The sequence below is a fragment of the Pseudomonas sp. GW821-FHT01D09 genome (assembly GCF_059422465.1).
The window spans coordinates 57672-167898 of sequence record NZ_JBWKWY010000004.1 but is presented as its reverse complement, the minus strand read 5'-3'; the positions used below and the strand labels follow the sequence as shown (position 1 = coordinate 167898).

Below are 110227 nucleotides of genomic sequence, written 5' to 3'. Positions count from 1 at the left end.
TAAACGCTACAGCTGCATCGGTCTGTATAACCCCAAATCCCCCGAAAACGTCGGTTCGGTCATGCGCGCCGCCGGCTGCTATGGCGTGGCTTCGGTGTTTTACACCGGTAAACGCTATGAGCGGGCCCGGGACTTTATTACCGACACCAAGAAGGTCCACCACGATATCCCGCTGATCGGTATCGACGACCTGAAAAAAATCCTGCCCCTGGGCTGTATCCCGGTCGCCGTGGAACTGGTGGATGGGGCCCGGCCGTTGCCGGAGTACACCCATCCTGATCGCGCACTGTATATCTTCGGCCCCGAAGACGGCTCCCTCGACAAAGAGATCCGCGACTGGTGCGAGGACGTGATCTACATCCCGACCACCGGCTGCATGAACCTGGCGGCCACCGTCAATGTGGTGCTCTACGACCGCCTGGCCAAGGGCAATAACACCCGCTCGGGGCCCAAGTACTGATTTTTTGGGAACATCCACCGCCTGCCCGCAGTCACTTGCCTATCTATGGCCCTTTGTTGGAGACAGACCATGAGCGACAGCAAAACCCTCAACCCCGTGATTGAATCGACGCCGTTCCAGACCCAGCCAACCCAGAACGTCCAGGGCTGGGAGCGCATTGGCTCCCTGGCCGGTGGTGTGGTGATGATGGGCAAGGGCATTCGCCGGGGCGGTTTTTTCGGCCTTATCCAGGTGGCGATTGGCGGCGTAGCGTTGGCGCGCGGGATCAGCGGGCATAGTTCGGCCAAGTCGCTGCTGGAAAAAAGCCGCCGGGATATGAACAGCGTGCGCACTAAAATCGAACGGGCCGGTGAGGAACTGAAAACCCTCAAGACCCGGGCGCAAGTGGCTGCCGAAAAAACCACCCACTGACACAACTTGTGTGGAAGCTGGGCCAGCTCCCACACAAATGCAGTTCCCACACAAGCCCAGTGCCTACACAAGCGGTGTTCCCACCGTTGAGGTTCAGCGCAGCAATTTGCTGTCGAGCACCACCGAGGATTCGCCGATCACGCTGGCGGCCAACTGCACAAACGCCTGGGTGGTGATGCTGTCCAGGCGCATCAGCGCCTGGGTCAGGTCATCCAGGGAGCGTTTGTTGTGGGTTTTCAGGCGGATCTCGCGATCCAGCTCCTGCAACACCACCACCGCCCGCGCCACCGTGGCGCCGCTGACGTGCTCGCCGCGTAACGTCGTCACGCCTTTGCCGTCCTTGCTCAAGCGCGCCTGGATCGCCCCATAGCGCTCATCGCTGATACCGCCCGCGCGCCGCAGCAACTCGATGGCGTAATACTCCGCGAGGCCTTCGCTGATCCAGTCGCTGCCCTGCTGGTCGTTGAACCGGCCAATGGCCTGCACCACTTCGCGAATCAACGGGCTGCTGCCGTTTTCGCTGACCAGCGGCGTACGGCTATTGAGGTACACCGAATCGCGCCCGGCAAACGCGCCACGGCGCATCGGATCACTGGCGCCCACCACCAGCAGCTTGGCCGGATGCCGGGGAAACGCCGCTTGCACCTGGGGCCAGACAAACGTCAGCAAGGTCAGCACATCCATGCGGCGCATGGCCTGGCCCTTGGGCGAGGCCACGCTGATTTCGGTTTCGCCCAGGCGCACCCGGCGGCTGCCCAGGTTGCCGGCGAGCATCCAGCCGGTGGGCCGGTCGAACAGGCGGGAGACATTGTCGATGCGGAACTTATGCTTGCCGATGCGCGGCCAAGGGGTCTCGACGCTTTTCCACCCCGGCGGCAGCTCGAAGGTCAGCCGCGACACCAGCTCCACGCCGTCCTGCTGGTCCAGGCGTGCCGCTGGCACCAGGTCCTCCCCGCGAAACAGCGCCCAACTGGGGGTCATGCGCGATTCGTAGAGGCCGGCCTTGCGCGCATGGCTCAGGCGCACGCGGTAGGTCAGGCTGGCCTTGTCGGCGCCCGGCTGCCACAGGCCGCGACTGGCCCCCGCTGCTGGCGTGACCTGCCACTGGCCGTCGGCCTTGAAGTCGCTGTAGTCACCGTCGCGGCCCAGGTCGAAGTCCAGGCTGCGCACCGCCGAGCCCTGGGACAGGCTCAGGCGCACCTCGGCCTGATCGCTTTGGGGTAACAGCTTGACGTAATAATCGAGGTCGACCTTTTTCGCCGACCACGCCGACGCGCTCAACCCCAGCAACAGCAGGCTCGCCATCAGCCTGGCTTGGACCGTCATACGCTCTCCTTTTCAGCCCGCGCGGAAAATCAGGTAATCCTCCCAATCGTCCTCGGGCACGCTGCCTTCGCTGAGCATGCGCCCGGATTGGGAAATGCGTTCGTGGTGCACGGCATCGCGGTCACCGCAGACCAGGTGGTGCCAGAGCGGCAAGTCCTTGCGCTCACTGACCAGGCGATAGCCACAGGTCGGTGGCAACCATTTGAACTGATCGGCCTGGCCCGGGGTGAGCTGGATGCAATCGGGCACCGAGTCCCGACGATTAGGGTAGTCGGTGCACTGGCAGGTCTTCAGGTCCAGCAGTTTGCAGGCGATACGTGTGTAATAGACGCTGTTGTCGTCTTCATCTTCAAGCTTTTGCAGGCAGCACAGGCCACAGCCGTCGCACAGCGACTCCCATTCCTCCTGGTCGAGGTGCTCAAGGGTTTTGCGTATCCAGAAAGGTTCGACTTTGGCGGCCATGGCTCTGCATCAGTATCAATAGGTGAAAAGGCCGCCAGTCTAGTGCCCAAGCCCCCCGGGGCCAAGCGCTTACGACTGCCGGTAGGGCCAGGCTTGTCAGGTGCGCGGTGACGCAGTAGTTTTGAACACCGTTTTTTCATCAGGATGCGCTTATGAGTACTCAAGCCCGCGTTGCCGATTATCCGATCCACCCGCAATTCACCGAGCGCTGGTCGCCGCGTGCGTTTACCGGGGAAAGCATCCCGGAAGAAACCCTGCTGAGCTTCTTTGAGGCGGCGCGCTGGGCACCTTCGGCCTACAACTCGCAGCCTTGGCGGTTTCTCTACGCCCGTCGCGATACGCCGGATTGGCAGCGGTTCCTGGGCTTGCTGAACGAATTCAACCGGGGCTGGGCGCAACATGCGTCAGCGTTGGTGATCGTGGTCTCGAAAACCGACTTCACCGTGCCGGGCGCCACTGAAGAAACCCCGGCGCTGTGGCACACCTTTGACACCGGCTCAGCCTGGGGCCACCTGGCGCTGCAAGCCAGCATCAGCGGCTGGCACACCCATGGCATGGCTGGCTTCGATCAGGAACTGACCCGCCGGGAACTGAAAATCCCCGAGGGCTATGCCCTGCACGCGGCAGTCGCCGTGGGCAAGCTGGGCGACAAGTCGACCCTGGCCGACTACCTGCAAGCCCGGGAAGCCCCAAGCCCGCGCCGGCCGTTGAACGAGTTGGTAGCGGCAGGTGATTTCAGCCTGTAACACATGGCAGGCGCTGGTTTGCCAGCGCCTGCCGGGTCAATAACCGCGCTCGAAGCTCACTTCGCCCCGCAGCGAATCCTTGGCCTGGTACGCCCGCAGGTTCTCGACAAACAGCGCCACCATGCGCCGCGGGCACGTCGGCGCCGAGCTATGGCCGGTCAACAGCAAGCCCCAGGCCGTCCAGAACGGATGACGCTGGGGCAGTGGCTCCTGGCGGCAAACGTCGATGACCGCACCGGCCAGGTGCCCTTCCTTCAGGGCCTCGACCAGATCGGCATCCACCACCGCCACGCCCCGGCCGACGTTGATAAACAGGCCGGTGGGCTTGAACTGCTTGAACAGCGCCGCATCGTACAGGTCGTGGGTGTTCGGCGTGTTGGGCAGCAGGTTGACCACATAGTCCACCTCGCCCACCAGGCGGCCCAGTTGATCCGGCCCGGCCACCTCGATAAACGGGGCCTGCTCCCGGGCCTCGCTGGCAATGCCATACAACTCCACGCCAAAGGGCAGCAGGAACTGCGCCACGCTCTGGCCGATATCGCCGGTGCCGACGATCAGCACCTTGCGCCCCGCCAGGCTCTGGCCCATGCGGTTGTCCCACTTGCGCTCGACCTGGCTGACCAGGCGCGCCAGCACCTCACGCTCGTGACCAAGCAGGTAGGTGAGCACGTACTCGGCCATCACCTGGCCGAAAATGCCAACGGCACGGGTCAATCGATAATCCCGTGGCAAGCCATCGGCCAACAGCGGCGTGATGCCGGCCCAGGTCGATTGCAGCCATTGCGGGTGATGGCCCTGGCGCAGCAGGGTTGCCAGCAGGTCCGGCTGGCCCAGCCACACCGGGCAATCGGCGGCCAGGCGCGACAATTGGGCCGAGTCGCCACTGGTCAGGACTTCAAGATCCGGCGCTGCTTCGCGCAGCAGCCGGGCATACAGCGGGTGGTCCTGTTCTGCAATCAGAACGCGCATGGTTCAAACCTTTCAAAAACAGTGCAGGCAGCCACCGCCAGCACACTGACTGCAGGGCTCGGGGCTCGCCAGGTCATTCGATTCAAACGTGCCCCGAACGGGACACGGGTCGATCACATCGGGTCGTTACGGCGCAGCAGCTCTTCGGGCAAGTGTTCGATGTACTCGTCGTCCGGCGGTGGCATTTGCAGGTGGTAGCCCTGCTTTTGCAGGTTGGCCAGGACCGCCACGATATCTTCCTGCTGCAGCTTGCGCTCCGGCGTCAGCACCAGGTTGAACGCGTGCACTGGCTTGCCGAATACCGTCAGCAGGCCTTCGGGCACGCGCTCCAGGGCATCGCTCTTGAGCACGTAGAGGTACATGCCGGCGCGTTTCGGGCTGCGGTAGATGGAACAAATATGTTTCAAGGCTGTTCTCCGGCAGTGGCCAGGCTGTCCAGCAGCGCCTGGCCCATCAGCTCGCGGCGCCAGCCACGCAGCGAGTCAGGCAATTGGTAAGGCCCATCGGGGTAGCCACTCTTGACCAGCGCCTCGAGGGTTTTCTTGCGCAGCATCAGCTCCGGGGCCATGTCCAGGCGTTCGGCGAAGGTCTGGCCCAGGGCGCGCAGTTGCTTGATCAGCACCGCAGCATCCACCGGCAACGGCTCAGGCACGGCCGGTGGCCATTGGTCCATCGGCACGCTGGCGGCACGCTTGATCAGGCCCAGCAGGAACTCGCCATCCTGGCGCACGGTGCGTGGGTGCATGTCTTCGATCTTGCCCAGGGCCGCGAGGGTATCCGGCTGGGACTTGGCCAGGGGCCATAACGAGTGTTCACGCAGGATACGGTTGCGCGGCAGGTCGCGGGCGCGGGCCTGCTGTTCGCGCCAGGCGCACAGTTCACGCAACACGGCGAGCTGGGCACGGGACAGTTTCCAGGCCAGCTTGGCGTCGCGGTAGACCTCATAGGGGTCGATCTCGCGGCGCAGGTTGGCCACCAGTTCGGCGCCATCTTCCAGGACCCAGGCGTATTTTTCGTCGGACAGTCGCGGGCGCAGCCGTGTGTAGACCTGCGCCAGGTGCACCGCGTCTTCGGCGGCATAACTGACCTGGGTCTCGGACAATGGCCGCTGCAGCCAGTCCGAACGGGTCTCGCCCTTGGGCAGCTCGATGTCGAGCACCGCTTGCACCAGGCGCGAGTAGCCCATGGAGAAGCCGAGGTTCAGGTAGGCAGCCGCCAGTTGGGTATCGAACAACGGCACCGGCAGGCTGCCGGTCAGGCGCAGCAACACTTCCAGGTCTTCGCTGCAGGCATGCACCACCTTGATCACCGCCGGGTTTTCCAGCAGGGCGGCCAGGGGTTGCCAGTTATCGATGGTCAGGGGATCGATCAGATAAGCGCGTACACCATCCCCGATCTGGATCAACCCGGCGATGGGATAGAAGGTATCGACCCGCATGAATTCGGTGTCGAGGGCGACGAATGGCAACTGCTGCCATTCGGCGCAATGCTGGCCGAGGCTATCGTTGTCGCAGATCCAGTGAATATCGATGGCCACACGGCTCTCCCTTGAAGAATGGCGCGCAGTATATATCGCCAGAGGGGCTTTCGAGCACCCGCAGTGTGCCAGCCATCATGAAAACTCTGACAGGAGACGAAGAAAAACCCGACCGTTGAGGGTTATCCTCGTTTACGCAGCACATAAACCCGCCACAAGGCCGAGCCGGGCATGAACTCTTGCTGGTTAAGCACCGTGAAGCCCGCCTGGCGGAACTCCGCTTCCACCTCGATGCGATGGGAGCGCAAGGGTTGCCCCGTGCCTGGCGGTTGGCGTTCACGGTGGCGGCTGTCGTTGTTCACCGAGACAATCACGGTGTCGCGGCTGACCCGGTGAAACTCACGCAGCAGCGCCAACCGCGCGTCGGCCGTAGGCACGTGGCGATACAGCTCCAGGCAAAAAATGCAGTCCACCGCGTTGGCCGACAGGCCGATGGAAAAGGCCGAGCCCTGGAACGTCTTGATTCGCCGCAAAAATACCGCGCCATGGTGGCTCTGGGCATGGTCAAGCATGGCCTGGGACGGGTCCGAGGCCAGGATCACCCGGTTACTGTGCTCGGCCAGCACCGGCCAGAAACGCCCGGCCCCACAGGCCAGGTCCAGCACCAGCCCGGGCTCCCCCGCCACTTTCAGGGCGTGGCGCACCAGACGCTCATCGCGCCATAACCATAAGCGGCGCAGCAACGTTGGCGGACGCGGATCGCCGCAGACCCGAGCGTGGTCACGATCACAGCACGCGGCGAATTCAGCCTCGATGGACGATGGGGGTTGTGACGACATCACGGGACTCATGTAGATGAACCGGTCTCTACGGACACTGGATCTTCAGCTTAACCACCCTCGCGTGAAAAAAAGGTTGAAAGCGCCACGGCCCGTCATCACGCCTGGTGCAGGTACCAGCGCCAGTCCTGCTCGCCCACTTCGCCCATGAACTGCCGGTACTCGGCCCGCTTGACCGCCAGGTACACATCAAGGAACGCCTGGCCGAACGCCTCCCGCGCCCAGGCCGAAGCTTCCAATGCGCGCAAGGTGGTCAGCCAGTCGGTGGGCAGCAGTTCCTTGGCCTGGGCGTAACCGTTGCCCGTGACCGGCGCGCCGGGATCGCGCTGCTCGCGAATGCCGCGGTGAATCCCCGCCAGAATGGCTGCCGCCGCCAGGTAGGGGTTGGCATCGGCGCCGCAGATGCGGTGTTCGATGTGCCGCGAAAACGCCGGGCCGCCCGGCACACGCAGGCTCACCGTGCGGTTGTCGACCCCCCAGGTGGCCGCCAGCGGCGCATAGCTGTTGCTCTGGAAGCGGCGGTAGGAGTTGGCGTTGGGACAGAACAGCAGCAAGGAGTCGAGCAAGGTGCTGAGCATGCCGCCGACCGCCTGGCGCAGCAGCGGCGTACCGTCGGCCGCCTCACTGGCAAACAGGTTGTTGCCGTCTGCGTCCGCCAGGCTGACGTGCATATGCATGCCGGTGCCAGCCAGGTCATCGAACGGCTTGGCCATGAAACAGGCCGTCATCCCGTGTTTATGGGCCACGCCCTTGACCAGGCGCTTGTAGCGCACCGCCTCGTCCATCGCCTGCAAGGCATCGCTGCGATGCTCCAGGGTGATCTCGACCTGGCCCGGGGCGTATTCGGAAATCGCCGTGCGGGCGGGGATGCCCTGCAATTTGCAGGCGCTGTACAGGTCGGCCAAAAACGGTTCGATCTGCTCCAACTCCCGCAGGCCATAGACCTGGGTCGAGCGCGGGCGACCGCCATCTATATCCCGCGCCGGTTGTGGGCGGCCATTGCTGTCGGGTTTCTGGTCCAGCAGGTAGAACTCCAGTTCCGCCGCCATCACCGGGTAATAACCGTCGGCCTTGAGCCCGTCGATGACCTTGGCCAACAAGTGCCGAGGGTCGGCCACCGTCGCCGGCAGGCCTTCCTCGGGGTGCATGCTGACCTGCACCGCCGCCGTCGGGATCAACCGCCACGGCATGCGCTGCAAACTGCCGCTGATCGGGTAGGCGCGGCAGTCGATATCCCCCACCTCCCACACCAGGCCGGAGTTTTCCACATCGTCGCCATTGAGGGTCAGGCCCAGGATGGTACTGGGCAGCGGCCGGCCGCTTTCGTAGACCGCCAGCAGTTCATCACGGTGCAGCAGCTTGCCGCGGGGCACGCCGTTGCTGTCGAGGATAAACAGCTCGAACATCTCGATATCGGGGTTGTGCTCAAGAAAGGACTGGGCTTCGTGCAGGCTAGCAAATACGTGACTCATGGCAACTCTCTTACGTTTGCGTCAGGCAGGCGCGCGCGACGGCGCACCCGTAATGGGGGCAATCAGCGTAAGGGAGAGGTATCCGGCGGGCGCGCATGGCGGCAGTGCCACAGCGCCCAAAAGGCTAGTTCCGAAGGCAACGCATCAACACCCAGCCGACACACCGGGCGGCTAGGCACGATGGCGCCAGGCAAGGCCTCGGGGTGAGTGTCGGGGGAACCGTCCATGCAGGGATCACAGTCAAGAGATGCGCGCCAGCGTCACACGGCGGGTCAAGCCATTAAATTCAGTCTTGATGGAGTGCAGTTTCAGGATGACTAAACATTCGCCACCCATTCGCCAGCTCGACAAACGCCCGGCATGCCGCGCTGCGATAAGCCCCCTTGCGACTGAGCAAAGCCACCGTGCGCTGCGGCAATGGCGGGCGCAATTGCACCGCGTGCAAGCCCTGCTGGGCCATGGCCACTTCACGGGGCAGGATCGTTGCCAGTTGGGTATGGCGAATAATCTCGATCACCGCACTGATCGAATTGGCCTCCATGGCAATCTGCGGTTTCATCTCCACCAGGCGGCAATAGTCATCGATGTAACGACGTGTCACAAATTCGCTGTTCAACAGCACCAGGGGTTGCTGCTTGAAGTCCGCCAGCGTGAGCCACTGTTTGCGGTGCAAGGTGGCATGACTGGCGCTGGCCACCAGGCTCAACTCCTCGACAAACACCTCTTGGCATTCGATATCTGGCACGTGTTCGCCGCTAAAACCAATGCCGATATCCACCAGGTCCTCGGTCAGCGCGCACTCAAGACGATCCTGGGTCATCTCCTCGACGCTGACGCTAATTCCCGGATACAGGCCATAGAACTGTGCCAGCAGCGGCCCGATCAGATACGCGGTGAAGGTCGGGGTCATGGCCAGGCGCAAATTGCCGCGGCTCAGGTCTTGTACGTCATGCATGGCCCGGGTGCCCGCCTGCAAATCCTGCAAGGCCAGGCGCGCGAAGCGCACATAGGCCTGGCCCGCGTCGGTCAGGTTGACGCTACGCCCAGAGCGATCCAGCAACGGTGCCCCCAGGCGCTCTTCCAGTTGCTTGATCTGTTGCGACAATGTCGGCTGCGATACATGCAACGCCTCGGCGGCCCGCGTGAAGTTACGGTGCTCGGCAACGGCCAGCAGGTAACGGATATGACGTAGCAGCATGTAAAACGCTCCAGCTATAGGCACTACTTATAGAAACCATAATAAGCCGGTCTTGGACGCTATAGCCAAACACTTCCATCCTTGCCCCCATCAGCGACGCAAGGAGAAACACCATGCAGCATCTCATCGACGGCTTTCGCAAGTTCCAGGGCGAAGCCTTCAGCCAGCGCAGTGACCTGTTCAAGCAACTGGCGACCACGCAAAACCCCGGCACGCTGTTTGTTTCCTGTTCCGACAGCCGTGTAGTCCCGGAGCTGTTGACCCAGCAGGAGCCTGGCGATCTGTTTGTGATCCGCAACGCCGGCAATATCGTGCCCTCCTACGGCCCGGAGCCGGGTGGGGTCTCGGCCACGGTCGAATATGCCGTAGCGGTACTGGGTGTGCGCGATATCGTGATTTGCGGCCACTCCGACTGCGGCGCCATGACCGCTATCGCCACCTGCAAATGCCTGGATCACTTGCCCGCCGTGGCCAACTGGCTGCGTCATGCCGAGTCGGCCAAGGTGATCAACGCCGCCCGTACCCATGCCTCGGATGCGAAGCGCCTGGACGACCTGGTACGGGAAAACGTGGTCGCACAATTGGCCAACCTCAAGACCCACCCCAGCGTCGCCCTGGCGCTGGAACAGGGCCGGCTGAACCTGCATGGCTGGGTCTACGATATCGAAAGTGGTTGTATCAACGCCCTGGATGGCCGCACCGCTCGCTTTATATCCCTGCTGGACAACCCACAGACCCGCGCGCACGCCGCCTGAAGCTTATTAACCGAAGAGGAAACCATCATGCTGCAATCCCAATTGAGCCAAACCCCACGCCTGGCCCTGGCCGACACCGTGATTGATCTCAAGGCCCGCAAGGACCTGTCCTGGCAGGATCTTGCCGACGGCACCGGCCTGAGCCTGGCGTTCGTCACCGCCGCCCTGCTTGGGCAACACCCGCTGCCCAAGGAGGCCGCCGATGTGGTGTGCAACAAACTGGGCCTGGACGCGGACGCCAGCCGCCTGCTGCAAAGCGTGCCTCTGCGTGGCAGCATCCCCGGTGGCATTCCGACGGACCCGACCGTGTACCGGTTCTATGAAATGCTGCAGGTCTATGGTTCAACCCTCAAAGCCCTGGTCCACGAGCAGTTCGGCGACGGCATCATCAGCGCCATCAACTTCAAGCTGGACATCAAGAAGGTCGAAGACCCGGACGGCGGTTCCCGTGCGGTGATAACCCTGGACGGTAAATACCTGCCAACCAAGCCGTTCTAACCCGCCGACAACCGTCTACGCTCTTGGGACTTGCACAAGAACGAGGAACGGGTCAATGAAGGCAATGCTCCAAGCCACCTGGCTGCTGCTGATATTGGGTTTCAGCCAGGTGCACGCTGCACCCTCCCAGGAACAGGACGCCAAAGCAGCCGTAGCCTTGCTGGAAAAGGCCCTGGCTTATTACCACGACAACGGTGACAAAGCCTTCGCCGCCTTCAGCCGCCAGGGCGAGTTTGTCGACAAGGACCGCTATGTGTTCGTGGTCGATACCAAGGGCGTGCTGCTGGCCAGTGGCGGTCCTTCATCGGCGCTGATCGGGCGCGATGTATCCGAAGTGCTCGGGCCAGACCTGCGCCAGTCCTTCAAGGACGCGCTGAAGATCCCGGAAGGCAATGGCATCCAGCAGGCCGAATACCACTGGCAGAACTGGAACGACGGCAAGGTGGAACGCAAACATGTGTTCTACCAGCGTATCGGCCAGCGCATCCTGGCCGTCGGCTATTACCTGCCCCGGGCCACGCCCGAACAGGCCAAGGCCCTGCGCGACAAGGCGGTCAAGGCACTGGAGAAAAACGCAGCCGCCACCTTGAAGGCAATCAATGCGCTGCAAGGCGGATTTTTGCAGGACGACCTGTATGTGTTTGTGGTCGACCTGGAGACCGGACGCTATGTGGCCCACGGCACCAACCTGCGCCTGGTCAACACCGACTTCGCCAAGGTCAAGGACCCGGACGGCAAGCCTGTGGGTGAGCCGATCCTGCAATTGATGAAGGAGCAGGGTCAGGGGGAATATGAATACCGCTGGAAAAACCCGGTGACCGACAAGGTGGAAAACAAGCATGCCTATCTGCGCAAGAGTGGGCATTTTCTGGTGGCGGTGGGTTACTACAGCCCTTGAGCCACTTGGCTGAGGCCGGACCCTATCGTCCGGCTATCGCGCCCGGTCCTCACGCCCCCGCAGCAGTTGATTGGGCATGACAATCGCCGCCGCCAGCCCCAGCAACGACACTGCCGCGCTGACCATCAACAAATGCTGGAAGGTGCTCAGCAACGCTGCGCGCAAGGCATCCTGCGCCGGGCCCGGGGCCGCGTTGAGGCCATCGAGCAGAACATTGCCGGAGCTGCCTTCAGCCATCATCGAGCCGCTGGCCAGATGGGCAAAGCTCGAATCCTGCAACAACGCCAACAGCAAGGCCGACATACAGGCCACGCCGACCGCGCCCCCCAGTGAGCGGAACAGGTTGGTGGTGCTGGTGGCGACGCCGATATCGTGTTGCGCCACCGAGTTTTGCGTGCCCACCAGGGACGTCGGGAACTGCATGCCAGACGCAATGCCACTGAGCACCATGAACAGGCTGCTGAGGATCAGCGACTGGGGTGCACTGAAGGCCATGCCAAGGATCGCTATCGGCATAAGCAGCGCCCCGGTCAGGATCATCGGTTTATAGCGGCCGGTCACGGAGGTCATGCGTCCGGCAAAGAACGCGCCCATGGGCAAGCCTATCGCCAGCGGCAGCAGGTGCAGGGCGGCGCTGTCGGCACCGGCGCCGGTGACGCTCTGGTAACGCAGGGGCATCAGCACGACCAGCGAGATGGCCTGGAAACTGGTGAAGAAAATCGTGCACCAGCACAGCACCGCATTGCGGTTGGCGAACAGGTGCATGGGCAACAACGGCTCCCGCGCCCGACGCTCGTGCCAGACAAACACCGTCAATGCCAGCAGGGCACATGCCAACAGGCCCAGGACTGGCTTATCGCGCCAATGATGGCCCTGGCCGATTTCAGTGATGCCCAGCAATAGCGCGGTCAGGCCGATGATCATCAGCACTGTGCCCAGGTAATCGATGATCGGCTTGCGCTGCGGCACCGGCAGCCCCACCAGTGTGCGATGGGCCACCCACCAGGCGCCCGCGCCCAAGGGCAGATTGATCAGAAAGACCCAGCGCCACGACAGGTATTGGGTCATATAGCCGCCCAACACCGGCCCGGCCACACTGGCGACCGCGTACATGCTGCTGAAGTAACCCTGGTAACGCCCACGCTCGCGGGGCGGGATAATGTCGCCGATGATCGCCTGGCTCACGGAAATCATCCCGCCTGCGCCGATGCCCTGGAGGATGCGCGCCAACACCAGGTGTTCCATGCTTTGCGCCAGGCCACAAAACAGCGAGGCGACGGTGAACAGGCCCATGCCGATCAACATCATGGGCCGGCGCCCATACAGGTCGCCAAGCTTGCCGTAGATCGGCACCGCCACGGTCATCGCCACCATATAGCCGGAGATAACCCAGGCCAGTCGGTTGACGTCGTTGAACTGCGCGGAAATAGCCGGCATCGACACGGCCACAATGGTCTGGTCCAGCGCGCCGAGGAAAATCGCCAGCATCAGCGCGGCCAGGATACTGCGTACGGCAGGAGTGGTCTGGGTCACAACAGAACCTGTAGGCAAGGCCCACGGGAAAAGAGCCCCGTGGCAATGCCCGACAGCTTACTCGATAGCCCGCTATTGGATAGCCTCGTAAGGAAGTCCGACGTAATTTTCTGCAATAGTTTTGCGCCCCGCCTCAGACTCGACAAAATACTCCAGCTCGCTCTGGGCAATGCGCTGGCTGAAGCCATCGGCCTCGGGAAACGGGTGCAACATCGAGGTCATCCACCAGGAAAACCGCTCGGCCTTCCAGACCCGCCGCAGGCAGATCTGTGAGTATTGCTCCAGCAACTCCACGCGCCCTTCCCGGTACACCTTGCGCAAGATAGTGAACAAGGTGCTGACATCGCTGGCCGCCAGGTTCAGGCCCTTGGCACCGGTAGGTGGCACGATATGGGCGGCGTCCCCCAGCAGGAACAGGCGCCCGTACTGCATCGGCTCCACCACAAAACTGCGCAGCGGGGCGATGCTTTTTTCGATCGACGGCCCGGTCACCAATTGCGCCGCCAACTCATCGGGCAGGCGCGCCTTGAGTTCATCCCAGAAGCGCTGGTCGGACCACGCATCAAGCGACTCCTCGGCCGGCACCTGCAGGTAATAACGGCTGCGGCTGGGCGAACGCATGCTGCACAGGGCAAAGCCGCGCGGGTGCTTGGCGTATACCAGCTCCCCGTGGACCGGCGGGGTGTCGGCGAGGAGGCCCAGCCAGCCGAACGGGTAGACCCGCTCGAAGGTCTGGAGCACCCCGGCGGGAATCGACTGGCGCGCCACGCCATGGAAACCGTCGCACCCGGCGATGTAGTCGCAGTCCAGGCGCACCGGCTGCCCCTGGTGCTCGAAGGTCAGCCAGGGCCGCTCGCCCTTGAGGTCGTGGGGCTGAACATTGCGCGCTTCATACAGGGTGATCGCGCCGGCCTGCGCGCGGGCGGCCATCAGGTCGCGGGTGACTTCGGTCTGGCCGTAGATCATCACGGTCTGGCCGCCGGTCAGGGCTTTCAGGTCGATATGTTGCAAGCGTCCATTCAGGGCCAGCTCGAAGCCTTCATGCACCAGGCCCTCGGCGTCCATGCGCTGGCTGACGCCCGCCTGGCGCAACAGGTCGACCATGCCCTGCTCCAGCACCCCGGCACGAATGCGCCCAAGGACATAGTCCGGGGCCTGGCGCTCAAGGATCAGGGTTTCAATCCCCGCGTTGTGCAGCAATTGACCGAGCAACAGCCCCGCAGGACCGGCGCCGATGATGGCGACTTGGGTTTTCAGGGTTTTCATTATTTTTATGGCCCGCCTGCTTCCCCCGAACGTTATCGGTGAAAGCGTTGTCATTGGATTTGGTGCTGGCATTTTTCCCTTGAGCGGCCATTACCAGAAGGTGAAAACTGAGCCAAAACCTGCGCTTTTCGCCAATTGGGGCGATTACCGAACCACTGTCCTGAGTATCGGATTGAAACCATGACCAAAAATGCCAGTCCCGCGATTCCAGTGTTCAAACTCTACGGAGAAAGCCAACAGTGGCCGACCCCGGATTTGTTGCATTGCGAGACCATCTCCCGGCGCAGCCGCGAGTACCAGTGGGAAATCCAACCCCACCGGCATGCCGACCTGTGCCAATTGCTCTATGTGTACAAGGGCCAGGCGCAACTGGAGATCGAAGGCCAGCGCACGACGCTGACCGAATCGACCCTGCAAGTGCTGCCGCCGTTATGCGTGCATGGGTTTCGGTTTGCCGAGGATGTGCAAGGGTTTGTGGTGACACTGGCCGCGCCGCTGGTGGCACATCTACAAGGTCAACTGGGCTCGGCGGTAGACGGCTTGAGCACCCTGGGCAGTTACCCGGCGGGCGAGGACAGTGACTACCTCAACAGCCTGTTCGCACGGCTGCAGGACGAATACAACGACGACCTCCCGGCCCGGGACATGATGCTGCACGCCCTGGTCAGCGTGCTGCTGGTGTGGATCAGCCGCCAGGCCATCCAGCGCCGCCATCCACGGGCGCCACGCAGCCTTGAGTATTTTCGGCGCTTCACCCAGTTGGTGGAGCAGCACTACCGTGAACACCCGAAGATCGAAGACCTGGCGCACACGCTGGGGATCTCGGTGTCGCACCTCAACGGCACCTGCCGCGAACTGGGCGGGCAGCCGGCCTTGCAGATCATGCACGACCGCCAATTGCTGGAGGCCAAGCGCCTTTTGACCTACACCAGCATGACCATCAATGAAATGTCGGACGTGTTGGGGTTCTCTGATCCGACGAACTTTTCGCGGCTGTTTCGCCGGCGCGTGGGGTTTTCACCCAAGGCGTTTCGCGAACAGCTGAATGCGGGTTGACCCCACACCCGCCTAGTCAGCGCAAGTCGCTCAGGGTCGCCGAGTAGGTGCATTGCCCATGGTTGCAGGCAGCGGCCATGCCGGGTTGCAGGCGGGCCTGTTCGGCGCGGTAGACGGCGGTGCCGTAGAGGGCCGTGGCCAAGGCACAGAGGGTGAAAATCTTCAGGTACTTTCTGGTTTTGATCGTCATGGCGGTGACCTCCGGACAGATCAAGAAGGTGCTGTCTTAAGCATAGGCCAGCCAGGAAGAGTTGCCAGTTTTGACAGGTATTCAGGCGTCTTATCAGGCCTATAACCCTGCATCCCATTGTGGCTCTGGCGGGAACCGCACGACCAAAAAATCCAAGAGGCTGCGCAACGCCTGGGGCATGTGCTTGCGCGAGGCATACACCGCGTACATGTTCATCTGCCGGGGCTCGGCCTGGGGCAGCAGGCGGATCAACTGGCCGCTGCGGATGTAGTCGCCGGCCTGATAGGTGGGCAACATCGCCACCCCGGCCCCGGCCAGGGTCACGCGCAGCAAGGTGCTGGCCTCATTGGCGCTGATATTGCCGTGCACCGGCACCGACACGGGTTCGCCGTTCTCCTCGAAATGCCACAGGCTTTTGCCAAAGTAGGAATGGGTCAGGCAGTTGTGCCCCGCCAGCTCTTCTACCCGCCGGGGTTGCGGGTGTTGCAGCAGATAGCCGGGCGATGCGCAGATCACCGAGCGGCATACGGTCAGGTGCCGCGCTATCAGGTTGGGGTCCAGGTCGTTGCTGGTGCGGATCGCCAGGTCAATGCGCTCATCCACCAGGTTCACCGTGCGGTCGAGCATTTGCAGGTCAATGGACACCAGCGGGTAGCGCTTGACGTACTCGGCCATCGCTTCGGCCAGTTGCGCCTGGCCAAACGAAGTGCTGACGCTCAGGCGCACCAGGCCCCGGGGCGCGTTGTCCGGTTCGCTGACGGCGGCCTGCATGTCGCAGGACAATTCCAGCATCTGCCGGCAGCGCGGCAGGGTTTCGCTGCCGGCGGCGGTCAGGCTGAGCTTGCGCGTGGTGCGGTGCATCAGGCGTGCGCCGACCCAGTCCTCCAGCTCCGCCAGATAGCGCGACACCACCGGGCGCGACAGGTCCAGATGATCGGCCGCCGCCGACTGGCTGCCCAGGTCGACCACCGTGACAAACACCCGCATTGCTTGAAGACGATCCATGATTTGCCCGGTTTTAGAAACAAACTATGTTCCAGCATCGCATTTTTTGCTGCGTTCAGTGCAACTAAGCTCTGTTCATCGCCTGCCAAGGCACCTCTGACCTGGACCTGCACATGCTCACCACCCTCAAGCGTTTTGTATTGGCCACCACCGTACTCGGCTTTGCCGCTCACGCCGCCGCCGCCGACCTCACCCTCGACGTGTACAACCCGGGTGAAGCGGCGATCTTCCCCGTCAGCTCGGTGCTGGTCAGCGGCGAAAAAGACGCGATCCTGGTGGACGCGCAGTTCGGCAAGGGCCAGGCCGAGCAACTGGTGCAGAAGATCCGCGCCAGCGGCAAACAGCTGACCACCATCTATATCAGCCATGGCGACCCGGATTACTACTTCGGCCTCGACACCCTGGCCCGCGCCTTCCCACAGGCCAGGATCCTCGCACCGCAGCCGGTGGTCGAGCATATCAAGGCCACCGTTGCCGGAAAAATCGCCTATTGGGGCCCGAAAATGGGCGCCGATAAACCCGCCAACACCCTTATTCCCCAAGTGCTCGAAGGCCATCACCTGACGCTTGAAGGGCAATCGCTGGAAGTCATCGGCCTGGACGGCCCGCAGCCCGATCGCAGCTTCGTCTGGATCCCATCGATCAAGGCCGTGGTCGGCGGTGTGGTGGTCTCGCAAAACATCCACCTGTGGATGGCCGACACCCAGGGCGCGCAATCCCATGCCGATTGGCTGGACACCCTGCAACGTATCGAAAAACTCAAGCCGGCCACCGTGGTCCCCGGCCACTACCTGGGCACGCCTTCGGTCAAATCCGTCGCCTTCACGGCCGACTACATCAAGGCGTTCGACCTAGAAACCGCCAAGGCCAAGGATTCCGCCGCCCTGATCGCGGCCATGCAAAAACGCTACCCGAACCTGGCCGATGAAAGCTCCCTGGAACTGAGCGCCAAAGTCGCCAAGGGCGAAATGCAGTGGTGAATTGATCCACCCCTTACCGCACTGGAGAACGTCATGAGCAAAATCGCAATTATTGGTGCCACCGGCCGTGCCGGCAGCCAACTGCTGGAAGAAGCCCTGCGTCGCGGCCACACGGTCACGGCCATCGCACGCAACACCGCAGCTCTCGCCGCGCGCCCCGGCCTGACCGTCAAACAGGCCGACGCCCTGGACGCCAATGCCCTGCAACAGGCCATCAGCGGCAGCGATGTGGTGATCAGCGCCGCGCATTTTTCCACCCTGCCCGCTGCCGCCGTGATCGGGCCGGTCAAACAGGCTGGTGTGCCGCGTCTGCTGGTGGTGGGCGGTGCGGGTTCGCTGCTGTTGCCGGGCGGTGGGCGGGTCATCGACAGCGAAGGTTTCCCTGCCCAATACAAGGCCGAAGCCAGTGCTGGCGCGGTGTTCCTTGAGACCTTGCGCCAGGAAAAGGCGCTGGACTGGACCTTCCTTTCGCCCTCGGCAGAGTTTGTCGAGACCGAGCGCACCGGCACATTCCGCCTGGGCCAGGATGACCTGTTGGTAAGCAGCGAGGGCCGCAGCTGGATCAGCTTTGCCGACTTCGCCATTGCATTGATCGATGAAGTGGACACCCCGAAGCATTCGCGCCAGCGCTTTACCGTAGGCTACTGACACCCCCCCTGCAGGAGCCGGCTTGCCGGCGCCTGCAGAGGCAGTTTTTCAATACCCCCTGCGACTTTTTCATTTGCTCCCTGCCCTGCTCAGCCGCCTAATAGCAGCCTTGTCCGCTCAAGGCCCGCCCATGGAAAACGTCCACGCCAAACCCACCACCGCCCTCTGGCTGATGATCAGCGTCGTGCTGGTGGCCCTCAACCTGCGGCCGTCCATGGCGGCGGTGGGGCCTTTGTTGTCGTCGATCCGCGGCGAGGTGCCGCTGAGTTTCAGCGCCGCGTCGTTGCTGACCATGTTGCCGGTGATGGCCATGGGCTTGGCGATGTTCTTCGGCATCGGCCTGGGCAAACGCTTTGGCGAGCATCGCAGCATCGTGCTGGCGCTGGTGCTGATTGGCCTCGCCACCCTGTCGCGGCTGTTTCTCGACTCCGCCGCCGAGTTGATCCTCAGCGCCATCGCCGCCGGCGTGAGCATTGCGCTGATCCAGGCGTTGCTGCCCGCGTTGATCAAGTCGCGCTTTAGTGACAACGTTTCGCTGTTCATGGGCCTGTACGTCACCGCGATCATGGGCGGCGCGGCATTGGCGGCGTCGTTCTCGCCGTTCATCCAGGTGCAGACCGGCAGTTGGCGCATCGGCCTGGCGATCTGGGCGGTGCTCGCCGTAGTGGCGCTGCTGTTCTGGTCCGCCCAGCGCGCGGCGTTCCCTCCCCTGCCCCAAACCGGTGCCGACGCGCAGGCGTCCTTTTTTGGCAATCGCCGCGCGTGGTTGCTGGCGATTTTCTTCGGCCTTGGTACCGCGTCCTACACCTGCGTACTGGCGTGGCTGGCGCCGTACTACGTCGAGCAAGGCTGGAGCGCACAGAATGCCGGCCTGCTGCTGGGCTTCCTGACCGCCATGGAGGTGGTCTCCGGGCTGCTCACCCCGGCCATTGCCAACCGGCGCCAGGACAAACGCAGCGTGGTTGCCGTGCTGCTGGTGCTGATCATCGCCGGCTTCTGCGGCCTGATCCTCTCCCCACAGCACCTCACCTTACTGTGGCCATGCCTGCTGGGCCTGGGCATTGGCGGGCTGTTCCCGATGAGCCTGATCCTGTCCCTCGACCATCTGGACAACCCGCGCCGCGCCGGTGGCCTGACGGCGTTCGTGCAGGGCATCGGCTACCTGATTGCCGGCATATCGCCGCTGATTGCCGGAGTGATCCGCGACCAACTGGGCAGTTTCGAGTGGGCCTGGTGGTCGCTCACCGCGGTGGTGGTGGTGATGCTGCTGATGGTCCTGCGCTTCGACCCGCGCCACTATGCACGGCATATCCGCTAGGGGCGTCGTATTCCAAACAGTATCTGTCCCACAGTAGACATAGAAAGGTCCGACAGACCTTTCTATTGGTACGAGCGTTCCGTTAACATTTTGCCTTGTTTGCGCTGCGGTCGCGCAACAGGCCCACGGACGGAACGAATGCTAAACAGCAACTTGCTTAGAAAGCTCGATATGCAGGACCTGATGGTGTTTGTCGCTGTGTATGAGCAAAGCAGCGTCACCGATGTGTCCGAAACCCTGTTTGTCAGCCAGTCCACGGTCAGTTACAGCCTCAAGAAGCTGCGCACCAGCTTTGAAGACGATCTGTTTATCAATACCCGCGCCGGCATGCGCCCGACCTACAAAGCCAGCACCATGTACGGGCATGTGCAGAAAATCCTCGAAAGCATCAACCTTTGCCACGCGGGCGCCCAGGCCTTCGACCCCACGCAAAAAGCCGTCACCTTCAACCTCTGCGCGCCCGAATATTTCGAGCAACTGATCCTGCCCAGGCTGTTGAGAAACTTCGATCACGCCGACCTGCCGGTGATCGTCAACGTCCAGAAGCTGGAAACCGAGATTCCCGTCGAGGCCCTGCGCGACGGGCGCCTGGACCTGGTGATCTGCTTCGGCCCGCACTTTCATCGTGAGCACAAGGACCTCAGGACCCAGATGCTGCTCGAAGACGACCTGGTCTGCGTCTTCGACAAACACGCCGCCCCACGGGAGCCGGCGTTCAGCCTGCAATCCTTCGTCGCCCGGCGCCATGTGTTCCCCACGCCCTGGACCTCGGACACCAACATGATCGACGGCTGGCTGGCCCGCCAGGCCCACAAGCGCCAGGTCATCGCCCGGGCCAACAGCTACAGCGCGGCGCTGAAGATGATTGCCGGCACCGACTTTATCGTCACCCTGCCCCGGCGCGTGCAACAGCTACTGGCCGTGGAACCGCAGTTCGGCCACTGCGAAGCGCCCAACGGCCTGCCGGGGTTTACCCTGGATATGCAGTGGAACGAGGCCAGCGAGCAGGAAAGCGCCAATGCGTGGTTTCGGGAGCAGGTGGTGGTGGCGGTGGGTGGGAGTTAAGCGGCAAGCGGCAAGAGAGGTGTCGCACTAGCTTGCCACTTCACCCCCCATAAACGCCTCCAGCCGCGCACGCATCCAACGTTCGGCCGGGTCGCTGTCCACATGGCTGAGCCAGACCATGGACAGGTCCAGGGTCGGCGTATCGAACGGGAGCGGCTCACAAAACAGGCTGCCTGCCGCAGCCATGGCCTGGGCCGTGTAATCCGGCAGGCTGGCGATCATATCGGTGCCGGCCAGCAGTGCCGGCAAGGCGCTGTATTGCGGCACGGATAACACCACGTGCCGCTGGCGACCGATCTGCGCCAGCCACTCATCGGCAAAACCCGTGATGTTGGCGGTGTGGGACACCAGTACATGGGGCCGCGCGCAGTATTCGTCGAGGCTCAGCGGCTGGTCCGAGGCATCGGCGCGCAGCACGCTGGGGCGGATATGGCGCAACAACTTGCGCTTGGCATTGGCCGGCAGGCCGCGCGTCTGGGTGATGCCGACCGTGATATCGCCAGAGGCCAGCAAATCGGGAATCCGCCAGTAATCAACGTGCTGCACCACAAACACCACCTGCGGCGCTTCGCTACGCAGGGCCCGCAGCAGCGGCGGCAACAGGCCGAACTCGACGTCATCGGACAGGCCGATGCGAAAGGTCATGGTGCTGACAGACGGGTCGAAATCATGGGTCAGGCTCAACGCCGCCGACAGCGAGTCCAGGGCCGGCGACAGATGCAGGATAAGTTCCTCGGCCCGCGCCGTGGGTTCCATGCGGTGGCCGACGCGGATAAACAGCGGGTCGTTGAACAACGTGCGCAGGCGGTTGAGGGCCGAACTGATCGTCGGCTGGCCGAGAAACAGCTTCTCCGCCGCCCGTGTCACGTTGCGCTCAAGCATCAGCGTTTCAAAGACCACCATCAGGTTGATGTCGGCCTTGCGTAATTCATTGCGATTCATGACAAACGCCCTACAGCCCAAGACTGCCGGCAGTTTAGGAACACAGCGGGGCCTGCGTCTATGCGCCGACTATCCAACCGACGGGTTTGGGACTATAAATCAGCTTCCATGGCAACCGAGAACACCCCCTGTGCTGGTCATTCTTGCCCTGGCCATCCTGATGGCCGGGCTGTGTATCTGGAGCATCAGGTTCATCGCCCACCCAACCGCCAGGACACTGCTGCGGGTATTTGTCGGGCTGTGCCTGGCCGCCATTGTGGCGTACCTGGTCTTGGCGTCGGGGTTTCCCACGGCGCTGCTGGTATCGGCAGGTTGACGAGCCCGTTGTCCCCCCCTCTAAATAGCCACTTTTTCAAGCACGGAGCGCTTAGCCATGAAGTTCGCCTACACCATCGTCTACGTCCCGGACGTTGCCGCGTCGCTGCAGTTTTTTGAACAGGCCTTTGGCTTCAGCCGACGCTTTCTGCATGAATCAGGGACCTATGGCGAGTTGGAAACCGGGGGCACTACCCTGGCCTTCGCCGCCCATGAGTTGGGGGAAATGAATTTCAAGGGCGGGCACGTTGCCGCTCATACCTCGAAGCAACCGCTGGGCATGGAGTTGGGATTGGTGACCGCTGACGTGCCGGCCGCCCACGCCAAGGCGCTGGCCGCAGGCGCCAGCGAACTCTCGGCACCGAGCAGCAAGCCCTGGGGCCAGGTGGTGTCTTATGTGCGCTGCCCGGATGGCACGCTGGTGGAGTTGTGTACGCCGATAGCCGGGTGAACGCTGGGCCCATCGTTGACATCAGGGCTTAAGTGGGCGCTCCTGGTCGCGCTCGGACAGTTCCGTCCCATCATCCGGGTGCTTCCAGGTCTGCGGTTTCTCTTCTTCGCGAAGCTGCCGCGCGCGCTCCTGCGCCGAGTCGTCGCGTGGCTTGGGTTCGTTATTCATACCCATCTCCCGTCCGTAAGAATTGGACACATAAACTCAGCATAGAACAGCCCTGCCAGGCGGGCCAACAAAACCCCAGCAACCAAACGCCCTCGACGTATCACACATCTTAAAAATCAGTTACAGCTGATGGAATGCTGACCAAGCCGAGCCGCAGTAAGATTGCCCATTCATGGTAAGCGCCATACTCGGTCAAACGTCGAGGAATACTTGTCAAAAAGCTCATCCCAGCCCATTGTAATGACCAACGTCATTACATCGGGAACCAACAGCATGGCCTCTATCAATATCCGTATCGACGACGACCTTAAGGCACGCGCTTATCGTGAACTGGAAAAACTCGGTGTCACGCCTTCCGAACTGATGCGCCAGGCTCTGCAGTATGTGGCAGAGCGTGGTCAGTTGCCCTTCAAACCAGTCTTGATGACTGAGGATGACGAGGCACTGATGGCAACCGTACGAGAGAGGTTGGCGGCGCCTCAACGCGTGAAGGTTTCATTGGATGACCTATAGCCTTGAGTTCGATGCACGAGCGCTGAAGGAGTGGCAAAAACTAGGGGAGACCGTACGCCAGCAGCTCAAGAAAAAGCTGGGAGAAATCCTGACCAATCCGCGCATTGAAACCAACCGCCTGCACGGTTTGCCCGACTGCTACAAAATCAAACTGCGCAGCAGCGGTTATCGCTTGGTCTATCAGGTGATTGATCAGGAAGTTACCGTGGTTGTAGTCGCTGTTGATAAACGTGAACGGGACCAGGTTTATCGTAAAGCGGCTGAGCGCTTGAGCTGACAGCCGCGACGGGGCTCACCCCATTCGGAGACCATGGCCTGCACGCTGCCCCTCAACAGCTTCTGGGAGCGACAGCCTGGTCGCCACTCAGCTTCCCCGCTCTTTATTGGATTGGGAGAGCACGGAGGCAGCAAGGGCTTTTGTCTGCTCGCTGTACTTATCGCTCTGAAGCGTCTTTCCAGCTTTTTCCTCCATCTGTGCACTGGTCTGCTTATCCGTACCACGTTGAGCCAACGCCGAGGCAGCCAGGCTTTTGGCGATGGCTGAGGCGTTTGGATTATTCAGGGTTTCGGCGGCCAATGTGGCCATCTTGCCGGAGGTCTTTTTCGTGTTTTTGCTCATAAGGCATTCCTTTGCAGTGTTGGGATCTGAGGCTTATCTCACACACGGCAAACGATATTGACTTACAGAGGGAGGCGCAACGCAGGCGCTGTGCGTAACGTTTTGGAAACCTGCATGAAAAGGTATGTTTGTTATGTAGTACGGGGTGTGACGGGCAAATGTCGGGTTTATGGAGCGTTTACCATAGAACAGCAAATACATTGCTTGCGGGTAGCGGCCGGGGCAGCAACTATGCAACCAGTTGCATATTAAAATTCACCCTGCTAATTTCTCCTCGCCGGGTATCCGACACCCGATCCGATTGGAGCCGCTATGTCTCTCCCTGCTGTTTTGCAAGGCCGTCTTTCGATTCCAGTGGTGTGTTCGCCGCTGTTTATCATTTCCAGCCCTCAGTTGGTGATCGCCCAATGCAAGGCCGGCGTAGTGGGTTCATTCCCCGCGCTGAATGCACGACCGGCGCCGGTATTGGAGGATTGGCTGAAACAAATCACCACCGAGTTGGCCGCGTACGATGCCCTGCATCCGGATAAGCCCTCTGCGCCGTTTGCGGTCAACCAGATCGTGCACAAGTCCAATGATCGGCTCGAACATGACCTGGCACTGTGCGCCAAATATAAAGTTCCAATCATCATCACCTCGCTGGGTGCGAGGGTGGATGTGAATGAGGCGGTACACGCCTACGGCGGCATCGTGCTGCACGACGTGATCAACAATACCTTCGCCAGAAAAGCCATTGAGAAAGGCGCCGACGGCCTGATTGCCGTGGCTGCGGGGGCTGGAGGCCATGCGGGGAAAATTTCGCCTTTTGCGCTTATCCAGGAAATTCGTGAATGGTTCGACGGCCCGCTGCTGCTTTCGGGGGCCATTTCACACGGTAATGGGATTCTCGCCGCCCAGGCGGCAGGCGCTGACCTGGCCTATATCGGCTCGGCGTTCATCGCCACTGAAGAAGCCCATGCCCAATCTGCCTACAAGCAAATGATTGTCGAGAGTTCGGCCGACGACATCATCTACTCCAACCTGTTCACCGGTGTGCATGGCAATTACCTGCGCCAAAGCATCGCCAACAGCGGTCTGGACCCAGATGAACTGCCAGTGTCCGACCCTTCAAAAATGAATTTCAGCACCGGTGAAGGGGCCAAGGCCAAGGCCTGGAAAGATATCTGGGGGGCAGGCCAGGGCGTGGGCGCCGTCAAGTCGGTACTGCCGGCCGGCAAGCTGATCGAGCGGCTCAAGGGTGAGTATCAAGCCTCACGCAAACGCTTGGACCTCAGATAACGGCGGGTCAGGTGACCTCTTCAGTGCCTGTGCCGCCGCCATCGCCGCCTCGCCGGGGCTCGACAGCTCCCACAAGGGGATTGGCGGTAGATGAAGTCGAACCCTGCCTGGCCTCACACCTCAATCAACGGCAATACCTCATCCGCCCAGGCCAGCCAGCTTTCTTCGAGCATGATTCCACGTCGCAGCACTATGTATTGCAGGCGCTGTGTGGTGCTCAACGAGGCAGATGAAAAGTCGCGCTGTTCAATCTGCCGATACGTCTCAAGCAGGGCCTGATGCTGCTTGATCAGGCGCTGGACCTCAGCCCCCAGGCCCAGCGGGCCAATCACCGCCTCGGCACGCAGCTTGATCAGCAATGCCTGGCTCTGGTCCCCCGCTTCTTGCGGCTCGCCCGCCCAGCGCATCAACTCGGCGCGCCCCGCAGGCAGCACCTGGTAGACTTTTTTGCGCCGCTTGTCATCCTCAGGGCCATCTTGCGCCACGAGCCAGCCGGCGCTGACCATACGGCCCAGCTCACGATAGATTTGCTGATGGGTGGCTTGCCAGAAATAGCCGATGGAGCGGTCGAACCGATTGGCCAACTCATACCCCGTGGAGGGCTTTTCCAGGAGTGAGGTCAGGAGTGCGTGCTGGATGGACATGGGGCGCAGTCTACCTCCGTGGTTCTGGCCCGGGCGAGCATGAAGTCGATGAAGGTCGAGGTCGCGCGGGTGTGATGGTGATCAGGCATATAGAGCATATACATGTTGGTGCCGAAGATGCTCAGCCGCCAGGCATCCAGGGCGGTCACCAGCGTGCCCTGGCACACGTCATCCTGCACCAGGTAGTCCGGCACCAGCCCGACGCCCAACCCGGCCAAGACGGCTTGGCGCAAGAACAGAAAGTTCTCCGAAATCAGGGTGGGCTCCAGCAGGACCTCATGACGTTCCTCGTCCAGGTAAGCGGCGACCCGCAATTGCCGGCCGACCACCGCCGCCGTAATCAGCGGCGCGGTGCGCAAGTCGCTGAGTTGCTCGGGCACACCATGCTCCTGGGCGTAGGCCGCAGAAGCGCAGGCCACGTAGCGCAACACGCCCATGTCCCGCGCCACCAGGTTTTGCGGCGGCTCGGACATGACCCGTACCGCAATATCCACTTCATCGCGCATCAGGTCTTCGACACGGTTTTCAAACATCACGTCCAGCACGATCCCGGGGTAAAGCCGCTTGAAATCGAGTAGCCAGTCGGCCATGACCCATTGCCCGTACCCGCTCGGGACGCTCACACGCACCCGGCCCTGCAGGCTCTGCCCCAGTGAAGAGACCGACTCTTGCGCCGCCAGCAGCTCATTGCGGATGGCTCGCCCATGCTCATACAGGCGCAGACCGATCTCGGTCGGCTCGATGCGGCGCGTAGTACGCCGTACCAGTTGCAAACCGATTGACTGTTCCAGGCGGCTGAGGTGGTAGCTGATGTTGGCCCGGCTGACCTTGAGGCGCCGTGCGGCCTCACTGAGGTTGCCTGCATCGATGATTTCGACCAGCAAGGTAAGCGACTTGAGGTCCATGGGCGGCCACTGTCAAAGGATTTTGAACAGCCTGTCAATCAGGGCTGTGATTGTCAATGAAGCTTTGCCTTCCGATAATCCTTCGGATAATCAGCCGCCGAGCACAACAGGTGAAACCATGCGTGAACCGATTCTTGTGCACCGCGAAGGTGCCGTTCTAGTGCTGTCCAATAACAACCCCGGCGCACGTAACGCCCTCACGCCCGAGTTCTATGGCGCATTACCCCAGGCCCTGGCCCGGGCCGAGGCAGATCCGGCGATTGGCGCCGTGGTGTTGACCGGTGTTGACGGCCATTTCTGCGCCGGCGGCGATCTGCATCGGCTGGCATTACGCCGGGCCATGACGCCGGCGGCGCGACGGGTCAACCTTGAAGGCCTGCATGACCTGATCCGCTCGATCCACACCTGCAGCAAACCGGTGATCGCCGCCGTCGAAGGTGCAGCAGCCGGGGCCGGCCTGTCGATTGCACTGGCGTGCGACCTGCTGGTAGTGGCCCGCAATGCTTCGTTTTCGGTGGCCTACGTCAAGGTTGGCCTCACCCCGGATGGCGGCGCCACGGCGTTTCTCGCCGAATTTGTCTCGCGCCAGGTACTGACGCAACTGTGCCTGACAGGTGAGCGGATCAGCGGTGAACGCCTGCATGCCATGGGTGCGGTGAATACCCTGGTCGAGCCCGGTGAGGCGCTCGCGGCGGCCATCACGCTGGCAACCCGGATTGGCGCAGGCCCACAGCGGGCAATGGCGCGGATCAAGGCCCTGTGCCGTCAGGCCAGCAGCGCAACCCTGGAGCAGCAGTTGGAACTGGAGGCCACCCATATGGTGGAGTCCATGGGGGACGATGAGGCTGGCGAGGGAATTGCGGCATTCTTCGACAAGCGACCCGCAGACTTCCTGGCCTTACGAAAAGCCAATCAATAATTCCGCACAGCGAAATATGATTCCATATATTTGACATTTCGCAGCATTGCATGCAAATCTCCAGCGAGATGGCACCCGCCATACCGTCCGCATATCGATTAACCCAGACTCATAACAACAGGGTTTTAGAATGTTCAATCGTCACCTGCCCCATTGGCCGGAGGGTGCGCCCCACCACCTGACACTGCCGGACACCAGTCTTTTCTGTAACCTGGAGATCGCTGCCCGGCGTTATCCGCAAAAGACCGCGATCATTTACTACGACACCCTCATCACCTACGCCCAGTTGCTCGATGAGGTCGAGCGACTGGCCGGGTATTTCCAGTCCCAAGGGATCAAGCGTGGCGACCGGGTGCTGCTGTTCATGCAGAACTCGCCTCAATTCATCATCACTTACTACGCCGCCTTGCGCGCCGACGCCATGGTGGTACCGCTCAACCCCATGAGCCGCGCCAGCGAACTGGAACACTACCTGCAAGATACTGACGGCGAGATCGTTGTCTGCGCTCAGGATCTGGCGCCTTTTGTCACGCCGCTGCTCGGTCGCTTCAAGCTGCGCCAAGTGCTGACCACCGCTTATTGCCAATACCTGCGCCAGCCCACCGACCTGCCCCTGCCACCCGAGTTGCTCGTTGCGGTGGAAACCGCGACGTTGCCTGGCGTGGTGCGCTGGCAGGCCGCACTCGATTGTGGCCAACAGCCTGGCCCGCACCTCAGTGGCGCTGACGATCACTGCGTGATGCCTTACAGCTCCGGCACCACCGGCGTACCCAAGGGCTGCCTGCACACCCATGCCTCAGTGATGGCGACGGCCGTGCATCGCCAGGCCTGGACTAACCGCACTTGTGAAGATGTGGTCCTGACCACCCTGCCGCTGTTCCATGTCGCCGGCATGCAGTCGTCGATGAACGGGCCGATTTTCAGTGGTGCCTGTGTGGTGGTCATGACCCGTTGGAACCGCGAAGTTGCCGCGCAGTTGATGCAGCGTTATCGCGTCAGCAACTGGTCCAATATCGTCACCATGGCCGTGGACTTCCTGACCCAGGAAGGGCTCGATCGCTATGACTTGTCCAGCCTCGATTACATTGGCGGTGGCGGTGCGGCGATGCCCGGGCCGGTCAAGAACAAGCTCAAACAGCTATTGGGCCTGGACTACATCGAAGGTTACGGCATGACCGAAACCATGGCAGCGACCCATATGAACCCCAAGGCGCGCAGCAAATCCCAATGCCTGGGTATTCCGGCGTTCGACGTGGACTCGCGCGTTATCGACAGTACGACTGGCCTGGAACTGGCGCCCCATGAGGTGGGGGAAATTGTCTGCCACGGCCCGCAAATTTTCAAAGGCTACTGGCGGCTCCCGCACGACACCGAAAAAGCCTTTATCGAACTGCAAGGTAAACGTTTCCTGCGCACCGGCGACCTCGGTTACTACGACGAAGACGGCTACTTCTTCATGGTCGACCGGATCAAGCGAATGATTAACGCCTCCGGCTACAAGGTCTGGCCTTCGGAAGTCGAAAGCCTGATGTACCGCCATCCGGCGATCAAGCAGTGCTGCGTCATTTCCTCCCCCGACGCACGCCGCGGGGAGGCCGTCAAAGCCCTGGTGACCCTGCACCCCGAGCGACAGGGCACCACGGCCGACGACATCATCGAGTGGTGCAAGGCCAATATGTCGGCCTATAAAGTCCCCGCCACTATTGAGTTTCGCGAGCATCTGCCGCAATCAGGCGCAGGCAAACTGCTATGGCGCCAGTTGCAGGATGAAGAATGGGCCGCCCACGCCCCCACCAGTACTGGCACAGGAAACTGATTGATGTCTGACGCCGTTATTGTCTCCACCGCGCGTACCGCCCTCGGCAAATCCTACCGGGGCGCCCTGAACAACACCCACAGCATCGACCTGGCCGGGCATGTGATCCAGCACGCCGTGGCCCGGGCCGGGATTGATCCGGGGTTGATTGAAGATGTGATCCTCGGTGCGACGTTTCATGAAGGCGCCCAGGGCAAGAACATGGCGCGCCTGGCCGCCATTCGTGGCGGGCTGTCCAGCGCCACGGCGGGGTTGTCGATCAACCGTTTTTGCAGCTCGGGCCTGCAAGCCATTGCCCTCGCGGCCCAACGTATCGTGTCGGAGAAAGTCCCGGCGATGATTGCCGGCGGCGTGGAATCCATCAGCCTGCTGCAAAACGACAAGCTCAATACCGATCGCGGGCAGAACCCGTGGCTGCGGGAACACAAACCCGAGCTTTACCTGTCGATGATTGAAACCGCCGACATCGTTGCCCGGCGCTACCACATCAGCCGCGAGGCCCAGGACGAATACGCCCTGCTCAGCCAACAGCGCACCGCCGCCGCCCAGGCCGCAGGTTTGTTTGATGAGGAGATTGTGCCCTTCAGCACCCACATGCTGGTCAAGGACAAACACAGCGGCGAGGTCAGTGAACAGGCGGTAACCCTGACGCAGGACGAGTGCAACCGCCCCTCCACCACCCTGGCCAACCTGGCCTTGCTGGAGCCGGTGCGCGGTGCCGGGCAATTCATTACGGCGGGCAATGCCAGCCAGCTGTCTGACGGGGCGTCGGTGTGCCTGGTCATGGACAGTCTGTATGCCGAACGCAACAACCTCGAGCCACTGGGCATTTTTCGCGGTTTTGCCGTGGCCGGTTGCGAGCCGGACGAGATGGGCATCGGCCCGGTCTACGCCATCCCCCGCCTGCTCAAGCGCAACGGCCTGAACGTCGACGATATCGACTTGTGGGAACTCAATGAAGCCTTCGCCTCGCAGGTGATCTACTGCCGCGAGAAGCTGGGCATCCCTCTAGACAAGATGAACGTCAACGGCGGCTCCATCTCCATCGGCCATCCTTATGGCGTCACCGGCTCACGCCTGACTGGCCATGCCCTGATCGAAGGCAAACGGCGCGGCGCCAGATATGTGGTGGTGACCATGTGCATCGGCGGCGGGCAAGGGGCTGCGGGGTTGTTCGAGGTCGTTTAAAAGCAGAACCAGAGCGCGAAGCTTCGCTCCCACAGGGGATCTTGGCTGGGCACAGAATTTTGGCCACACCGCCCATCAAATGTGGGAGCTGGCTTGCCTGCGATGGCGGTGGATCAGTCACTGAATATGTCGGCTGAACCACCGCTATCGCGAGCCCGCTCCCACACTTGTATGGGGTGGCTTCAGTCAAGCCGTTCGATCACACAGGCAATGCCCTGGCCAATCCCAATGCACAGGCTCACCAGCGCGTAGCGCCCTTGCTGGCGCTCCAGGCTACGCAAGGCCGTCAGGGCCAAGCGGGCACCCGAGGCGCCCAACGGATGGCCAATGGCAATCGCACCGCCCTGGGCATTCAAACGCGGATCGTCAAAGGCCAGGCCCAACTCTTTAGCGCACCCCAGCACCTGGGTGGCGAAGGCTTCATTGATTTCAATCACATCCATATCCGCCAGGCTGAGTCCGGCACGCGCCAAGGCCTTGCCAATGGCCGGAACCGGCCCCAGGCCCATCACCCTGGGCGCAACCCCCGCGACCGCACCGGCCACGATCCGCGCCCGAGGCCTGACCCCGTACCGCTCACCGATCGCACGGTTGCCCACGATCAGCGCCGCCGCCCCATCGTTGATCCCCGAGGCATTCCCCGCCGTGACCACTCCGTCGTCGAACAGCGCCCCCAGCCGGGCAAGCGCCGGCTCATCGGTGGACGGCCGTGGGTGCTCATCAGCCAGTACCTCCTTGGGCGGCAACTTGCGTCCTTGTGGCACCAACACCGACATCAGTTCCCCGTCATAAAAACCCTCGGCCAGCGCCTTGGCATACAGCGCCTGGCTACGCGCGGCGAACGCATCACTGTCGGCCCGGCTGATGCCCAGGTCGCGCGCAATGTTATCGGCGGTTTGCGGCATGCTGTCGGCGCCGAATTCGGCCTCGATCAGCGGGTTGGGAAAACGCGCACCGATGCTGCTGTCGAAGACCTGGAAGGCCCGGGAGAATGCCGCCTCGCTCTTGCCGACGACAAACGGCGCACGGCTCATGCTCTCGGTGCCGCCAGCGATAAACAACTGGCCCTCATCGCAACGGATCATCCGGTTCACATCCAGCAACGCCGCCAGCCCCGAGCCGCACAAGCGGTTGACAGTCAAGCCCCCCGTGGTCAATGGCAAGCCCGCGAGCAATGCCGCATTGCGGGCAACGTTGCGCGCATCTTCACCGGCCTGGCAGGCACACCCCGCCACGACGTCTTCATAGTCGGCGCCTGCAAACGGGCTGCGCGCCACCAGGGCACGAATGACCTCGCCCAGCAAGTCATCGGGGCGCACGCTGGCCAAGGCGCCGGCGCTGCGGCCAAAAGGTGTACGCAGGCCATCATAGATATAAGCGGACATGGTTATTGCTCCTGCACGGCAGAGGGATGATCAGGGGATTGCAGGCCCAGACCCAGTTGGACCCGGCGACGCAGCCAAGGGCTGGGGCGGTAGCGCGGCTCTTCATAACAACCTTGAATACCGCGCAATACCGCAAGGATCTTGTCGGCGCCATAGAATTGGGCGAAGGCCAGTGGGCCGCGCGGATAACCCAGCGCCAGCATCACCGCACGGTCGAGGGTGGCCGGGGTGGCGATGCCCCGCTGGACGATTTCCGCCCCCAGGTTGGCCACGCAGGCCACCACGCGCTGGATGATGAAACCGGGCGAGTCATTGATCACTTCCACCGGCACGCCACTGCTGCCGAGGGCCTGTACCGCCTGGGCTTCCAACGCAGGCTCAAGCGCCGGTTGGCGCATCAACACCAGGCGCTTGGAAAAATCGCAGAAGGTGTCCAGGGCCAGGGTGCGCTCAGCCGGTAAACCCAGGCGCGCAATCATGCTGCTGGCATCTTCCCCCAACGGGGTAATCAGGCAGATCGCGTTGGCCGGTGGTTGAGCGGCCTCTTCAAGCCTCGCCCCGCCAGCGGCGAGCAAGGTTGCCACTGCATCGCGCACGTGCAGCTCCTGGCTGTCGAGCCAGAAGGCCCGCTCGACCGCTACCACCGCGCGCTTGAGCGGGGGCGAACGCAGCTGTTGGCCGTCGACATACCGGTAGAAACCCTGCCCGTCACTCTTGCGCCCCAGCAAACCGGCGGCCACGCGCTGGGCTGCCAGGTAGGAAGGCGTATAGCGGGGGTCACCATAAAACTGCGCGTAGATCGACTCCATCACCCCGTGGGAAATATCCAGCCCGGTGAGGTCAAACAACTCGAACGGCCCCATGCGAAACCCCGGGCCATCGCGCAGGATGCGGTCGATCTGCTCGACATCGGCGATGTTCTCGCCAAGGATGCGCAAGGCTTCAGTGCCATAGGCGCGACCGGCATGGTTGACCAGAAAACCCGGCGTGTCCGGGGTTTGCGCCGCAAAGTGGCCCGCGGCCTCGGCCAACGCGCACAAGCGCTCCACCACCTGCGCCTGGGTACGCTCACCGCGCACCACCTCGACGATCTTCATCAGCGGCACCGGGTTGAAGAAGTGAAACCCGGCAACCCGTTCGGGGTGCTGGCAACCGCTGGCGATCTGCGTAACGGATAACGAAGACGTGTTAGTCGCCAGCACGGCGCTCGGCGCAACGATGACCTCCAACTGGCGAAACAGCCCTTGCTTGGCTTCCAGGTTCTCGACGATGGCTTCGATCAACAGATCGCAACCGGCCAAGGCTTCCAGGCTGGCGGCAGGCTGCATACGCGCCAGGGTCTGCTCCAACTGCTCGGGGCTGAGCTTGCCCTTGGCCACCTGGCGCGCCAACAGGTCCTTGTTAAAGCTCAGCGCCTGCTCGACTGCCTCGGGACGCACGTCATACAACAGCACCTCGCAGCCTGACGTCGCAAACACCTGAACAATGCCACGCCCCATGGCGCCACTGCCTATCACACCGATACGTGAAAACATGTCTTCTCCGAATTAATGTTTCGCTGTGCAGAACCAGATTCCATATTGACTATGATATTAAATATTGTCAGGCTCAACTTCAATCAATAAACCGACTTTGCGGAACTTGGAAGTACAGGCCAAAAGGTCACTGCCCGCAAACGCGCCACTCCATAACAAGAAGAGAACACCCCATGACCCCCACATCGCCTGCAACCGACCTGATCGGGCTGTTCAGTGGTTTTGCCGCTTACCTGGGCCTTGATCTGCTTGAATATGGCCAGGCTCGTACGGTCATCGCCCTGCAGATTCGCCCCGACCATCTCAACCAGGCCGGCAACCTGCACGGCGGCGTGATCGCGGCCATGGCCGACTCGGCCCTGGGCATGTGCGGCACCTGGCACGTCGATCCGGCCCAATGGCGCTTGTCCCTGACCTTGTCGCTGAACATCAACTACATGGCCCCCGCCCCGGCGGGCAGTCGGGTACGGGTCATCGCCCGGGTACGGGGCGGCGGGCCGAAAATCTACATGGCCGCTTGTGATGTACTCGATGCCGAGGACAACCTGCTGGCCAGCGCCGAAGGGGTGTTCAAACGTAGCCGCCTGCGGCGTCTGCCCGCGTGAAGCTGACACGCCTGCTGCCACTGGCCCTGCTCTGCGAACTGATTGCCCTGGGCACACGTACCACTGCGTTCAGCCTGATCGCAGCGCTGCTGTTCGGTTTGTTTTTTATCCGGCACTGGCAGTCGCTCATGCCCTACCCTCGGCGCCTGGGCCTGGCGACGCTGGCGCTGCTCGCGCTATGGCTGGTCAAGGCCCCACTGGACCTGCCCACCGTCCAGCGCATCAGCAGCGCGGCCGCCTATTACGCGGCGTTCATTGGCGGCCTGGGGCTGATGGGTTGCCTGGTCAAGCGCCTGCCGGCACTGCGTGAGGTGCATCGTGTGTTGTTGCGTGGACCACGGGCCCTGCTCTATCCGCGCTACTTGTTGGCGGCGCTCGGGTTGGGCTCAATCCTCAGTTTCGGCATGCTCAACCTGATGTGTTCAACCCTGCACAGTTACCTGCAACACTTTGCCCCCGATCACCCGGCCCATCGCGATGGCCAGAGAGGCGTGCTGACCGCCGCCATTCGCGGCTTTGCCCTGGTGCCGTTAATCGCGCCAACCAGCATTGTCGTGGCGATCATTACCCGTGAAGTCCCCAGCCTGACCTGGACCGACCTGCTGCCCTACGGCGTGATCGCCACGGCGCTGCTGATGCTTATTGGCGCACGCACGGAAAACCGCCATTTGCAGACGCTGGTGGATGAGTCGCCAGAAATTCCCGCCGCCTCGCTCACACCGCTCGCCCTGGGCACGGCCCTGGGCATCGGCGCGATTGTCGCGCTGGCCAGCTTCAGTTGGCTGAACATCACCCAAGCGTCGTTGGTGGTGGTGCCGCTGCTGGTCAGTGGCTGGCTGTTCCTTGAGAGCCCTGGCAAAGCCTACGACGAATTGGCCGAGCATCTGGCGGGCATGCGCAATGAGGTCTTTATCTTTGGTTGTTCCGCGCTGTTCGGCGCGCTGTTCAATCAGCTGGTTTCCCTGGATCAACTGGTGCCGCTGCTGGGCGGCGCCTCCCAGGTATTTGTGCTGCAATGCATTGCCCTGCTGGGTATCGTCGGGCTCGCGCTGGTTGGCATTGCGCCGATTATTACCCTGAGCATTTGTGCCGGCTTGCTGGCCCAATTGCAGGCGGCTGGTGTCAACCCCCTGGGGCCCGCCGTCAGCCTGGTCTGTGCCTTCTCCCTGGCGATGCTGCTCTCGCCCTTTGGGCCCGCCGTGCTGATCCTCGCGCGTACCGCAGGCACCTTGCCGTGGACGATTGTCCTCACCTGGAATGGCCGCTTTGCGCTGATCGCCATCCCGGTATTACTGGCCCTGTCCTGGGTCGTGCAATGGAATCACTAGCGGAACAGGATTCCGCTAGGCTGCCTTTTTGCGCAACTATTAAGTCATTGCATTGAAATCACGCCGATTACTGCCCACACTGCCCGGTATTATCGGCTAACCTCTTCCACTGCCTGCCCGCTGCCCACATGAGCCTCCATGACTGAAGAAATCGAAACGCCCGAGAACGAACCCAAGGACCGGAAATTCGTCGAAGCCCTGAGTCGGGGTCTCGAAGTGTTGCGCGCGTTCACCCACGGCAACGTCACCCGGGGCAACCAGGACATTGCGCGGATTACCGGGCTGCCCAAGCCCACAGTTTCGCGCCTGACCTACACCCTGACGCAGCTTGGCTACCTGAGCTACAACCAGGACGTGGAAAAATACCAACTCGACTCCGGGGTGCTGGCCCTAGGGTATGCCTATGTCAACAACCTGCGGGTTCGCCAGTTGGGCAAACCGCTGATGGACGAGTTCGCCCGGCGCACCAACACCACCGTTGGCCTCACCTGCCGCGACCGGCTCTCGATGATTTATGTGGAAAGCTGCCGCCCACCCGACGTGGCCAGCCTGCGCATGGAAGCCGGCGTGCGCCTGCCCTTGAGCACCACTGCGGCAGGCCGCGCCTACCTGGCCGCCACCCCGGAAAACGAGCGGGCCCACCTGATCGGCGAAATTGCCAAGAAGGCCGGTGACGAATGGCCGGCCCTGGAGGTCTCGTTGAACGAATCGTTCCGCGAGTATGAAGAGTTCGGTTTTTGCCTGTCCCTCGGCGAGTGGGACCGCAACGTCAACGCCGCAGGCGTTCCGCTGCGCCTGGCCGACGGCAGCATCATGGCCCTGACCTGCGGCGCGCCGAAATTCCAACTGCCGACCGACACCCTGCAAAGCTCCCTGGCCCATCAACTGGTGATGTTGGCCAGGGACATCGAAAGCCTGGGCGCCTGATCGCCATGGGGCATGCAGGCGCGAAACTGTTCGCGCCTGCATGCCCCATTTACAGGCTACCGCTCAGCTCGGGAACCGCTTCAAACAAGTCCGCCACCAGGCCGTAATCAGCCACCTGGAAGATCGGCGCTTCTTCGTCCTTGTTGATCGCAACGATCACCTTGGAGTCTTTCATACCGGCCAAGTGCTGGATCGCGCCGGAGATACCGACGGCGATGTACAGCTGTGGCGCAACGATCTTGCCGGTCTGGCCGACCTGCATATCGTTGGGTACAAAACCTGCGTCAACCGCCGCGCGCGAAGCGCCGACCGCCGCGCCCAGCTTGTCGGCCAGGGCGTACAGGTGCTTGAAGTTGTCACCGTTCTGCATGCCACGCCCGCCGGAAACGACGATCTTGGCCGCGGTCAGCTCTGGACGGTCCGACTTGGCCAGCTCTTCGCCAACAAAGCTGGAAATGCCAGGATTGTGCACAGCTGCAACGGCTTCAACCGCAGCCGAACCACCCTCGGCGGCAACCGGATCGAAACCGGTGGCACGCACGGTGATCACTTTGACCGCGGCAGTGGATTGCACGGTAGCAATGGCGTTACCGGCGTAGATCGGGCGCTTGAAGGTGTCGGCGCTTTCCACCGAAACGATCTCGGAGATCTGGTCAACGTCCAGCTGCGCAGCAACCCGTGGCAGGATGTTTTTGCCGTTGGAGGTGGAGGCAGCCAGGATATGGCTGTAGCCAGCGCCAAGCTCTGCAACCAGCGGCGCTACGTTTTCCGGCAACTGGTGCGCGTAGGCAGCGTTGTCGGCGGCCAGTACTTTGCTCACGCCAGCGATTTTCGCGGCGGCTTCAGCCACGGCACCCACGTTCTGGCCGGCGACCAGGACGTGGATATCACCACCGATTTTCGCAGCAGCAGCAACGGTGTTCAGTGTGGCCGGGGCCAGCACCTTGTTATCGTGTTCGGCGATTACGAGGATAGTCATGATCAGATCACCTTCGCTTCGTTTTTCAGTTTCTCGACCAGTTCAGCCACCGACTTGACCTTGATCCCCGCGCTGCGTGCAGCTGGCGCTTCGACTTTGACGGTCTTGTTGGTGGAGGCGGTGGAAACGCCCAAAGCTTCTGGAGTCAGCACTTCAAGCGGCTTCTTCTTGGCTTTCATGATGTTTGGCAGGGACGCATAACGCGGCTCGTTCAAACGCAGGTCGGTGGTGACAATGGCCGGCAGTTTCAGGGAAACGGTCTGCGCGCCGCCGTCGATTTCGCGGGTCACGGCAACGCTGTCGCCAGACACTTCGACTTTCGAGGCAAAGGTGCCCTGGCCGTAACCGGTCAGTGCAGCCAGCATCTGACCAGTCTGGTTGTTGTCGCTGTCGATCGCCTGTTTACCGAGGATCACCAGTTGTGGCTGCTCCTTGTCGACAACGGCCTTGAGCAGCTTGGCCACGGCCAGCGAGGTCAGTTCTTCAGCGGATTCGACGAGCACGGCGCGGTCGGCACCCAGCGCCAGGGCGGTACGCAGCTGCTCTTGAGCAGTGGATGGCCCTACGGAAACGACGACGATTTCAGTCACGATGCCCTTTTCTTTCAGGCGTACGGCTTCTTCCACGGCGATTTCGCAGAAGGGGTTCATCGACATTTTGACGTTAGCCAGATCGACGCCGCAATTGTCCGCCTTGACGCGAACTTTCACGTTGTAATCGCCCACTCGTTTGACTGCGACGAGGACTTTCATAATGGCTCTCTCAGAGTGAAAAAAACGGCATTCAAGCGGCGTCCAGCAAGGCGGCATAGGCCTTGAGGTGATAGTCGTCGTCACCGAACTGATGGCTGAGCATCACCAGACGCTTGGCGTGGTGCGCCAGGGCGTATTCCCAAGTCATGCCGATCCCGCCGTGCAGCTGGATCGCCTGCTCGGCAATGCTGCGCGCGGCCCGGGTGACGATGAACTTGGCGGCGGCCAGGGTCCGGGTGCGTTCAAGGCTGTGCGCTTCGTCGCAGCAGCATGCGGCCAGGATGGCCATGCTGGTGGCCTGTTCCAGTTCGGTGCGCATGTCGACCATACGGTGCTGCAGCACCTGGAACTGACCAATGGCCACACCGAATTGCTGACGGGTCTTGAGGTAGTCCAGGGTCAGGCGACAGGCTTCCTGCATGCTGCCCAGGGCATCCGCGCACTGTGCGGCAATGGCCCGTCCTTGTTGATAACGCAACGCTGCCAGGGCCTGGCCTGGTTCACCCAGTACCTGGGCGGCAGAGACCTGCACCTTGTCCAGGTACAGGTCGCAGGCTTTGCGACCATCGACCGTAGGATAAATGCGGCGCTCGACACCGGCGGCCTGCGGATCAATCAAGAACAGGCCAATGCCCTGCTCATCACGACTTTCACCGCTGATCCGCGCGCTGACCAGCATCAAGCCGGCCTGATGCCCGCCTATCACCACAGCTTTCCTACCGGTCAGCGTCCAGCCCTCGGCCGTCTGTTGGGCGCGGGTCTGCACATCGTTCAGGTGGTAGTGGCTCTGTGGTTCTGCAAAGGCCGTGGCCAACAGCAAATGGCCGCTGGCCACTTGTTGCAACAGGTGTTGCTGGGCCGGGCTGCCGAGCTGCATCAGCAACCCTCCCGCATAAATCACCGACTCCACATAAGGTTCCAGGCACAAGCCTCGGCCGAATTCAGTCATCAACAGCATCGTGTCGACGCCGCCCCCGCCAAAACCACCCAGGGCCTCGGGAAACGGCACTGCCGTCAGCCCCAGCTCACCCAGTTGCTGCCAGAAGGCAAGGCTCAAACCCGCATCGCTCTGGGCATAGCGCTCTCGCGCCTCGAAGCTGTAGGCATCGCGTACCAGGCGTGCCGCCGTGTCTTGCAGCATTTGCTGCTCTTCGGTCAGTTTGAAGTCCATGGTCAGAGCCCCTTACAGTTCGAGAATCATCTTGGAGACGATATTTTTCTGAATTTCGTTGGAGCCGCCGAAGATCGACAGCTTGCGCAGGTTGAAATACTGGCTGGCCAACGCCACGCTGTAGTCGGCGTGCAGGGGTTCGCCCGGGTAATCCAGGTCCAACTCTTCTTCCAGAAACGGCAACGCGTACGGCCCGATCACCTTGCGCAGCAAGTGGCTGATCGCCTGGCGGACTTCAGTGCCCTTGACCTTGAGGATCGAACTTTCCGCCCCCGGCACCCCACCGTCCTTGGCCGCAGCCAGGGTGCGCAGCGTGCTCATTTCGGTGGCCATGAGTTGCATCTCCACTTCCGCGACCTGGGCGCGAAACAGCGGATCGTCGAATATCGGCCGGCCTTCGCTCATCTGCTTGCGGGCAATGCGCTTGAGGTGGGCCAGCGCGGCCTTGGACGCGCCAATCCCCGCCAGGCCCGTGCGCTCATAGGTGAGCAGGTATTTGGCGCACGTCCAGCCGTGGTTTTCTTCGCCAACCAGGTTCTGCACCGGCACTTTGACGTTGTCGAAAAACACCTCGTTGACTTCGTGCTCGCCATCCAGGGTGATGATCGGCCGCACGCTGATGCCTGGGCTGCTCATATCGATCAACAGGAAGGAAATACCCCGCTGTTTCTGCGCCTGCGGGTCGGTACGCACCAGGCAAAAAATCATGTTGGCGTGCTGGCCCAGGGTGGTCCAGGTTTTCTGGCCATTGACGATGTAAACGTCACCCTCGCGCACCGCACGGGTTTTCAACGAAGCCAGGTCAGAACCGGCGCCTGGCTCCGAGTAACCCTGGCACCACCAGTCCTCGCCGCTGAGAATGCGCGGCAGATAGTGGTCTTGTTGCTGTGGCGTGCCGAACTTGATCAGCACCGGGGCCACCATGTTGACCCCAAACGGAATGCTGCGCGGCGCCCCCACCAGCGCGCATTCCTCTTCGTAAATGTGTTTCTCAACTGCCCCCCACCCAGTCCCACCAAAGGCCACTGGCCAATGGGTGGCATACCATCCCTGAGCGTTCTGCACCGCCTGCCAGCGCAAGTGGTCATCCTTGGACAAGGGCTTGCCCAGGCGCACCTTGTCGGCCAGATCCCGGGGCAGTTTGTCCTTGAGGAAGGACCTGACTTGATCGCGAAACGCCAGTTCTTCAGCGGTAAAATGAATATCCATGTTGTTTCTCCAAGCCGTTGATAGACCGTGAAGCAGGCCGTTATGAATCCAGTTTCCAGTCGGCGAAGCGCCGCCCTTGCGCCGCCAGTTCTTCCAGCAGCGGCGCCGGCTCCCACCAGGCGCCAAAACGTTGGTGGAACTCGCGAATGCGGGCCAATACCTTGTCCAGGCCAAGGCTGTCGGCATAAAACATCGGGCCTCCCCGCCAGGCGGCAAAACCGTAGCCGTTGAGGTAGATCACATCGATGTCGCTGCTGCGCCGGGCGATGCCTTCCTGAAGAATTTTTGCGCCCTCATTGATCAAGGCGAACACGCAGCGCTCGACGATGTAGTCATCACTCAAGGCGCGGCGCTCGATGCCTTTCTCGCGGGAGACGGCTTCCAGCAACGGCAATAGTTCAGGGTTCGGCTCGGGATGGCGGGAGCCGGGGGCGTAGCAGTAGAAGCCCTGACCGGTCTTCTGGCCGAGCATCCCGGCCGCGTACAACGTGTCGAGGACCCCGGGCAGCGGGTAGTTCGATGGCAGCGTGGCGCGCTGGCGTTGGCGAATGCTCCAGCCGATATCCAGCCCGGACAGGTCGCGCATGGCATGCGGGCCCATGGCCAGGCCGAAGTTGCGCAAGGCTGTATCGACCTGCTCCGGGGTGGCGCCCTCCTCCAACAAGAACTCGGCCTCACGGCCATACTGGAAGATCATCCGGTTGCCGACAAAACCATCACAGACGCCCACCACCACGGCAATCTTGTTCAACCTCTTGCTCAGTTGCATCACCGTGGCCAACACCTCAAGACCGGTGTGCCGACCGCGCACGACTTCAAGCAGCCGCATGACGTTGGCCGGGCTGAAAAAGTGCAGGCCCACCACGTCTTCAGCCCGTGAAGTGAAACTGGCGATAACGTCCAGATCCAGCGACGAAGTGTTGCTGGCGAGGATCGCACCGGGCTTGCACACCTGATCCAGGCGTTCAAACACCTGGCGCTTGACCTCCAGGCTTTCAAACACCGCTTCGATCACAAGGTCAGCAGTGGCCAGTTCGCGGTAGTCCACCCCGCCATGCAGCAGTGCCAGGCGCTGCTCCATCACGGCAGGGCTCAAGCTGCCACGGGCGACGCTGGCTTCACAGGTTTCTCGGGCACGCTGCAATGCGCGCTGCAGGGCGGGCTCGTCGACTTCCATCAAGATCACGGCAATACCCGCGCTGACAAAACTCAAGGCGATGCCCACGCCCATGGTGCCGCCACCGATGACTCCGACACGCTCAATGGCACGCACGGGTGTGTCCTTGGGCAAGCCGTCGATATGAGCGCATTGGCGCTCGGCAAAAAAACCGTGTACCAGGGCCGCACGTTGCTCGGAGGCCAGGCATTCCTGGAACAGTGCGCGCTCGCGCTGCAAACCTTCGGTCAGCGGCAACAAAGTCGCCGCTTCTACGGCGGCGACACAACGGGGCGGAGAAAAGAACCCCGGTAAACGCTTGGCGACGTCGGCGCGCTTGGCGGCGATCAATGCGGCGTTGTCGACGCCCTCGAGTGCCGCAGCCTGCTCGCCGGTACGCCGCACGCCTAGGCCGCTGTCCAGGATCCGTTGAGCAAAAGCGATTGCGGCGGCGCGGGGATCGCCGTCAAACAGCTCATCGACAATGTGATGTTCGTAGGCTTGAAGGGCATTGATGGGCTGGCCTGAGACAATCATCTCCAGCGCCTTGGCCACCCCCGCCAAACGGGGCAAGCGCTGCGTGCCACCCGCCCCCGGCAGCAACCCGAGCTTGACCTCCGGCAGGCCGACCTTGGCATCGCGGCGCGCGATTCGATAGTGACAACCCAGAGCCATTTCCAGACCGCCGCCCAGGGCCGTGCCATGGATCACCGCTACGCAGGGCTTGTCGCTGTGTTCGTAGGCATTGACCACTTCCGGCAGGCTCGGCGCCTGAGGGGGTTTGCCGAACTCCTTGATATCCGCCCCGGCAATGAACGTGCGGCCACTGCACAGCAACACCAGCACCTTGGCCTGCGTGTCGATCTGAGCCTGGTGCAAGGCCCGCAGCAAACCTTCGCGCTGGGCCTGGCCAAGGGCGTTGACCGGCGGGTTGTTGAGGGTGATCAGTGCAACCTCGCCTTGACGCTCGTAGTTGACGCTGGAATTCATCTGAGCCTCGACACATTGTTTTTATTGGAACCATATTCCGCGCTGCGGAACATATGAGTCAATATTATCAAAGAGACATGTTTTGGCAAACGGTTTATGGAAAGATCTCCGCTTAAAAAAAAGCTGACACCTCGGAAGGTGTCAGCTTGGCCAGCGGGAGAAATTGAAGGCTCAGGCGTCAGCCGCCGGCACCTGCCGGCCAGGCACCACCACGGAGGGATCCTTGGGTGCCCAGCTTTTCAGGCGCTCCAGGCTCTCGCGGTATGAGCGCAGGCCAACCGTCAAAATCACCACCGCCAGCACCAGGGAGATGCCGGTCACCACGGCCAACGAATAACCCAGTGCCGAATCACTGCCAAACACGTAATCCGTCCCCAAGGCTACGGCGGTCGGGCCGATGCCCAGGCCGATCAGGGTCACGGCAAACTGATAGAGTGCCGATGCCTGCCCGCGCATCGGGCTGGGCACGACTTCCTGGACCGCCAGGGGGCCGACACCGAACGGCATGCTCACGGTAAACACGTGAAACGCCATCAGCACCAAAGCTAGGTTCTTGTCATCAACCAGGTAGCCCAGGTTTGATGGCAATGTCAGCACTGCGGCGAGGATCGCGATGCGCAGCGGTGCATCCCGATGACCGCGCTTGACCAGCCAGTCACACAGGCGCCCACCCACCAGCAGGCCGAGGGAGCCGCAGATCGCCAGCATGCTGCCGTAGATCACCCCAACTTGCGGCACGCTCATATCGAACGAACGCACAAAGAACGTCGGGATCCAGGCACTGCTGCCGTAGGCCGTGAAGGTCAGGCAGGCAAACCCGAGGTTGTGGCAGAGCATGGTCCGACGGTTTTTACGCAGGTAGTCGACAAACTCCGAGAACGGCAATTGCAGCCCCGCGCCAACCCCCTGGCGCACCGGCTCGCGCAGCAACAGCAGGCACAATGAGAAGACCACGCCAATGGCGCCAAGAATCAAAAACACCATCTGCCATGGGCGTACGATGCCAATCAGCGGCAATGTCATATCGCCCTGGCTGGTTGCGAAATGCACCGCGACGCCGCCGAGCAACAGCGCTACGCCCGACCCCAGGTAGATCGCTGTGGAGTACACGCTAAAGGCAGTGCCGCGACGCTCAGGCGTAAAGCTGTCGGAAATCATCGAGTAGGCACAAGGCGCCAACGATGCCTCGCCCGCCGCCACCCCGATGCGGCAAAACAGAAACTGCCAGTACCCCTTGGCCATCCCGCACGCGGCGGTCATGCCACTCCACACCAGAATCCCGCACATCAGCAGATTGCGCCGGCTCTTGCTGTCGGCAATCCGCCCCAGGGGAATCCCGCAAAAGGTATAGAAGATCGCAAACGACAGGCCCATCAGCAGGCTCATCTGGGTGTCGCTGATGTCCATGTCTTGACGAATGGGCCCCACCAGCAGGTTGAGAATCTGCCGGTCCACGAACGATAAAACGTAGGCCAGCATCAGCACGCTGACAGTGAACCAGGCGCGTACCCGTGATGGATAAAGTGTGTTCTTCATAGCCGCTACGACCTCATTGTTGTTATGGACCCGCCCGGAAGGCTGTCATCGACTCGACTACAGGAGTGGCAAGGTGTAACTGATGATCAGGCGGTTATCGTCCAGATCACTGCCAAAGTGATTCATGCGCAGGGACGAGTTACGCCACTTCACCCCCAGGTTTTTCAAGGTGCCGCTCTGGAATACGTAGGCGATATCGGTATCGCGCTCCCATTCCGAACCGCTCGGTTTGCCAGCACCCAGCTCAATCCCGCTGCCATAGATGTAGCGGGTCATGAAGGTCAGGCCCGGGATACCGACAGCGGTGAAGTTGAAGTCGTAGCGCGCCTGCCAGGACTGCTCGTCCCGATTGGCAAAGTCGTTATTGGAAACAAAGTTGGGCAGGAAGGCATCGGCGCCATGGATATAGGCATAGCCGGTGTCGCCACTCATTTTCTGATAGGCCAGGCCAAAGGCATGGCCGCCCAGGGTGTAGGTGAACATCGCCGCCAGGGCCGTGTTGTCGATATTGCTGTTGCCCTGGTTGGTCGACCTTGCGTAGCGCACGTCACTCTTGAGCGACTGGCCTTCGCCCAGCGGCAATAGATGCAACAGGCTGAAATTGTGCTGGCGGTAGAAACTGTCGAGCTCACCGTAGAAGTAATTGCCACTTAACTGGTTGCTCCACTTGTAGCCGACACCGGCGAAATTGAACTCATCGGTGGTCGCGCCCTTGGTCACACGGATGCCCTTGGCGTTGGCCACCGACGGCGCCAGGTCTTCACGGTTGGTCGAATCGCGCTGGGTCACCTGGCGGATCTGGCCCGCATCGACGGTCACATTGGCAAACTCCTGGGAGTTCAAATGCACGCCCTCGAACGTTTGCGGCAACAAGCGAGTGTCATTGAATTGCACCACCGGCAAACGCGGATGCAGCGTACCGATCCTGAGCAGGCTCCTGGACGCCCGCACCTTGGCCGTCAGGCCAAGGGCGCCACTTTCATCGACTGAACGGCCATCTCGTTGACGAGGCAACAAACCAGAACCTGCACGGTCCAGGCTGGAGTCAAGCTTCAAACCGGCCAAGCCGATTGCATCCAGCCCAAAGCCGACAGAGCCTGCCGTGAATCCTGATGCGTAACGCAGCAAAAAGCCCTGGGCCCACTCTTCTTGCTTGGACTGAGTGGTACTGGTCTGGCTGAAGTCGCGGTTGATGTAAAAATTGCGCAGCTCAATGCTGGCCTTGCTGTCCTCGAAAAAACCGGCCTGCGCCGATGCTGGCAGGCCGATCTGCCCAATGGAAAACAGCAGGCACGTGGCAATAACGCGGGAATGGCGTTCCATGATGCAGCCCTATTTTTGTTGTTATGTATGAAGCTCCTGCGGCTCCTTGCCAGGGGCAAAGGCACGCTACAGCTTTTACAACTCAATCAGTTTCGCTATGCGAAATCATGTTTTGAATTAACAACAAAATATAAGCACTTCAAAAAATTTAAGTAAAGCGCTCGCAGGAAAAAAGAATCGATTAATAGGTAACTCATTGTTTTATATTTATTATTTTTAATAAAAGCCTGGACATCATTTGACCGAGCATTTCGCCAGGCAAAACACTCAACGTTTTTAGACGAAAACCTGGAAGCCACAGCGCACAAACAAAAAACCCCTGAAAGGCTCAACCATTTCAGGGGCTATTGATTCAAGCCAGAACCCGCCAGGCGCAGTGGCGATTTAAATCGTCACAACAGGGCTTCGCGCCAAAAAATCAGCGCCCCTTGATCGCTCGGGTCACGCTCGCACTTAATAATGTCCTCCAGGGCACTGAGCAATGCCTCTGCCTGCTGGCGATGCCCCAATAAACACAAGGATTTGAGGATGCGAGTAATCCGTAGGTCGTTGTGGCTCTTCTTGAATGCCCAGTTCGGGCTACGCCTATCCCACTCGCGCGCCTTGTTGATGACTCCCGACGCCTCCTGACGCAGGCCGTAGAAACGCAGCATACGGTGCATAGCACGCGCCACCCCGGCCCTGACGCGCTTGTCGACGCCAAGCGCTTCAAACTCCGCATGACTCGCCACCGGCGCATGGGGGTTGAAAGCACTGGGTTCGGCCAGCGGAAACCACCACTGGACAAAATCATGGGTGCTTTCAAGCCTCTCATCGTCCCAAGCCAGAGACTCGTCCAATGTGCGATGCAAGTGATCCGGGCCTCCGTAGCCCAGATAACGACAAATGGAGTCCTTTGCATTCATAGCCTGTCCTTGCATTACGTTTTATTGGCCACCAGCTCTAGCGTCTTACGGATGCTTGCAAGCGTCACATCCGGCGGATCCAGCGGCGTTTTCTGGAAAACAACGATCGTGATTTTTTTGCGGCTCTGTCGGCCAACGCCATACCGAACGCCCTCCGCCAGTGCCAGCACCAGCCCCGCGAGTGCCAGCGGCGGATCAATACCACCGTGTCCGGCCCCCAGCACAGGCATCACTACTTCATTGATCCGTTTGTCCGCCAATAACTTGAACAACTCCCCTACACCATCGAACACATAGGACATTCGCGCAGCCAGCCCCTGCCCGGCCGTTTGCGTCGTGGTAGAAACCAAAGCGATGCCCGCTACGTTATGCGAGGGGTCAGAAACAAAAATAGAGCGGCCCGAGCCATAGCTTTCGCTTAACTCACCCTCAGCCTTTTCCTTTAGAGTTCCTTCACCGAACTTCTCCTGGCACTGCTGCCTGACCGATGCAAAAAAAACCGATGCGGTTGCGGCGCAATGTCGCTGGATATAGACACCCAGCGCGGTTCGGCTATCAGTCGCACAATGGTCTTCAAAATATTCATTGCAAGGCAATACGACGGCGGTTTCCCGCCCGGCCGGATACTCTTCGATACGCCCGAGCACAATGCTGATTTCGCTCTCGCCCACACGAGTGCGGTAACCACCTGCGCATTCCCAGACATTGTTGGAGTTATCTATAAACCGCACGATTTTTTCGATGAAATCACACAAGGTTCGGTGCTGGAGTGCCTGGGCATCCTCGGGCTTGGCGATGGAGAAATGATCCGACTGCGGCACCTTCAGCGCCTCGCCAAAATACGTAGCGCCACTGAACGGAGGCACGACTTGTTCGGCTCGAAACAAGCGCTTGAACGCCACAAACTGATCTTCCACCAGTTCCCGGCCATGAATGACCAATTTGCGCAGTGCCAGTAGATTACGGAAGTCGCTGTTAAGATCATTGAGCCAGGCATTGCTCTGGCAAAACGTCAAGGCCCGTCCCTGAGCATGCCCCATGACCTTGGCGATCGGCTCAAGCCAAGTGGCATAGGACGAACCCAATGAAGGCGAGGCAATCAGGAAAAGCCCCACCTGCGTGCCACGCTCTACCAATTCATCAGAACGTTGCACGATATAACGTCGTGCCACGATACCGCCCATGCTGTGTGCGACAAGGATGATTTTTCGCGCCTGGTTGACACCATCAAGGTGCAGGCACTCCTTCAGGGCACTCACTACATCGCTCAGGCTGTAGGAACCACTAAAGATATCCGTGAGGTAGGTAAACTCATAAACGCCAACGTCAGCCATGGTTGGGTGGTTGGAAAGCAGTTCTGGCCAGTAAGTACCATTCTCATGGCGCCAGCACGCGTCACCATCGGACAGCACCCCGTGTAAAAACACCACAGCCACTGGCGACACGGTATCGCCCATGCCCTTGATCCATCTTCCAGCCATTACGCGCCTCTCATTTCCATTTGATAGATGGGTAAATCGTTAAAATGCTTGCCTGATCAATTCAGGTAATAACTCCCCGGCCCGCCCCCTCAGGTTCCATGTGCAAACACCATCAAGTGCGCTTTCGACCAGGTTGATCTGAATGACTTTACGCCCTGCTTTTTTCGCATCCCTGGGAAGCCTCGCGGCCGGGTCAACCTTCCCCGAACAACCGACTACGATCAGCAGATCGGATGAACGAGATGAGTTGAATGCCCCATCAAGAATGTCCGCAGGCAAATACTCGTCAAACCAGACGACGCCTGGCCGGACCAGCCCTCCACACGCCTGGCATTTTGGCGCAGGCACCCGCCAACCACCTGCGGGCTCTTCGGGAATACCATCAGGCAACACAAAAGGGTGCGCGCAATCGAAACAGCGCGGATGATGGAGGGAGCCGTGAAGGTGTTGCACATCGACGCTTCCTGCCCGCTCATGCAGGTTGTCCACGTTCTGGGTGAACAATGAAAGTTGCGGGACGCGACGAGCAAGCTCGGCGAGCGCCCGGTGAGCCGCATTTGGCTGCGCTGCAAGCACCTGCGAGCGCCGCCACTCATACCATCCCCAAACCAGGGACGGGTCGCCTAGGAACGCATCGGCGGTAGCAAGCGTGTGCGCATCAAAATTCTGCCAAAGGCCAGTTAATGCATCGCGGAATGTCGGGATGCCGCTTTCAGCGGATACACCCGCCCCTGTCAGCACGGTAATCCTGCGCGCACTTTGCAGAGCAGCGATTAATACGGGGTCAAAATCAGCGGACACTAGGGTACCTCCCTGACATTTTGCGCCACACATCAGGATGTGGAGCATCAGAATCCATTCTTGGAACCTGTGCGAATCAATCTAAAATCCGAACCTGCTTGCGCTTTTACAACCCGAGTGCAAATGGGCATACATTGTCAAGCAAGAAACAAAAAAGCCCCGTAAATCTTCATTTACGGGGCTTTCATTTGTATGGCGGAGAGATAGGGATTCGAACCCTAGGTACCGGTGAAGGTACAACGGATTTCGAATCCGTCCCATTCGGCCACTCTGGCATCTCTCCAACGGCGCGCATCATAACAGTCTGTTTCGTGGAAGCAAAGCGCCGAAGCAATTTTTTTCCGTGCTATCAGATGCTTGCGTCGATTACAGCGGTACGCCAAGACGGTTGGCGACTTCTTCGTAGGCTTCGATCACGTCACCGAGGCCCTGGCGGAAGCGGTCTTTATCCATCTTCTTGCGGGTGTCCTTGTCCCACAGGCGGCAGCCGTCCGGGCTGAATTCGTCGCCCAGGACGATGGAGCCGTCGTGGAATACGCCGAATTCCAGTTTGAAGTCCACCAGCAGCAGGCCGGCGTCGTCGAACAGTTTGCTCAGTACGTCGTTGACCTTGAGCGACAGTTCTTTCATGCGCGCCAGTTGCTCAGCGGTGCCCCAGCCGAATGCCACGACGTGGGATTCGTTGATGAACGGGTCGCCCTTGGCGTCGTCCTTGAGGAACAGCTCGAACGTGTAAGGGTTGAGCTTGAGGCCCTCTTCTACGCCCAGGCGCTTGACCAGGCTGCCGGCGGCGTAGTTACGCACGACGCACTCGACCGGGATCATGTCGAGTTTTTTCACCAGGCATTCGTTGTCGCCCAGCAGTTTGTCGAATTGGGTCGGGATGCCGGCCGCTTCGAGTTTCTGCATGATGAAGGCGTTGAACTTGTTGTTCACCATGCCCTTGCGGTCGAGCTGTTCGATGCGCTTGCCGTCGAACGCCGAGGTGTCGTTGCGAAACAGCAGGATCAAGCGGTTGGCGTCGTCGGTCTTGTATACCGACTTGGCTTTGCCGCGGTAGAGTTCTTCACGTTTTTCCATGATGGGCTCCGCTTGGTAAGTAGGTGGGCTAGGCGATATGTCGCCAGTCGAGCCCTGAATCTTGATCGGCCAGTTGCAGCCAGTCCGGGTCGCACCCGAGGGTGTCGACAAAACATTGCCGGGCAAGCTGCGGCAGGTTGTTCTTGCTGCTCAGGTGGGCCAGGACCAGGTGTTGCAGGTCTTGCCAGCCCAACTCATACACCAGGTACGCCGCCTGGTGGTTGTTCAAATGTCCCCGTTCGCCGCCAACCCGCTGCTTGAGAAAGTACGGGTAGTGACCGCGTGCCAGCAGGTCACGGCAATGGTTGGACTCGATCATCAAGGCATCGAGGTCCCGATAGCCTTCGAGCACCTTGGCACAGTAGGAACCCAGGTCGGTCAGCAGGCCAAAACGGCGCTCGCCATCACTGAAGACATATTGCGTGGGCTCGTGGGCATCGTGGGCCACGGCAATCACGTCGATGCTCAAGGCCCCCACCTGCAGTTGCTCGCCACCGGCCAGGAAACCTGCGGGTTCAATGGGTTTGCGCATCCCGCGCAAGGTGCCGCGACTCAGGTACACCGGAAGATTGTAGCGCCGAGACAGCAAACCCACGCCATGCACGTGGTCGGCATGTTCGTGGGTCACTAGAATCGCGCTCAACTGCGCCGGGTGAACCCCCAGGCGCAGCAGGCGGCGCTCGGTTTCCCGCAGGGAGAAACCACAATCGACCAGGACATACGTGTCGTCGTGGGCTACAAGCGTGCCGTTCCCTTGGCTACCGCTGCCGAGAACAGCAAAACGCATCGGATCAGCCCAGGTTGTCCTGAATCACGCCCAACACTTTGCGCGCCGTTTCTGCTGGCGCCACGGTGTTGATGTTCTTCTCGACAGTGACTTGCACGTTGTCGCCGACCTTGCTCAGGCGAACCTGATAACGCTCGGCGCGGGTCTCGATCTCTTCCTTGGTCGGCTCGCTGCCGAACAACTTGCTGAAGAAACCACGCTCGTCGTCTTTCTTCTCGGCCTTTTCCGCCACGTTGATGTAGTACAGACCCAGGCTGCGGTTGATGTCTTCGACACGCCATGGCCCTTGCTCCAGGGCACGGCCGACGCTGGCCCAGGCACGATCCAGGTCTTCACCCAGGTTGAGCACGACGTTGCCGCTGCCATCCTCGGTGAGGCTGACACGGCTAGGGGTGTCGTAGTCACGGGCGGCGAGCAGGGATACGGAACCGCCCTTCTCGGAGATGCGGCTCATGCTGGCAAGCATCTCGTCGACCAGCGCAGCATCGACACCGCTGTTGACCGAACGATTGGTGAACTCGACGTTGGCGGTGCTGCCGGCAGGACGCTCGGCGCTGACCACGTAGACTTCACTGGTATTGCGCTGCACGCCTGGCTCGATGCGCACGCGGATGCGGCTTTCGCCATCGGCGGCGACACCACCGGATTGCAGGCGCTTGGCCATGTTGGCCGATAGTTCGCTCGGTTGCTGCCACGCCGTGGTGAACTCACCGGTCTGCGGGCGTTGCTCGTCGAGGCGGAAGCCATTGTCCTGGAAGAACTGCACCGCCACCGGCCAGACTTCGGCAGGTGGGCGCTGGGCCATGATCCAGCGCGAATCGCCGCTTTTTTGCAGGCTGTAGTCGCTGGCATCGGCCTGGGCCGAAATCGGTTGCGGACGCGGCACTTCGTACTCGCCCTTGACGGTGTCGTCGGCCACGTTGCGCGGGATCGGCAACAGCGGGTCAAGGCGCTTGGCGACATTGACGTCCGGCGGCAATTGCATCGGTGCGGTTTGTTGTGCTTCCAGGTAATCGCTGCCGCGGTCACGGAAGTAGCCTTCCGGGCCCCAGATCCAACCGCAGCCACTGGTGCTGGAGATAATCAAGGCAAGTGCGGAAAGTCCGGCCAATCGCTTCATGCGTAGTGCTTCCTCAATTAAACCAGGACGCCGGACTGGCGCAGGGCCTGTCGCAGCGGTTCGTGACAGGCTGGGCTGAGCGGGGTGAGCGGCAGACGGATACCGTCCGGCATCAGGCCCATCTCATGCAGCGCCCATTTCACGGGAATTGGATTGGATTCGATAAACAGGGTTTTGTTGAGCGGCATCAGTTGCTCATGAATCGCCCGGGCCTTGACGGCATCACCGGCGATTGCGGCGGCACACAGTTCGCTCATGGCACGCGGGGCCACGTTGGCGGTCACCGAGATATTGCCCTTGCCACCCAGCAGGATCAGCTCCACCGCCGTGGCGTCGTCGCCGGAGTACAGCAGGAAGTCGCTGCTCACGCCGGCCAGGATGTCCTTGGCGCGCTGCAGGTCGCCCGTGGCTTCCTTGATACCGATGATATTCGGCACGGTGGACAGGCGGATCACGGTCGCGGCCTGCATGTCGCACGCCGTGCGACCCGGCACGTTGTAGAGGATCTGCGGGATGTCGACGGCTTCGGCGATGGCCTTGAAGTGCTGGTACAGGCCTTCCTGGGTCGGCTTGTTGTAGTACGGCGTCACCAGCAGGCAGGCATCGGCCCCGGCTTTCTTGGCGTTTTTGGTCAGCTCGATCGCTTCGCGCGTCGAGTTGGCGCCCGTACCGGCAATCACCGTGATACGCCCTGCCACGCGCTTGACCACAAACTCGATCACCTTGATGTGTTCTTCCACATCAAGCGTGGCCGATTCACCTGTGGTGCCGACGGCCACAATGGCGTTGGTGCCTTCTTGCAGGTGAAAGTCCACCAGTTTGCCCAGGCTGTCCCAGTCGAGATTACCTTGTGCATCCATGGGTGTGACCAGTGCCACCATACTGCCCGCAATCATGCAACCGCTCCTGCCGGAAAAAGAGAGCCGTAATGGTACTGGCGCCAAGATGCTTGCACAAGCGAAGTACCCTCTGAGGAGGTGTTCTGGATCAACTTAGTTGCCAGCAACGCCCTCATTGGGCCAAAGCACGGCCAGATGCCGCTGAAGATGCAATGAAAACGCCACGTCCTAGCCCTTGGCGGCGCTTTTCGCTACCCTTGATCCTTTGATCGGTACCGCTCGTTCGTATCGACCGCTCATCGCTTTAGGAAGGCTGCATGTCCACCCCCACAGTCCGCGAACAATTCCTTGTTATCAGTGCCCTTGGCGCCAACCCCATGGAGCTGACTAACGTCCTGTGCCGCGCCAGCCATGAAAACCGCTGCGCCGTCGTGACCTCCCGCCTGACCCGCCATGGCGAGTGCAGCGCGCTGGTCCTGCAGATTTCCGGGAGCTGGGACGCCCTGGCGCGCCTGGAAACCGGCTTGCCGACCCTGGCCAAGAAGCACGACTTCACCGTCAATGTGGTGCGCAGTGCCGCCCTGGAGAACCGTCCCCAGGCGCTGCCGTACGTGGCTTATGTCAGTTCGGCCTACCGGTCGGACATCGTCAATGAGCTGTGCCAGTTCTTTATCGACCATAACGTCGAGCTGGAAAACCTGACCTGCGACACCTACCAGGCCCCCCAGACCGGCGGCACCATGCTCAATGCCACCTTTACCGTGACCTTGCCGGCCGGCGTACAGATCAGCTGGTTGCGCGACCAGTTCCTGGATTTCGCCGATGCGCTGAACCTCGATGCCCTGATCGAACCGTGGCGCCCACAGAACCCAATGTAAGGAAGTTTTTCATGGCGGTAGTCATCGACACACCGGTCGCCGATATCCAGGCCCCGGCGACCAGCGGGCAGACGTTCAGCCTTGCCGGGCTCAAGGGCAAGCAAGTGGTGCTGTATTTCTACCCGAAGGACAGCACCCCGGGCTGCACCACCGAAGGCCAGGGTTTCCGCGACCAGTACGCCGCCTTCCAGGCCGCCAACACCGAGGTGTTTGGGGTGTCCCGGGACAGCGTGAAGTCCCATGAGAATTTCAAGGCCAAGCAGGCCTTCCCCTTCGAGCTGATCAGCGACAAGGATGAGGCAGTTTGCCAGCTGTTTGATGTGATCAAGCTGAAGAAGCTGTACGGCAAGGAATACCTGGGTGTGGACCGCAGCACCTTCCTGATCGACAAGGATGGCGTGCTGCGCCAGGAATGGCGTGGCGTGAAGGTGCCGGGGCATGTGGATGTGGTGTTGGCGGCGGCGCAGGCGCTGGACAAGGCTTGATGCGGCGGGCGGCAGTTAGATAGCTATCGCAGGCAAGCCAGCTCCTACATGGGATCGGTGCTCGACCAGACAACTCGGTAGTGGTGGGAGCCGGGCTTGCCCGCGATGGGGACATCAGGCCTTGCGCAACCAGTAACGATACACACCGTTATCGGCTTCCTCGTGCAACAGCACATGCCCCGCCAGCCTGGCAAACGTGCGGAAGTCGCGCTGGGAACCCGCATCCGTGGCGATCACCTTGAGCACCGCACCACTGGCCAGCCGATTGAGTTCCATCTTGGCCTTGAGCAGTGGCAACGGGCAGTTGAGGCCACTGGCATCAAGCTCGGCGTCGTGGTTTACAGCAGCGGTCATGGTTTTGCTCCAGGCGGCGTCAGGGGCGCTTAGAATATCTGGTCCCGGGCTCAGTGTCCGGCTACAGTAATGTCTTTGTCGAAAGGCTTTGTGCATGACTTTTTTGCGCCCTACCCTGCTGACGCTCGCTTGCCTGCTTGCCTCTCCAGGCTTCGCCGACGACCTGCCGTCACTTGGCGACGCCAGTTCTGCCATTGTCTCGCCACAACAGGAACACCAACTGGGGCGAGCGTGGCTGGCGTTCCTGCGCGGCCAGGTCTCGGTCCTCAATGACCCGCAACTCAAGGATTACGTCGAGACCAGCGTCTACAAGCTGGTAGAGACCAGCCAGGTCAACGACCGGCGCCTGGAGTTCATCCTGATCAACAGCCCGCAGCTCAACGCGTTTGCCGCGCCGGGCGGGATTGTCGGGGTCAACGGCGGCCTGTTCCTCAACGCCCAGACCGAAGGCGAATACGCCTCGGTGATGGCCCACGAATTGGCGCACTTGTCCCAGCGTCACTTCGCCCGCGGCGTGGAAGCCCAGCAACGGATGCAGATCCCGATGATGGCCGCGTTGCTCGGCGGGATTATCGCCGCCGCCGCCGGTGCCGGGGATGCCGGGATTGCCGCGATTGCCGGCAGCCAGGCCGCCGCGATCCAGGAGCAGCGGCGCTTCTCCCGGCAGAACGAGCAGGAAGCCGACCGCATCGGCATCCTCAACATGGTCAAGGCCGGCTACGATCCGCGCTCGATGCCGACCATGTTCGAGCGCTTGATGCGCCAGTACCGCTTCGATGCCAAGCCACCGGAATTCCTGCTGACGCACCCGGTTACCGAATCGCGGATCGCCGACACCCGCAACCGCGCCGAACAGGCCAAAGCCGGCGGCACCGAAGACAGCCTGCGCTATCAACTGATCCGCGCCCGGGTCCAGCTGTATTACGAAGACACGCCCGGGCTGGCCGCCAAGCGCTTCCGTGCGCAGTTGGATGAGAACCCGAAAAGCGATGTAGCGCGCTATGGCCTGGCCATCGCCCAGATCAAGGGCACCCAGCTCAATGAGGCGCGCGAGACCCTCAAGCCGCTGCTGGCCAAGGCGCCCAACGATATCACCTACAACCTGGCGCAGATCGAGCTGGATATCACCAACAACCGTATGCCCGATGCGCAGCAACGCACTGACCGCATGCTGGCCCAGTACCCCAGCAACTACCCGCTGAACCAGGTGCGTGTAGACCTGCTGCTCAAGCAGAACCGTACCGCCGACGCGGAAAAAGCCCTGGAAGGCCTGCTCAAGTCGCGCGCCGACGATCCCGATGTGTGGTACCAGGTGGCCGAGACCCGTGGCTTGTCCGGCAATATCATCGGCTTGCACCAGGCCCGCGCCGAATACTTCGCGCTGGTCGGCGATTTCCAGCAGGCGATCCAGCAATTGGACTTCGCCAAGCGCCGGGCCGGTAGCAACTTCCCGCTGTCGTCCCGCATCGATGCACGCCAGCGCGAGCTGATCGAACAGGAACGCATCGTCAAAGGCATGATGAGCTAAATCCGATGCCACAAAAAAGCCCCGCTCTCGGCTTTCGAGAACGGGGCTTTTTATTGACCTGCCGCTAGCGGATTACTCAGCCAGCTTGAAGGTAATGAAGCTGGCACGCCCTTGACGCAGGACTCGCATCGACACCGAGCGATTCTTCGGCAACGCCTTGGCGATGTCGGTGAACTCCTTGGTGGTGTTGATGGCCTGGTTGTTCAAGTGGGTAATCACGTCGCCCGGCTGCAGGCCGATCAGGGCGGCCGGGCCGTCCTGGACTTCCTTGATTACCACACCGCTCTTGAGGTCGAAGCTCTTCTTCTGCTCGTCGGTCAACTCGACCACGGCGATGCCCAGGCGGTTGCTGCTGCGCTCGGCACCCGACTTGTTGAGGGCTCCCAGCTCCTGACCTTCCTCGGGAATGGCACCCACGGTCAGCTCAACGTTCTGGCGCTTGCCTTCGCGGATCACTTCCAACCTGGCCTTGCCGCCAGCCTTGAGTGCGCCCACCAGGTGCGGCAGGTCGGCCGACATGACAATCGGCTGGCCGTTCATGCTCAGGATCACATCGCCCACCTGCAAGCCGCCTTTGGCAGCCGGGCCGTCGTCCTGGATCTGCGCGACCAGGGCACCGGCCGGCTTGTCCAGGCCAAAGGACTCGGCCAGGTCTTTGTTCACTTCCTGGATCACCACGCCCAACCAGCCACGGCTGACCTTGCCACCGGCTTTCAATTGGTTGGAGACGTCCATGGCCACATCAATCGGGATGGCAAAGGAGACGCCCATGAAACCGCCAGATCGGGTGTAGATCTGCGAGTTGATCCCCACCACTTCGCCCGCCAGGTTGAACAGCGGGCCGCCGGAGTTACCCGGGTTGATCGGCACGTCGGTCTGGATGAACGGCACGTAGTTTTCGTTCGGCAGGCTGCGGCCGATGGCACTGACGATACCTTGGGTCACGGTGTGGTCGAAGCCAAACGGCGAACCGATGGCCACCACCCATTGCCCGGCCTTCAGGTCCTGGGACTTGCCCAGTTTCAGCACGGGCAGGTCCTTGCCTTCGATCTTCAGCAGGGCCACGTCGGAACGTGGGTCGGTGCCGACCAGCTTGGCCTTGAGTTCACTGCGATCAGCCAGGCGCACAAGGATTTCGTCAGCGTCGGCGATCACGTGGTTGTTGGTCAGGATGTAGCCATCAGGCGAAATGATAAAGCCCGAGCCCAGGGATTGGGCTTCACGCTGGCCACCACCGCCACCACGCGGCGAACGTGGCTGGGGCATGCCGCGCTCGAAGAACTCCCGCAACATCGGCGGCAGGCCTTCAAGGTCGGGCATCTGCTGGTTCGAGACTTTACGATCCGGCAGCTTCTGGGTGGTACTGATGTTCACCACCGCAGGCGATGCCTGCTCTACCAGTTGGGTGAAGTCAGGCAGCTCCGCCGCTTGCGCGGTAACGGCCTGACCCAGCACCAGCACCGTGGCGACTATGGAAAGGTAAGACTTCAAACGTGGTATCGACATACAGCTCCCGTTACGACGAGCAGGGTTGGGCGACAAGGTTCAATAAACGCCAGAGACTACTGCTACCAGCGTCAAGATTGCGTGAACAAAACAAGGCCAGGGCCGAGAAGTTCTGACCTATAAAAAACATAAGGAGATTTTGCAAGTGAAAATACTCTCCAGACATTTCATGTTCTGTGCAGCAAAGCAGGCATTTCCTGGATCACTGTGAACGATCTGGATGAGCATAGGATTAACGGCTCACGGTTTTTCGGGCGCCGGGCCACTGCGAACCGACAGGGCGATCCGTTCGGCGGTGCCCAGGGGAATCTCCCCGACCACCGTCGCCACGACCTCGCCTTGCGGGGTGTTCATCCGGCGCGAAACTGCAACCGTTGGCCCCAGTTGAACCCGGCTCTCTGTCGCGGCCTCGCCACTGACAGGTTCAAGGAACAGCGAAAAACGCGCCAACCCATCCTCGTACATCTGGCTGTTTACCACCGCCTGGGTCCGGGAATCCTTGCGTGTCGTGCTGCGGACCAACTGGAAGCCCGGCGGCAGCCAGCTCGGATGCCACGCCTGGGCGGCCGGCACGTCATCGGCCTGGCTACTGGCGACCGACAATGGCTTGCAGTCCTTGCCGGGCTGCAAATCCCGCTCATCCGGGGCCTGGGTGCTCAATTGAGTGAACTGGAAACGTTCCAGCAACTGCCCTTTGTCATTGATCAATAATGATTTGAGCGGCAATGCGGTTTCTCGATCCAGGTGCAGCTCGAATCCGTAGCGGTACTGATCCCGTGGCGCCAGCGAGATAATCACCGCCTTGCGGCCAGCCACGCGTGATTCGCCGATAACGGCAAGCGTATAAAAAGAATTGAGTTTTTGTGGATCAAGAACCTGGGCTGAAGCGCCCGGGGAGTTGCCAAGCCCCGCCACCAGGCTGCCACTGACGCACTGGGTGCGCCCATCGACCCGGACAACTTCCTGGGCCGAGCCATCGAGCTGCAACAGGCGTTCGCGGACCTGGCCATCCTGGACACGGTGCCAGATGTCATGGGTTGAGAAACTACCGTTACGCTCGTAGATAAACGTACCTTGGTAGCTTTGCTGCTGCTCTGCCCGCCCAAGACGCTTGAGCCAGTCTTGGGCTTCATCGGCATGGGCAGGTACGGCAAACCAGCCACTGAGCAAAAGCGCAAGGAGCGGTATGGCACGCATAAGGCTCCTTAGCGGTTTAGCGGTTTTCCAGGCTTGCAGCACGAGCGTATGGCAGCGCGCTTTCAGTGCCTTTTACCGCCGATTCCTGAGCGTGCTGGCGAAGGTAGCCTGGCAGACGCTGATCCTGCCAGCCGGACTGCCCCTGAAGCACACCATTGGCCATCGGGCCAGTTGCCTCAGCGCTTTCCTTGTAGCCCGCCAGAACAGCCGGACCCTTGACCTGCGGACCGGCCATGACCGGCTGCTGGGTTTGCTGGGCCAGTTCGGCACCGGCGATTTCGTCCTGGTTGTACAAACGCACACCGGCCAGTACGGCCACAGTCACCGAAGCAGCGACTGCCAGGCGACCGAGGCTACGCCAAGGGCCACGTGCAGCTTTTGCCGGAACGGCTTCATCGGCCAGCGCAGCAGAAACGGCCGCAGCAATATCCAGACGAGGGATTAGTAGATCCTTGTGCATCACCGCCCGAGCGACTTGGTAACGAGACCAGGTATCACGGGTTTGGGCATCATCAAATGCGCTGAGCACTCGACGAAGTTCCAGTTCATCCGCTTCGTTATCCATCACTGCGGACAGCGATTCCTGCAGGGCATCACGACTCATGGCGGTTCCTCTCTTGGCTGTCGCCGCTGTCTTTAGTTTTCCTGCAACAACGGTTGCAGGGCTTTATCGATGGCTTCCCGAGCCCGGAAAATCCGGGAGCGTACGGTCCCCACCGGGCATTGCATGACGCTCGCAATGTCCTCGTAACTCAGACCATCGAATTCACGTAAAGTTAACGCCGTACGCAAATCTTCTGGCAGTTGCTGAATAGTACGGTGGACGGTGCCTTCGATCTCATCGCGCAGCAATGCACGCTCCGGCGACTCGAGATCTTTGAGGCCGTGATCACCATCGTAAAATTCTGCATCTTCCGAACTCACATCACTATCGGGTGGGCGGCGGCCGCGAGACACCAGATAGTTCTTCGCCGTGTTGATGGCGATGCGGTACAGCCACGTGTAGAACGCACTGTCACCGCGAAAATTACCGAGTGCACGGTAGGCCTTGATAAAGGCCTCCTGTGCAACGTCCTGCGCTTCATGGGTGTCGTGCACGAACCGCACGATCAACCCGAGAATTTTGTGCTGGTATTTCAGCACTAGCAGATCAAATGCGCGCTTGTCGCCGCGTTGAACGCGCTCGACCAGCTGCTGATCCTCTTCCTGGGTTAGCATGAACACTCCTCGTTGTACTTGCAGGAGGCGTGCATAACTAAACGATCAGGCTTGCAAACATAGACTAGGACTTTTCGCAAAAGTTCTCCCCCTTCAAGCAAGTTTCCGGTGGGCTCTGTTTTGGCACACACGAAAAACGCAGCGCGGGCATAGCCGGCTGCGTGAATAATCTTGTCGCCGGTTTTCTGACGCCCCATGTTCCAGGCCAATCAGTAAAACCAACGTTTTCCCAGCTTTCGGGCATCCTGTTATGGAGTCGGGGCGGATGCAAAAGTTCCCATCTCGACACCCGAGCGCCTCATCAAAGCCGTGCAGTTCGTTCACCGTAGTCTCACAATGCCACGAATGCCCGGCTATTGTGCCGATAGCCCCCTCTATATACTAGTGGGCCGTGTGACCCTTTGATTCGCCGATCCAGGCGTCCTGTTTGCGCCACCCCTCGGATCGCTTTTTGCGGAATCCCATAAATGAGCCAACAGTTTCAACACGATGTCCTGGTGATTGGTAGCGGCGCCGCAGGCCTGAGCCTTGCACTGACCCTGCCGAGCCATCTGCGCATAGCCGTACTGAGCAAGGGCGACCTGGCCAACGGTTCGACGTTCTGGGCCCAGGGTGGGGTTGCCGCCGTGCTCGATGACACCGACACGGTGCAATCCCACGTTGAAGACACCCTCAACGCCGGCGGCGGCCTGTGCAATGAAGACGCGGTGCGTTTCACCGTCGAGCATAGCCGCGAAGCCATCCAGTGGCTGATCGACCAGGGGGTGCCATTTACCCGCGATGAACATGCCGGCAGTGATGACGGCGGTTTCGAGTTCCACCTGACCCGCGAAGGCGGCCATAGCCACCGGCGCATCATCCATGCCGCCGATGCCACCGGCGCCGCAATCTTCAAGACCCTGCTCGCCCAGGCCCGGCAACGGCCGAATATCGAACTGCTGGAGCAACGGGTCGCCGTCGACCTGATCACCGAAAAACGCCTGGGCCTGGCGGGCGAGCGCTGCCTGGGGGCCTACGTGCTCAACCGCGCCAGCGGCGAAGTCGATACCTACGGCGCGCGCTTCACCATCCTGGCCTCAGGAGGCGCCGCCAAAGTCTACCTCTACACCAGCAACCCCGATGGCGCCTGCGGGGATGGCATCGCCATGGCCTGGCGCTCGGGCTGCCGGGTGGCGAACCTGGAGTTCAACCAGTTCCACCCCACCTGCCTGTATCACCCCCAAGCCAAGAGCTTCCTGATCACCGAAGCCCTGCGCGGTGAAGGTGCGCACTTGAAGCTGCCCAATGGCGAACGCTTCATGCAGCGCTTCGACCCGCGGGCCGAACTGGCGCCACGGGATATCGTGGCCCGCGCCATCGACCACGAGATGAAGCGCCTGGGCATCGACTGCGTCTACCTGGACATCAGCCACAAGCCCGCCGACTTTATCAAGACCCACTTCCCGACGGTCTACGAGCGCTGCCTGGCTTTCAATATCGATATCACCCAAGGGCCGATCCCGGTGGTGCCGGCGGCGCATTACACCTGTGGCGGGGTGATGGTCGACCAGCGCGGCCGTACCGACGTGCCGGGCCTGTATGCTATCGGCGAGACCAGCTTCACCGGCCTGCACGGCGCCAACCGCATGGCCAGCAACTCGCTGCTCGAATGCTTCGTCTACGCCCGCTCCGCCGCCGCCGACATCCTCGAACAGCTGCCACGCATCCCGGTGCCGGCCGCCCTGCCCCGCTGGGATGCCAGCCAGGTCACCGACTCGGACGAAGACGTGATCATCGCCCACAACTGGGACGAGCTGCGGCGTTTCATGTGGGACTACGTGGGGATCGTGCGCACCAACAAGCGCTTGGCGCGTGCCCAGCACCGGGTGCGCTTGCTGCTGGATGAAATCGACGAGTTCTACAGCAACTACAAGGTCAGCCGCGACCTGATCGAGTTGCGCAACCTGGCCCAGGTCGCCGAACTGATGATCCGCTCGGCCATGGCGCGCAAGGAAAGCCGGGGCCTGCACTACACCCTCGACTACCCGCAGATGCTGCCCGAAGCCCTCGACACTATCCTGGTGCCAACCACCTACGGCGGCTGAACTTCAAGCGCACCCGCAGGCGCCGATGCACATCGGCGGCCTGCGAATCGCGCGGCACACAGATCGAGCGCACCCGCCAATCGCCCGGCAACCGGTAGCGCAGTACCACCATCAGCGGCAATGCCAGGCTGTCGGGGCGCAACTGCACGGCGTGCCAGCCCCGTGCCGCGCTCCACAATTGCCAGCCGTCGGCATTGCGCCGCAGGCCACGAACCGACGAAGGGTGGGTCAAGCGAATATGCCGCGGTAGCGTCCACAGCCCATGGGCCAGGCACGCCAGCACACCGAGTGCAGCCATCGAGAAAGGTACAGCCAACAGGCACAGCGCACCGAGCGCAAGCACCTGGGCGAGGAGATACGCCGCCAGCAAGCGCCCACTGGCCTGCCAGCGGCACTCGAAGGTATTACTTGGGCTGGACACGATCCAGGATCATCCGCACCATGCGCTGCAGCTCCGGGTCTTCTGATTCGGCACGCTCCATAAACCAGCCGAACATGTCCTGGTCTTCGCAGGTCAGCAGCCGGACGTAGAGGTCGCGATCGACCTTATCGAGGGTCGCGTACACCTCTTTGGTGAACGGCACCAGCAACACATCCAACTCCAGCATGCCGCGACGGCTGTGCCAGTACAGGCGATTGATTTCTACATCTTCGACCATGGAGCGCTCCTCAAATAGGGCGCAAGTATACAGGCCCGCGCCCCTCGGAACAGTCGGCTTTGGTCGGGCTGATGAAACTACCCATTTGCCGGGCGCCCCTCTATGATGCACCCATGACTTTCCAACTGCGATGACCCATGGCTGACTCTGCTTTCTTCTGTCCCCTGTCCCACGAAGGCGTCCTGGCCGTTCGCGGCGCTGACGCGGCCAAGTTCCTCCAGGGGCAACTGACCTGCAACCTCAACTACCTCAACGACACCCACGCCAGCCTCGGCGCGCGCTGTACCCAAAAAGGGCGTATGCAGTCGAGCTTCCGTATCGTGCTGCAAGGTGACGGTGTGCTGCTGGCCATGGCCAGCGAGCTGCTGGAACCGCAGTTGGCGGACCTGAAGAAATACGCGGTCTTTTCCAAGTCCAAGCTGACGGACGAAAGCGCTGCCTGGGCCCGCTTCGGCCTGGCCGACGCCGACCAGGCCCTCGCCAGCCTGGGCCTGGAACTGCCCGCCGAGACCGACAGCGTGGCGCGCCATGAAGAGCTGCTGGCCATTCGCGTCTCCCCCGGCCGCGCCGAACTCTGGGGCCCTGCGGCGCAAGCCGACACCCTGCGCAGCCAACTGGCCGCAACCCTTGCCGAAGGCGACCTCAATGCCTGGCTGCTGGGGCAGATCCGCGCCGGCCTCGGCCAGGTCATGGCCCAGACCCGCGAGCTGTTCATCCCGCAGATGCTCAACCTGCAGGCGGTCGGCGGCGTGAGCTTCAAGAAGGGCTGCTACACCGGCCAGGAAATCGTCGCCCGTATGCAATACCTGGGCAAACTCAAGCGCCGCCTGTACCGCCTGGGCCTGGACGGCACGGCATTGCCCGAGCCGGGCACGCCACTGTTTGCGCCCAGCCATACCAGCGCCATCGGTGAGGTGGTGATCGCCGCCCGGGCCGACGAAGGGATTGAACTTCTGGCGGTGCTGCAAGCCGAAGCAGCCGACAGTGGCGATGTGCATTTAGGTACGCTGGAAGGCCCGGGCCTCATGTTGCTTGACCTGCCTTACCGACTGGACCGCGATCGCGAGATCCAGCGTTAATTGCCGCACCCTTTTGCAACACCCTAGAGAGCATGAATGAACAAACTGGCGGAAAAAGTCCAACAGGCGTTGGTGACGGCCATCGATAACGATGACCTGGTTCTGCCCACGTTACCGGAAGTGGCCCTGAAAATTCGTCAGGCCGCCGAAGACCCCGAAGTCAGCATCAGCCATTTGAGCAAAGTCATCGGCCGCGACACCGCCCTGAGCGCGCGCCTGATCAAAGTGGTCAACAGCCCGCTGTTGCGGGCATCCCAGGAAGTCACCGACCTGCACACCGCCATCACCCGCCTGGGCACCAACTACAGCAGTAACCTGGCGATTGGTTTGGTGATGGAGCAGATATTCCATGCCCGCTCCGAAGTCGTCGAACACAAGATGCGCGAAGTCTGGCGCCGCAGCCTCGAAGTCGCGGGCGTCTGCTACGCCTTGTGCCGCAACCACAGCCAGCTCAAGCCGGACCAGGCGGCACTCGGCGGGCTGGTGCACCAGATCGGCGTGCTGCCGATCCTGACCTACGCCGAAGATCACTATGAACTGCTCTCCGACCCGGTCAGCCTCAACCATGTGATCGATAGCATCCACCCGCTGCTGGGGGACAAGCTGCTGCGCGGCTGGGACTTCCCGGAAATGCTGGTGAATGTGCCCGCGCACTACCAGGACCTTGAGCGCGAATCGGCCAGCCTGGACTATGTCGACCTGGTGCAAGTGGCCGTGCTGTATTGCCACAAGAACACCGAGCACCCGCTGGCCAATGCTGTGCTGTCGAACCTGCCGGCCTTCAAGAAATTGCGCATCGACCCGCTCAATGAAGCGGTGCGCACCGAACTGGACGAAGCGCGCTCGATGTTCGACTGAGCCCCTCGTAGCCAGGCTGGCTTAACCTGCGATAAAGCTCACCCGCACCTTGAGCCCTTTGCGCTCGCCATCATGCAGGCTGATCTGGGCCAGGTGCGCGCGGCAGATTTCGCCGACAATCGCCAAGCCAAGGCCCGAACCTGCGCCCTGCTGGTTACGCCGGTAGAAGCGCTCGAACACCCGATCCCGCTCGTCCAGTGGAATGCCCGGGCCATCGTCTTCCACTTCCAGCACCGCCGGCGCCGTGACCCGCAATATCACATTGCCACCTGACGGTGTATGCGCCAGGGCGTTATCCACCAGGTTGCTCAACAGTTCATTCAGCAAGGTCGGCTCGCCACGCAACCACACCGGTTCATCGGCCTCCAAAGCCAGCGCCACGCCTCGCGCATGCGCCAGGGGCGCCATGGCCATGCCCAACTCACGGGCCAATTGGCTGAGGTCGAGCAACTGCGCGCCACCTTCGGCAATCGCCCGCGCACCGTTTTCGATGCGGGCCAGGGACAGCAACTGATTGGCCAGGTGGGTCAAGCGATCCGTGCCTTGCGCCGTTGTTTCCAGGGTGCTGCGCCAGATCGCCGGTTCCTCGGCGCGCAGGCCCAACTCCAGCCGGGCCTTGAGGGCCGCCAGCGGGGTGCGCAATTCGTGGGCCGCATCGGCGATAAACTGGGCCTGGCGCTCGAACTGCCCGCGCAAGCGTTCGGTAAAGTGATTCAACGCTCGCACCAGCGGCCCGAATTCGTGCTGCACCTCAACCAACGGCAAGGGGCGCAGGTCATCCGGCTGGCGTTCTTCCACTGCCGTGCGCAAGCGCTCCAGCGGGCGCAACGCCGCACTCACCGCGAACCACACCAGCAACAAGGCGCCGACGGCCAGCATGCCCAGGCGCAGCAGAGTGTCGGCCATCAGGCTGCGGGCCATGCTGACGCGGGCTTCGTCGGTTTCGGCCACACGGATTTCGGCCATGCCGTTCATATTCGGCTCCGACACCGCCTTGAGCAGGCTCACCACCCGCACATTCTGCCCCTGGTACTTGGCGTTATAGAACCGCGCCAGGGCTGGGTAATCGTCGGTGCGTGGCGTACCGGGCGGCGGGCCAGGCAGGTGTTCGTAGCCAGAAATCAGCTTCTGGTGAATATCATTGACCTGGTAGTAAATCCGCCCGGCGCTGTCGTAGGCGAAGGTGTCCAATGCCACGTAGGGCACATCGGCGCTCAGGGTGCCGTCACGCTGGGACAACCCGGCAGCGATGGTGCGGGCCGAGGCCAGCAGGGTGCGGTCGTAGGCGGTGTCGGCCGCCTCGCGACCGTTCCAGTAGGCACTCAAGCCGCTGGCCAGCATCAGCACCACCAACAGCAATGCCAGGTTCCACAGCAAACGCCAACGCAGGCTGCTGTGCTTACGCATCGCGGGCTTCCAGCAAGTAACCAAGGCCGCGGAAGGTAACGATGGCAACCGGCTGGCCATCAAGCTTCTTGCGCAAGCGATGCACATAGATTTCGATCGCGTCGGGGCTGGCTTCCTCGTCCAGGCCAAATACCTGGGACGCTAATTGCTCCTTGCTCATGACCCGGCCAGGACGGGCGATCAGCGCTTCAAGCACCGCCTGCTCGCGGGAGGTCAGCGTCAGCAGTTCACCGCCGAGGGTAAAACGCCGGGTTTCCACGTCATACACCAGCACCCCACAGGTCTGCTGCCGCTCGCCGCCCAGCACACTGCGGCGCAACAGGGCCTTGACCCTGGCTTCCAGCTCGGTCAACTCAAAGGGCTTGGCCAGATAGTCATCGGCCCCCAGGTTAAGGCCATGCACCCGATCCTTTACATCGCTGCGGGCGGTGAGCATCAACACCGGCAGGTTTTTCCCACGGGCCCGCAAGCGCGCCAGCACCTCGAAACCGTCCATGCGCGGCAGGCCCACATCGAGAATCGCCACCGCGTACTCCTCGCTGCTCAAGGCCAGGTCCGCAGCCACGCCATCGTGCAGCACATCCACCGTCAAGCCCGTGCTCTTGAGCGCTTGGGCCACACTTTCGGCGAGTTGCAAATGGTCTTCGACGAGCAGGACACGCATGGATTCTTACCTCGTTAAGGGGTGGCCGACGCCGCCCCGGGTTGACCAACTCGCGGCGCAGTTTACAGCCGCAGCCTGTGCTGTGAAGCCCGAAAACATGGAAAGGGCGTTGAAAGGTTAGTGAAAGGTTCGCCCATTAGCATCCAAAAACGGATGGTTATACCTTCCGAGCTATCTGACCTATAGCGCCCGAAAAACGCCCTGATGCGTTTTCGCCAAATAAAAACAATAAACGGAGTGCACACCGATGCTGCCTACACGGCCCAATACTTGCCCGTCTGTTCGTTTTTCCCGCCTGACCCAGACCGCCCTCGCCAGTGCCGCTACCCTTGCCGGCTTTTCGCCGCTGGCCCAGGCTGCCTTCTTTGAAGACAGTAGCGCGACCCTGGAAACCCGCAACATGTACTTCAACCGCGACTTTCGCGACGGCACCAGCGCCCAGCAATCCAAGCGCGACGAGTGGGCCCAGGGCTTTATGCTCAACCTGCAGTCGGGCTACACCGACGGCACCGTCGGCTTTGGCGTGGATGCGCTGGGCATGCTCGGGGTCAAGCTCGACTCCAGCCCGGACCGCACCGGCAGCGGCCTGCTGCCGACCCACGATGATGGCCGCGCCGCCGACGAATACTCGAAGCTGGGCCTGACCGGCAAAGTGAAAATCTCGGCCACCGAGCTGAAAATCGGTTCGCTGATCCCTGAGCTGCCAATCCTCAAGCCCAACGACGGGCGCATCCTGCCGCAGACCTTCAACGGCGGCCTGCTGACCTCCAAGGAGTTCAAGAACCTGACGTTCACCGGTGGGCGCCTGGACAAGGTCAAGGACCGCAACGACAGCAACTATGAGGATATCGCCCTCAACAACAAGAACGGCCGCTTCGTCAGTGGAGCCACCGGCAAATACTTCAACTTCGGCGGCGTGGACTACAAGTTTGCCGAAAAAGTCACCGGCAGCTACCACTTCGCCCAACTGGACGACGTGTACCGCCAGCACTTCCTCGGCCTGCTCACTTCCAGCCCGATGGGCCCCGGCACCTTCGCCGCCGACATGCGCCTGGCCATCAGCGATGACGCCGGCAGCGCACGCGCTGGCAACATTGACAACAAATCCTTCAGTAGCATTTTCAGCTACGGCCTCAACGGCCATAAACTGAGCGCCGGCTACCAGCGCATGTTCGGTGACAGTGCATTCCCCTATGTGGATGGCAGCAACCCGTACCTCATCAACTTCGTGCAGCTCAACGACTTTGCCGGCGCCGAAGAACGCTCCTGGCAGGCCCGCTACGACTACGACTTCGCCAAGCTGGGGATTCCCGGCCTGAGTTTCATGAGCCGTTACATGTCCGGTGACAATATCCAGCTCAAGAACGGCGACACCGGCAAAGAGTGGGAACGCGACACCGAGATCAAATACGTGGTGCAAAGCGGCACCCTCAAGGACGTGGCCGTGCGCCTGCGCAACGCCACCTACCGCTCCAACTACTCGGCCCGGGACGCAGACGAAGTGCGCGTGCTGGTCAGTTACAGCGTCGCGCTGTGGTAACCACTGAAAGTCATCTCCCCAATAACAACAATGACGGAGTTCCTCATGTCTTCATCCCTGCGTAAATTTGCCCTGGCCGCCGGCTGCATGCTGTTTGCCGGTCAACTGCTGGCCGCCGAAGAACCCAAGCGCCCGGAATGCATCGCACCGGCCTCCCCCGGCGGTGGTTTTGACCTGACCTGCAAACTGGTGCAAAGCGCACTGATCAACGAAAAGCTGCTGAGCAAGCCGATGCGCGTGACCTACATGCCCGGCGGCGTCGGGGCGGTGGCCTACAACGCCGTCGTGGCCCAGCGCCCCGCCGATGCCGGCACGCTGGTGGCCTGGTCCAGCGGTTCGCTGCTGAACCTGGCCCAGGGCAAGTTCGGGCGTTTTGATGAGAGCGCCGTGAAATGGCTGGCCGCCGTCGGCACCAGTTATGGCGCGATTGCGGTCAAATCCGACTCGCCCTACAAGAGCCTCGACGACCTGGTCCAGGCCCTGAAGAAAGATCCGAGCAAAGTGGTGATCGGCTCCGGCGGCACCGTCGGCAGCCAGGACTGGATGCAAACCGCACTGATCGCCAAGGCCGCCGGGATCAACCCGCGTGACCTGCGTTACGTGGCCCTCGAAGGCGGCGGCGAAATCGCCACCGCCCTGCTCGGCGGGCATATCCAGGTCGGCAGTACCGATATCTCCGACTCCATGCCACATATCCAGAGCGGTGATATGCGCCTGCTGGCGGTGTTCTCCGAGCAGCGCCTGGACGAGCCGGAAATGAAGGATATCCCGACGGCCAAGGAGCAAGGCTACGACATCGTCTGGCCGGTGGTGCGTGGTTTCTACCTCGGGCCAAAAGTCAGCGATGAAGACTACGCCTGGTGGAAAGCCGCGTTCGACAAACTGCTGGCCTCCGAGGACTTCGCCAAGCTGCGCGACCAGCGCGAGCTGTTCCCGTTCGCCATGACCGGCCAGGAGCTGGACACCTACGTGAAGAAACAGGTGGCTGACTACAAAGTGCTGGCCAAAGAGTTCGGCCTGATCCAGTAATCGCCCCTCTGTGGGAGCGGGCTTGCTCGCGAAAAACTGCAACGATGACGCGTGCTGCCTGGATACACGCGATGTCCTGGCGTTCTTCGTGAGCAAGCTAGCGCCTATACGAGTCGCAAAGGAGTCCCCTATGCTCTTACAACGCATTTTCGCTGGCGTGATGTTGTTGGTCTGCATCGGCCTGGCGCTGATGGCCTGGCCCTATCAGGCGGCCTTTTCCTACGAACCCGTAGGACCCCGGGCGTTCCCGCTGCTGCTGCTCGGGCTGATGGGCCTGGCGTTGATCTACATGCTGATTCGTCCGCAACCCACCAAACATACTGAAGATGAACCGGCGCTGGACCGCCCGACCCTGGTCAAGATCGGGATCTGTGTGGTCTTGCTGCTGGTGTTTGCCGCCACGTTTGAACCCCTGGGTTTCATGCTCAGCAGCATGCTGATCGGTATTCCGATGGCACGGCTGTATGGCGGCCGCTGGCTGCCCAGTGCGGTGGTCATCACCTTGATGAGCGTCGGTCTTTATCTGCTGTTCGATAAAACCATGGACGTGCCGCTGCCCCTCGGTCTGCTCGACGTTCTGGAGAACTGATATGGATACTTTTGGCTATTTGGGCCAGGGTTTCGGCGTCGCGCTGAGCCCCTATAACCTGGTGACCGCACTGATCGGCACCCTGATCGGCACCGTGGTTGGGCTATTGCCAGGCCTGGGGCCGATCAATGGCGTGGCCTTGTTGATCCCCATCGCGTTCGCCCTGGGCCTGCCGCCCGAGTCGGCGCTGATCCTGCTGGCAGCGGTGTACCTGGGCTGCGAATATGGCGGGCGGATCAGCTCGATCCTGCTGAACATCCCGGGCGAAGCCTCCACCGTGATGACCACCCTCGACGGCTACCCGATGGCCCGTAAAGGCATGGCCGGTGTAGCGTTGTCGTTGTCGGCCTGGAGTTCGTTCATCGGTGCGTTTATCGCCACCTGCGGCATGGTGCTGTTCGCACCGCTGCTGGCCAAATGGGCGATAGCCTTCGGCCCGGCGGAATATTTCGTCCTGATGGTGTTTGCGATTGTCTGCCTGGGCGGCATGGCCGGTGACAAACCGCTTAAAACCTTTGTCGCAGCGCTGATCGGCCTGTTCCTGTCGGCGGTGGGTATCGACGCCAACAGTGGCGTGTACCGCTTCACTGGCGACAATATTCACCTGACGGACGGCATCCAGTTCGTGGTCCTGGTACTGGGCCTGTTCTCTATCAGTGAAATCCTCCTGCTCCTGGAAAAAACCCACCGCGGCCAGGAAGCCGTGAAAGCTACCGGACGCATGATGTTCAACGTCAAGGAAGCCTTGTCGGTGTTGACGGTGAACATACGTTGCGGCATCTCGGGCTTTATCATCGGCGTGCTGCCCGGTGCCGGTGCGACCATGGCCTCGGCCGTGGCCTACATGACCGAGAAACGTATCGCCGGCGCCAGTGGCAAGTTCGGCCAGGGCGACATGCGCGGCCTGGCCGCCCCGGAAACCGCCATCGGCGCTTCAGTCTGCGGCGCCATGGTGCCAATGCTGACCCTGGGCGTTCCAGGCTCGGGCACCACGGCGGTGATGATCGGCGCCCTGTCGCTGTACAACATCACACCTGGCCCGCTGCTGTTCCAACAACAACCGGACATTGTCTGGGGCCTGATCGCTTCGCTGTTTATCGCCAACATCATGCTGGTGGTCCTCAACATCCCGATGATCCGCATCTTCACGCGCATCCTTGCCGTGCCGAACTGGGCACTGGTGCCGGTGATTGCCATCATCACCGCCATTGGCGTCTACGCGGTCCACGCCACCACCTTCGATCTGTTCCTGATGATCGGTATCGGCATCTTCGGCTATATCCTGCGCAAGTTGGATTTCCCACTGTCGCCACTGCTGCTGGGCTTTATCCTCGGCGGCCTGATGGAGCAGAACCTGCGTCGGGCGCTGTCGATCTCCAACGGTGCGCTGGAGATCCTGTGGTCCAGCCCGATCACCTTTGGCGTGTGGGTGCTGACTGCAATCATGCTGTTCGTACCGCTGCTGCGCATCTGGCGCAAGCGCGCCCTGCAGCGTCGTGCTGTAGCCGATGTCTGAGGTTAGCCTCAGACATTGGTGGGGAACACCGCTGGTCGGCCTGGCCGGCGGTTACCTGGCCAGCCTGATCGGCTGGCCTTTGCCGTATATGGTCGGCTCGTTGCTGGCGATCATCCTGGTGCGTTGCCTCACCCCTTGGCAGTTGGCCGAGATTCCCGGCGGGCGCAAATGCGGGCAATGGGTGGTGGGCATCGGCATCGGTCTGCACTTCACCCCGTTGGTGGTCGAGCAGGTGATGAGCCACTTTGGCCTGATCTTCTTCGGTGCGCTGGTTACCAGCCTGTCGAGCATTGTCGGTGTGTGGCTGATGCGCCGCAGCGGTGAAGACCGCGCCACCGCGTTTTTTTCGAGCATGCCGGGCGGTTCCGGCGAGATGGTCAACCTGGGCGCGCGCAATGGCGCAGTGCTCAGTCGCGTGGCCGCTGGCCAGAGCCTGCGGGTATTGCTGGTGGTGCTGTGCGTGCCGGCGATCTTCAAGTACTTGCTGGGCGGCGGTGCGCCACAGTTTCACCCGGCGCCCGTGGATTGGGCCTGGCTGGCCCTGTTGTTTGCCGTCGGCGCCCTGGTCGCCTGGGGTTGGCAGCGCCTGCGCCAACCCAACCCCTGGTTGTTCGGGCCGTTGCTGGTCAGCGCCATCGCCAGTATCACCTGGGATCTGCACATCGGCCTGCCCGACGGCGGCAGCCAAATCGGCCAATGGTTGATCGGCAGCGGCCTGGGTTGCCACTTCAACCGGCAGTTCTTCCGCCGGGCGCCGTCGTTCATGGGCCGTACGGTGATTGGCACACTGCTGAGCATGTTGATCGCCACCCTGGCGGCGCTGGGCTTGAGTGCGTTGACGCAGTTGGATCTGCGTTCGCTGACGCTGGGCATGATGCCCGGCGGGATTGCGGAGATGAGCTTGACGGCGCAGACCCTGCAACTGTCGGTGCCGTTGGTGACGGCAATGCAGGTGATGCGGCTATTGTTTGTGCTGTTCCTGGCGGAGCCGTTATTCCGCCACTGGAACCGCCAGCCGGGCACCGTCTAAAAGCTGGCACCTCTCTACTGTGGGAGCGAGCAAGCCCGCTCCCACACACCCATTGGCGTTGAGCCTTAGATAGGCGGCAACCGCCACTCGATCGGCGTCTCGCCATTTTGCTCAAGAAACTTGTTGGTCCGGCTGAAATGCCCACACCCCAAGAACCCGCGATACGCCGACAACGGCGATGGATGCACCGAGGTCAGCACCAGGTGCTTGGTCGCATCGATCAGCTTCTGCTTGCCCTGGGCATGGGCGCCCCACAGCAGGAACACCAAATGCGGCTGATGCTCACTGACCACCTCGATCACCCGGTCGGTAAAGAACTGCCAGCCCTTGCCCGCATGGGCGTTGGCATTGGCGCGCTCCACGGTCATGGTGGTGTTGAGCAGCAACACGCCCTGGTCGGCCCAGCTTTGCAGGCAGCCGTGGCTGGGGATATCGATATTGAGGTCGCGCTTGAGTTCTTTATAGATATTGACCAAGGACGGCGGCGCCGGCACGCCCGGCTGCACCGAGAAGCACAGGCCATGGGCCTGGCCGGGGCCGTGGTACGGGTCCTGGCCGAGGATCACCACCTTGACCTTGTCCAGCGGCGTAGAGTTGAGCGCGTTGAAGATCAGCGGGCCTGGCGGGTAGATTTCCTTGCCCGCCGCGTGCTCCTGGCGCAGGAACTCGCGCAGCTCGTTCATGTACGGCTGCTCGAACTCCTCGCGCAGGGCGTGTTTCCAGCTCGGTTCGAGTTTGATACGGTCGTCGGCAGTCATCAGAAAAGCATCATGTAAAAAAGAATGGGCGAACCCTAGGAAAGCCCACCCCACTTGTCAATTGATCTGACGCAGAACCGGCACTTTCCCACGAAGGGATCATACTCAACGTTCAATTTACCGATTGAGGTCATGATGAATCTGCACTTTGAAGAGCTCACGGGCACAGACGGTGCCCGTATCGGTATCGCCAGCCTGGACGCGCAAGCATCCCTCAATGCCCTCTCCTTGCCGATGATCCTGGCCCTGCACGAGCGCCTGGACAGCTGGGCCAAGGACCCGCAAATCGTCTGTGTGCTGCTGCGTGGCAACGGCGCCAAGGCGTTTTGCGCTGGCGGCGAAGTGCGCAGCCTGGCCCAGGCCTGCCGTGAGCACCCGGGTGAAGTGCCCACCTTGGCCGCGCAGTTCTTTGCCGCCGAGTATCGTCTCGACTATCACCTGCACACCTACCCCAAGCCACTGATTTGCTGGGGCCATGGCTATGTGCTGGGCGGTGGCATGGGCTTGCTGCAAAGCGCCAGCCTGCGCATCGTCACCCCGAGCAGCCGCCTGGCCATGCCGGAAATCAGCATCGGCTTGTACCCGGATGTCGGCGCCAGTTGGTTTCTTTCGCGCCTGCCCGGCAAACTCGGCCTGTTCCTGGGCCTCACCGGCGCCCATATGAATGGTCGCGATGCCCTGGACCTGGGCCTGGCCGACCGCTTCCTGCGCGATGAGCAACAGGACGAAATGCTTGAGGGCCTGTTGCAATTGAACTGGCAAGAACAGACCGCGATGCAGCTCAACAGCCTGCTCAAGGCCCTGGCCCAGGAAGCGGCCAGCCAGCAGCCCGAGCCACAGTGGCTACCGCGACGCCCGCAGATCGACGAATGGCTGGATGTCGGCGATGTGCGCTGCGCCTGGCGGGCATTGAGCCAACTGCGCGAGCATAGCGACCCGCTGCTGAGCCGGGCCGGCAAGACCCTGAGCGAGGGCTGCCCGCTGACCGCGCACCTGGTCTGGGAGCAGATCCGACGGGCACGGCACTTGTCTCTGTCAGAGGTTTTCCAGATGGAGTACACCCTAAGCCTCAATTGCTGTCGGCATCCAGAATTCAGCGAAGGGGTCCGCGCGCGCCTGATCGACAAGGACCAGCAGCCACACTGGCATTGGCCGGATATCAACCACATCCCCGACGCCGTGGTCGAGGCCCACTTTCACAAGGCCTGGGAAGGACGGCATCCGCTGGCAGACCTGTCTGATTTATGACAGGCCGCAGTCAGCGGCTGGGCCAGGACTTTGAGCGTTTGAGCGTGAACGAACAGTTGTCGGGCTGGCTGTCCGTGCACAGGTAGATGTCCTGCTCAAAAGGCCCCCGGGCCGGGACCCAGTGCAGGGAATCGGTCAGTGACATACTGAAGTGGCGTTCAGGCGCCTGGAACCTCAGGTTGACCCATTGGTTATTGCCCGCCTTGTAAAGGCAATACTCCACATAGCCTTGTTGGCGCTGTTGCCCCTCGAGCGGAACAAAAACCGCCCCGACAAACCGGTCCAAAAAGCTTGCCGCCTCCACTTCGAGGCTTTTCCATTGGCCATTTTCGCTTTGGAAATGGCCATCCCGGAATTTGATCGACGAAGGGTATGGGCAACCCAATTGCTCGCTACCCTGAGCAATGGAACAACTCCCCAGCAAAAATAAAAAAAGTGCCCGGGCAATCATGTGTCGTTCCGTTGAGAGACTGAGGTACTGCCGCTCAGTAAAGTCCTAGAAGAGCCTTTAAGATAGCTGTGAAATATGACAGTGCCGACAGACGTTCACCCAAAAAAAACGGCGCATTTCGCGCCGTTTCAAGGAAAAGCTGATTACCGGTGCCCGCCACGCCCCCGGCCATGATCACCGCCACGGCCATCGCCTCGACCGTGACCACCGTAACTTCGATGATCACCCCACCCCTGGCTGGGATGTGGACGGTAGCCCGCCCTTGGTCCGGCTTGATAGTAACGGGGCGCCGGCTGGTAATAACGCGGCGCCGGGTAGTAACGTGGCGGCGGGGCATAATAGCCGCGCCGGTACTGGTAAGACGGGCCACCGCCGTAGTAATAGACCGGCGCCGGCGCGGTATAGACTTCGGATCGGTAGTAGCGGGAGCCTCCATCGTAATAAGGCACGCAGGCAGAAAGGGTCAGGCCGAGCACAGCGATAAGGAGCATTCGACGATACATGGCGGCCTCCTGGACCGCGGAAGAGCACACCCCAACGACGCTGGGAGGCGACAAACAGCTTTCACTGAATGACAAAGGATCAGACATCGAAAACCAAATCTGGTGCGATTTGGACATAGATTGATACATGTACATCAAGCAACCGTTCGCGCCATCACAGTGCAATCGCGCACCACGACCACGCACAACAGCGCCCTGCCCCCCACTCCCCCGCCACGCGCCCCTTTAAAACGGCCTTTGCCTGACTTGGCACGACTCTCGCTTTACCTCTTCCCGTGCAGGAGTCATCACAGGTTCGCGGCACCACAATTTGCAATGGCCGACTAGGGTTCCGGCTCGCATGTGCGAGTGGCTGGTCCGAGAGTTGGCGACCTCCAGTTGAGGTTACACGGCGGGATAAAAGCCCGGGAGACAAGCCACCGTTCACGGTGCCGCGTTGTTCCTGTCCGCCCTTGATCAACTGGAGAAGCATCCATGCCTTCGATACGTCTACCCACCTTGCTCGCCGCAGCCTTCACTGTCCTGATGAGTATGCAGGCCCCGGCTGCGCCCAAAGACCACTTCAGCGTGTGCTGGACCCTTTACGCCGGCTGGATGCCCTGGGAGTACGCCGGCAGCCAAGGCATCCTCGACAAGTGGGCAAAGAAGTACGCTATCAAGATCGATATGGTGCAACTCAACGACTACGTCGAATCCATCAACCAATACACCGCCGGCCAGTTCGACGGTTGCACCATGACCAACATGGATGCCCTGACCATCCCCGCTGCCGGCGGTGTCGAGAGCACCGCGCTGGTGGTCAGCGACTTCTCCAACGGCAACGATGGCGTGGTGATCAAAGGCCAAGGCAAAACCGTCGCCGACCTCAAGGGCATGCACGTCAACCTGGTGGAGCTCTCTGTCTCCCACTACCTGCTGGCACGGGCCCTGGACTCGGCCGGTCTGAGCGAAAAAGAGCTGAAAGTAGTGAATACCTCCGACGCTGATATTGCCGCAGCCTTCAACACCGATCAGGTACAAGCCGTCACCACCTGGAACCCGATGTTGTCTGAGATCAAGGCCAAGCCCGGGACCAGCCAAGTCTTCGACTCCAGCAAAGTGCCTGGCGAAATCATGGACATGATGGTGGTCAACACCCAGGTACTCAAAGACAACCCCGCTCTGGGCAAGGCTCTGACCGGTGCCTGGTTTGAAGTGGTGGCGCTGATGAATGCCCAGACCGCAGCCGGCACCAGCGCCCTTGAACACATGGCCAAGGCGTCCGGTACCGACCTCAAGGGGTTCCAGGCACAACTGGGCACGACCAAACTGTTCGCCACCCCCAGAGAGGCGCTCGACTTCGCCACCAGTGCGCAGTTGCCAGCGACCATGGGCAAAGTCGCCGAGTTCTCCTTTGCACACGGCCTGCTCGGCGAAGGTGCCCGGGACACCAACGCCGTAGGCATGAGCTTCGCCAACGGCGTGACCCGCGGCGACATCGCCAACCTCAAGCTGCATTTCGACCCCGGCTACGTGCAGATGGCCGCCGACGGCACGCTGTAAGAGGACACGGCCATGCGCCTGATCAATCGTCACCCGGATCGCTCCAGCCGCCTGTTGTTGGTGCTGTTGCCGTTCGCCCTGCTGTTGCTTGCCTATTTCGTGGGCTCGGCCGAGCGCCTGGCCGAAAACCCCAACGACAAATTACTGCCCAGTGCCGGGCAAATGAGTGATGCGGTGAAGCGCCTGGCCTTCACCGCTGACACCCGCACCGGCGAATACCTGCTGTGGCAAGACAGCGCTGCAAGCCTGCGCCGCCTGGCCATCGGCCTGGGCATCAGCGCCCTCGCCGGCCTGTGCCTGGGCATGGCCGCTGGCACCTTGCCATTGTTCGGGGCACCGCTGTCTCCCTTGCTGACGGTACTGTCGATGGTGCCGCCCTTGGCGATCCTGCCGATTTTGTTCATCGCGTTTGGCCTCGGGGAGCTGTCGAAAGTGATGCTGATCGTGATCGGCATTACCCCCTGCCTGGCCCGTGACCTGGAGCAACGGGCGCGGGAAATACCCGTCGAGTTGCTGGTCAAGGCCCAAACCCTCGGCGCCTCGACCTGGACCCTGATGCTGCGAGTGGTGCTGCCGCAGTTGCTGCCTCGCCTGCTGATCTCCTTGCGTCTGATGCTGGGTTCGGCGTGGCTATTTCTGATCGCCGCCGAAGCCATCGCGTCCACCGACGGCCTGGGCTATCGGATCTTCCTGGTACGCCGCTATCTGGCCATGGATGTGATTCTGCCGTACGTGGTGTGGATCACCCTGCTGGCGTGGCTGATGGACTGGGGTCTCAAGGCCCTGACCCGGCGTGCGTTTCCCTGGTATGAAGGAGCACGGGCATGAGCTTTATCAGCGTCAACAACGTGTGGCAGCGCTACGGCGAGCAGGTGGTGCTCGAAGGCCTCAATCTGCAGGTTGCCGAAGGGGAGTTCTGCACCTTGGTCGGCACTTCGGGCTGCGGCAAATCGACCTTTTTGCGCTTGTTGCTCGGACAGGAAACCGCCAGCCGAGGCGAGATCCTGCTGGACGGCCAAGCCCTCGCCGCCGAGCCCGATGCCAGCCGTGGCGTGGTATTTCAACGCTATTCGGTGTTTGCCCATTTGAGCGTGCTCGACAATGTCACCCTGGGCCTCGAACTACCGAAGTCCGCATGGCTGGGGCGGCTGTTTGGCAACGCCAGAAAAGCCGCCCGCGAACAGGCCGCCGCGTTGCTGCACAAAGTCGGTCTCGGCCACGCCCTGGACAAGTACCCGGCACAGCTGTCCGGCGGCATGCAACAACGCCTCGCCATTGCCCAGGCCCTGATCATGAAGCCCCGTGTGTTGCTGCTGGACGAACCCTTCGGCGCTCTCGACCCGGGCATTCGCAAAGACATGCATCAGTTGCTGCTGGAGCTGTGGCGTGAAACCCGGCTGACGGTGTTCATGGTCACCCACGACCTCAGCGAGGGCTTCAGCCTCGGCACACGCCTTCTGGTCTTTGACAAGGTGCGCGTCGACCCCCACGCCCCCGGCGCCTATGGCGCCCGTATCACCTATGACATTCCCTTGAACAGCGAGCGTCGCAAGGCACTCGCCGCCGAACTTGGAGCGACGTGCCAATGATCGATGCCACTCAACTGTTTCCACCGTTCGCCGAAGAAATGCTGCCCGGCGGCGGCCACCGCTCCTTCGTGCTCAAGCGTGGCCAACTGCTGCGCCTGACCGATATTCGCGGTGGCGCCAATGTCAGCCTGACCCTGCTTAATGCCAATGAAAAAACCGAACGGCTGAACCTGCCCGACAGCCTCAAATGCCAACACACCGCCAAGCTCACTGCCGGCCACTGCCTGTACTCGGACATGGGCCGCGTACTGGCCGCCATCACCGCCGACACCTGCGGCTGGAGCGATAGCATCGGCGGCGTGCTCTGCGCCTCGGAAGTGGCCGAAAAGTATGGCCAGGGCCGCTTCCAGGAACGGCGTAACGGCTTCTTGCGCAACGGCACCGACAACCTGCTGGTGGAACTGGGCAAATGGGGCCTGGGGCTTTGCGACCTGTTGATGACCCTCAATCTGTTCAGCAGAGTCCGCGTGGACGACGACGGTGGCCTGCACTTTGTACCGGGCAACGCCAAGGCTGGCGACTACATCGAACTCTACGCGCCGATGGACACTCTGGTGGTGCTCACCGCCCTGCAACATCCGCTGGACCCCAACCCTGACTACGCACCACAACCTTTGAAACTGAGCTGGATGAACGCCGATAAAAGCGTCGCCGAGCACTGCCGCACTTCGCGCCCGGAAAACGAGCGCGGTTTTATCAACACTGACCGTCTGTTCGCCTGAGGCCCTGCCATGTCTATTGCACTTGCCAAACAACCGGACACCGCGATCTACCGTGCAACCATTCCCGCCGGCGAACCCTGGCTGATGGAGGTCAAGGCCGGACAGACCTTGCGCATCCTTGATCTGGAGGGCAACCAGGCGGTCGACACCCTGTTCTACAGCCTGAAAAACCCCAGGGAACGCTATGACGTGCAACGCACTCTGCGCCGGCAAAACAACATCTACCTGGGCACCGGCAGCGTGCTGTATTCCAACCTCGGCCAGCCAATGCTGACCATCGTCGATGACACCTGCGGGCGCCACGACACCCTCGGCGGAGCCTGCGCCCAGGAGAGCAACACCGTGCGCTACGCCCTGGAAAAACGCTACATGCACAGTTGTCGCGACAACTACCTGCGGGCCTGTGCCCATGACGGGCGCCTGGGCAAAAAAGACATTGGGCCGAACATCAATTTTTTCATGAATGTGCCGGTTACCGCCGACGGCGGCCTGACCTTTGAAGACGGCATCAGCGCCCCCGGCAAGTACGTCGACCTGCGCGCAGAAATGGACGTGATTGTGCTGATCTCCAACTGCCCACAACTGAACAACCCCTGCAACGCCTACAACCCCACCCCTGCGGAGCTACTGGTATGGAACTGAAATTCAAGCGCCTGCGTAGATGGTTTTTTGCCCTATGCCAGTCCCGAAGCGGGCAGTGCCTGCAAAAACCCTGAAGCCCTGGAATCTGCGCCATGGACGACCCTGGCGCCACGCCCACTGTGCGGGACGGCCCGCATCCCTGGACAAGGCTGAGCCGTTGTCAGCCTGTGGGGTTTAGCCATGTTCAAAAAACTCTTGATCGCCAACCGTGGCGCTATCGCCTGCCGTATCCTGCGCACCTTGCGTGACCTGCAGGTCGAAGGCATTGCCGTCTATTCCCAAGCCGATGCCACCAGCCTGCATATCCAGCAGGCTGATGAGGCTTATAGCCTGGGCGACGGGGCGGCACCAGGCACCTACCTGTCGGTGGAGAAAATCCTCGCCGCCGCCAAGGCCTGCGGGGCCACCGCGATTCATCCGGGCTATGGGTTTCTTGCAGAAAATGCCGCCTTTGCCGAGGCCTGCGAAAACGCGGGTATTGCCTTTGTCGGGCCAACCCCACAGCAACTGCGTGTGTTCGGCCTCAAACACACGGCCCGCGCCCTGGCCAAGCAACACCGGGTCCCGCTGCTGGAAGGCACTGAGCTGCTCGACAGCCTGGAGGCCGCGCTGCTGGCCGGTGAGCGCGTGGGCTATCCGGTCATGCTCAAGAGCACCGCCGGTGGCGGTGGCATCGGCATGCGGGTCTGTCGCGACGCCGCGGAGTTGAGCGAGTCCTTTGACGCGGTCAAACGGCTGGGGCAGAACAACTTCAGCAACGCCGGCGTGTTTATCGAGAAATACATCCAGCAGGCCCGCCATCTGGAAGTCCAGGTATTTGGTGACGGCGCGGGTGAGGTTATCGCCCTGGGCGTGCGCGACTGCTCCGTACAACGGCGCAACCAGAAAGTCCTCGAAGAAACCCCGGCGCCGAACCTGCCCGAGGGCCTGGCCGACGCCTTGTGTTCGGCGGCCATCAGCCTGGCCAAAGCCGTGAACTACCGCAGCGCCGGCACGGTGGAATTTATCTTTGATCGCACCGACGGGCGTTTCTACTTCCTGGAAGTGAACACCCGCTTGCAGGTAGAACATGGCGTCACCGAACAGGTATGGGGCGTGGATCTGGTGCGCTGGATGGTGCAATTGGCGGCGGGAGAGTTACCCCCCCTGCACACACTGGTGCTCAAACCCCAGGGGCATGCGATTCAGGCCCGCCTGTACGCAGAGGATCCTGGTCGGGATTTCCAACCGAGCCCGGGGCTCTTGACCCAAGTCGACTTCCCCTGCGCCGAAGGTCTGCGGATCGACACCTGGGTCGAAGCCGGTTGTGAGATCCCGCCTTATTTCGACCCCATGATCGCCAAGCTCATTGCCTGGGCACCGACCCGTGAACAGGCACGCCTGGATCTGCACCAGGCCCTGGGCGACAGCCAACTGTACGGCGTGGAAACCAACCGCGATTACCTGCGCCAAATCCTCTCGGCCGCCCCTTTTGTCAGCGGCCAGCCATGGACCCGCTGCCTGGAAGACCTGGTTTACCACGCCGATACCTTTGAGGTGCTAAGCCCCGGTACGCAAACCAGTGTCCAGGACTATCCCGGCCGCCTCGGCTACTGGGCCGTCGGTGTACCACCGTCAGGCCCGATGGACAGCCGTGCACTGCGCCTGGGCAATCGCTTGCTGGGCAACGAAGACGGTGCCGCCGCACTGGAAATCACCATGAGCGGGCCGCTGTTGCGCTTCAACTGCACGGCGGTGGTGGCCGTGACCGGGGCTCCCATCACGCTGTTGCTGAACGATCAAAGCGTGCCGATGAACACTGCCTTGTTGATCCCCGCCGGCGCCACCCTAAGCCTGGGCATGCTCACTGGCGCAGGAGCCCGCAGCTACCTGTGCCTGCGTGGTGGCCTGCAAGTGCCCGACTACCTGGGCAGTAAAAGCACGTTTACCCTTGGGCAGTTTGGCGGTCATGGCGGGCGGGCGTTGCGCGCCGGCGATGTGTTGCATCTGTCACCGCTGCTCGATACCAGTGCCGGCCAGACGTTGCAGCCACAACCACTTGCCCACGTTCGCACACTGCGGGTGATCTACGGCCCCCATGGTGCACCGGAATACTTCAAGCCGGAGTACATCGACACCTTCTTCGCCACCCGTTGGGAGGTGCACTTCAACTCCAGCCGCACCGGCGTGCGGCTGATCGGGCCCAAGCCGCTGTGGGCGCGTACGGATGGCGGTGAAGCGGGTTTGCATCCCTCCAATATCCACGACAACCCCTACGCCATCGGGGCAGTGGACTTTACCGGTGACATGCCGGTGATCCTGGGGCCGGATGGCCCGAGCCTGGGTGGGTTCGTATGCCCGGTGACGGTGATCGAAGCGGACCTTTGGCAATTGGGCCAGCTCAAGGCCGGTGACACACTCCAGTTCACCCCCATCGATCTCAAGACCGCCCGCGATCTCGCCCGGGACTGGGATCAACCGTGGAAACCGAACGTACCCCCACACTTGATCGCCTCACCTGTGGTTGTGGATATTGGCAAAGACGACACCCGCCTCGTCGCCCGTCTCGCCGGCGACACGCACCTGCTCCTGGAAATCGGCGCGCCCGAGCTCGACCTGGTCCTGCGCTTTCGTGCCCACGCACTGATGCAAGCGCTGCAAGCGCTATCCCTGCCCGGCGTGATCGACCTGACACCGGGCATTCGTTCCCTGCAAATCCACTACCAGCCCGAGCAACTGCCTCTGGCCGATCTGCTGCCCCTGATCACCCGCCAATGGCATGCCGTGTGCGCCACGCCCAACCTGCAAGTACCCTCGCGCATCGTTCATCTGCCCTTGTCATGGGACGATCCGGCCTGCCAACTGGCCATCGAAAAATACATGACGACCGTGCGCAAGGACGCGCCCTGGTGCCCAAGCAACCTTGAGTTCATCCGCCGTATCAACGACCTGGCCAACCTTGATGAAGTGCGCCGCACTGTGTTCGACGCCCACTATCTGGTGATGGGCCTGGGCGACGTTTACCTCGGTGCTCCGGTCGCCACGCCACTGGATCCGCGCCATCGCCTGGTGACCACCAAATACAACCCGGCGCGCACCTGGACCGCCGAAAACAGCGTGGGCATCGGCGGCGCCTACCTGTGCGTCTACGGTATGGAGGGCCCCGGTGGTTATCAGTTTGTCGGGCGCACCTTGCAAATGTGGAACCGCTACCGCGAAGTGGCGGCGTTCGACGGCAAGCCCTGGTTGCTGCGTTTCTTCGACCAGATCCGCTTTTATCCGGTCAGTGGCGAAGAACTGCTGAGGATTCGTCGGGACTTCCCGCTTGGGCGTTTTGAACTGAACATCGAACACAGCCAGTTGAACCTGGCGGATTACCAGGCCTTTCTGGCGCAGCAGGCCCAGAGCATTGGTGCGTTTCGTGAACAACAACAGCATGCCTTCAACGCCGAACGCGAGCGCTGGATCGCCAGTGGCCAGGCACATTTCGACAGCGAGGAACGCCCCTCCCCCCTGGCAGAAGACACACCGCTTGAGGCCAAGCAAGCGAGTATCGACAGCCCCATCGCCGGCAACCTCTGGCAGGTCCAGGTGACGGCGGGCGAGCGCGTCGCGGCCGGTGCGGTGCTGGTCGTGCTGGAATCAATGAAGATGGAAATCCCCGTGTTCGCGCCATTCGCCGGCACAGTGCGGGAAATCCCCGTGCAACCTGGCAGTGGCATCGGCGCCGGGCAACGTGTGGTGGTGCTGGAGCGTGACTGATCTCTACTTTCCTACAGGCGGACAAGCCATGAATCTGCAACTCGATAACCTGCGCAGCGCTTACCTGAGTGGCGACATCACCCCGCGTCAACTGCTGCTGCAACTACGGGAAAAAGCCATACAGTTGAACCCGGACTATCACCTGTTTATCCACCTGCTCAGCGTTGCAGAACTCGAACCTTATCTGCGAGCACTGGAGGGCCAGGCGATAGCCGACCTGCCGCTGTTCGGCGTGCCATTTGCGATCAAGGACAATATCGACCTGGCCGGTGTGCCCACCACGGCGGCGTGCCCGGCATTCGCCTATACACCGTCGCGCTCGGCGACCATTGTCGAGCAGTTGATCGCCCTCGGTGCGGTGCCACTGGGCAAGACCAATCTTGATCAGTTCGCCACAGGGCTCAACGGCAGCCGCTCACCGTATGGCGCCTGCCCCAACAGTGTGCTGGCGCAGTATCCGTCGGGCGGCTCCAGTGCCGGGTCTTCGCTGGCCGTCGCGCTGGGCGTGGCAAGTTTTGCCTTGGGCACCGACACTGCCGGCTCCGGTCGTGTACCGGCAGCCTTGAACAATCTGCTAGGGCTCAAAGCCACCAAAGGGCTGATCTCCACAGCGGGGGTGGTGCCGGCATGTCGCACCCTGGATTGCGTCACCACGTTCACCCACACGGCGCAGGAAGCCAGCCACCTGTTGGCGCTGACCGCAAGGCTTGACCCTCTGGACGCCTACAGTCGCCGTAACCCTGCCTGGAATGATGCCTCGGCCTTTGGGGCGCCACGGCCTTTTCGTTTCGGTGTGCCACGGGATCAGGACCTTGAATTCTTCGGCTGCGAGCAAGGCCCGCGCCTGTTTCGCCAAGCCATTTCCCGCCTGATCGCCTTGGGTGGCGAGCCGGTCAGCCTCGACCTGTCGCCGTTCCTCGAAGCCGCCCGCCTGCTGTATGAAGGGCCATGGGTCGCGGAGCGCTACAGCGTCGCGGGCGATTTGATGGAGTGCCAGCCTGAGGCAGTCCTGCCGGTGATTCGTGCAGTATTGGCCAAGGCACCCGCCGTCACGGGTGTCGACACCTTCCGCGCCCAATACCGCCTGCAAATGCTCAAGACCCTGTGCGACCAGGCACTGCAAACCCTTGATTGCGTGTTGACGCCGACCATCGGCCGCCCCGTGACTCTCGACGAGTTGCACGAAGAACCCGTGCTACGCAACGCCGAACTGGGCTACTACACCAACTTCATGAACCTGCTCGATTACGCCGCCGTCGCCGTGCCCAGCGGTTTTATGGACAACGGCTTGCCTTGGGGCGTGACACTGTTTGGTCGGGCGTTTACCGATCAGTACCTGCTCAGTGTGGCGCACGCGCTGCAGCGCCAGCAGGCCTCGGCTGCGTCAGCAATCGGCACCGCCAGCCATGACCGCACGCGCCTGGTGGTCTGCGGTGCGCACCTGGAAGGCCTGGCACTCAACGGGCAACTGACCCGGCGTGGCGCACGCCTGTTGGAGCGTACCCACAGTGCAGCCCACTACCAACTCTTTGCCCTCGCCGGCGGCCCCCCCTACCGGCCCGGCCTGCTAAGAGTGGCGCAAGGCGGCGTGGCGATTGCAGTCGAAGTCTGGGAGATGCCCAGCAGCGAACTGGGCTCCTTTGTCCACGGCATCCCCGCCCCCCTGGGCCTGGGCAAGGTGCAACTGGCCGACGGGCGCTGGGAAAGCGGCTTTATCTGCGAACCTTACGGACTCGCCGGTGCACTCGACATCAGCCACTTCGGCGGCTGGCGCCAGTACCTGGGCAGTTTGCAATAGCGGGCCTTGGCTGTATCGTGCAAGGCACACCGGGTTCCACCGGGACTTGTCCGATACCGCCTGAACCGACCGATGACCACACCTCAACTTTGCCCTGCCTGTGGCGCCCGCAACGACTGCACCCTGGCCGACCCACGTACCGTCGACCAGGCCTGCTGGTGCTACAACGTCAGTATCGACCCGGCGGTGCTTGAGGCGTTGCCCGAGGCACTGCGCAACAAGGCCTGCCTGTGCCCACGCTGTGCCCAGGTCGATGAGCAATTGCGCAAGGCCGAGGCCCGGTAATGCGTCTCGACCGGTTCCTCAGCAACCTGCCCCGTTTCAATCGCCAGCAAGTGCGCCTGCTGCTGGCGGAGCGCCGGATCCACGTCGATGGGCTGCCGGTTGCCGACCCCCACCATGACGTTCGCACATTCAGCCGCGTGGAGTGTGATGGTCAAACCCTGCAAGCAGGCAAACCCGCACGCTATTTCATGCTGCACAAGCCGCCAGGCTGCGTGAGTGCCACCCTCGACCCGCAACACCCCACCGTCCTCGACCTGCTGGATGAACCGGACAAGGCCGACCTGCATATCGCCGGCCGCCTGGACTTCAACACCACCGGCCTGTTGCTGATCACCAATGATGGCCAGTGGTCGCGACGCCTGACCCAGCCTCGGACCAAGCTGCCCAAGGTCTACTACGTCGAGACCGAGCAAGAGATCGGCCCGGATTACGCCGCAACATTTAGCGCCGGCCTGTACTTCGCCTTCGAGGACCTGACCACCCAACCGGCCGACCTGCAAGTGCTGAGCCCCAAAAGCGCGCGCCTGAGCATCATTGAAGGGCGTTATCACCAGGTCAAGCGCATGTTCGGGCACTTCGACAACAAGGTGACGCGCCTGCACCGCGAACGCATGGGGCCGCTGGTGCTGGATGAACAGCTCGCCCCCGGCCAGTACCGGCCGCTGACCGACGCCGAAATCCAGCAGATATGACCGCTCAGCCGGTGATCGCCAAAACCCCAGGGTGAAACGGGCGACCTGGCCCGCCTCCTGCTTGAATCAAAACGCCAGCCGTAATCTGACTGGCGAGTCACTCTACCCTCCAAGAAACACCTTGCCCGCCATAACAACAGCCGTCGGCCAGCCTCATCGGACCGACATGGGCCTCCTTTCCAGGCGTATGCCTACCTGTCACAAAGCTCGTGCAGAGTGATCTGCGCGCACCACCCGCTTGCCAGGAGTCTTACGACATGAGGCCAGAAATCGCTGTGCTGGATATACAGGGGCAGTATCGGGTTTACACGGAGTTCTATCGCGCGGAGGCTGCTCAAAAGACCATCATCCTGGTCAACGGCTCCATGGCCACCACTGCGTCTTTCGCCCAGACCGTGAAAAGCCTGTACCCGCAATTTAATGTGGTTTTGTACGATCAGCCCTACGCCGGTCGCTCCAAAGCCCACAATCGCCATGAGAAAATGCTGACGAAGGACATTGAAGGCCAGATCCTCCTGGAACTCATCGAGCACTTCGCCGCCGAGCACGTGCTGTCGTTTTCCTGGGGCGGCGTCGCCACCCTCGTCGCCCTGTCCCAGCGCCCTCGCCGCGTGGAGAAAGCCGTCATCAGCTCATTCTCCCCGGTGATCAACGCACCGATGCGCGACTACCTGGAGCGCGGCGTCGACTACCTGGGCAACCTCGACCGCCACAGCGTCGGCCACCTGGTCAACAGCACCATCGGCAAACACCTGCCGCCGCTGTTCAAGCGCTTCAACTATCGGCACGTCAGCACCCTGGCCGAGCACGAATACGGGCAGATGCACTACCACATCAGCCAGGTGCTCAACAGCGACCGCCAGTGCTACCTCAAGGCCGCACGGCAGATCGACATTCCGGTCCTGTTCTTGAATGGGGAGTGGGACGAATACACCAGCGCCGAGGATGCCCGGCTGTTCGGGCAACATGTGGCCAACAGCAGCTTCGGCACCATCCAGGCCACCGGGCACTTCCTGGACATGGAGCACAAGGCCGCGTGCAATGACAGCCGGCAGGCATTGATGGGCTTTTTGCAACCGCAACAGTCGCTGAACCGACTGCGGTATCACCAGGGCCAAGCCCCGCAGGCGTTTGCCATTTGAAAGCAAAGCCCTGGAGCGACACCCCAGGGCTGGCTCAAACGTCGGCTGACGCTCGCAACTTGCACATTTTTCAAAGAAAAACTTCAAATTGCCGCGCACATCTGGTACAAAGTCAGCCGCTCTGAGCGGGTATAGTTTAGTGGCAAAACGAAAGCTTCCCAAGCTTTAGTTGAGGGTTCGATTCCCTCTACCCGCTCCACTTTTGTTTTCTCTCGTTTTTCCGCCTTATCCCCCCACGTTTTTACATCGGCGACCAGCCCAGGCGGTACGGGGCTTTCAGCGATTCTGCATGTTCCCTAGCATTCCGCCGCTTGTCTTTTCAGTCTGGAATTTTTTGTATAGCGGTTTGTAGAGTGGAGTTAGATCGAACCACACTCACTGATTGCTCGTACGTATGCCTGACACCCGCCAACACAATCAATCCCTCATCCCCCTCCTCGGCAATTCTGACAATTCGTTGAGCAAACACTCGGTCAAGTTCGGCTCTCTCTTCTCCGTAAACCCGCCGGAGCTGGTGGCGACAGGCACTGCATCGGTGACTGCAAAGGGCGGGGTGGCAAGGCAGGACGGCCATCGCCGTTCAGATCCAAGCCCTTGGTTCCAGTGCTGATAGGGTCGTAGGCCTGTCCCTGCCAGATGATCGTGCCATTCTGCATATGGCCGTGAAAGCGCATCACGTCGCCTCCCAGGTGGGTGGAGTCGACTTCGTACAAGCGAACGGCATCACCCGGCTCCAGCAGTTGGGCATCGGTGTTGATAGCCATAGTTAAAACCAACCATTCGTCGGAACTGTTATTTCTAACAGTATTTTATAAAAAATAATCGGCGAAAAATCAGACATCAAATACGACTAAAACGACGTCAGCCACTTGATGAAACATCAGAAAATTGAGACCTACAGCACTTAATCCCAATCAGGTAGTAACTCATAAATTCTGTACAAACAAGGTGAACGAAATGAGCAAAGTCAAACTTACAACCACCCTTGGCGAAATAACCATAACGTTGTTCGACGAAAAAGCTCCTATCTCAGTAAAAAATTTTTTAGATTACGTTAGAAACGGTCACTACAACGGAACAATCTTCCACAGGGTAATTAGTGGCTTTATGGCTCAAGGCGGAGGCTATGAACCGAACATGATTCAAAAACCGACTAATGCACCAATAAGAAATGAGGCGAACAACGGATTAAAAAACGATATGTATACAGTTGCCATGGCACGTACCCAAAACCCCGACTCAGCCGCTGCTCAATTTTTTATTAATTTCTCAAACAATAGCGTCCTCAACTACTCTTCTAGCACACCACAGGGCTGGGGCTACGCCGTTTTTGGCGAAGTTACAGAAGGACAAAACGTAGTAGACGAAATTCAAAAAACCAGAACGGGTAGAAAATCGACGCTTACAGATGTCCCCATAGAGGACATCATAATTACAGAGGCGAAAATCATTCAATAAACCTATAACAACTCTGATTATTGCCATCGTCCGGGTTTCCAGAACTTTACGGTCAGACGCCCACCCTATTCGGGTTGTTGAAAAAGCCGTCGCGGTCGCCTACTTCGGTCAACCAGGAATGGCAGGCATAAAAATCCGGTGCTCTTATGGGGAGCCCGGATTTTTCAGCGGATAAAACTAGCTCAGTGCTACAGAGTTTTTAGCGGTTTAATCAAACTTTCCGCCGGAATCCCAAACATCTCATGCAGTTTCCAAATCATCGGCAGCGTAAGAGCCCGCTTCCCGTTCAACACCTCATAAACCCGATTCTTCCGCCCGATGGCAGGCACAAGATCTGTCGCTGACAAACCGGACTGCTCCATCCTGAAACGTATAGCATCTACCGGACTGGGCAGGTCAACCGGAAAGTGCTTCGCTTCGTAAGCCTCGATCAGCGTAATCATTACCTCAAGATAATCCCCTTCAGGAGTCCCTGGCTCTGGTTCATTATCGAACAGCGGCGAGACAGCCTTTAGCGCTTCTTGGTAATCCTGTTCGGTATGAATGGGTCGAATGTTCATGGGTTACTCCATTTCAACAGCATCTGCGTCAACGGCAGCGTACGGCTTATGTGTGCCGACAAATTTGATAGAGAGAGCGCCGTAGCGGTAGGCCACAGCGACCACTACAGAACGCCGAGGCCTCTTGTGGGAGTCCTAGCAGGTTTAGCCCAGTAAAACCTCGCAATACCTGCGTCCTGCAGCCTCGCCCCGTGCTCATACACTGCTTGCACCACCTGCCCTGTTTTGTTGGTGGGTAGAGTGTTGATAATTTTAATTTAGTGGTTATAGTCACTACCAACACACCACAAGGAGGTGATGTGGATAGCCGATACTTGATAGGCCATATCGTCGCAGATGGCTGGTACCTGGTGCGCGTCAGGGGCAGTCATCATCACTTCAAGCATCCCACCAAGCCCGGGCTGGTGACCATTCCCCATCCCCGCAAAGACCTGCTGGACAAGACCGCCAAGAGTATTTTGAAACAGGCCCTGCTCAGTTAAAAAGTCCGTGGAGGACAACGCACATGCTGTATCCAATTGCAATTTCAACCGGCGACGACGACCACGCCTGGGGCGTAGAAGTCCCCGACATCCCTGGTTGCTTCTCTGCCGGCGATGATCTGGACGACGCCATGGCCATGGCGCGGGAGGCCATAGAAGGTCATTTCGAGCTTCTGGCGGAGGACGGTGCGCCGATTCCCAGCGCGCAAAAGGTCACGCTCCACGCGGCCAACCCCCTGTACGCCGGCTGCACCTGGGCGGTGGTGGATATTGATGTGACCAAGTACCTGGGCAAGGCGCAAAAACTCAACATCACGCTGCCTGGCTATTTGCTCAACCGCATCGATGAGTATGTGCTGCATCACCCAGAAGAAAAAAGCCGCTCGGGGTTTCTCGCTTCGGCTGCGCTGAAGGTGTTGCAACAAGAACGGTAATACCGCCGAATTTGACCGCAAGAAACGTAGTTCACCCCAAGGCGATGAGCGCTAAAGTGCTGCCCTACCCGGTCAATGATCCACCCAACAAGGAGCCCGCTCATGCCGTGTGAATATAAACTCATGCCCTCTCCCGTCGGCGAACTGACCCTGGTTTCCCGCAATGGCAAGCTCGCCGCCATCTTGTGGGAAACCGAGCGCGCTAACCGTGTGCGCCTGGGCGAGTTGGTAGAGGTCAACCACAGCCCGGTGCTGTTGGAGGCCGAACGCCAGTTGAACGAGTATTTTGCCGGTACCCGCGACCGCTTCGAGCTGGAACTGGACTTTGCCGGCACCGAGTTCCAGAAAAAAGTCTGGGCCGCACTGTTGACCATCCCTTTCGGTGAAACCCGCACCTACAGCCAGATCGCCCAGCAGATCGGCAACCCGAAAGCCGTGCGGGCGGTAGGCGCGGCGAACGGGCGCAATCCCATTTCAATCATCGCCCCCTGCCATCGGGTGATTGGTGCGTCGGGCGGGCTGACCGGGTTTGCCGGTGGGCTTGAAGCCAAGCAGTATTTGCTGAGCCTGGAAGATGGCGAGGCCTCACGGTCGCTGTTTTGATGACCCCGTAAATGGTGGGCCCACCTCTTCATCGGGATTGGGCCCAAGAGATGTAAAAAGAAATCTCAACATGCCGCCACGGTCACACTCTATACATTCGCATCGCCTGGGCTGTTGGAGAAAGTTCTGCGTGATGACGTGCACCACCAGGCGCAGAGCGCGGAGAAAATCTGTGCCCCCTCAAACCCCAACCGCCGTGTTCATGAAAGGGCCAGCGCTCAACCGTCGCCATTGCGGCTCTTGCCATAGGACGAAGCCAGCGCCCGGGCTTTTTCCAGGCGGGTTTCCAGCTTGGGCAGGGTTTCGTCGACCAGCGCCTTGATTTCGGGGATGTCCGACGCTGCACCTTCCTGCTTGAACAGCGCAATGGCCTCTTCGTTGGCCTTGACCTGTTGGGCGGTGTAGGCGGCGTCGAAGGAGTCACCGTCGGTCAGCTGCGGCATCAGGGTTTCGGCCTGGTCGGCGATCTGCTCGCGTGGCGCTACCGGCAGGTCGAGCTTTTTCGCAATGGCCGCCAAATGCTGATTGGCCAGGGTGCGTTCATTGATGACCTCGATGGTGTAGTCCTTGATTTCCTGGGACGAGGTCTTGGCGTGGGCCATGCGGCTGGTTTCGATATCGGCCATGCCCTTGGCCGAGGCTTGCTCGATGAATTCGGCCGGCCCTTGGGCCAAGGCATTGCTGGCGCCGAGGCCCAGCAGCATCGCGAAAGTGGCGGTGCGTAACCGGATAGCCATGCGGCTCATGATGGGTTCCTCCAGGTCATAAATACAGGCCGGGGAACGAGCCCCGCCCTGAATCTGAATTTTCAGGGCGGCAAAGGTTTAGAAAAAACTTGCCAGTGCGACGAACGGTCGTCGTCGCTCAGGTCGTTTTACTGCCCAGCAAGCCTGGCAACGCATGGGCCAAAGCATTGATGGCAAAGCCGATAAACATCACGCCACACAGCTTGGTGATCAGTACTTCATGGCGCTGATACACGGTACGCACTTGGCGGGCGCCGACGATGCCGATCAAGATGGCATAGGCCAGCAGGCCACCGACAAAGCTCAAGACAATCAGCCACGGCAACATGCCCCAGGTCAGCAATTCGGCCCGGCTCGACAGCAGCGCGGTGAACGTGGCCACGGCCACCGGGTACGCCTTGGGGTTGGTCAGGCCAAACAGGATGCCGTGCCAGAACGGCTGGCGCGCCGCACCCTGAGGCGCGTCACCGCTGCGGCCACGGCTGCGGATGGCACGGATGCCCAGCCAAAACAGATACAGGGCACTGAGCACACCCAGCACATCAAATGCACTGCTGCCGATTTCCCGTGCACCGACAATCGCCACCAACGCGGTGCTGCACCACACCACATCGCCCAACAGGTGCCCGCACAGAAAACCCGCGCCGGCCCGACGCCCGCGCGCCGCACCGATGCCAAATACCGCCAGCACCCCGGGGCCCGGCGTAATGCCATAGATAAAGCCCGAGGCAATCACGGCAAACAGCAATGATGAAGTCATGGGTAACACGCTCTGACAAAAAAGGAGGGGCGCGTCGATTGTGCACAATCCACCCGGCACTGCAATGCTAGGCCACGGGTTTGGCCAACACGTCTTGCACTTGAGCGATCAACCACTGCAAGGCGCCATCCCCACCGCGGCGTTTATGCCAGGCCAATACAAAACCGAAGGACGGGATATAAAACGGCGGCGGCACCACCAGCAGGTGCCGGGGATCGATATTGAGCAGCCCTTGTGAAGACACGGTGAGAATCAGGTCGGTGCCCTGGATCAACTGCGGCGCGATGCCCCAATGCGGTAGGCTGATCGCCACATGGCGCCGCTCACGGATCGCGGTCAGGGCCCGTTCGATTTCCGGGGTGCCACTGCCGCGCATTTCCAACAGCACATGGGGCCGCGCCAGGTAGGTGGGCAAGTCGAGCACGCCACCTGGGGGCAAGCTGTCGCGGTCGACCAGGCAGGCATAGTGCTCCTCGAACAACGGTGTGCTGCGCAGCTCGGCCGGCAGGTCGGGAAACACCCCGGCCGCCAGATCGATCTCGCCACTGAGCACCCCTTCCTGCATACCTTCGCGACTGGCGTGGGAGATGACCAGGTCAATCCCCGGCGCCTGCTCGCGCAGCGCCCTCGCCAGCCCGGGCAACAGCAGCGCCGCGCCGTAATCGGACATGGCCAGGCGAAACGTGCGCCTGGCCGACGCCGGGTCGAAACGGTTCGGCGCCAGCAACGACTGCACCTGGGCCAACGCATCGGCCAGCGGCGTCGCCAGCTCCAATGCGCGAGCGGTGGCAACCAGGCCGCCCCCCTGGCGCACCAACAACGGGTCGCCCAGCAGGTCACGCAAGCGTGCCAGCGCATGGCTGACCGCCGGCTGGCTCAAATGCAGGCGCTCGGCGGCGCGGGTGACGTGCTGCTCGCTGAGCAAGGCATCAAGGGTCACCAACAGGTTGAGGTCGATGCGGCGCAGATCATTCATAGCATGCATGTTCAACATAAGAACTTGGCATTTAAATCTGCGCGACGAATACCGTACAGTCCAGCAAAACCTTTGGGAGATGGATCATGAGTACGTTGCATTGGCTGGGCTTGTTACTGTTGGCGGTGATTGCCGGGGCGGTGGTGCCGTTTCAAAGCGCGATCAATGCCAACCTCGGGCGCGGCCTCGGGCATCCGTTGTGGGCAACCCTGGCTTCGCTGCTGGTGAGTATCCTGGTGTTGTTGCCGGTGATCCTGGCGTTACGGTTGCCGCTGCCCAGCCTCGGCTTTATCAGCAAGGCACCGCTGTGGATGTGGACCGGAGGGGCATTCGGCGTGTGTTTTATCTCCCTGGCCCTGGTGCTTTTGCCCAAACTCGGGGCATCGGGGTTTATCGCCCTGGCCATGACTGGGCAAATCCTCGCCTCGTTGTTGCTCGATCACTTTGGCTTGTTTGGCTTGGTGGAGCGACAACTGACGGCGCCCCGCCTGCTCGGGGTACTGATGCTGATCGCCGGGGTGGCGTTGATTCAGTTCAGCGCCGCGCCCGCCAAGGCTCTGCTTGGAACTACGGTGGCAAGCAGAGGGTTATAAGTTTTTAGCTACAAGCTGCAAGCCAGAAGCTTGTAGCTTGCAGCTTAACTACCAGCTTTCTCAAAACGCGCTACGGAAAATCTCCTCGATCTGGCGCTGATCCGCCCGCCGTGGGTTGGTCAGGCCGCAGGCGTCCTTGAGGGCGTTGGTGGCCAGCAGCGGGATGTCTTGCAGCTTGGCCCCCAGTTCACGCAGGCCAGCCGGGATGTCGACATCCTGGGACAGGCAACGGATCGCCGCGATGGCCGCCTGGGCGCCCTCTTCGGGGCTGGTGTGTTTATCGGTCACGCCCAGGGCACGGCCAACGTCGCTCAGGCGCGCAGCGCTGACGCTGGCGTTGAAGCTTTGCACGTGGGGCAGCAGCACCGCGTTGCACACGCCGTGGGGCAGGTCGTAGAGGCCGCCCAATTGGTGGGCCATGGCGTGGACAAACCCCAGGGAGGCGTTGTTGAAGGCCATGCCGGCGAGAAATTGCGCATAAGCCATGTTTTCCCGGGCCGCCATATCGCTGCCGTCGCGCACAGCCAGGCGCAGGTTGGCATTGATCAATTCGATCGCCTTGATTGCGCACGCGTCGGTGATCGGGTTGGCCGCCGTGGACACATAGGCTTCGATGGCGTGGGTCAGCGCGTCCATGCCGGTGGCGGCGGTCAGGCCCTTGGGCATGGCGACCATCAGTGCCGGGTCATTGACCGACAACAGCGGCGTGACGTTGCGGTCGACGATGGCCATTTTTACGTGGCGGGTTTCGTCGGTGATGATGCAAAAACGCGTCATTTCGCTGGCAGTGCCGGCCGTGGTGTTGATCGCCACCAGGGGCAGTTGCGGCTTGCTCGATTGGTCCACCCCTTCGTAATCGCCGATATGCCCGCCATTGGTGGCACACAGGGCGATGCCCTTGGCGCAGTCATGGGGCGAGCCGCCGCCCAGGGACACCACGAAATCGCAGGCACTTTGCTGCAACAACCCCAGGCCGTTCTCGACGTTCTCTACATTGGGGTTGGGTTTGGCGCCGTCGTAGATCACCGAATCGATATCCTGCATCGCCAGTTTCTCGGCAATCATGCTGGCCACGCCCGCCTTGGCCAGGCCGGCGTCGGTGACAATCAGCGCCTTGCGAAAACCGTAGTTGCGGATGGCGCTCATGGCTTCGTCGAGGCAGTCGATGCCCATGATGTTGACGGCGGGAATGAAGAACGTGCTGCTCATGGTGAATCCTCGGGGATACGTTGATGCCTACAGCATCGACCCCACTCGCCTGCAGCATCTTGACCAAGATCAACGCCCGCCCGTGATAAAGTCATCGCCCAGCCGTTTTTGAGTAGACCCGCCGCAATGAAGGATTTGCAGGATATCGACGCCACCCTTGAAGACTGGAACGCACTGCGCAACAGCATCGCCTTCGACGCCATCCTGATCGGCAACGGTGCCAGCCGCGCGGTGTGGCAAGACTTTGCCTACGACTCGCTGTTTGAAAACGCACGCACCGTGGAAGAAAAGCCCTTGAGCGCTTCCGAATTGAGCGTGTTTGACGCCATGCAGACCCGCAGCTTCGAGCAGGTGTTGGGCGCCCTGAAAACCACCAGCCGGGTCAACAAGGCCCTGGCCGTCAGCTCCGCCGCGCCGCGCAATCGCTATTACGCGATCAAGGAAGCGCTGATCAATACCATCCACACCGTGCATATCCCGTGGCGCCTGGTGCAACCGTCGACCCTGACCACGATCAATCAGGAACTGGCGCGCTACCGCACGGTGTTCACCAGTAATTACGACCTGCTCAACTATTGGTCGACCCTGCACACGCCGGGCATCGACGACCTGTTTCGTGGCGCTGAATCACGCTTTGACTTGCGCGATACCACCACCGCCGTGACGCGCATTCTCTACCTGCACGGCGGCCTGCACCTGGTGCGCAACCTGGATGGCTCGGCGCGTAAATTGCCGTCCACCGACAGCACCCTGCTCAGCAGTTTTGCCATCAATCACACCCTCAAGACCCTCGACGATGTGCCGCTGTTTATCAACGAAGGCCCCAGCAGCGAGAAGCTCAAGAGCATTCGCAGTTCGGATTACCTGTCGTTCTGCTATGAACAGTTGCTGGGGCAGGAAGGCGCGCTGTGCATTTTCGGCCAGCACCTGAGCGAACAGGATGGGCACTTGGTGGAAGCGATTCGCCGGTCGCAGATCAAGACCCTGGCGATCTCGATATTTGGCCGCAGCGACGGGTTTATCCAGCAGCAAAAGCGTCGGTATGCCGCGCTGTTCGAGGGGATCGAGGTGGAGCTGCGGTTCTTTGCCGCGCGCAGCCATGCCCTCGGCAACCCGGCGCTGGCGGTGCCGGTCGAACACTGATCCCGTTAACGAAGGCGATCAGATGTGGGAGATGGCTTGTGTGGGAGCTGGCTTGCCTGCTCCCACACAAGCCTGCCCCACACCCAGGCCTAGTCTTCGGCGCTGTGCACCACCACCAGCAACTGCGCCTGCACCTCGCCCACCGAACGGATCCGGTGGGGCTTTTGTGCATTGAAGTGCAACGCATCGCCGCGCTCCAGCAAGACCCTTTCGTTCATGAAGTCCACTTCCACCTGGCCTTCATGCACAAACAGAAACTCCTCCCCCAAGTGCTCCTTGAAGGTCTTGTCGCTGAATTGCACCGGCGGGTAGATGATGAACGGCAGCAGGCTGCGCTCGCTGACCTGATGGGCCAGCACCGCATACCCCGGCGACGTGTCAGGCCGCTCGTGGCTGCGCACCAGGCTGTAGCTGTCGAGGCTGATGTTGTCTTCGCTGAACAACTCCTCGACCTTGACGTTCAACGCCTTGGCCAGTTTCAGCGCGGCGGCGATAGAGGGCGTGTTCAGGCCGCGCTCGACCTTGGACAGGTAACTCTTGGTCATGCCGGATTTGCCGGCCAATGATTCCAAGGTGATTCCGAGTTTTTTTCTCAATAATTTCAAACGGATAGACATGCGCGGCGATTATTCCAAGCAGAGGACGATGATTTTTACTTGCCAATGACACATTGTGTCATATAGCCTCTCTAGTGTCATTTGCAGACCCAACGACCTTGCGAGCAGCGGGAACCAGCAAATCGACGTCCATTGAACACCCAGAGGACACCGATATGGCCAAGACATTAGCACTCCCGAAAGAACAACTGGTCAAGCAAGCGCTGACCCAGATGCAAAGTACCCTGGCGGATAATACGTGGACCGACCGGCAAAAGCTGGCCCTGACCTGCCGCATTCTGTTCGAGAACGGGCACGACTCGGGCCTGGCCGGGCAGATTACCGCCCGTGGCCCGCAGCCTGGCACCTACTACACCCAGCAACTGGGCCTGGGTTTCGATGAAATCACCGCCAGCAACCTGCTGCTGGTCAACGAAGACCTGGAAGTGTTGGAAGGCCATGGCATGCCCAACCCAGCCAACCGTTTCCACAGCTGGGTCTACCGTGGCCGGCCGGATGTGAACTGCATCATTCACACCCACCCGACCCACATTGCTGCCTTGTCGATGCTGGAAGTCCCGCTGGAAGTGTCACACATGGACCTGTGCCCGCTGTATGAAGACTGCGCATTCCTCGAAGCCTGGCCGGGCGTACCGGTGGGTAACGAAGAAGGCGAGACCATCACCACTGCCCTGGGCGACAAGCGCGCCATTCTGCTGTCCCACCACGGCCAGCTGTCCACCGGAAGCACTATCGAAGAAGCCTGCGTGATCGCGCAATTGATCGAACGGGCGGCCAAACTGCAATTGCTGGCCATGGCCGCCGGTACCGTCAAGCCGATCCTGCCGGAGTTGGGACGCGAGGCCCATGACTGGATCTCCAAGCCCAAGCGCCACGGCGCCGCGTTCAACTACTACGCTCGGCAGAACCTGCGCCAACACGCCGATTGCCTGAACTGAAGCCTTTTTCGACCGGAGTTATCCATGTCCAGCCCTACTATTCACGGCATCATCGGCTACACCATCACCCCCTTCAGCGCCGACGGCAGCTCCCTTGACCTCGACGCCCTGGGCCGCTCCATCGACCGCTTGATCGACAGCGGCGTCCATGCCATCTCACCGTTGGGCAGCACCGGTGAAGGCGCTTACCTGAGCGATGCCGAGTGGGACGAAGTCAGCGCCTACAGCATCCACAGGGTTGCCAAGCGCGTGCCGACCATTGTCAGCGTGTCCGATCTGACCACTGCCAAGGCCGTGCGCCGCGCACGCTTTGCCGAAGCCGAAGGTGCCGATGTGGTGATGGTGCTGCCGACGTCGTACTGGAAGCTCACCGAAGCGCAGATCCTCGCGCACTACGGGGCCATCGGCGATAGCGTCGGCGTGCCGATCATGCTCTACAACAACCCGGCCACCAGCGGCACGGACATGTCGGTGGAGTTGATCCTGCGCATCGTCAACAGCGTTGATAATGTGACGATGGTCAAGGAGAGCACCGGCGACATCCAGCGCATGCACCAACTGTATCGCCAGGGTGAAGGCCAGGTGCCGTTCTATAACGGCTGCAACCCGCTGGCCCTGGAAGCCTTCGCTGCCGGTGCCAAGGGTTGGTGCACCGCTGCGCCGAACGTGATCCCGCAACTCAACCTGGACCTGTACCAGGCGGTGCTGGCCAACGACCTGAACCGCGCACGCGAACTGTTCTATCGGCAGTTGCCGGTGCTGGACTTCATCCTCAAGGGTGGCTTGCCGGCGACGATCAAGGCCGGTTTGCGCATGACCGGGCTGGAGGTGGGTGATCCGCGGTTGCCGGTGTTCCCACTGGACATGGCCGGCCAGGCACAGTTGCAGAAGCTGCTGACCTTGCTGCGCTAAACACCATCCGGTGTAGAGGTAGGCTTGTGTGGGAGCGGGCTTGCTCGCGATAGCGGTGGATCAGCCAATCATTGGGTGACTGACACAGCGCAATCGCGAGCAAGCCCGCTCCCACATGGGAATGCATGCATCGCTAAATTTACGGAGACAAATAGCAATAATTCTCGATATCATTCGCGACTTTTCTGCAGCGCGCTGCGTCAAGAAGGATATCCATGTCTCGTTTCAAGCCCGACCCGTTGTCGGCCGACGCCTTTCGCGGGTTTTATGCAGATATCCTGCATTACTTGCGCAAACGCACGGACAACGCCAACGACGCGGCGGACATGACCCAGGATGTATTTACCCAATGGCTGGACTACCGCGACCGGGCCAGGGTCGAACAGCCACGGGCCTTTTTATTTCAGATGGCACGCAACCTGTTGCGTGATCATTGGCGCAAACAGAAGGTGCGCCACAGCGTCCATCATGACCCGGCCCACTGGGAGGCCGAGCCTGTCACCGACGAGCAAAACGACCCCATGGCCGCTGCTCAACGCCTCCAACGCCTGGAACAGTTGAAAGAAGTCCTCGCCGAACTCTCGCCCCGCAGGCGAGAAGCCCTTATGCTGCATCGCTTCGAGGGCCTGAGCCAGGCGCAGATCGCCGAGCGCATGGGCATTTCGATCAGCATGGTGGAAAAGCACATCGCCTTTGCCCTGCTGCACTGCAAGCAGCGACTTCAAAAAGACCCGGGCAAGGAGCAGCCAGAATGACCCGATTGAGCAACCGCGACGGCCATGCACTGGATGAGCACGAGACCATCGATGCCCAGGCTGCCAGTTGGTTTGCGCGCAATCGCAACGACGCCACCGCGCAGGAACGCAAGGCCTTCGCTGCCTGGCACGCCGTGCCGGCCCATGCACGCGCCTACGCCGAATTCGAGCAGCTGTGGGCCGACCTTGGCGAGCTACAGCAACTGAACAAACCCGTGCCCTTGCCCACGCGCAAGCCCGCGCCCTGGCGCCCGGCGCTGGCAGTGGCGGCCGCGCTGGTCTGCGCCTTGCTCGCCAGCAACCTCGGCGCCCCGCGTGGGCTGTATCACACCGAGGTCGCGGCGCAGGCCCAAGGCATGCGCACCCTGGACCTGCCGGACGGCAGCACCTTGTACGTCAACGCCAGTACGCGGCTGCGGGTGGAGTTCGATGCCCACCAGCGCGTCATCCATCTGGACCAGGGCCAACTGTACCTGGAAGTCGCGCCCGACCCGGAACGGCCACTGTTTGTGCGCGCCGGCGAGGCCAGCGTGCGCGTGGTGGGCACCGGGTTCGATATGCGCCGCAGCCAGCAGCAACTGGTGGTCAGCGTGGCCCACGGCAAGGTCGCGTTTGAACCCGACCGCAAAACCGCCGCCACCCTGCTGGGCGCCCAACAACGCGCCACCTACAGCTACGCCAAGGGCTCCGTGCAACAGCAGGCCTTGGCGGCGGGCGAAGTGGCCGACTGGCGCAGCGGGCACTTGTCCTTTCGCAATCGCGAACTGGCCAGCCTGTTGGATGAGCTGAGCCTGTACCGGCCCAAGGCCGTGGTGCTGGCCGATGGCCCGGTGGCGCAGTTGAAGGTTTCCGGCAATCTCGATGTGAATGACCCGGATGCGCTGCTCAACGCCCTGCCGGCCTTGTTGCCGGTGAAAACCGTGCCCCTGGCCGACGGCAGGATCCGTATCGAAGCGCGCCAATAGCATCACTTGAGAATATTTTGCATTCGCATGTGAGGTTTTTTTTTCCTGCCGCGTCTTCCTCCGGTCTGCGTTTGATACGCATGCCTTTTTTGGCTATTTAGCCGCTTTGGGGGATTTCATGTTTCGCGCGCCTTGCCTTGCCCAGCACCTGTTTCTTCGACCGACACTCATCGCCGCCTGCCTGGCCGTCAGCCTCACGGCCCAGGCCGAGTCGTTCAAATTGCAACTGCCGGCCCAACCCTTGGCCACGTCCCTGAGCCAGGTGGCACAACAGGCGAAAATCCAGTTGCTGTTCGATGAAGACCTGCTGAAAAATATCCAGGCGCCCGCGCTCAACGGTGATTTCACCCCCGAAGTGGCGATCCGCAACCTGCTCAAGAGCGGTGCGTTCACCCTGATCAAAGTGGGCAGCACCTATGTCGTGCGTCCCGAGGAAAGCCGCACCACCAACAGCGCCAGCGTGCAGTTGGACGCCTTGAGCGTGATCGGCACCGGTAACCAGGTCGACGCCAGCACCGTCGGCCGCTCCACCCTGTCCCAGGCCGATATCGACCGCCTGCAGCCCAACAACATCGCCAGCCTGGTGCAGACGCTGCCGGGGGTGACCATGGGCGGTTCGATGAAACCCGGTGGGCAGATCATCAATATTCGTGGCATGGGCGAGGCCGAAGACGTGCCGATGACCGTCGATGGCGCGACCAAAAGCGGTTTCGAGCGCTATCAGCAGGGCACCGTGTTTATCGAGCCCGAGATGATCAAGAACGTCGAGGTGGAAAAAGGCCCGCACTCGGCCTTCACCGGCAACGGCGGGTTTGGCGGTACGGTCAACATGGTCACCAAGGATGCGCCGGACCTGCTCAAGGACGGGCGCAACAGCGGGGCGATGCTCAAGTATGGGTATGCCAGCAACGACCACGAACAGGTCTACAGCGGCGCCGTGTATGGCCGCACCGATGACGGGCGCATCGACGCCCTGGCCTACCTGACCCAGCGCGACGGCGGCGACATGAAGCTGGCCGCAGCGCGCGACTATGACAGCAAGGAATACCCGATCAACCCGCAGCGCCTGCCCAACAGCGCCCAGGATGTGGACGGCCAACTGTTCAAGCTGAACCTGTACCTGACCGATGAACACAGCCTCGGGTTCTCCTACTCCCGGGCCAACAGCGAACGCTGGACGCCCTTCTCGGCCAGAAGCTATCCAGCGCCACCGCGTCAGCCCGACATCGACCGCTATGGCTACGACGCTGCCGTCAGACGCTTCCTGGCCAACCGCCACACCGTCGATACCACCTGGTCAGGCAAATACGAATACCAGCCCCTGGATAACCCGCTGATCGACATGAAGCTCAGCTACTCGGAGTCCAATACCGACCAGACCGACGAACGCGACGCCACGGCCGTCGTCGGTTTATCCACCGGCGGGCGCAAGATGGACACCGCCTACACCGACAAAATCCTGGAGCTGCGCAACATCAGCCGCTTCAACAGCGGCCCGCTGGACCATGCCCTGACCACCGGCGTGCAGATCCGCAAGCACATCCGCGACACCGAAAGCTGGATGCCCGGCGCGAGATACGACACGCCCCTGTACAACTACGGGCATTTCCAGCCGGCGTTCATGCCCCACGGCAAGGTCGACACCAACGCCTTCTACATCCAGGACGCGGTCACCCTGGGCGACGTGACCATCACCCCGTCCCTGCGCTATGACCATGTGCTCAACCGTGGCAAGGCCAACGATGCGCCGTACTACAGCAACCCCGACCCGGCCTACGGCCATGACTACGGCGACCGCACCTATGCCGGCTGGTCGCCGCGCCTGGCAGCGTTCTGGAGAATCACACCGGATGTGGCGGTGTTCGCCAACTGGAGCCGCACCTGGCGCGCGCCGGTGATCGACGAGCAATACGAAGTCCAGGGCCTGGGCAGCCGCACCGCCACCAGCCGCAACCTCGACCCGGAACGCATCACCGCCATTACCGTGGGTAACGTCACCAGCTTCGCCAACGTGATGGCCAGGGGCGACAGCCTGCAACTGCGCAGCACGTTGTTCCACAACAAGATCGAGGACGAAATCTTCAAGGCCACCGGCCTCGGCTGCCGGGAACAGAACGACATAAAAGGCTCCATCGCCGAGGTCTGCACCGATATGGCGTCGAAGACCAACTACCGCAACGTCGGCAGCATGACCATCAAGGGCTTCGAGCTCGAAGGCTACTACGACTCGACCTATCTGTTCGGCTCCCTGAGCTACTCGTGGGCCACCGGCAAACGCGAAAACCCCTACACCAACCCATGGGCGACCGATATCCACGTCTGGGCCCGGGACATTCCACCGGCCAAGTGGGTCGCCATGCTGGGCACCAAGATTCCCGCGTGGGACGCGCAAGTGGGCTGGCAAGGCCAGTTCGTGCGCAAGACCGATCGCCTGCCCAGCGACAAATATTCAAGCGGCCTGAACAGCAACTTTGGCGACAGTTTCTACGACCAGTACCCCAACGACAGCTACGACACCCAGGGCCTGTTCGCCAAATGGACGCCGCAACAGGCGTACCTCAAGGGCACCGAAGTCAACCTCACCATCGATAACCTGTTCAACCGCAGCTACATGCCAGCCTTGAGCGGTGACAGCGCCAGCAGCGTCGGGCGCAACGCCAAGATCAGCGTGACCCGGTTCTTCTAACCGCCCGGCATGGCACCAGCGGCGCTGGCCGGTGCCCTCTCCCAAGGTCAATGCAATCTAGTGTGGGAGCGGGCTTGCCCGCGATGGCGGTGGTTCAGCCGCCAAATGTATCGACTGACACTCCGTCATCGCGGGCAAGCCCGCTCCCACATTTTGATTCGCGCACTATTCAGGCTAGGTAGCCGTCAGCGCGCAACAAGGTCTCCAGGCAGTGCTCGCTGATCTGGTAGAACGCCTTCAACTCCCGGATCTTTTCCAGCAACTGCGCGTTATCCGCAGGCTCGGCGCGCTTGACCGCCAAAATCATCTTGTTCTTGTTGGTATGGTCCAGGGAGATGAACTCAAAGACTTTGGTCTCGTACCCGCAGGCCTCCAGGAACAACGCACGCAAGCTGTCGGTGAGCATTTCCGCCTGCTGGCCCAGGTGCAGGCCGTATTGCAGCATTGGTTTGAGCAGCGCCGGGCTCTGGATCTGCAAGCGGATCTGTTTGTGGCAGCACGGCGAGCACATGATGATCGACGCCCCGGAACGGATGCCGGTGTGGATCGCGTAGTCGGTGGCAATGTCGCAAGCATGCAGGGCGATCATCACGTCCAGCTCGCTGGGCGCCACACTGCGCACGTCACCGCACTTGAACACTAGCCCCGGGTGTTCCAGGCGGGCGGCGGCGTTGTTGCACAGGGTCACCATGTCTTCGCGCAGCTCCACGCCCGTCACCTGGCCTTCGGCCTTGAGGGTGTTGCGCAGGTAGTCGTGGATGGCGAACGTCAGGTAACCCTTGCCCGAGCCAAAATCCGCAACCCGCACTGGCCGGTCCAGTTGCAGGGGGGACGAGGTCAGCGCATGGCTGAACACTTCGATGAACTTGTTGATCTGCTTCCACTTGCGCGACATCGCCGGAATCAGCTCGTGCTTGGCGTTGGTCACGCCCAGGTCGGCGAGAAATGGCCGGCCGAGGTCGAGGAAGCGGTTTTTCTCACGGTTGTGCTCGGCCGAGGGTGCTTCACGCAACTGCTGGGGTTTGCTTTTGAACAGCGAGCTTTTGTTTTTCTTGCTGTATTCCAGCTGTGCTTCGTCGGTCAACGACAGCAGGTGCGCATTCTTGAACGAGGCTGGCAACAGCGCGGCAATCGCCGCGATACCGTCGTCTACGGAGAAGTTCTTGGTGATATCACGGGTTTTGTAGCGATAGACGAAGGACAGGCACGCCTGCTCCTTGACCGTCAGCGGCTTGATGATCAGGCGTTGCAGATCCGCCTCGTCGCCCACGTACTTGGCCAGCACCAGCTTGATAAAGGCGTTCTGCTCAAGGCTTGCGCGCAGCAGCTCGATGAACTGGGCGTGATGATCCGGCGCGGGGCTGGCAGGTTTAGCGGTGACAGACATGAACAAAAACGCCTCGGGCAGGGAATGCCGGGCATTTTAGGGGGGATGGGGCGCCAGGGCACGGAGTTATTTGCCCAACGGTCGGCGCCATTCAAAATGTCGCGTGTGTGGGGGCTGGCTTGTGTGGGAGCCAGCCCCCACAGGTTATTTCAGGACGACCAGGCGGTTGGGCAGTTCATTGCGTGTGTGGGTCTGCGGCACATGCACCTTGAGCAGTTCGCCACAGGCCTCAATGCAGGTGATAAACCCGGTCAACGTCTGCCCCTGCTTCACCTGCTGGGTAAACGTCTTGACGATGGCATCCCAACTGCTGTCATCCAGCCGTTTGGAAATACCGTCGTCCACCAGGATCTCCACGTAGCGCTCGGCCTCGCTGACAAAAATCAGCACCCCGGTGCTGCCCAGGGTGTGGTGCAGGTTTTGCTCCAGGAACTGCCGGCGCGCCAGGTTCGATGCGCGCCAATGCCGTACCGAACGCGGGATCAGGCGGGTGGTGATGGCCGGCAAACGAAACACCAGGCACAGCACAATAAAGGTCGCCCATTGCGCCAGCAGCAAGGTGTGCATAGTCAGCCAGCCCGACAGGTAATGCACGATCCCCGGCACCACCAACGCCACCACACTGGCCCACAGCAGCGGGATGTAGGCGTAGTCGTCGGCGCGGGCGGCGAGTACGGTCACCAGTTCGGCGTCGGTCTGTTGCTCGACCCTGGCGATCGCTTCGGCGACCTGGCGCTGCTCGTGTTCAGTCAGTAAAGCCATGGTTGTAGATGCTCTTTAGTTATTGTCATTACCAGCCACCTGAAGCCCCGCCGCCGCCAAAACCACCGCCGCCGCCCCGGAAACCGCCGCCGCCGCCTCCACCACCGCCACGCCCGCTGCTGCTGAGAATCGCCAGCAGGATGGCGCCCACCGGCAGCCCCATGCGGTTGCACAGCCACAACACCACCAGCAACAGAATGAACAGGCCGATAGAGAACACCGGGTTGTCCTTGGCAAAATTGGGGTCGGCCACATGGGCCGGCACCGCCAGCGGTTCGCCGCCGACCACCTGCACCATCGCCGCCACGCCGTCGCTGATGCCCTGGGTGAAATTGCCGGCCTTGAACTTGGGCGCAATCACCTGATTGATGATCACCCACGACTGCGCATCCGTGAGCACACCTTCCAGGCCGTAGCCCACTTCGATGCGCAACTGACGCTCGTCCCGGGCCACGATCAGCAACGCGCCGTTGTCCTTGCCCTGCTGGCCGATGCCCCACTGCCGGCCCAGTTGATAACCGAAGTCTTCAATGGGCAGGCCTTGCAGGTCGGGCACGGTGACCACCACCACCTGGGCGCCGGTGGTCTGCTCCAGCGTCTGCAATTGCTGGCTCAGTTGCGCCCGCACCGGCGGGTCGATCATTTGTGCGTTATCGACCACCCGCCCGGTCAGCGCCGGAAAGTCCGGTGCTGCCTGGGCCGTCAGGCAAAAAGACAGCAGCCACGCCGCCAACCACCAAACGCGCTGGCCCATCAGAACTTCACTTGCGGCGCTTTATCGGCATCGGCACTGGTGGCCTCGAAGTTGGCGCGCACCGGCAAGTCGCTGTACATCACGCTGTGCCACAGGCGGCCAGGGAAGGTACGGATCTCGGTGTTGAAGGCCTGCACGGCGGCGATAAAGTCGCGACGGGCCACACTGATACGGTTTTCGGTGCCTTCGAGCTGCGATTGCAGGGCCAGGAAGTTCTGGTTGGCCTTCAGGTCCGGGTAGCGCTCGGACACCACCATCAGGCGGCTGAGGGCGCCGCTCAGGCCTTCCTGGGCCTGCTGGAACTGCTTGAGTTTTTCCGGGTTGTCGAGGGTGCTGGCATCGACCTGGATCGAGGTGGCCTTGGCCCGCGCTTCGATCACGGCGGTGAGGGTGTCCTGCTCATGGGCCGCATAGCCCTTGACCACTTCCACCAGGTTGGGGATCAGGTCGGCACGCCGTTGATACTGGTTCTGCACCTGGGCCCAGGCCGCCTTGACCTGCTCGTCCAGGGTCGGGATCTTGTTGATGCCGCAACCACTGAGCACGCTGCTGATCAGTAGCAGGGCCGCGGCTTTCCAGCCCCATCGAATAGTCTGTGCTGCTTGCATGGTGTGTCTCCTGACCAACCTTATGGAATTTAACGACTGACCCCTATACATCACGCGCCTGGGGCATAATCCGCCACTACTGGATTACAGCGAGCCAATCAGCTAAAAGATGCCCTTCTTTATGGATAGTTCATAAAGAGCCCGCAAGTGTGCGGTATTTATCCACACAACACCCGAACAACAATAGTCGCTCCCCACATTTTGGCCGAGCAGTGTTTTACCTGAACGCTGCGCAGTACGCCGAAAAAGGATATTCATGAAAAAGCTGTGTTTGCTGGGCCTTGTTGCCACTCTGGCCAGTCACTCCGTCGTTGCCGAGACCAAGCCCGCTGCGCTTAAGGACAAGGACGCGTTCGTCAGCGATCTGCTCGGGCAAATGACCCTGGATGAAAAGATCGGCCAATTGCGCCTGATCAGCATCGGCCCGGAAATGCCCCGGGAGATGATCCGCAAGGAAATCGCCGCCGGGCGCATTGGTGGCACGTTCAACTCCATCACCCGCCCGGAAAACCGTCCGATGCAGGACGCGGCCATGCGCAGCCGCCTGAAGATCCCGATGTTCTTCGCCTATGACGTGATCCACGGCCACCGCACCATCTTCCCGATCAGCCTGGCCCTGGCGTCGAGCTGGGACATGGACGCCATCGGCCGCTCCGGGCGCATTGCCGCCAAGGAAGCCGCCGCCGACAGCCTCGACCTCACCTTTGCGCCGATGGTCGATATTTCCCGCGACGCGCGCTGGGGTCGGACCTCCGAAGGCTTTGGCGAAGACACCTACCTGGTGTCGCGCATCAGCGAAGTGATGGTCAAGGCCTTCCAGGGTCCGAGCCCGGCCCAGGCCGACAGCATCATGGCCAGCGTCAAGCACTTCGCCCTGTACGGCGCGGTGGAAGGCGGTCGCGACTACAACGTGGTCGACATGAGCCCGGTCAAGATGTACCAGGACTACCTGCCGCCCTACCACGCGGCAATCAAGGCCGGTGCTGGCGGGGTGATGGTGGCGTTGAACTCGATCAACGGCGTGCCCGCCACCGCCAACACCTGGCTGATGAACGACCTGCTGCGTAAAGAGTGGGGCTTCAAGGGCCTGACGGTGAGCGACCACGGCGCGATCTTCGAGCTGATCAAGCACGGCGTGGCCAAGGACGGTCGCGAAGCGGCCAAGCTGGCGATCAAGGCCGGCATCGACATGAGCATGAACGACCAGCTCTACGGCAAGGAACTGCCAGGGCTGCTGAAATCCGGCGAGATCGAGCAGAGCGACATCGACAACGCCGTGCGTGAAGTGCTGGGTGCCAAGTACGACATGGGCCTGTTTGCCGACCCGTACCTGCGTATCGGCAAAGCCGAGGATGATCCGGCCGACACCTATGCCGAAAGCCGCCTGCACCGCAGCGAAGCCCGCGATATCGCGCGGCGCAGCCTGGTGTTGCTGAAAAACCACAACGACACCCTGCCCCTGAAGAAATCCGCGACCATCGCCCTGGTCGGCCCGCTGGCCAAGGCCCCGATCGACATGATGGGCAGTTGGGCCGCCGCCGGCAAACCTACGCAGTCGGTGACCCTGCTGGACGGCATGAACGCGGTGATCGGCGAAAAAGGCCAGGTGATCTACGCCCGTGGCGCCAACATCACCGGCGACAAGGCGGTGGTGGACTACCTGAACTTCCTCAACTTCGATGCCCCGGAAGTGGTGGATGACCCGCGCTCGGCCCAGGTGCTGATCGACGAAGCGGTCAAGGCCGCGAACAGCGCCGATGTGGTAGTGGCGGCCGTGGGCGAGTCCCGTGGCATGTCCCACGAATCATCGAGCCGTACCGACCTGAACATCCCGCAAAGCCAGCGCGACCTGATCAAGGCCCTGAAAGCCACGGGCAAGCCGCTGGTGCTGGTGTTGATGAACGGCCGGCCACTGTCGATCCTCGAAGAGCACCAGCAAGCCGACGCGATCCTGGAAACCTGGTTCGCCGGCACCGAAGGCGGCAACGCGATTGCCGATGTGCTGTTCGGTGACTACAACCCGTCGGGCAAGCTACCGATCACCTTCCCACGCTCCGTGGGGCAGATTCCGACCTACTACAACCACCTGACCATTGGCCGGCCGTTCACCCCGGGCAAACCGGGCAACTACACCTCGCAGTACTTCGACGACACCACAGGTCCCCTGTATCCGTTCGGTTATGGCCTGAGCTACACCCGTTTCAGCCTGTCGGACATGGCGCTGTCGTCCACCACCTTGAACAAGACCGGCAAGCTCGACGCCAGCGTCACCCTGAAAAACACCGGCAAGCTTGACGGTGAAACCGTGGTGCAGCTGTACATCCAGGACGTGGCCGGCTCGATGATCCGCCCGATCAAGGAGCTGAAGAACTTCCAGAAGATCCTGCTCAAGGCCGGTGAATCGAAGGTGGTGCACTTCAGCATTAGCGAGGATGACTTGAAGTTCTACAATACCCAGCTCAAGTTCGCCGCCGAGCCGGGCGAGTTCAATGTGCAGATCGGCCTGGATTCCCAGGATGTGCAGCAGCAGAGTTTTGAATTGCTGGAATAGTTAGTCGTAAGCTGCAAGTTGCAAGCGAAAACAACTCGCTTTTAACTTGCAGCTTGCAGCCCCCGCGTTTACCCGCCCCGCCGAATCGACTGAATCCAACAGCCGACTTCCGAACCAATGAAGCCACTGGCCAGAACCTAAAATTCAAACAACCAAAACCAATACCTATAAAAACACCTCAACAATCAAAACAAGAATAAATCTATTTAAAACATGCACCATGAAATCGATAGAAACACCTCAGGCGGAACGAAACCCCGAATATCTCCACACAACTAACGGCTTCACGCACACCTAAGATCATTTAATTTACGGAACTCTATAAATGACTCTAAACATTTCCTCGCCTGTATCAAACCTGCCTATACCCACCGTTCCGTTGACAGATTCGGCTGTCACACAGCAACCCAATACACAGGCATCCAACACCTTCGCTCAGACACCGCAGCCTGACGGACCACAGGCCCAAAAAGCCTCGTTCAATCCAGAGGCGGCTGCGGCTTACAGCACGTTCAAAGAAGCCGTCTTGAAAAGCAAACAGCCTGCGTTCAACTCACCACAGACAACTGAAGAAAAGACAACGGGTGAGACTCTTTCCCGCCGGGTAAGGTCTGACACCGCCTCAGACAGAGAAGGCGCCAAGGAGGCTGATGACCTGTTCAATACACTGAACCCATCCCCCCCGCCCGCTCTCCCAAAAAGAGAAGGCGCCGACGAAGCCAATGACCTGTTCTATGCCCTGAATCCGCAGGAAACACCAACGCCTGCCCCCAAGCCACCACCACCGGAGAATGGCGTCGACGAAAAAATGGGGGCTGATACGCTTCAAAAGACGCTGGACAAAGACAAAAGGATCAATGCCCAGTTGAACCCTGTCGGCGATAGCCAACTCGCCAAGAATGTCGCCAATGCACTGCTGGAACTCAAGGAGGGCGACTCGGCAAGCCCCTCGCCAATGGTTCAAGTCCCTAAAGATTCAACGCTTGGAAAATGGTTGAGCCTGGCTGAAAACGCATTTATGAATAGAGCAGTGAAGGATTGGGCAAGAGAAAACAAAATTGATATTCACTCGATGACTTACGACTCTGCAACAGACCTAGTTCAGGCAATAACGTTGGACAACAAAGAAAAATCTTTCCCCCTGAAAGAGTTCCCAGCTCTTCGTGAGGCACTCACACCGCTGCTTGATATTTCAAAAATAATCGATCCAACTGGAAACGGTATAAAATTCAATAACGAGAGGCCTGATACTGTACCTCTCGAACTAGTGCAAAATTTTTACGACCTTAAAATCAACAAAAAAGACATTGCCAGCGCCCACAAAGAGGCTAAAGACCTATTGGACAATGAATCTT

Annotated in this window: 114 protein-coding genes, 2 tRNA genes, 1 pseudogene and 1 riboswitch (2 of these 118 only partly in view); of the genes and pseudogenes, 58 read left to right on the top strand and 59 right to left on the bottom strand. The window is 61.1% G+C overall.

Annotated features, from left to right (window positions below):
• Positions 1-460: the 3' portion of an RNA methyltransferase gene (locus AC07W7_RS06620; protein WP_032863501.1), read on the top strand. The gene continues 8 nt to the left of window position 1, outside the view; 460 of the gene's 468 nt are visible here — the last part of the coding sequence; the start codon falls outside the window, past its left edge; the stop codon is at positions 458-460.
• Between the two features lie 69 nt (positions 461-529).
• Positions 530-871, top strand: coding sequence for a YgaP family membrane protein (locus AC07W7_RS06615; RefSeq protein ID WP_169898372.1), 342 nt, complete (start codon positions 530-532; stop codon positions 869-871).
• Positions 872-964: 93 nt separating this feature from the next.
• On the opposite strand, the gene AC07W7_RS06610 is transcribed toward AC07W7_RS06615, so the two are convergent.
• Together AC07W7_RS06610 and AC07W7_RS06605 are read right to left on the bottom strand one after the other, a co-directional pair.
• Complete coding sequence (locus AC07W7_RS06610) at positions 965-2197, bottom strand: hypothetical protein (RefSeq protein ID WP_495038962.1); 1233 nt, start codon at positions 2195-2197, stop codon at positions 965-967.
• Positions 2198-2209: 12 nt separating this feature from the next.
• Entirely contained in the window at positions 2210-2659 is a 450-nt protein-coding gene (locus AC07W7_RS06605; RefSeq protein WP_029292333.1) for a YcgN family cysteine cluster protein, read from the bottom strand.
• Positions 2660-2811: 152 nt separating this feature from the next.
• On the opposite strand from AC07W7_RS06605, the gene AC07W7_RS06600 reads away from it, so the two are divergent.
• Entirely contained in the window at positions 2812-3405 is a 594-nt protein-coding gene (locus AC07W7_RS06600) for a nitroreductase family protein (protein WP_495038961.1), read from the top strand.
• Between the two features lie 36 nt (positions 3406-3441).
• On the opposite strand, the gene AC07W7_RS06595 is transcribed toward AC07W7_RS06600, so the two are convergent.
• The 6 genes from AC07W7_RS06595 to cynR all read right to left on the bottom strand — a co-directional run bounded on the left by AC07W7_RS06595 (position 3442) and on the right by cynR (position 9360).
• Positions 3442-4374 (bottom strand): D-2-hydroxyacid dehydrogenase, encoded by a 933-nt coding sequence (locus tag AC07W7_RS06595; RefSeq protein WP_076962462.1) that lies wholly within the window; start codon positions 4372-4374, stop codon positions 3442-3444.
• 113 nt (positions 4375-4487) lie between these two features.
• Positions 4488-4781 carry a YcgL domain-containing protein gene (locus AC07W7_RS06590; RefSeq protein WP_032863507.1) on the bottom strand — a complete coding sequence of 98 codons (294 nt, stop codon included), beginning with the start codon at positions 4779-4781 and terminating at the stop codon, positions 4488-4490.
• Complete coding sequence (gene rnd, locus AC07W7_RS06585) at positions 4778-5911, bottom strand: ribonuclease D (protein WP_099168030.1); 1134 nt, start codon at positions 5909-5911, stop codon at positions 4778-4780. The genes AC07W7_RS06590 and rnd overlap by 4 nt, the downstream gene beginning before the upstream one ends.
• A 122-nt stretch (positions 5912-6033) precedes the next feature.
• The gene (locus AC07W7_RS06580) at positions 6034-6690 is read right to left on the bottom strand and encodes a class I SAM-dependent methyltransferase (protein ID WP_076962464.1); all 657 of its coding nucleotides are present in this window, start codon (positions 6688-6690) and stop codon (positions 6034-6036) included.
• 98 nt (positions 6691-6788) lie between these two features.
• Entirely contained in the window at positions 6789-8162 is a 1374-nt protein-coding gene (locus AC07W7_RS06575) for a glutamine synthetase family protein (RefSeq protein ID WP_076962465.1), read from the bottom strand.
• A gap of 286 nt (positions 8163-8448) precedes the next feature.
• Complete coding sequence (gene cynR / locus AC07W7_RS06570; protein ID WP_495038960.1) at positions 8449-9360, bottom strand: transcriptional regulator CynR; 912 nt, start codon at positions 9358-9360, stop codon at positions 8449-8451.
• A 113-nt stretch (positions 9361-9473) separates the two neighbouring features.
• Here cynR and AC07W7_RS06565 point away from each other — a divergent pair, with 113 nt between their 5' ends.
• The 3 genes from AC07W7_RS06565 to AC07W7_RS06555 are packed head-to-tail and all read left to right on the top strand — an operon-like array spanning position 9474 to position 11511.
• Positions 9474-10115, top strand: a complete 642-nt coding sequence (locus AC07W7_RS06565; RefSeq protein WP_169867043.1) for a carbonic anhydrase — start codon at positions 9474-9476, stop codon at positions 10113-10115.
• Positions 10116-10142: 27 nt separating this feature from the next.
• Positions 10143-10613: a cyanase gene (cynS, locus tag AC07W7_RS06560; protein ID WP_099168026.1), complete on the top strand. Its 471-nt coding sequence runs from the start codon at positions 10143-10145 to the stop codon at positions 10611-10613.
• Positions 10614-10668: 55 nt separating this feature from the next.
• Positions 10669-11511: a cache domain-containing protein gene (locus AC07W7_RS06555; protein ID WP_169867045.1), complete on the top strand. Its 843-nt coding sequence runs from the start codon at positions 10669-10671 to the stop codon at positions 11509-11511.
• A gap of 33 nt (positions 11512-11544) precedes the next feature.
• On the opposite strand, the gene AC07W7_RS06550 is transcribed toward AC07W7_RS06555, so the two are convergent.
• Positions 11545-13044, bottom strand: coding sequence for an MDR family MFS transporter (locus tag AC07W7_RS06550; protein WP_495038959.1), 1500 nt, complete (start codon positions 13042-13044; stop codon positions 11545-11547).
• 72 nt (positions 13045-13116) lie between these two features.
• Positions 13117-14301: a 4-hydroxybenzoate 3-monooxygenase gene (gene pobA / locus AC07W7_RS06545; RefSeq protein WP_169898398.1), complete on the bottom strand. Its 1185-nt coding sequence runs from the start codon at positions 14299-14301 to the stop codon at positions 13117-13119.
• Between the two features lie 189 nt (positions 14302-14490).
• Between pobA and AC07W7_RS06540 the strand changes: the two genes are divergently transcribed.
• Positions 14491-15366, top strand: a complete 876-nt coding sequence (locus tag AC07W7_RS06540) for a helix-turn-helix domain-containing protein (protein ID WP_076962472.1) — start codon at positions 14491-14493, stop codon at positions 15364-15366.
• A gap of 16 nt (positions 15367-15382) precedes the next feature.
• Here AC07W7_RS06540 and AC07W7_RS06535 read toward each other — a convergent pair whose 3' ends face one another.
• Positions 15383-15556 (bottom strand): hypothetical protein, encoded by a 174-nt coding sequence (locus AC07W7_RS06535; protein ID WP_162843704.1) that lies wholly within the window; start codon positions 15554-15556, stop codon positions 15383-15385.
• A gap of 99 nt (positions 15557-15655) precedes the next feature.
• Positions 15656-16561, bottom strand: a complete 906-nt coding sequence (locus AC07W7_RS06530) for a LysR family transcriptional regulator (protein ID WP_495038958.1) — start codon at positions 16559-16561, stop codon at positions 15656-15658.
• A gap of 113 nt (positions 16562-16674) precedes the next feature.
• Here AC07W7_RS06530 and AC07W7_RS06525 point away from each other — a divergent pair, with 113 nt between their 5' ends.
• From AC07W7_RS06525 to AC07W7_RS06510, 4 genes are all read left to right on the top strand, one after another.
• Positions 16675-17541, top strand: coding sequence for an MBL fold metallo-hydrolase (locus AC07W7_RS06525; protein ID WP_495038957.1), 867 nt, complete (start codon positions 16675-16677; stop codon positions 17539-17541).
• Positions 17542-17574: 33 nt separating this feature from the next.
• Complete coding sequence (locus AC07W7_RS06520; RefSeq protein ID WP_169898359.1) at positions 17575-18189, top strand: NAD(P)-dependent oxidoreductase; 615 nt, start codon at positions 17575-17577, stop codon at positions 18187-18189.
• A 130-nt stretch (positions 18190-18319) separates the two neighbouring features.
• Positions 18320-19507, top strand: a complete 1188-nt coding sequence (locus AC07W7_RS06515) for a cyanate transporter (protein WP_495038956.1) — start codon at positions 18320-18322, stop codon at positions 19505-19507.
• A gap of 138 nt (positions 19508-19645) precedes the next feature.
• Positions 19646-20572, top strand: a complete 927-nt coding sequence (locus AC07W7_RS06510) for a LysR family transcriptional regulator (RefSeq protein WP_169901171.1) — start codon at positions 19646-19648, stop codon at positions 20570-20572.
• A 27-nt stretch (positions 20573-20599) separates the two neighbouring features.
• Here AC07W7_RS06510 and AC07W7_RS06505 read toward each other — a convergent pair whose 3' ends face one another.
• Positions 20600-21514: a LysR substrate-binding domain-containing protein gene (locus tag AC07W7_RS06505; RefSeq protein WP_076962478.1), complete on the bottom strand. Its 915-nt coding sequence runs from the start codon at positions 21512-21514 to the stop codon at positions 20600-20602.
• Positions 21515-21644: 130 nt separating this feature from the next.
• Between AC07W7_RS06505 and AC07W7_RS06500 the strand changes: the two genes are divergently transcribed.
• Together AC07W7_RS06500 and AC07W7_RS06495 are read left to right on the top strand one after the other, a co-directional pair.
• Complete coding sequence (locus AC07W7_RS06500) at positions 21645-21830, top strand: hypothetical protein (RefSeq protein ID WP_032863543.1); 186 nt, start codon at positions 21645-21647, stop codon at positions 21828-21830.
• 57 nt (positions 21831-21887) lie between these two features.
• On the top strand, positions 21888-22280 hold the full coding sequence (locus tag AC07W7_RS06495; RefSeq protein ID WP_076962479.1) for a VOC family protein: 393 nt from the start codon (positions 21888-21890) through the stop codon (positions 22278-22280).
• A 21-nt stretch (positions 22281-22301) separates the two neighbouring features.
• Here the strand turns inward: AC07W7_RS06495 and AC07W7_RS06490 are convergent, their stop codons facing one another.
• Positions 22302-22448: a hypothetical protein gene (locus tag AC07W7_RS06490; RefSeq protein ID WP_162843705.1), complete on the bottom strand. Its 147-nt coding sequence runs from the start codon at positions 22446-22448 to the stop codon at positions 22302-22304.
• A gap of 273 nt (positions 22449-22721) precedes the next feature.
• Here AC07W7_RS06490 and AC07W7_RS06485 point away from each other — a divergent pair, with 273 nt between their 5' ends.
• Together AC07W7_RS06485 and AC07W7_RS06480 are read left to right on the top strand one after the other, a co-directional pair.
• The gene (locus AC07W7_RS06485) at positions 22722-22961 is read left to right on the top strand and encodes a type II toxin-antitoxin system RelB/DinJ family antitoxin (protein WP_076962558.1); all 240 of its coding nucleotides are present in this window, start codon (positions 22722-22724) and stop codon (positions 22959-22961) included.
• Complete coding sequence (locus AC07W7_RS06480; RefSeq protein WP_495038955.1) at positions 22951-23238, top strand: type II toxin-antitoxin system RelE family toxin; 288 nt, start codon at positions 22951-22953, stop codon at positions 23236-23238. Before AC07W7_RS06485 ends, AC07W7_RS06480 begins: the two co-directional genes overlap by 11 nt.
• 87 nt (positions 23239-23325) lie before the next feature.
• On the opposite strand, the gene AC07W7_RS06475 is transcribed toward AC07W7_RS06480, so the two are convergent.
• Positions 23326-23580 carry a hypothetical protein gene (locus tag AC07W7_RS06475; RefSeq protein WP_076962481.1) on the bottom strand — a complete coding sequence of 85 codons (255 nt, stop codon included), beginning with the start codon at positions 23578-23580 and terminating at the stop codon, positions 23326-23328.
• 312 nt (positions 23581-23892) lie between these two features.
• On the opposite strand from AC07W7_RS06475, the gene AC07W7_RS06470 reads away from it, so the two are divergent.
• Complete coding sequence (locus AC07W7_RS06470) at positions 23893-24858, top strand: NAD(P)H-dependent flavin oxidoreductase (protein WP_495038954.1); 966 nt, start codon at positions 23893-23895, stop codon at positions 24856-24858.
• A 113-nt stretch (positions 24859-24971) separates the two neighbouring features.
• Here the strand turns inward: AC07W7_RS06470 and AC07W7_RS06465 are convergent, their stop codons facing one another.
• Both AC07W7_RS06465 and AC07W7_RS06460 read right to left on the bottom strand, forming a co-directional pair.
• A complete protein-coding gene (locus tag AC07W7_RS06465) occupies positions 24972-25502 on the bottom strand; it encodes a PadR family transcriptional regulator (RefSeq protein WP_495038953.1) in 531 nt (176 codons plus the stop codon).
• The gene (locus AC07W7_RS06460) at positions 25478-26407 is read right to left on the bottom strand and encodes a LysR family transcriptional regulator (RefSeq protein ID WP_495038952.1); all 930 of its coding nucleotides are present in this window, start codon (positions 26405-26407) and stop codon (positions 25478-25480) included. Before AC07W7_RS06460 ends, AC07W7_RS06465 begins: the two co-directional genes overlap by 25 nt.
• A gap of 118 nt (positions 26408-26525) precedes the next feature.
• On the opposite strand from AC07W7_RS06460, the gene AC07W7_RS06455 reads away from it, so the two are divergent.
• The 3 genes from AC07W7_RS06455 to AC07W7_RS06445 all read left to right on the top strand — a co-directional run bounded on the left by AC07W7_RS06455 (position 26526) and on the right by AC07W7_RS06445 (position 30330).
• Complete coding sequence (locus AC07W7_RS06455; RefSeq protein ID WP_169867054.1) at positions 26526-27326, top strand: oxepin-CoA hydrolase, alternative type; 801 nt, start codon at positions 26526-26528, stop codon at positions 27324-27326.
• Between the two features lie 130 nt (positions 27327-27456).
• Positions 27457-29142 carry a long-chain-fatty-acid--CoA ligase gene (locus tag AC07W7_RS06450; protein ID WP_197882408.1) on the top strand — a complete coding sequence of 562 codons (1686 nt, stop codon included), beginning with the start codon at positions 27457-27459 and terminating at the stop codon, positions 29140-29142.
• A 3-nt stretch (positions 29143-29145) separates the two neighbouring features.
• Positions 29146-30330, top strand: a complete 1185-nt coding sequence (locus AC07W7_RS06445; protein ID WP_076962487.1) for an acetyl-CoA C-acyltransferase — start codon at positions 29146-29148, stop codon at positions 30328-30330.
• A 182-nt stretch (positions 30331-30512) separates the two neighbouring features.
• On the opposite strand, the gene AC07W7_RS06440 is transcribed toward AC07W7_RS06445, so the two are convergent.
• Both AC07W7_RS06440 and AC07W7_RS06435 read right to left on the bottom strand, forming a co-directional pair.
• Entirely contained in the window at positions 30513-31715 is a 1203-nt protein-coding gene (locus AC07W7_RS06440) for a 3-oxoadipyl-CoA thiolase (RefSeq protein ID WP_169898349.1), read from the bottom strand.
• Between the two features lie 2 nt (positions 31716-31717).
• Positions 31718-33250 (bottom strand): 3-hydroxyacyl-CoA dehydrogenase, encoded by a 1533-nt coding sequence (locus tag AC07W7_RS06435; RefSeq protein WP_495038951.1) that lies wholly within the window; start codon positions 33248-33250, stop codon positions 31718-31720.
• Positions 33251-33423: 173 nt separating this feature from the next.
• On the opposite strand from AC07W7_RS06435, the gene AC07W7_RS06430 reads away from it, so the two are divergent.
• The 3 genes from AC07W7_RS06430 (at position 33424) to AC07W7_RS06420 (ending at position 36110) form a co-directional block, all read left to right on the top strand.
• Positions 33424-33855 (top strand): PaaI family thioesterase, encoded by a 432-nt coding sequence (locus AC07W7_RS06430; RefSeq protein ID WP_099168013.1) that lies wholly within the window; start codon positions 33424-33426, stop codon positions 33853-33855.
• Positions 33852-35183 carry a hypothetical protein gene (locus tag AC07W7_RS06425; RefSeq protein WP_338124481.1) on the top strand — a complete coding sequence of 444 codons (1332 nt, stop codon included), beginning with the start codon at positions 33852-33854 and terminating at the stop codon, positions 35181-35183. Before AC07W7_RS06430 ends, AC07W7_RS06425 begins: the two co-directional genes overlap by 4 nt.
• A gap of 138 nt (positions 35184-35321) precedes the next feature.
• Complete coding sequence (locus AC07W7_RS06420) at positions 35322-36110, top strand: IclR family transcriptional regulator (RefSeq protein ID WP_076962491.1); 789 nt, start codon at positions 35322-35324, stop codon at positions 36108-36110.
• Between the two features lie 49 nt (positions 36111-36159).
• Here the strand turns inward: AC07W7_RS06420 and AC07W7_RS06415 are convergent, their stop codons facing one another.
• From AC07W7_RS06415 to dapA, 15 genes are all read right to left on the bottom strand, one after another.
• Positions 36160-37089 carry an electron transfer flavoprotein subunit alpha/FixB family protein gene (locus tag AC07W7_RS06415; RefSeq protein WP_495038950.1) on the bottom strand — a complete coding sequence of 310 codons (930 nt, stop codon included), beginning with the start codon at positions 37087-37089 and terminating at the stop codon, positions 36160-36162.
• 2 nt (positions 37090-37091) lie between these two features.
• Entirely contained in the window at positions 37092-37841 is a 750-nt protein-coding gene (locus tag AC07W7_RS06410) for an electron transfer flavoprotein subunit beta/FixA family protein (RefSeq protein ID WP_495038949.1), read from the bottom strand.
• A gap of 31 nt (positions 37842-37872) precedes the next feature.
• Positions 37873-39012 (bottom strand): acyl-CoA dehydrogenase family protein, encoded by a 1140-nt coding sequence (locus AC07W7_RS06405; protein WP_495038948.1) that lies wholly within the window; start codon positions 39010-39012, stop codon positions 37873-37875.
• A gap of 12 nt (positions 39013-39024) precedes the next feature.
• Positions 39025-40221 (bottom strand): acyl-CoA dehydrogenase family protein, encoded by a 1197-nt coding sequence (locus AC07W7_RS06400; protein WP_076962495.1) that lies wholly within the window; start codon positions 40219-40221, stop codon positions 39025-39027.
• 40 nt (positions 40222-40261) lie between these two features.
• Positions 40262-42367 (bottom strand): 3-hydroxyacyl-CoA dehydrogenase NAD-binding domain-containing protein, encoded by a 2106-nt coding sequence (locus AC07W7_RS06395; RefSeq protein ID WP_495038947.1) that lies wholly within the window; start codon positions 42365-42367, stop codon positions 40262-40264.
• 171 nt (positions 42368-42538) lie between these two features.
• Positions 42539-43903, bottom strand: coding sequence for a spinster family MFS transporter (locus tag AC07W7_RS06390; protein ID WP_495038946.1), 1365 nt, complete (start codon positions 43901-43903; stop codon positions 42539-42541).
• A 57-nt stretch (positions 43904-43960) separates the two neighbouring features.
• Positions 43961-45226, bottom strand: a complete 1266-nt coding sequence (locus tag AC07W7_RS06385) for an OprD family porin (protein WP_076962498.1) — start codon at positions 45224-45226, stop codon at positions 43961-43963.
• 392 nt (positions 45227-45618) lie between these two features.
• Positions 45619-46131: an opioid growth factor receptor-related protein gene (locus tag AC07W7_RS06380; protein ID WP_495038945.1), complete on the bottom strand. Its 513-nt coding sequence runs from the start codon at positions 46129-46131 to the stop codon at positions 45619-45621.
• A gap of 14 nt (positions 46132-46145) precedes the next feature.
• Positions 46146-47588: an alpha/beta hydrolase gene (locus AC07W7_RS06375; RefSeq protein ID WP_495038944.1), complete on the bottom strand. Its 1443-nt coding sequence runs from the start codon at positions 47586-47588 to the stop codon at positions 46146-46148.
• A gap of 63 nt (positions 47589-47651) precedes the next feature.
• Positions 47652-48413 carry an SIR2 family NAD-dependent protein deacylase gene (locus tag AC07W7_RS06370; RefSeq protein ID WP_236309608.1) on the bottom strand — a complete coding sequence of 254 codons (762 nt, stop codon included), beginning with the start codon at positions 48411-48413 and terminating at the stop codon, positions 47652-47654.
• A 193-nt stretch (positions 48414-48606) separates the two neighbouring features.
• Positions 48607-48696, bottom strand: a tRNA-Ser gene (locus tag AC07W7_RS06365).
• 83 nt (positions 48697-48779) lie between these two features.
• Positions 48780-49493, bottom strand: coding sequence for a phosphoribosylaminoimidazolesuccinocarboxamide synthase (gene purC / locus AC07W7_RS06360; protein ID WP_003211975.1), 714 nt, complete (start codon positions 49491-49493; stop codon positions 48780-48782).
• A 28-nt stretch (positions 49494-49521) separates the two neighbouring features.
• A complete protein-coding gene (locus AC07W7_RS06355) occupies positions 49522-50280 on the bottom strand; it encodes an MBL fold metallo-hydrolase (protein WP_076962502.1) in 759 nt (252 codons plus the stop codon).
• Between the two features lie 4 nt (positions 50281-50284).
• On the bottom strand, positions 50285-51400 hold the full coding sequence (bamC, locus tag AC07W7_RS06350; protein WP_076962503.1) for an NlpB/DapX family lipoprotein: 1116 nt from the start codon (positions 51398-51400) through the stop codon (positions 50285-50287).
• Between the two features lie 17 nt (positions 51401-51417).
• A complete protein-coding gene (dapA, locus tag AC07W7_RS06345; RefSeq protein ID WP_076962504.1) occupies positions 51418-52296 on the bottom strand; it encodes a 4-hydroxy-tetrahydrodipicolinate synthase in 879 nt (292 codons plus the stop codon).
• Positions 52297-52556: 260 nt separating this feature from the next.
• Between dapA and AC07W7_RS06340 the strand changes: the two genes are divergently transcribed.
• Together AC07W7_RS06340 and AC07W7_RS06335 are read left to right on the top strand one after the other, a co-directional pair.
• Positions 52557-53117, top strand: coding sequence for a glycine cleavage system transcriptional repressor (locus AC07W7_RS06340; RefSeq protein ID WP_076962505.1), 561 nt, complete (start codon positions 52557-52559; stop codon positions 53115-53117).
• A gap of 11 nt (positions 53118-53128) precedes the next feature.
• Positions 53129-53602, top strand: coding sequence for a peroxiredoxin (locus tag AC07W7_RS06335; protein ID WP_099167918.1), 474 nt, complete (start codon positions 53129-53131; stop codon positions 53600-53602).
• Positions 53603-53716: 114 nt separating this feature from the next.
• Here AC07W7_RS06335 and AC07W7_RS06330 read toward each other — a convergent pair whose 3' ends face one another.
• Positions 53717-53956: a sulfurtransferase TusA family protein gene (locus AC07W7_RS06330; protein WP_099167917.1), complete on the bottom strand. Its 240-nt coding sequence runs from the start codon at positions 53954-53956 to the stop codon at positions 53717-53719.
• 94 nt (positions 53957-54050) lie between these two features.
• On the opposite strand from AC07W7_RS06330, the gene AC07W7_RS06325 reads away from it, so the two are divergent.
• Positions 54051-55484: a M48 family metalloprotease gene (locus AC07W7_RS06325; protein ID WP_076962508.1), complete on the top strand. Its 1434-nt coding sequence runs from the start codon at positions 54051-54053 to the stop codon at positions 55482-55484.
• Between the two features lie 72 nt (positions 55485-55556).
• Here AC07W7_RS06325 and AC07W7_RS06320 read toward each other — a convergent pair whose 3' ends face one another.
• The 4 genes from AC07W7_RS06320 to rpoE all read right to left on the bottom strand — a co-directional run bounded on the left by AC07W7_RS06320 (position 55557) and on the right by rpoE (position 59405).
• Positions 55557-56990 carry a DegQ family serine endoprotease gene (locus AC07W7_RS06320; RefSeq protein WP_076962509.1) on the bottom strand — a complete coding sequence of 478 codons (1434 nt, stop codon included), beginning with the start codon at positions 56988-56990 and terminating at the stop codon, positions 55557-55559.
• Between the two features lie 240 nt (positions 56991-57230).
• On the bottom strand, positions 57231-58187 hold the full coding sequence (locus tag AC07W7_RS06315) for a MucB/RseB C-terminal domain-containing protein (RefSeq protein WP_099167916.1): 957 nt from the start codon (positions 58185-58187) through the stop codon (positions 57231-57233).
• A 16-nt stretch (positions 58188-58203) separates the two neighbouring features.
• Positions 58204-58791, bottom strand: coding sequence for a sigma-E factor negative regulatory protein (locus AC07W7_RS06310; protein ID WP_099167915.1), 588 nt, complete (start codon positions 58789-58791; stop codon positions 58204-58206).
• A gap of 32 nt (positions 58792-58823) precedes the next feature.
• Positions 58824-59405, bottom strand: a complete 582-nt coding sequence (gene rpoE / locus AC07W7_RS06305) for an RNA polymerase sigma factor RpoE/AlgU (protein ID WP_003172477.1) — start codon at positions 59403-59405, stop codon at positions 58824-58826.
• A 467-nt stretch (positions 59406-59872) separates the two neighbouring features.
• Between rpoE and nadB the strand changes: the two genes are divergently transcribed.
• Positions 59873-61489 carry an L-aspartate oxidase gene (gene nadB / locus AC07W7_RS06300; protein ID WP_076962512.1) on the top strand — a complete coding sequence of 539 codons (1617 nt, stop codon included), beginning with the start codon at positions 59873-59875 and terminating at the stop codon, positions 61487-61489.
• Here nadB and AC07W7_RS06295 read toward each other — a convergent pair.
• Both AC07W7_RS06295 and AC07W7_RS06290 read right to left on the bottom strand, forming a co-directional pair.
• Positions 61458-61910, bottom strand: coding sequence for a protein YgfX (locus AC07W7_RS06295; RefSeq protein WP_099167913.1), 453 nt, complete (start codon positions 61908-61910; stop codon positions 61458-61460). The genes nadB and AC07W7_RS06295 overlap by 32 nt on opposite strands.
• Positions 61894-62148 carry an FAD assembly factor SdhE gene (locus tag AC07W7_RS06290; RefSeq protein WP_017736358.1) on the bottom strand — a complete coding sequence of 85 codons (255 nt, stop codon included), beginning with the start codon at positions 62146-62148 and terminating at the stop codon, positions 61894-61896. The genes AC07W7_RS06295 and AC07W7_RS06290 overlap by 17 nt, the downstream gene beginning before the upstream one ends.
• Positions 62149-62285: 137 nt before the next feature.
• Between AC07W7_RS06290 and ygfZ the strand changes: the two genes are divergently transcribed.
• Positions 62286-63227 (top strand): CAF17-like 4Fe-4S cluster assembly/insertion protein YgfZ, encoded by a 942-nt coding sequence (gene ygfZ, locus AC07W7_RS06285; RefSeq protein WP_495038943.1) that lies wholly within the window; start codon positions 62286-62288, stop codon positions 63225-63227.
• A gap of 36 nt (positions 63228-63263) precedes the next feature.
• On the top strand, positions 63264-64085 hold the full coding sequence (locus tag AC07W7_RS06280) for an HDOD domain-containing protein (RefSeq protein WP_076962515.1): 822 nt from the start codon (positions 63264-63266) through the stop codon (positions 64083-64085).
• 21 nt (positions 64086-64106) lie between these two features.
• Here the strand turns inward: AC07W7_RS06280 and AC07W7_RS06275 are convergent, their stop codons facing one another.
• Positions 64107-65492, bottom strand: coding sequence for a sensor histidine kinase (locus AC07W7_RS06275; protein WP_076962516.1), 1386 nt, complete (start codon positions 65490-65492; stop codon positions 64107-64109).
• Positions 65485-66156: a response regulator gene (locus tag AC07W7_RS06270; protein ID WP_029299087.1), complete on the bottom strand. Its 672-nt coding sequence runs from the start codon at positions 66154-66156 to the stop codon at positions 65485-65487. Before AC07W7_RS06270 ends, AC07W7_RS06275 begins: the two co-directional genes overlap by 8 nt.
• A 247-nt stretch (positions 66157-66403) precedes the next feature.
• On the opposite strand from AC07W7_RS06270, the gene AC07W7_RS06265 reads away from it, so the two are divergent.
• From AC07W7_RS06265 to AC07W7_RS06245, 5 genes are all read left to right on the top strand, one after another.
• Entirely contained in the window at positions 66404-67696 is a 1293-nt protein-coding gene (locus AC07W7_RS06265; protein ID WP_076962517.1) for an OprD family porin, read from the top strand.
• A gap of 45 nt (positions 67697-67741) precedes the next feature.
• Positions 67742-68725: a Bug family tripartite tricarboxylate transporter substrate binding protein gene (locus AC07W7_RS06260; protein ID WP_076962518.1), complete on the top strand. Its 984-nt coding sequence runs from the start codon at positions 67742-67744 to the stop codon at positions 68723-68725.
• Between the two features lie 130 nt (positions 68726-68855).
• A complete protein-coding gene (locus AC07W7_RS06255) occupies positions 68856-69314 on the top strand; it encodes a tripartite tricarboxylate transporter TctB family protein (protein ID WP_076962519.1) in 459 nt (152 codons plus the stop codon).
• A gap of 1 nt (position 69315) precedes the next feature.
• The gene (locus tag AC07W7_RS06250) at positions 69316-70830 is read left to right on the top strand and encodes a tripartite tricarboxylate transporter permease (RefSeq protein ID WP_076962520.1); all 1515 of its coding nucleotides are present in this window, start codon (positions 69316-69318) and stop codon (positions 70828-70830) included.
• Complete coding sequence (locus AC07W7_RS06245; RefSeq protein ID WP_197882703.1) at positions 70823-71860, top strand: AbrB family transcriptional regulator; 1038 nt, start codon at positions 70823-70825, stop codon at positions 71858-71860. Before AC07W7_RS06250 ends, AC07W7_RS06245 begins: the two co-directional genes overlap by 8 nt.
• A 65-nt stretch (positions 71861-71925) precedes the next feature.
• On the opposite strand, the gene ung is transcribed toward AC07W7_RS06245, so the two are convergent.
• Entirely contained in the window at positions 71926-72621 is a 696-nt protein-coding gene (ung, locus tag AC07W7_RS06240; RefSeq protein ID WP_162493905.1) for a uracil-DNA glycosylase, read from the bottom strand.
• 132 nt (positions 72622-72753) lie between these two features.
• Here ung and dspII point away from each other — a divergent pair, with 132 nt between their 5' ends.
• Positions 72754-73866: an enoyl-CoA hydratase/isomerase DspII gene (dspII, locus tag AC07W7_RS06235; protein WP_495038942.1), complete on the top strand. Its 1113-nt coding sequence runs from the start codon at positions 72754-72756 to the stop codon at positions 73864-73866.
• A 10-nt stretch (positions 73867-73876) separates the two neighbouring features.
• On the opposite strand, the gene AC07W7_RS06230 is transcribed toward dspII, so the two are convergent.
• The 3 genes from AC07W7_RS06230 to AC07W7_RS06220 are packed head-to-tail and all read right to left on the bottom strand — an operon-like array spanning position 73877 to position 74820.
• The gene (locus AC07W7_RS06230; RefSeq protein WP_495038941.1) at positions 73877-74317 is read right to left on the bottom strand and encodes a DUF3757 domain-containing protein; all 441 of its coding nucleotides are present in this window, start codon (positions 74315-74317) and stop codon (positions 73877-73879) included.
• Between the two features lie 34 nt (positions 74318-74351).
• Positions 74352-74543 carry a hypothetical protein gene (locus tag AC07W7_RS06225; RefSeq protein WP_197882707.1) on the bottom strand — a complete coding sequence of 64 codons (192 nt, stop codon included), beginning with the start codon at positions 74541-74543 and terminating at the stop codon, positions 74352-74354.
• Entirely contained in the window at positions 74461-74820 is a 360-nt protein-coding gene (locus AC07W7_RS06220) for a hypothetical protein (protein ID WP_076962525.1), read from the bottom strand. Before AC07W7_RS06220 ends, AC07W7_RS06225 begins: the two co-directional genes overlap by 83 nt.
• A 312-nt stretch (positions 74821-75132) precedes the next feature.
• Positions 75133-75233: riboswitch (guanidine-I (ykkC/yxkD leader) on the top strand.
• A 61-nt stretch (positions 75234-75294) separates the two neighbouring features.
• Between AC07W7_RS06220 and AC07W7_RS06215 the strand changes: the two genes are divergently transcribed.
• From AC07W7_RS06215 to AC07W7_RS06165, 11 genes are all read left to right on the top strand, one after another.
• The gene (locus AC07W7_RS06215; protein ID WP_076962526.1) at positions 75295-76362 is read left to right on the top strand and encodes a putative urea ABC transporter substrate-binding protein; all 1068 of its coding nucleotides are present in this window, start codon (positions 75295-75297) and stop codon (positions 76360-76362) included.
• Between the two features lie 12 nt (positions 76363-76374).
• A complete protein-coding gene (locus AC07W7_RS06210) occupies positions 76375-77190 on the top strand; it encodes an ABC transporter permease (protein WP_076962527.1) in 816 nt (271 codons plus the stop codon).
• Positions 77187-77951 carry an ABC transporter ATP-binding protein gene (locus tag AC07W7_RS06205; protein WP_076962528.1) on the top strand — a complete coding sequence of 255 codons (765 nt, stop codon included), beginning with the start codon at positions 77187-77189 and terminating at the stop codon, positions 77949-77951. The genes AC07W7_RS06210 and AC07W7_RS06205 overlap by 4 nt, the downstream gene beginning before the upstream one ends.
• Positions 77948-78673 (top strand): urea amidolyase associated protein UAAP1, encoded by a 726-nt coding sequence (locus AC07W7_RS06200; RefSeq protein ID WP_495038940.1) that lies wholly within the window; start codon positions 77948-77950, stop codon positions 78671-78673. The genes AC07W7_RS06205 and AC07W7_RS06200 overlap by 4 nt, the downstream gene beginning before the upstream one ends.
• A gap of 9 nt (positions 78674-78682) precedes the next feature.
• A complete protein-coding gene (locus AC07W7_RS06195; protein WP_038446620.1) occupies positions 78683-79315 on the top strand; it encodes an urea amidolyase associated protein UAAP2 in 633 nt (210 codons plus the stop codon).
• 180 nt (positions 79316-79495) lie between these two features.
• Positions 79496-83056, top strand: a complete 3561-nt coding sequence (uca, locus tag AC07W7_RS06190; RefSeq protein ID WP_495038939.1) for an urea carboxylase — start codon at positions 79496-79498, stop codon at positions 83054-83056.
• Positions 83057-83084: 28 nt separating this feature from the next.
• Positions 83085-84854, top strand: a complete 1770-nt coding sequence (gene atzF / locus AC07W7_RS06185) for an allophanate hydrolase (protein WP_495038938.1) — start codon at positions 83085-83087, stop codon at positions 84852-84854.
• A 72-nt stretch (positions 84855-84926) separates the two neighbouring features.
• Entirely contained in the window at positions 84927-85139 is a 213-nt protein-coding gene (locus AC07W7_RS06180; RefSeq protein WP_076962532.1) for a cysteine-rich CWC family protein, read from the top strand.
• On the top strand, positions 85139-85831 hold the full coding sequence (locus AC07W7_RS06175) for a pseudouridine synthase (protein ID WP_495038937.1): 693 nt from the start codon (positions 85139-85141) through the stop codon (positions 85829-85831). Before AC07W7_RS06180 ends, AC07W7_RS06175 begins: the two co-directional genes overlap by 1 nt.
• A 257-nt stretch (positions 85832-86088) precedes the next feature.
• Positions 86089-86973, top strand: coding sequence for an alpha/beta fold hydrolase (locus tag AC07W7_RS06170; RefSeq protein ID WP_495038936.1), 885 nt, complete (start codon positions 86089-86091; stop codon positions 86971-86973).
• Between the two features lie 125 nt (positions 86974-87098).
• A tRNA-Gly gene (locus AC07W7_RS06165) sits at positions 87099-87172 on the top strand.
• A 274-nt stretch (positions 87173-87446) separates the two neighbouring features.
• On the opposite strand, the gene AC07W7_RS06160 is transcribed toward AC07W7_RS06165, so the two are convergent.
• Positions 87447-87737, bottom strand: coding sequence for a phage minor tail protein L (locus AC07W7_RS06160; protein WP_169898275.1), 291 nt, complete (start codon positions 87735-87737; stop codon positions 87447-87449).
• A gap of 193 nt (positions 87738-87930) precedes the next feature.
• Between AC07W7_RS06160 and AC07W7_RS06155 the strand changes: the two genes are divergently transcribed.
• Entirely contained in the window at positions 87931-88431 is a 501-nt protein-coding gene (locus AC07W7_RS06155; protein WP_495038935.1) for a peptidylprolyl isomerase, read from the top strand.
• 188 nt (positions 88432-88619) lie between these two features.
• Here AC07W7_RS06155 and AC07W7_RS06150 read toward each other — a convergent pair whose 3' ends face one another.
• Entirely contained in the window at positions 88620-88991 is a 372-nt protein-coding gene (locus AC07W7_RS06150; protein WP_076962536.1) for a helix-turn-helix domain-containing protein, read from the bottom strand.
• A 3-nt stretch (positions 88992-88994) separates the two neighbouring features.
• Positions 88995-89099: pseudogene (locus tag AC07W7_RS06145) on the bottom strand (type II toxin-antitoxin system HigB family toxin); the annotation flags it as partial.
• Between the two features lie 191 nt (positions 89100-89290).
• Here AC07W7_RS06145 and AC07W7_RS06140 point away from each other — a divergent pair.
• From AC07W7_RS06140 to AC07W7_RS06130, 3 genes are all read left to right on the top strand, one after another.
• Positions 89291-89473 carry a type II toxin-antitoxin system HicA family toxin gene (locus AC07W7_RS06140; protein ID WP_076962537.1) on the top strand — a complete coding sequence of 61 codons (183 nt, stop codon included), beginning with the start codon at positions 89291-89293 and terminating at the stop codon, positions 89471-89473.
• A 23-nt stretch (positions 89474-89496) separates the two neighbouring features.
• Positions 89497-89907 carry a type II toxin-antitoxin system HicB family antitoxin gene (locus AC07W7_RS06135; protein ID WP_495038934.1) on the top strand — a complete coding sequence of 137 codons (411 nt, stop codon included), beginning with the start codon at positions 89497-89499 and terminating at the stop codon, positions 89905-89907.
• Positions 89908-90009: 102 nt separating this feature from the next.
• Positions 90010-90510 (top strand): methylated-DNA--[protein]-cysteine S-methyltransferase, encoded by a 501-nt coding sequence (locus tag AC07W7_RS06130; RefSeq protein ID WP_076962539.1) that lies wholly within the window; start codon positions 90010-90012, stop codon positions 90508-90510.
• A 218-nt stretch (positions 90511-90728) separates the two neighbouring features.
• Here AC07W7_RS06130 and AC07W7_RS06125 read toward each other — a convergent pair whose 3' ends face one another.
• From AC07W7_RS06125 to AC07W7_RS06115, 3 genes are all read right to left on the bottom strand, one after another.
• Positions 90729-91256, bottom strand: a complete 528-nt coding sequence (locus AC07W7_RS06125) for a DUF4142 domain-containing protein (protein WP_076962540.1) — start codon at positions 91254-91256, stop codon at positions 90729-90731.
• Between the two features lie 118 nt (positions 91257-91374).
• Positions 91375-92016 (bottom strand): LysE family translocator, encoded by a 642-nt coding sequence (locus tag AC07W7_RS06120; RefSeq protein WP_495038933.1) that lies wholly within the window; start codon positions 92014-92016, stop codon positions 91375-91377.
• A 67-nt stretch (positions 92017-92083) separates the two neighbouring features.
• The gene (locus AC07W7_RS06115) at positions 92084-93001 is read right to left on the bottom strand and encodes a LysR family transcriptional regulator (RefSeq protein ID WP_495038932.1); all 918 of its coding nucleotides are present in this window, start codon (positions 92999-93001) and stop codon (positions 92084-92086) included.
• Between the two features lie 77 nt (positions 93002-93078).
• Between AC07W7_RS06115 and AC07W7_RS06110 the strand changes: the two genes are divergently transcribed.
• Positions 93079-93585, top strand: a complete 507-nt coding sequence (locus AC07W7_RS06110; RefSeq protein ID WP_197882714.1) for a DMT family transporter — start codon at positions 93079-93081, stop codon at positions 93583-93585.
• A 60-nt stretch (positions 93586-93645) separates the two neighbouring features.
• Here the strand turns inward: AC07W7_RS06110 and yiaY are convergent, their stop codons facing one another.
• Positions 93646-94794: an L-threonine dehydrogenase gene (gene yiaY, locus AC07W7_RS06105; protein WP_495038931.1), complete on the bottom strand. Its 1149-nt coding sequence runs from the start codon at positions 94792-94794 to the stop codon at positions 93646-93648.
• Positions 94795-94920: 126 nt separating this feature from the next.
• On the opposite strand from yiaY, the gene AC07W7_RS06100 reads away from it, so the two are divergent.
• Positions 94921-95937 carry a DUF4917 family protein gene (locus AC07W7_RS06100; protein ID WP_495038930.1) on the top strand — a complete coding sequence of 339 codons (1017 nt, stop codon included), beginning with the start codon at positions 94921-94923 and terminating at the stop codon, positions 95935-95937.
• An 89-nt stretch (positions 95938-96026) separates the two neighbouring features.
• Here AC07W7_RS06100 and AC07W7_RS06095 read toward each other — a convergent pair whose 3' ends face one another.
• Entirely contained in the window at positions 96027-96554 is a 528-nt protein-coding gene (locus AC07W7_RS06095; protein WP_076962546.1) for a helix-turn-helix domain-containing protein, read from the bottom strand.
• A gap of 155 nt (positions 96555-96709) precedes the next feature.
• On the opposite strand from AC07W7_RS06095, the gene AC07W7_RS06090 reads away from it, so the two are divergent.
• The 5 genes from AC07W7_RS06090 to AC07W7_RS06070 all read left to right on the top strand — a co-directional run bounded on the left by AC07W7_RS06090 (position 96710) and on the right by AC07W7_RS06070 (position 102810).
• Positions 96710-97492: an aldolase gene (locus tag AC07W7_RS06090; protein WP_169900340.1), complete on the top strand. Its 783-nt coding sequence runs from the start codon at positions 96710-96712 to the stop codon at positions 97490-97492.
• Positions 97493-97516: 24 nt separating this feature from the next.
• Positions 97517-98404 (top strand): dihydrodipicolinate synthase family protein, encoded by an 888-nt coding sequence (locus AC07W7_RS06085; protein ID WP_076962548.1) that lies wholly within the window; start codon positions 97517-97519, stop codon positions 98402-98404.
• Between the two features lie 215 nt (positions 98405-98619).
• A complete protein-coding gene (locus AC07W7_RS06080; RefSeq protein WP_076962549.1) occupies positions 98620-99159 on the top strand; it encodes an RNA polymerase sigma factor in 540 nt (179 codons plus the stop codon).
• Positions 99156-100124, top strand: coding sequence for a FecR family protein (locus AC07W7_RS06075; protein ID WP_495038929.1), 969 nt, complete (start codon positions 99156-99158; stop codon positions 100122-100124). The genes AC07W7_RS06080 and AC07W7_RS06075 overlap by 4 nt, the downstream gene beginning before the upstream one ends.
• 118 nt (positions 100125-100242) lie before the next feature.
• Positions 100243-102810: a TonB-dependent receptor gene (locus AC07W7_RS06070; RefSeq protein ID WP_495038928.1), complete on the top strand. Its 2568-nt coding sequence runs from the start codon at positions 100243-100245 to the stop codon at positions 102808-102810.
• 169 nt (positions 102811-102979) lie between these two features.
• Here AC07W7_RS06070 and AC07W7_RS06065 read toward each other — a convergent pair whose 3' ends face one another.
• The 4 genes from AC07W7_RS06065 to AC07W7_RS06050 form a co-directional block, all read right to left on the bottom strand.
• A complete protein-coding gene (locus AC07W7_RS06065; protein WP_169867318.1) occupies positions 102980-104197 on the bottom strand; it encodes a class I SAM-dependent methyltransferase in 1218 nt (405 codons plus the stop codon).
• A gap of 144 nt (positions 104198-104341) precedes the next feature.
• Positions 104342-104959, bottom strand: a complete 618-nt coding sequence (locus tag AC07W7_RS06060) for a TPM domain-containing protein (RefSeq protein ID WP_076962553.1) — start codon at positions 104957-104959, stop codon at positions 104342-104344.
• A 28-nt stretch (positions 104960-104987) separates the two neighbouring features.
• Positions 104988-105713: a TPM domain-containing protein gene (locus AC07W7_RS06055; RefSeq protein WP_099167890.1), complete on the bottom strand. Its 726-nt coding sequence runs from the start codon at positions 105711-105713 to the stop codon at positions 104988-104990.
• Entirely contained in the window at positions 105713-106321 is a 609-nt protein-coding gene (locus tag AC07W7_RS06050; protein ID WP_029297013.1) for a LemA family protein, read from the bottom strand. Before AC07W7_RS06050 ends, AC07W7_RS06055 begins: the two co-directional genes overlap by 1 nt.
• Before the next feature lie 256 nt (positions 106322-106577).
• Here AC07W7_RS06050 and bglX point away from each other — a divergent pair, with 256 nt between their 5' ends.
• Positions 106578-108872: a beta-glucosidase BglX gene (gene bglX, locus AC07W7_RS06045; protein ID WP_169867315.1), complete on the top strand. Its 2295-nt coding sequence runs from the start codon at positions 106578-106580 to the stop codon at positions 108870-108872.
• 325 nt (positions 108873-109197) lie between these two features.
• Positions 109198-110227 carry the 5' portion of a hypothetical protein gene (locus AC07W7_RS06040; protein ID WP_495038927.1) on the top strand. The gene runs 164 nt beyond the window's last position, so the window shows 1030 of its 1194 coding nt (coding positions 1-1030); it begins with the start codon at positions 109198-109200; its stop codon lies off the right edge, out of view.

Bases quoted from the DNA above. Each gene is read 5' to 3' on its own strand.
- AC07W7_RS06125 (WP_076962540.1), bottom strand. From the start codon at position 91,256: ATGAGCCGCATGGCTATCCGGTTACGCACCGCCACTTTCGCGATGCTG.
- AC07W7_RS06245 (WP_197882703.1), top strand. From the start codon at position 70,823: ATGTCTGAGGTTAGCCTCAGACATTGGTGGGGAACACCGCTGGTCGGC.
- cynS (WP_099168026.1), top strand. From the start codon at position 10,143: ATGCTGCAATCCCAATTGAGCCAAACCCCACGCCTGGCCCTGGCCGAC.
- AC07W7_RS06600 (WP_495038961.1), top strand. From the start codon at position 2,812: ATGAGTACTCAAGCCCGCGTTGCCGATTATCCGATCCACCCGCAATTC.
- AC07W7_RS06430 (WP_099168013.1), top strand. From the start codon at position 33,424: ATGACCCCCACATCGCCTGCAACCGACCTGATCGGGCTGTTCAGTGGT.
- AC07W7_RS06315 (WP_099167916.1), bottom strand. From the start codon at position 58,187: ATGCGTGCCATACCGCTCCTTGCGCTTTTGCTCAGTGGCTGGTTTGCC.
- AC07W7_RS06070 (WP_495038928.1), top strand. From the start codon at position 100,243: ATGTTTCGCGCGCCTTGCCTTGCCCAGCACCTGTTTCTTCGACCGACA.
- AC07W7_RS06090 (WP_169900340.1), top strand. From the start codon at position 96,710: ATGGCCAAGACATTAGCACTCCCGAAAGAACAACTGGTCAAGCAAGCG.
- AC07W7_RS06390 (WP_495038946.1), bottom strand. From the start codon at position 43,903: ATGAAGAACACACTTTATCCATCACGGGTACGCGCCTGGTTCACTGTC.
- AC07W7_RS06075 (WP_495038929.1), top strand. From the start codon at position 99,156: ATGACCCGATTGAGCAACCGCGACGGCCATGCACTGGATGAGCACGAG.
- AC07W7_RS06440 (WP_169898349.1), bottom strand. From the start codon at position 31,715: ATGTCCGCTTATATCTATGATGGCCTGCGTACACCTTTTGGCCGCAGC.
- AC07W7_RS06615 (WP_169898372.1), top strand. From the start codon at position 530: ATGAGCGACAGCAAAACCCTCAACCCCGTGATTGAATCGACGCCGTTC.
- AC07W7_RS06355 (WP_076962502.1), bottom strand. From the start codon at position 50,280: ATGCGTTTTGCTGTTCTCGGCAGCGGTAGCCAAGGGAACGGCACGCTT.
- dspII (WP_495038942.1), top strand. From the start codon at position 72,754: ATGAATCTGCACTTTGAAGAGCTCACGGGCACAGACGGTGCCCGTATC.
- AC07W7_RS06175 (WP_495038937.1), top strand. From the start codon at position 85,139: ATGCGTCTCGACCGGTTCCTCAGCAACCTGCCCCGTTTCAATCGCCAG.
- AC07W7_RS06525 (WP_495038957.1), top strand. From the start codon at position 16,675: ATGCTCACCACCCTCAAGCGTTTTGTATTGGCCACCACCGTACTCGGC.
- purC (WP_003211975.1), bottom strand. From the start codon at position 49,493: ATGGAAAAACGTGAAGAACTCTACCGCGGCAAAGCCAAGTCGGTATAC.
- yiaY (WP_495038931.1), bottom strand. From the start codon at position 94,794: ATGAGCAGCACGTTCTTCATTCCCGCCGTCAACATCATGGGCATCGAC.
- AC07W7_RS06085 (WP_076962548.1), top strand. From the start codon at position 97,517: ATGTCCAGCCCTACTATTCACGGCATCATCGGCTACACCATCACCCCC.
- AC07W7_RS06605 (WP_029292333.1), bottom strand. From the start codon at position 2,659: ATGGCCGCCAAAGTCGAACCTTTCTGGATACGCAAAACCCTTGAGCAC.
- AC07W7_RS06260 (WP_076962518.1), top strand. From the start codon at position 67,742: ATGTCTTCATCCCTGCGTAAATTTGCCCTGGCCGCCGGCTGCATGCTG.
- AC07W7_RS06095 (WP_076962546.1), bottom strand. From the start codon at position 96,554: ATGTCTATCCGTTTGAAATTATTGAGAAAAAAACTCGGAATCACCTTG.
- AC07W7_RS06220 (WP_076962525.1), bottom strand. From the start codon at position 74,820: ATGTATCGTCGAATGCTCCTTATCGCTGTGCTCGGCCTGACCCTTTCT.
- AC07W7_RS06325 (WP_076962508.1), top strand. From the start codon at position 54,051: ATGACTTTTTTGCGCCCTACCCTGCTGACGCTCGCTTGCCTGCTTGCC.
- AC07W7_RS06385 (WP_076962498.1), bottom strand. From the start codon at position 45,226: ATGGAACGCCATTCCCGCGTTATTGCCACGTGCCTGCTGTTTTCCATT.
- AC07W7_RS06270 (WP_029299087.1), bottom strand. From the start codon at position 66,156: ATGCGTGTCCTGCTCGTCGAAGACCATTTGCAACTCGCCGAAAGTGTG.
- AC07W7_RS06330 (WP_099167917.1), bottom strand. From the start codon at position 53,956: ATGACCGCTGCTGTAAACCACGACGCCGAGCTTGATGCCAGTGGCCTC.
- AC07W7_RS06065 (WP_169867318.1), bottom strand. From the start codon at position 104,197: ATGTCTGTCACCGCTAAACCTGCCAGCCCCGCGCCGGATCATCACGCC.
- cynR (WP_495038960.1), bottom strand. From the start codon at position 9,360: ATGCTGCTACGTCATATCCGTTACCTGCTGGCCGTTGCCGAGCACCGT.
- uca (WP_495038939.1), top strand. From the start codon at position 79,496: ATGTTCAAAAAACTCTTGATCGCCAACCGTGGCGCTATCGCCTGCCGT.
- AC07W7_RS06410 (WP_495038949.1), bottom strand. From the start codon at position 37,841: ATGAAAGTCCTCGTCGCAGTCAAACGAGTGGGCGATTACAACGTGAAA.
- AC07W7_RS06100 (WP_495038930.1), top strand. From the start codon at position 94,921: ATGAAGGATTTGCAGGATATCGACGCCACCCTTGAAGACTGGAACGCA.
- AC07W7_RS06310 (WP_099167915.1), bottom strand. From the start codon at position 58,791: ATGAGTCGTGATGCCCTGCAGGAATCGCTGTCCGCAGTGATGGATAAC.
- AC07W7_RS06435 (WP_495038951.1), bottom strand. From the start codon at position 33,250: ATGTTTTCACGTATCGGTGTGATAGGCAGTGGCGCCATGGGGCGTGGC.
- AC07W7_RS06130 (WP_076962539.1), top strand. From the start codon at position 90,010: ATGCCGTGTGAATATAAACTCATGCCCTCTCCCGTCGGCGAACTGACC.
- AC07W7_RS06505 (WP_076962478.1), bottom strand. From the start codon at position 21,514: ATGAATCGCAATGAATTACGCAAGGCCGACATCAACCTGATGGTGGTC.
- AC07W7_RS06495 (WP_076962479.1), top strand. From the start codon at position 21,888: ATGAAGTTCGCCTACACCATCGTCTACGTCCCGGACGTTGCCGCGTCG.
- AC07W7_RS06205 (WP_076962528.1), top strand. From the start codon at position 77,187: ATGAGCTTTATCAGCGTCAACAACGTGTGGCAGCGCTACGGCGAGCAG.
- AC07W7_RS06510 (WP_169901171.1), top strand. From the start codon at position 19,646: ATGCTAAACAGCAACTTGCTTAGAAAGCTCGATATGCAGGACCTGATG.
- AC07W7_RS06540 (WP_076962472.1), top strand. From the start codon at position 14,491: ATGACCAAAAATGCCAGTCCCGCGATTCCAGTGTTCAAACTCTACGGA.
- AC07W7_RS06465 (WP_495038953.1), bottom strand. From the start codon at position 25,502: ATGTCCATCCAGCACGCACTCCTGACCTCACTCCTGGAAAAGCCCTCC.
- AC07W7_RS06400 (WP_076962495.1), bottom strand. From the start codon at position 40,221: ATGGATATTCATTTTACCGCTGAAGAACTGGCGTTTCGCGATCAAGTC.
- AC07W7_RS06475 (WP_076962481.1), bottom strand. From the start codon at position 23,580: ATGAGCAAAAACACGAAAAAGACCTCCGGCAAGATGGCCACATTGGCC.
- AC07W7_RS06155 (WP_495038935.1), top strand. From the start codon at position 87,931: ATGAGCAAAGTCAAACTTACAACCACCCTTGGCGAAATAACCATAACG.
- AC07W7_RS06565 (WP_169867043.1), top strand. From the start codon at position 9,474: ATGCAGCATCTCATCGACGGCTTTCGCAAGTTCCAGGGCGAAGCCTTC.
- AC07W7_RS06050 (WP_029297013.1), bottom strand. From the start codon at position 106,321: ATGCAAGCAGCACAGACTATTCGATGGGGCTGGAAAGCCGCGGCCCTG.
- dapA (WP_076962504.1), bottom strand. From the start codon at position 52,296: ATGATTGCGGGCAGTATGGTGGCACTGGTCACACCCATGGATGCACAA.
- AC07W7_RS06110 (WP_197882714.1), top strand. From the start codon at position 93,079: ATGAGTACGTTGCATTGGCTGGGCTTGTTACTGTTGGCGGTGATTGCC.
- AC07W7_RS06490 (WP_162843705.1), bottom strand. From the start codon at position 22,448: ATGAATAACGAACCCAAGCCACGCGACGACTCGGCGCAGGAGCGCGCG.
- AC07W7_RS06210 (WP_076962527.1), top strand. From the start codon at position 76,375: ATGCGCCTGATCAATCGTCACCCGGATCGCTCCAGCCGCCTGTTGTTG.
- AC07W7_RS06610 (WP_495038962.1), bottom strand. From the start codon at position 2,197: ATGACGGTCCAAGCCAGGCTGATGGCGAGCCTGCTGTTGCTGGGGTTG.
- ygfZ (WP_495038943.1), top strand. From the start codon at position 62,286: ATGGCTGACTCTGCTTTCTTCTGTCCCCTGTCCCACGAAGGCGTCCTG.
- AC07W7_RS06420 (WP_076962491.1), top strand. From the start codon at position 35,322: ATGACTGAAGAAATCGAAACGCCCGAGAACGAACCCAAGGACCGGAAA.
- AC07W7_RS06255 (WP_076962519.1), top strand. From the start codon at position 68,856: ATGCTCTTACAACGCATTTTCGCTGGCGTGATGTTGTTGGTCTGCATC.
- AC07W7_RS06320 (WP_076962509.1), bottom strand. From the start codon at position 56,990: ATGTCGATACCACGTTTGAAGTCTTACCTTTCCATAGTCGCCACGGTG.
- AC07W7_RS06335 (WP_099167918.1), top strand. From the start codon at position 53,129: ATGGCGGTAGTCATCGACACACCGGTCGCCGATATCCAGGCCCCGGCG.
- AC07W7_RS06375 (WP_495038944.1), bottom strand. From the start codon at position 47,588: ATGGGCGATACCGTGTCGCCAGTGGCTGTGGTGTTTTTACACGGGGTG.
- AC07W7_RS06580 (WP_076962464.1), bottom strand. From the start codon at position 6,690: ATGTCGTCACAACCCCCATCGTCCATCGAGGCTGAATTCGCCGCGTGC.
- nadB (WP_076962512.1), top strand. From the start codon at position 59,873: ATGAGCCAACAGTTTCAACACGATGTCCTGGTGATTGGTAGCGGCGCC.
- AC07W7_RS06275 (WP_076962516.1), bottom strand. From the start codon at position 65,492: ATGCGTAAGCACAGCAGCCTGCGTTGGCGTTTGCTGTGGAACCTGGCA.
- bglX (WP_169867315.1), top strand. From the start codon at position 106,578: ATGAAAAAGCTGTGTTTGCTGGGCCTTGTTGCCACTCTGGCCAGTCAC.
- AC07W7_RS06595 (WP_076962462.1), bottom strand. From the start codon at position 4,374: ATGCGCGTTCTGATTGCAGAACAGGACCACCCGCTGTATGCCCGGCTG.
- rpoE (WP_003172477.1), bottom strand. From the start codon at position 59,405: ATGCTAACCCAGGAAGAGGATCAGCAGCTGGTCGAGCGCGTTCAACGC.
- AC07W7_RS06280 (WP_076962515.1), top strand. From the start codon at position 63,264: ATGAACAAACTGGCGGAAAAAGTCCAACAGGCGTTGGTGACGGCCATC.
- AC07W7_RS06380 (WP_495038945.1), bottom strand. From the start codon at position 46,131: ATGAATGCAAAGGACTCCATTTGTCGTTATCTGGGCTACGGAGGCCCG.
- AC07W7_RS06445 (WP_076962487.1), top strand. From the start codon at position 29,146: ATGTCTGACGCCGTTATTGTCTCCACCGCGCGTACCGCCCTCGGCAAA.
- AC07W7_RS06520 (WP_169898359.1), top strand. From the start codon at position 17,575: ATGAGCAAAATCGCAATTATTGGTGCCACCGGCCGTGCCGGCAGCCAA.
- AC07W7_RS06115 (WP_495038932.1), bottom strand. From the start codon at position 93,001: ATGCATGCTATGAATGATCTGCGCCGCATCGACCTCAACCTGTTGGTG.
- AC07W7_RS06120 (WP_495038933.1), bottom strand. From the start codon at position 92,016: ATGACTTCATCATTGCTGTTTGCCGTGATTGCCTCGGGCTTTATCTAT.
- AC07W7_RS06195 (WP_038446620.1), top strand. From the start codon at position 78,683: ATGTCTATTGCACTTGCCAAACAACCGGACACCGCGATCTACCGTGCA.
- AC07W7_RS06395 (WP_495038947.1), bottom strand. From the start codon at position 42,367: ATGAATTCCAGCGTCAACTACGAGCGTCAAGGCGAGGTTGCACTGATC.
- atzF (WP_495038938.1), top strand. From the start codon at position 83,085: ATGAATCTGCAACTCGATAACCTGCGCAGCGCTTACCTGAGTGGCGAC.
- AC07W7_RS06290 (WP_017736358.1), bottom strand. From the start codon at position 62,148: ATGGTCGAAGATGTAGAAATCAATCGCCTGTACTGGCACAGCCGTCGC.
- AC07W7_RS06135 (WP_495038934.1), top strand. From the start codon at position 89,497: ATGCTGTATCCAATTGCAATTTCAACCGGCGACGACGACCACGCCTGG.
- AC07W7_RS06515 (WP_495038956.1), top strand. From the start codon at position 18,320: ATGGAAAACGTCCACGCCAAACCCACCACCGCCCTCTGGCTGATGATC.
- AC07W7_RS06055 (WP_099167890.1), bottom strand. From the start codon at position 105,713: ATGGGCCAGCGCGTTTGGTGGTTGGCGGCGTGGCTGCTGTCTTTTTGC.
- AC07W7_RS06160 (WP_169898275.1), bottom strand. From the start codon at position 87,737: ATGGCTATCAACACCGATGCCCAACTGCTGGAGCCGGGTGATGCCGTT.
- AC07W7_RS06460 (WP_495038952.1), bottom strand. From the start codon at position 26,407: ATGGACCTCAAGTCGCTTACCTTGCTGGTCGAAATCATCGATGCAGGC.
- AC07W7_RS06215 (WP_076962526.1), top strand. From the start codon at position 75,295: ATGCCTTCGATACGTCTACCCACCTTGCTCGCCGCAGCCTTCACTGTC.
- AC07W7_RS06455 (WP_169867054.1), top strand. From the start codon at position 26,526: ATGCGTGAACCGATTCTTGTGCACCGCGAAGGTGCCGTTCTAGTGCTG.
- AC07W7_RS06200 (WP_495038940.1), top strand. From the start codon at position 77,948: ATGATCGATGCCACTCAACTGTTTCCACCGTTCGCCGAAGAAATGCTG.
- AC07W7_RS06530 (WP_495038958.1), bottom strand. From the start codon at position 16,561: ATGGATCGTCTTCAAGCAATGCGGGTGTTTGTCACGGTGGTCGACCTG.
- AC07W7_RS06060 (WP_076962553.1), bottom strand. From the start codon at position 104,959: ATGGCTTTACTGACTGAACACGAGCAGCGCCAGGTCGCCGAAGCGATC.
- AC07W7_RS06230 (WP_495038941.1), bottom strand. From the start codon at position 74,317: ATGATTGCCCGGGCACTTTTTTTATTTTTGCTGGGGAGTTGTTCCATT.
- AC07W7_RS06340 (WP_076962505.1), top strand. From the start codon at position 52,557: ATGTCCACCCCCACAGTCCGCGAACAATTCCTTGTTATCAGTGCCCTT.
- AC07W7_RS06170 (WP_495038936.1), top strand. From the start codon at position 86,089: ATGAGGCCAGAAATCGCTGTGCTGGATATACAGGGGCAGTATCGGGTT.
- AC07W7_RS06150 (WP_076962536.1), bottom strand. From the start codon at position 88,991: ATGAACATTCGACCCATTCATACCGAACAGGATTACCAAGAAGCGCTA.
- AC07W7_RS06405 (WP_495038948.1), bottom strand. From the start codon at position 39,012: ATGGACTTCAAACTGACCGAAGAGCAGCAAATGCTGCAAGACACGGCG.
- AC07W7_RS06480 (WP_495038955.1), top strand. From the start codon at position 22,951: ATGACCTATAGCCTTGAGTTCGATGCACGAGCGCTGAAGGAGTGGCAA.
- AC07W7_RS06180 (WP_076962532.1), top strand. From the start codon at position 84,927: ATGACCACACCTCAACTTTGCCCTGCCTGTGGCGCCCGCAACGACTGC.
- AC07W7_RS06555 (WP_169867045.1), top strand. From the start codon at position 10,669: ATGAAGGCAATGCTCCAAGCCACCTGGCTGCTGCTGATATTGGGTTTC.
- AC07W7_RS06265 (WP_076962517.1), top strand. From the start codon at position 66,404: ATGCTGCCTACACGGCCCAATACTTGCCCGTCTGTTCGTTTTTCCCGC.
- AC07W7_RS06080 (WP_076962549.1), top strand. From the start codon at position 98,620: ATGTCTCGTTTCAAGCCCGACCCGTTGTCGGCCGACGCCTTTCGCGGG.
- AC07W7_RS06485 (WP_076962558.1), top strand. From the start codon at position 22,722: ATGGCCTCTATCAATATCCGTATCGACGACGACCTTAAGGCACGCGCT.
- AC07W7_RS06535 (WP_162843704.1), bottom strand. From the start codon at position 15,556: ATGACGATCAAAACCAGAAAGTACCTGAAGATTTTCACCCTCTGTGCC.
- AC07W7_RS06470 (WP_495038954.1), top strand. From the start codon at position 23,893: ATGTCTCTCCCTGCTGTTTTGCAAGGCCGTCTTTCGATTCCAGTGGTG.
- AC07W7_RS06415 (WP_495038950.1), bottom strand. From the start codon at position 37,089: ATGACTATCCTCGTAATCGCCGAACACGATAACAAGGTGCTGGCCCCG.
- AC07W7_RS06575 (WP_076962465.1), bottom strand. From the start codon at position 8,162: ATGAGTCACGTATTTGCTAGCCTGCACGAAGCCCAGTCCTTTCTTGAG.
- AC07W7_RS06250 (WP_076962520.1), top strand. From the start codon at position 69,316: ATGGATACTTTTGGCTATTTGGGCCAGGGTTTCGGCGTCGCGCTGAGC.
- bamC (WP_076962503.1), bottom strand. From the start codon at position 51,400: ATGAAGCGATTGGCCGGACTTTCCGCACTTGCCTTGATTATCTCCAGC.
- AC07W7_RS06450 (WP_197882408.1), top strand. From the start codon at position 27,457: ATGTTCAATCGTCACCTGCCCCATTGGCCGGAGGGTGCGCCCCACCAC.